The following is a 109,303-nucleotide window of genomic DNA, read 5'->3' as shown; positions in this document are numbered from 1 at the left end:
CGACGTCCGCGCCCCATCGCCCGACGCGAACAACACCTGCAATTCCCCGCGCGCCAACCAGGGCGCCGCCACGAACGCTGCCAAGCGCGCAATACCACCCCCGGCCGCCGCCATCGCCGCAATCGCATCAATGTCATCAGACACCAGCGCCGGCCGCATCTCCGCCTCGAAGCGGATTCCATCGCGCACAAATCCCCACGGCAGCAACCGCCCATCCACCGGATAGCGAAAGACCAGGCAGCGATGCGCGCGCAGCGCCTCCGGCGTGTCCGGCGCACCGGCCTGGGCCAGGTACGAAGGCGCCGCGCACACCACGAACGGCACCTGCGCAATCGGGCGCGCCACCAGCCCATCCACCAGCTGCGGTTCGATCCGGAAACTCACATCCACATCCTCGCGGGCGTGGTCCACGCTGCGGTCGGCCAGCAGCAGCTCGATGTCCAACCCGGGATGGCGTGCCTGCAGCGCCGGCAGCATCGGCGCCAGCACGTGGCGGCCAAAGGCCGACGTACTGGCAATGCGCAGCCGTCCCTGCGGCACAGCGTCCGGGTCCGTCACCGCCGCCTGCGCGCGTTGCAGGTCGCGCTCGATATGCCGCACCTCCGCCAGGTAGCGCGCACCGCGTTCGGTCAGCGCCAGCGAGCGGGTAGTGCGGTTGAACAGCCGCACCCCCAGGTGCGCCTCCAACCGCGCGATGTTCTGCCCCACCGCCGCCGGGCTGATTCCCAGCGAGCGTGCCGCCGCCGCCAGGCTGCCGGCATCGGCGGTACGGACGAAGCTGCGGATTGACTGAAGAATATTCATGATCGCGCCAATTATGGCGCCTCATTGCAAAGATCCGCTTTACAAAGAGCCAAGGCCGCGCGCTCTACCGCCGCCGCGAGCGCCCACCTATCGTGCCGACCCTGCAGCCACCCCGGCTGCCTCTCCAAGGACCCGCCCGATGACCGACGCCCATACTGTGCCGCGCCGCTGGAAGCTCAGCCCCCGCACCACCCCCTACGTATTCGCCTTCTTCATGGCTTCAATCATGGCCATGCTGATGTGCCTGGTGATCACCGCCGCCAACGCCGGCATCAACGCCGACTTCCCCGCCCGCGTACTCGGTGCCTACCAGCTGGCCATGCCCACCGCCTTCTGCTGCGTACTAGCAGTGCGCCCGCTGGTGATGCGACTCGTAGCGCTGACCGTGCACCCACCGCGCTGAACCCGATGTGGCATCCATCCGTCGGCGGTGCGCCGCTGTAGAGCGGACTGTTAGTCCGCTGCTCCAAATCCATCAACACCCCCACCAATTGGTTGCAACTGACATCGTCTCTCCAGAGGGCCGCACCGCTCCACTAAACTCAACCCATGCGCCCCGACTCCATCCTCACCCTCTCGTGCCCGGACCGAACCGGCATCGTCTACCGCGTCTCCGGCCTGCTGTTCGAGCAGGGCTGCAACATCCTCGATGCCCAGCAATTCGGCGACGACGAAAGCGGCCGCTTCTTCCTGCGCGTGCATTTCGACCGCGACCCTCGCCAGCCCATAGAAACGATCCAGACCCGAATGGCCGGCTTGGCGGAAGATTTCAAAATGGACTGGCAGCTGCACGACGCCCGCCGCCGTGCGCGCCTGCTGGTGCTGGTCAGCAAGCAGGGGCACTGCCTCAATGACTTGTTGTTCCGTGCCCACAGCGGGCAACTCAAGGTGGATATCGCGGCAGTCGCATCGAACCACGAAGACTTTGGCGCACTGGCTGGCTCCTACGGCATCCCGTTCCACCATCTGCCGGTGAACGCCGACAGCCGCGCCGTGCAGGAACAACAGATCATCGACCTGGTCGAACGCGAACAGATCGACCTGGTGGTGCTGGCGCGGTACATGCAGATACTGTCACCGCGTCTGTGCCAGGCGCTGGCCGGGCGGGCGATCAACATCCACCACAGCTTCCTGCCCAGCTTCAAGGGCGCGCAGCCGTACCACCAAGCGCACGCGCGCGGGGTAAAGATCATCGGCGCAACGGCCCATTACGTGACGTCCGATCTCGACGAAGGCCCGATCATCGAACAGGACGTAGCGCGGGTAGACCACGCCATGACCCCGCGCGACCTGGTCCGCCTCGGCAGCGACACCGAATCGCAGGTACTGGCCCGCGCCGTACGCAGGCACGTAGAACACCGCATCATCCTCAACGGCCACCGCACCGTAGTCTTCCGATAGCGACCCCCACAGTCGCAAGCAAGCCGGTAGCGCCGGCCGTTGGCCGGCCTTCATGATGTTGGACGAAAACCGTGCGGTGGTCTGCCACGCGGTAGCCAATGACAAACTGCACGCGGCAGGGTCTACCGTCGGCGGTTCGGTGCCCCTGAACGGATCTTTCCTGGTGCGTGCTTTGGGTATCCGTACGACAAAGGCACGGGCGTCTCATCCGACGTCAGCGTACGGAAGGACGCGGGTCTGAAGGCGACAGATCGTCTTGCCGCAGATCGTTCTGCGAACTCTCACTCTTGGGGTCCATACTGCGGAAACTGAGCGCGAACGCACTCATCGTCCGCGACGTGTATCCCATTCCCCAGTGACTGCCGAACCGCTCTGCAGAAATGTGAAGTAGTTCCGACCGCTGAGCAATCTCGTCCAAGACGATGTGATCTCGATGTGAAGAAGGGGGCGCGTTTCGCGTACCCGCGATGGCTACCGAATCGACCAACGTCAGGTTCAATCTTCACTCCCGCCGACGAATTGCATGGAAGAGAATCGTGATCGCAGAAATTGAGGCTTTGGACGCATCCTGTATTGAGAAGCTCGCAAGTGGAGAGCTGCTTGCGGTTCGTTGGAAACAGTTCATTACAGAGGAACTGGCCGAAACCTTGAAAGAGGGAATTCTTACCAAGGGGTTCGACAAGTACCTAAACGCATCGAGCATCGGCAGGATCGGGCTCGCGTTCTATGAGACGGAAAACGATCCGGTGCGGATCCATGAGTACTTCGACGATGCCGCCAAGAATATTAGGGAACTAAGAGGGCGTTGCGCCCCATACCTATCTCCCATGGACATGCTGCGGTGTACGTTAGACGAAGTATGGCCTGCAGGCGCAAAGCTGGAGACGCTTTACGGCAGGAAGATGTACGTCGGGCTTTCGAGAGTGGTCGAACCGGGCGTTCCAATGTTGGCGCATCACGACATCTTCTCCAAGGATGCCCCGGACAGCTTCGAGGCGCGCAGCCTGCGCGCCCAGCTCACGGCCAATGTGTACCTTTCAATGCCGCTCGAAGGCGGGGCACTACAGATATGGGACACCGAAATTTCCGTAGAAGAGTTCGACACCATGCGAGGCGGCAGCTACGGCATTGATCCAGCCCTGCTTGGGAAGCCAACAGTGGAGGTAAAGCCCGAAGCGGGCGATCTTTTGTTGTTCAATTCCAACTGCATGCACGCGGTTTCGCCCAGTCTGGATGCGACGCGTCTTAGTCTGTCCTGCTTCGTTGGCTATCGTGGGTCGGCCAGCCCTCTCTCGTTCTGGAGCTGACTGTGCTTGCACCTTATTGGGCAGAATTCCTCAGCCTGGCAATAGTCCACCTGCTTGCAGTAATAGCCCCAGGCCCAGACTTCGCCGTAGCCGTCCGCCAAAGCGTACGCTTCGGCCGAAAGGCAGGAATCTACACCTCACTAGGAATAGGCGCAGGCATCTCGGTCCACGTCCTCTACACCCTGATAGGCGTAGGTGCACTCCTTCACACAACCCCCTGGTTGATGACCGCTGCCAAGTGGCTCGGCGCGGCATACATCTTCTACCTTGGCATCAAGTTCCTCCGCAGCAAGCCCAGCACGGGTGCCGAGGCGACGCTCGATGGGTCGAGTGAGGGTGTGCGGCAAACCCCTAGGGAGGCATTCGTCATCGGGTTCATGACCAACGCAACGAACCCCAAGGCGACCCTGTTCTTCCTTGCAGTGTTCACCACGCTGGTCAGCGCCAAGACACCGCTTCCCGTGCAGATGCTCTACGGGCTGTGGATGTGCCTGGTCAACGCAGCGTGGTTCGTCCTGGTGAGCGTAGCCCTCTCCACAGCAGCGGTCCGCCAGCGCTTCCTGCGCGCCAGCCACTGGTTTGAACGGGTGATGGGCGTGCTGCTGATCGGGTTTGCGCTGCGGCTGGTGTTCGTAGCGTAGAGGCAGTCGGGCAGAGCCCGGCCCACCGTTCCCCTTCGCTGTGCCTGAGCGCTTCGAAAGCCGAAGACCGCTCAGGACCTAGCTGTTGCGATTCCTTCACACTTTCGGTCCAGCACGGAGTAATATGGCCTCATCTGGATGTATACGGAGCTTTGGGCGAAGGCCTGAAGTGTTCAGATGCCGCCACTGGTTACAGGCCTTGGCCGTTTGATGGGAGTGATCCCTAAGGGCATCCGCGAAACCCCCGCAAGGGGGTTTGTTTTTTGGGGCTATCTGCCCCTTCCGGGAGGCCGACGCACAGGCCTACCTCTCCCTCGGTTCAAAAGAAGACGCCAGCCCTTGATGCGGTCGTCTTTCTTGAACTTGTACGGGTCATTGTCCGAGTCCTCGTCGCGGACATAGGCGCTCTCTACAAACACCAAGACCTTCAGATTGCCCTGTCGCTTCACATTGAAATAGACCTCGTACTGAGTGCCTGCGGGATAACCTGGGATGAGCTCGCGAAGCTCCCTCGTCAAGAAATTGGTCTGACTGGTGAAGAGGCAGGGGCGTTCGGCCAGCGTGCGAATGATCTCCGGCAACACCGTTGATGCCGCATGCCGCACGGTCAGGAACTTGCGCCAGATGCGTCTCTCATCAATGACGAGAAAGCTATGGCCGATCTGGCTGAAGTCAAAGTGCTGGCCTTTACGCGGGCCTTTGCTTATGCAGTGAGAGCTGAATTCAACCGAGACCTGGACAGCCGTGACTACATTGCTCGACTCCTCGATCTGGGCCACATAGGCGAACGGTCTGAGATGCACCAGCGAATGCCGCACGCCGCCGATCTCGATGTAGCCTCGTGCCAAATGATCCGGCCAGTACTTTCCTTTCATACCACGGCGATCCTCAGACGCTTCAGCCATGCGATCAGGCGGCATGACCGGTAACGCAGCCTCACCTCGACCTTTAAAGCGGAACAGTTGCGCCGCGCAACCGCTACACGCTGCGATGGGTGCTCAGGGCGTAGAAGCCGCAACCGGGTAGAGCCCGGCTCTACCCGGATCCGCGTCACTTCCTACTGTTCCGAATGCTCCTTGCGTGGGCGCTTCTTCTTCGGCTCGTGTTTGCGATAGCGAAAGGGCAGCGGCACAGGCGCATCATCAAGCGTCAACGTAACGCGCCCGGGTGTCACTTCTACAAACACCCGATGCCCCGTCTTGAACCCCAACCGCTCCAACCACACCCCGCACAGCGACAACTGGGGAATGGCCAATCCCGGCGGCAGAATGTTGCCGGCGGGATGCCGCAGGGCGGAAATGCGTAAGCTCTTGGGCTGATACCAGCCGATGCCAACCTGCTGGCTGGGATCGTTGCATGAATCCATCTTTGAACTGCGCATGCGTCTACTCCATCGGAAGTACTCCCTTGTCGGCGACAAGGGAGTCGGGAGGTTGATATCCGTTAGACCATCGGCGTGACTTATTTCCCAAGGGGGTGTTGTATTCGCCACCCTCCCGACGCAGAACTTCATGCTTTCATGGGTCTAGCAAGGGGATATCAAGCCCCGAATCCAGACGATGCACAGCTGCTCAAAGGAAGAGAAGTTGATGCTTACCCAGCATACCGACGTTCTCAATTGACGGAGCGCATGGATTGACGCAAGTGAACAGAATACTGCGCATCAGGCGATGCCTACTGGAATCGAAGTCCCAAAATCCAAGGCACGCGGCCGCGTGGGAATCGTCCGTCAGAGTTCCACGACGATCGAACGGAGTGTCGCCAATGGCGTGGGTCGCGCGGCAAGAACGTGCGGTAGCGCCGGCCGTTGGCCGGCCGAGGCGATCCTGATGGGTTCATGAGGGCCGGCCAACGGCCGGCGCTACCGGACAGGGTGCCGATCAGATCGCGCAACTGGCGGCCGCCCACGCTGCGTACCTTAAGTCCGGGGTTCCTGGTACGCGCGTGGTATTACTCCGCCGGAATAAGCAGCGGCTTCTCTTTGTCCTTCAGCAGGAAGACCACAAACCTGGCGGGCTTGGTCTGGCTGGCATTGCGGCCCACGGTGTGGATATCGTTCGGGCCTTCATAGAACGTCTCGCCGGCCTTGACTGTCTGCTCAGGCTTACCCCTCACACCCATGATGATGGTGCCGTCGAGCACGTACACGATGGCATGCGCATCGTGGCGGTGCACGGGGTCAACCGCGCCGGGTGGGTAGTCGACAGTGATGAGCGTGATCTCTTTGCCCGGGTAGTCCTGCAGCGCCTGCGATGCCACCTCTGCGACCACAGCGTGCGGCGCATCGGTTGCGTGCGTGCCTCCATGCGCGATTGCGGCGCCGGAAAGCAGGCAGAGTCCCACGGAGAGAGCGAGAGCCGCCCAGATCGCGCGCCCGTTCATTGTGCGACCGCCGGGGCGACGGACAGGCCTGCCTTGTCCAATCCCCACGCTTTGTCGAAGGAACCGGGGACAGCAAGGAAAGCCACGTTGATGCGGTTCCATGCATTGATGCCCGCGATCACGAAGGTAAGATCGGAGATCTCGTTCTCAGAGAGCTCACCGCGAACGCGCTCGTACAGTTCGGTCGGCACGCCCTCCTTCGGAATGCACGTCAGTGCCTCGGTCCAAGCCAGGCTCGCACGCTCGCGCGGCGAGAACAGGTTGGATTCACGCCAGATCGCAACGTGGTGAAGCCGAAGTGCGCTTTCACCGTGGATGGTTGCCTGCTTGACATGCATGTCGACGCAGAACGCGCAGCCGTTGAGCTGCGAGGCGCGGATATGCACGAGATGGCGGATGGACGCTTCGATGGAGCTCTTTGCTTCAGCCATGCTGAGTTCCATGAGCTTCTTGGTCAGCTCAGGGGACTGTTGCTGGTAGTCGAGACGTTGGGTCATGATCCTGGATCCTGTGGAGGGGCGCCGAGGAGTTGCAGCGCGGTGCCACGGTATGCCCAACCACCCCCTCCCGGTAGAGTGCTGCGGGTAACTTCGTTGTTTACTCCATCGCAACAATGAAGCGTCACACGGCTGCGCGCTGGCGCGTCTATCTCCCATGGAGTAACCATAGGGACAGGTATCCAGATCCTGGCCTCGCGGCCTCGCAATAGCGAGCTCGGCTGAAGCCGTGATCTGGTTCGAAGCACGCGATATGTCATTTCACTCAGCAAGAATTCCATTTGCTCGGTATTTGCTCAGCGCGGAGACGCGGAGCAGATCCAGGCGGGATTCCTGGACCTGGTGGGGACAGCGCCAGCGCCGTTGGTCGCTCATGTGCCGGACACTGCTGGGTTGGGACCAGACAATGATCTTGCCAAAACAGTCGCCCGCTCATGGGCACGCCCCGCGGACAAGGAGGAACTACTATTCGTGCTGAAAACATCATCGAGTGAAGAGGTGACGGCACAGGCCATGGCCTCCATGGCGCGGGTCAAGAGGGACAGGTAGTCATCAGGTCGATGCTGATCTGTTCTCTCGCGCGCATGCGGGCAGCATGGTGCATGTGCGTGGTGCGCGGTCATCGATCCCAATTCTGGAAGGACTTAACCCAAGGGTAGTCACTCCGCTGGCACGATCGCGCTGTCGGACAGTACGCCGATAGCGTTAAGCCATGTGCGCGCCAGCGACGGCCAGTTCGCCAGCGGCGTGTTCGACACACGTAGGCCGAAGGCGTGGCCGCCATGCGGGTAGAGGTGCAACTCAGCGGGAATCCCGGCCTGCTGCAATGCCAAGTAGTACGTCATTGAGTGACGAACGTTATCGGTGGGGTCATCGCCTGCCTGGAGAATGAAGGTCGGCGGACAGTCCGCCGCGATTTGCACTCCCGCATCCAGCGCCAGGCCCGGCTTGCCCTTGTCCCACAGATGGCCCGGATACAGCGCCAAGGCAAAGTCCGGCCGCGTGGCCTGCTGGTCGGCCGCATCAACGGCGTCGTAACTCCGGGCCGGGGAATTGCTGACGTCCGCCACCATGCGTCCACCGGCAGAGAACCCAATTACGCCCACCCGATGTGGATCTACGCCCAGGTCGTGGGCCTGAGCCCGCAACAGCGCGATGGCCCGCTGCGCATCCTGCAGTGCCATTGGGACGTCGGGGATGCGTCGGCAATTGCATTCGTCAGCCCAATACGGGCCGGAGCCGGGAACGCGATACTTCAGCAGCACGCAGGTGATGCCCTGCCCGACGAGCCAGTCGCAGACCTCGGTACCCTCCAGGTCGATGGCCAGCACGCGGTAGCCACCTCCAGGGAAGACTACGATCGCCGCGCCCGTATTGGTCACGGACGGTCTGTAGATCGTCATGCTGGGCCGGGAGACGAGTTGGACCATGGTGACCGGCTTGCCAGCAATGGTTCCCGGGCTGCGGCCGAAGCGCTCGGCGCCGGTCGTGGCGGGCGGCGTGATAGCGAGGGTATCCGGCCACAGGGGTTGCTCGATGGCGGGCGGCTGGGGATGCCAGGGGCGATTTTGCTGGTCGATCAGCGGCTCCGCGCCGGTGCGTGCAGCCTGGCAGGGGGCGCAGGCGAGCAAGGCGAAGAGCCAGCCCAGGGCGGTGGTCCATTTCATCCAGCGCGTTCCGTGAGAGCGAGCTCTGATCTTACTGCGCCAGTACGAAGCAACTTTCCTTGCTTGGCGCAGGCCTTGGTCAGCGCGCCACCTGGCGCTGGTCTGCCTTGCGGCGCGCCAGGATAAGCCTTATAAGCCGACCTGCCGGTCGGTTTGAAAGTCAATCAGGACGCTGGGGGAGTGTCTTTGCTGATCACAGAAAAGCAGAATCAAGCTGCAGGGGACTTTGTTGACCTCATCGCAGGTCGCTTGGGATCGGGACGGGAGATCCATCCGGAAACTGCGATCGCCAGTGCTGCCCGCGTTTCAGGCAGCCTGCTCTTGCGATCATTCGGCTTCGATCTGGGATCGTCAGACCCCGGAACGGTTCTGCTTTCCAACGAAGCGAATGAAAAAGGGCCGGCATTGATCAGTCTGCTGGGTGCGTTCCTTGCTAAGAACCAGGTTGCGCTCGACTCAACCAAGCTTGGTGGGGCGACGGAGCACCGTGGGACGGAGCCCAACCTGACCACCCTGGAGTCCCTGTCGCTATTGCAGGCGGACGCACTGGCAGTCGCGGCACGGCATTCTCTTTCGCTGCAGCAGGCCGCAGAGGCTGCTGCCTTGGCCACGGCCTTCATCGTCAAGGAATGCAGTGCATCCATTGGTGGGGAGGTGGGTTTCAATGTGGCAGCCTTCGGATTCGTGGAGGGGAGCAAGACCGTGCCGCCTAGTCTCGAAGAGGTCGTCAAGCCACCCACTTCGAAGCCTTGGTACAAAGTGTGGTGAGGCTTTCGTAGCTAGGGCTTGGCCCCCAGTCCCACCTCCGGACCCGACTCAACTCAGATGCAGGGTGCCCTCGGCCCAGCGCGCTGGCCAGCTAAAGGCAGCTAAGCTTAGCGGGCTCGATTGAGGCCTGGCTTCCAAATGTCCGCTTTCGACACGAAGCGGACATTCACTATCGGATAGAAGAATAGGGAGGAAGGGATGGACCATGATCGATGGAAGTCGCAGCGCGGGGATGAGTGGTGGTTCGATGGAGGCAGCATCTCGGCATCAGGTCAGTTCATGCCGGGATCGTCAGCGCTCTCCATCGACAGCGTGTCCGGCATCTCGTCTGCCGATCAGCTTGAGTTTCTGCTGTCGCAGACCATCCGGCAGTTCCCAGGTATTGAGCCAAGGCTACCGGTCACCGCAACGATGAAAACCCTGCTGACGGAACTGACAGCGCGTGGCGTTCTCACTTGGGTGCCACTCCAACACCCGTTCTCGCTTGAGGCGCGTATTAGTCAGTTTACGACTTTCGCACCTGCCAGCTGCGCACCTACGATTAGCCTTCCGTAGCCAAGGACTGATGTCCGCTTTTGGCTGGAAGCGGACACAGGTGGGGAGGGACAAGCGATGTTTAACGCAGGCACATATGCCGCGCTCCGGAACCCCGAACGCTGTCGGCCAATGCCGCAGCGTCGGGTCAGTACGATTCATGCATAACGCCAACAGCGTGGGCACCTCAAGCGCCAAACGCACCATCAATGGTGTGCATCGCGCCAGTCACGAAGCTTGCCTCCGGCCCGGCCAGCCAGGCCACCATGCCAGCCACCTCTTCCGGGCGACCGTGTCGCTTGATCGCCATGAAGCTGTGCATCAGATCCTTCATGGGGCCGTCTTCAGGATTGGCATCCGTATCGATGGGACCGGGCTGAACAATGTTGATCGTAATGCCGCGCGGCCCGAAGTCGCGCGCAAGGCCGCGTGCCAACCCCTGCAACGCGGACTTGCTCACAGCGTAGGAAGCCATGCCCGGCACCGGCATCCTGTCGCCGTTCACCGAGCCGATCACGATGATGCGGCCGCCGGCGCCCATCGTGCGCGCCGCCTCGACGGAGGCGTGGTACGGCGCGTGCACGTTGATGCGCAGCAGACGATCCACGGCGTCGGGGTCCTGCTCCAACGCATCACCGAAGATCGCGATGCCCGAGTTCACCACCAGCACGTCCAGCGGACCGGTGTCGCGAACGCGTGCGATCACCGCGTCACGGTCCGCGCTGTCGATCTTCTCGGCGGTCGCGCCGGTTTCGGCCGCCAGCGCATGCGCGGCATCCGGGGACCCGCTGTAGGTGAACGTCACTGAAGCCCCGTCGGCCACGAAGCGGCGGACGATCGCCGCGCCAATGCCACGGCTGCCGCCCAGGACCAGCACCTTCTTGTTCTCAAACGTCATTGTTGGACACGCCTATGTGAGTAATGTAGCATTCACTATATAAACGGCGTCCGGCAGCTGTCAAGGAATTTAATAGTGTTCGATACAAAACAATCGCGACCCCGCGGTCGGCCCCGGGCGTTTGACCCCGACGCTGCCGTGGCCACGGCGCAGCAGCTGTTCCATGCGCGCAGCTATGACGACGTAAGCGTGGCGGACATCACCGGCACCTTGGGGATAAATCCGCCCAGCTTCTATGCCGCCTTCGGCAGCAAGGCGCAGCTCTTTGGCAGAGTGCTGGACCGGTATGCGTGTGACGGGGCCATCCCGCTGCAGCAGCTACTGGATCCGGCCCGGCCCGTCATCGAGTGTCTGGCCGGCGTGCTCGAGGAAGCCGCATGCCGATACGCCGGCAAGGCGGGCGCGTCCGGGTGCATGGTCATTGAAGGCGTGCAGTCCATCGACGAGGACGCCAAGCGGGCGGCCATGGTTTTCCTGGTCGGCGCTGAAGCTGCGATCCGTGACTTCGTCGCAGCCCGCCACCCGGAAGCCGCTGACCGGGTGATGGACTACATGACCACGGTGATGATGGGGCTGTCCACCAATGCGCGCCGAGGGCACGACCATGCCCGTCTGCTGGACTCCGCGCGGCTGGCGGTTGGGGGTTTGGAGCGGGCGATGGCCGGCCCCCGTTAACCGACGCTGTTACATGACCAGGTCGGACAGGCCTGCAGGCAACTGCTCTGTTCACGGCAAACATCCAGCGGGTAGACGAATTGGAATAGGCCTGTCTCGATCATACGCCGCCAACCGGTGAGGGCACTCTCGGCGAATGGGCGCGGCGCAGACTGGTGCTAAAGTCGGATTACGGGAGAAAGCGGACATCAGCCCGGGCTCGGTGCAGGCACAGCCAACTGGCCCCCAGGGGCCCGTCTATCAGGGAGTCGGACGACTGATGATTACAGACCTCTGGCCATACTTCGCTGGATTCGGATTCGTCGCGGCACTAGTCTTCAACCTCCGCGGCATCGCAATTCTGGCCTGCGCGCTTCTTGCAGCCGCCTTTGCAGGTCTGGCGATTTCAGGCCTTTTCGACGACAGATTGCCCTGGATTTTTGGCATTGCACTTATGGCCTCGCCCTTAATTGGTGCGATTGCATTGCCGGGAGTTTTTTTGGGATGGCTGGCAAAACTAGTCTTTCGGAAAGTCGCGGAAGAGTCAGAGCAGTCTAGCGACGACGTCGACTAACAATTCACTCAACCTCAACCGAATTCGCGGCGGGAATAGCACGCCATACGATACGCTATGGATAAGTCGTATGACCGGACCTTCGGGTCCGTCTATTAGGCAGTCAGGCCGCTATCAGGAGTTTTCGCGAGATGGAAAGGACACAGGCAGACGCAATCGCACAAGCCATTCTGGCACCGGATCTAGACCGTCAGGAAGAGACTCGGCAAAAGCGAGCAATCGAGGCAGCGTACCTTTCGCGCAAGCGCAAGGTAGCTTGGTTCGCTCTCGTTGGCTCGGTCATCGGCGCTGCTGTGGCATACCTTATCGGAACGAGCTTTTCGGTGGGAGTGATTTGGGGTGGGCTTGCCAGCTCCGCATTAGGCTGGCTTCTCACACACCGGGCTGGGGCCTGACAGTTCATTAAAGCCAAACCCGCTGCGCGAGTCGGTTTGATCCCCGCGTTGCGAACGTCCGCTGCGTGCCGGAAGCGGACCTTGTGCGCTGGCCACGCGACCGCGAGTGGGAACGGGGCAGAACGATGATGGCGGTCACGACCAACGGTCGTGACCTACCGGATGCGGGGTCAGCGGCTTCGCCCATTCGGCGGAGTGCCGCTCGTTCCGTCAAATTACTGCGATCTTGGCCTTGGCCAGCGCCTCTCGCACCATGCCGTCGTTTGCTTCGTTCACCGGGCGCGTCAGGTTCCAAAGGAACTTCACCCGTAACCCAGCCTTCACCGCATCCTGCGCACTCCACAGCACGCAGTAATCGCGCGCCAGGCCGCACACGTGTACTTCGCGAATGCCGCGCTCATGCAGCCACCCTGCCAGCCCCGTGGCGGGACGGGTGCCGTCGGGGCCATGGTTCTCACGGAAGGCGCTGTACGAATCCACCTCCCGGCGGGTGCCCTTGCGCAGGATCAGGTCGGCCACGGTCCAGTCCACGCCCGGGTGCAGTACCGCTCCGGCGCTACCCTGCACACAGTGATCCGGCCACAGCGTCTGCGGCTGCGCGTGCAGCAGAATCGTTTCGAACGGCAGCTTGCCCGGATGCTGGCTGGCAAAAGACGCATGGTCAGCCGGATGCCAATCCTGGGTAGCCACCACCGTGCGATAGCGGCGCTCGGCCAGCAGGGCGGCAATCGGTGCCACCAGCGCATCTCCATCCTCGCAGGCCAGCGCGCCGCCCGGCATGAAGTCCGGTTGCAGGTCGATCACGAGCAGGGCGACATCGGCGGGCAGGGCGGTCATGGCAGGTCCAGCGCACGGAACAGGGGCGTCCAGCGTGGCCGCCCCCTGCGCGCACGTCAATCGCCCTTCGGCACCTCGTTGTCCTGCCCGTAATACAACAGCCCGATCTTGATCCGCTCGCGCTGGTTCTCGCGGCGGTGCCGGTTGGCGTCGCGCAGCGAGTACACGCAGCCGCAGTACTCCTGCTGGTAGAACTGCTCGCGCTTGCTGATCTCCACCATGCGCGCCGCACCACCGCCCTTGCGCCAGTTGTAGTCCCAGTATTGGATGCCGGGATAATGAGCTGCGGCGCGGTGGCCACAGTCGTTGATCTGGTTCATGTCCTTCCAGCGCGAGATGCCCAGCGAACTGCTGATCACCGGAAAGCCATGTTCATGCGCATACAGCGCAGTACGCACGAAGCGCATGTCGAAGCACATCGTGCAGCGGATGCCGCGCTCGGGTTCGTTTTCCATGCCGCGCGCCCGCGCGAACCAGTTGTCGGTGTCGTAGTCGGCATCGATGAACGGCACGCCATGCTGTTCGGCGAAGCGGATGTTCTCCTGCTTGCGCAGCTCGTATTCGCGCGCCGGGTGGATGTTGGGGTTGTAGAAGAAGATCGTGTAGTTGATACCGGAGGCGGTGATGGCCTCCATCACCTCGCCCGAGCAGGGCGCGCAGCAGGAATGCAGCAGCAGCTTGTCGTGACCGCCGGGCAGGGCGAGGGTGGGGCGGATGAAGTCGGTCATGCGAACGTCCATCGACCCCGCTGCCGGCAACGGCGGCAGCGGGGTCCTTGTGCAGCAGTGGAAAGGTCAGGCAGCGTTGGCGTCTGCGGTCTCATCGCGCAACTGGCGCGCGGCGGCGACCAGCGCTTCCAGCGCGGCACGCGTCTCCGGCCAGCCACGGGTCTTGAGTCCGCAGTCCGGGTTTACCCAGATCTGTTCCGGGCGCAGCACTTCGGCGGCCTTGCGCAGCAGCGACAGCATCTCTTCCTTGTCCGGCACGCGCGGGGAGTGAATGTCGTACACACCCGGCCCGATCTCGTTGGGGTACTGGAAGCGCACGAAGGCGTCCAGCAGCTCCATGCGCGAGCGTGAGGTCTCAATCGAGATCACGTCCGCGTCCATCGCCGCCACCGAGTGGATGATGTCGTTGAACTCGGAATAGCACATGTGGGTGTGGATCTGCGTGGCATCGCGCACGCCACTGGCGCTGATCCGAAACGCTTCCACCGCCCAGTCCAGGTACTCGCGCCATTGCGCGCGGCGCAGCGGCAGACCTTCGCGGATGGCCGGCTCGTCGATCTGTATCACGCCAATGCCGGCCGCTTCCAGGTCCAGCACCTCATCCCGCAGGGCCAGCGCAATCTGCCGGCAGGTATCGGCACGGGCCTGGTCATCGCGTACGAACGACCACTGCAGCACCGTCACCGGCCCGGTCAGCATGCCCTTCATCGGCCGGTCGGTCAGCGACTGCGCGTACTGCGACCAGCGCACCGTCATCGGCTGCGGGCGGCTGACGTCGCCGAAGATCACCGGCGGCTTCACGCAGCGCGAGCCGTAGCTCTGCACCCAGCCATTCTTGGTGAAGGCAAAGCCCTCCAGCTGCTCGCCGAAGTATTCCACCATGTCGTTGCGCTCGAACTCGCCGTGCACCAGCACGTCCAGCCCGATCTGTTCCTGGATGCGCACGCAGTGCTCGGTCTGGCTGGCCAGGAACGCATCGTAGTCGGCGTCGGGCAGCGTGCCGGATTTGTTGCGTGCACGGGCTTCGCGCACCTCCAGGGTCTGCGGGAAGGAACCAATGGTGGTGGTGGGGAAGCGGGGGAGCTGCAGCGCGGCAGCCTGGGCCAGGTGGCGCTGCGGGTAGCGGCTGTGGCGCTGGGCATCTGCAGGGGTCAGTGCAGCCAGGCGTGCGGCCACGGCGGGGTTGTGCACGCGCGGCGAGCGCTTGCGCGAGGCGATGCGCTCGCGCGACAGCTCCAGCGCGGCCTCCGCACGCGCAGGGGTGTCGATCGCATCGGCCAGCACGCGCAGCTCTTCCAGCTTCTGCTTCGAGAACGCCAGCCAGCCGCGCAGTTCGCTGTCCAGCTTCTTCTCATGCGCCAAGTCCACCGGGCTGTGCAGCAGCGAACACGACGGTGCCAGCCACAGGAAATCGCTGCCCAGCTGGCCATGCGCATAGCGCGCCAACACCAGCGCGTTGTCCAGGTGGGTGCGCCAGATGTTGCGGCCATTGACCAGCCCGGCCGACAGCACGCGCCCGGCCGGCAGGGCCTTGATCACCGCATCGAGCTGCTCCGGTGCGCGCACGAGGTCCACGTGCAGGCCATCAACCGGGAGCGATGCCGCCAGTTCCAGGTTGTCGTCCAGTGCGCCGAAGTAGGTGGCGACGAGCACCTTGGGGCGGGCAGCCGTGGCCAGCACCGCATAGGCGTGGGTGAAGGCGGCGCGGGCCTCGGGGCCCAGGTCCTGCACCAGCGTCGGCTCATCCAGCTGCACCCACTGCGCACCTGCGGCGTGCAGTTGGCCGAGCAGCTGCACGTACACCGGCAACAGGGCGTCCAGCAGGTCCAGCGCCGGGCTGCCGTCGGTGGTCTTGGACAGCAGCAGGAAGGTCACCGGGCCAATCAGCACCGGCCGGGTTTCAATCCCCAGTGCCTTGGCCTGGCGGTACTCGGCCAGCGGCTTGTCGCCGCGCAGCGCGAAGCCCTGGCCGGCCTGCAGCTCGGGCACCAGGTAGTGGTAGTTGGTGTCGAACCATTTGGTCATTTCCAGCGCGTGCAGGTCGAACCCGTCGCGCTGCAGCCCGCGTGCCATCGCGAAGTAGCCGGCCAACGGATCGGCATCGGCCAGCGCGCGGTAGCGGGCCGGGATGGCATCGAACAGGAAGGCGGCGTCCAGCACCTGGTCGTACAGGCTGAAGTCGTTGCTGGGTGGCACATCCACCCCGGCGTCGCGCTGCAGCTGCCAGTGGGTGGCGCGCAGGCCGGTCGCGGTGTCCTGCAGCGATTCAGCAGAGCTCTGGCCGGACCAGAACGCTTCCAGCGCGCGCTTGAGCTCGCGCTTGGCACCGATGCGGGGAAACCCCAGGTTGGTAACAGTGGTCATGGAACGTGTCCTCATTGCGTAGGGGCATTGAGGAACGAAGGAACTGCGCGGCACCCACGCCATTGCTGCCGTGCCCGCCCCGCCAGTGACCTTCGCCCCCGCGGGCGAACCGGATGCCGTGAAGCGGACGCACGGGGGCAGCGCCACGCAGAGGGCATGGCGGCAGGCCCCGGCAACCTCCCCGCGGACGTTCCAGGTCAAACAGGGGACGGTCGTGTCCCCCGGCCGGGGCCGGTATTCGGGCTGATGGACACGGGCACGGGGCCCACCTACTCCCTGCCGCTTCCCAGGCGTTCAGGCCCAGTGCTGTTGGCAGGTTTCGTTTCCACTCACCGCTGCGGGGCAGCTCCGGAATGGGGGCGCATGGCCCCGTCACCGGATTCCCGTTTAAACCCATCCCTTCATCTGCATGAAGCGATGGATACCTTCGGCGAGCACAAGGTAGGCCGAGATGCGGCGGCGGTCAAGTGGACGCCTTCGACATCCTGACCAGGCCGACAGGTCTGGTATCGCCCCGTTTAACTGTCCGCGAGACGAAATGCGTCGGCCATTCGATCCTGTTCGCGCGCTGGAAGGCCCAGCTGCCTGGCCAGCGTTCGCCACTGGCGGACAATCCCTTGAAACTCGTCGATGATTTCATCGCCCTCATCCACGCCCACCCGGAAGTACGTTGCGACTTCGCGAGCGAGCTCCAGGTCCAGGGTGTTGTCCGCTTCGGTGATGTTGAGCTTCAGGCCATCCGCAATGGGCACCGGGTTCATGTCATACGCCGCCGAGAGACGCCAGCCCTTCCCGGGTACCAGGATGAAGCCGTGATTTCTCAGGTGATCATCCGTGTTGGAGACAAGAATATTGAAGACGATTCTCGACCATAGCTCCCGAAGATCCGCATTGGTTTGGGACCCATGCCTGATCAATACCTCGGCTAGTTCCAGGTAGCTGACACCCGTCGAGGAATCATCACCATCAACATGACCCGTCATGGTCATCGCCGAGGCAAAGTGCAGGCGCTTGCCATCATCAGTGCGATCAAACCGCCGAACCATGAAGCAGTGGTGATCACTGGCAAATTTCCGCGCTTCGGCGGCAGCAACATTCAGGCCGCAGCCAACAGCAAGGGCATTGACGACCATTTCCCAGCCACCGACGTCGTAGTCATCCCGCGAGCTCGGAAACTTGGCGATGTACAGATGTCCCTGCTCATCGGCAACGCTCGCCTTGGGTCTGGCGCCGCCGAGTGAACCACCCGGAGCGATAAGCATCCTGAGCCACTGCTGGCCTTGCTGGGAGACGTTGCCTTGATCTTCTTCCAGCGCGCGACTCGCTTGCTCCAAGGCGCGAATCTGCGCAAAGGGCGGGGCAGCGAGTCCGATGGAGTCATCGAGGAACTCACCGCGATCTTCCTGCTTGTAGCGCAGCGCGCCCACGCGATAGTGATCGTGTACGCCAAGAAGGTAATCCGTCTCATACAGCCGCGTGCCGGCCGGCCGGATGCCGGCGCGGATTTCACGTTCGAGGCGGCGATCCATGAGCAGACGACCCCAGCGATCAGGGCTGGAATCGGCAAACACGCCGAACCTGTCCTGGGGCGCAGGCGGATACTGAGGACCCTCGAAGAGGAGGATCTTTGGGTCGAGTACCAGTCGGCCAATGACAGGGTCGGCCAGCGCCGCAGGGTCGTACTGAAACTCAAACGTTTCGTGCGCGCGCGTCCTGCGGGAATTCAGAAAGCCCAGCCGCCGAGGTTGCTGCAGGCCTTCCCAATCCGCATACACCGCGATCATCGTCATTTCGTCTCGCCCTTGTCGCGTTTCCTGGTGGAAGGCTTCAAAAGTGAGGCAAGGCCTGTCGAAGTGGTTGCACGCGGCTTGGCAGGTCCGGTTGCCGGGGTGACGTACTTGCCATTGCTCGGCTCGTCGCTTCGATGGGCCATCATCGGTTCGCTGGCTTTGTGAGTCTGCGGCTTGCTGGCTCTCGTGCTCTTGTTGGTCTTGGGCGGCGCCTGTTCAAGAACGCGGCGCTTTACAAGTCGTGAGTCCTGAAGCCGGCGACCCAGCTCATCTTCGGCGGCGAGCAATGCGACGTCCTGTTCAATGCCAAGCACCTGCATCACGGAAAGATAGGCACCCATGGTCACTCCCGCTGCCCCGGATTCAAGAGAGCGCAGTGTCATTGGCGACATTCCTGAGCGCTCTGCCACTTGCTTGGCCGTGATCTTGCGGCGCAGACGTGCGAGCTTGAGCCGCTCACCAAATTCAGCGAGGAGCTTCTCCGTCGAGGGCAGGAGTGGTGCAGTCTTCTTCGCCATTGCGCCGTTATTCCTGCGTTTTCTCATGAAAAGAGCAATAATATTAGCACTTTAAACTATTGGCGTCCGTCAATCCTTTCTGTGCCGTCACCATGGGTACGAAATGTCAATATTGTGGCGTTTGATAAATAATAGTGCAAAAATATTAGCGCATTCAGGAATCAGGGGCCTACAGCGCGCCGGCGCTCAGGCGGCGGGCTGGTAAGGTTCGATGCGGGCCAGCACGTCGGCCAGCTCATCGCGCGCCTTGGCCGCGTCGTGGGACATCTGCAGGTTCATCCAGAACCCCTCGCTGGTACCGAAGAAACGCGCGAGCCGCAGTGCGGTGTCGGCCGTGATGCCACGACGTCTGGCGATGATCTCGCTGATCCGCATCGCCCGAATCCGCAACTGCGGCGCCGTTCTCAGGCCCTGAGAGGGCGCTGGGGGATACTGGGTCCGTGGCAATGGACCGAGGACGGCAACGTGGCGGACAAGTACTGCGATCTGGTCATGAAGGGCGGCATCACCAGCGGCATCGTGTATCCCAATGCGGTGCTGTCGTTGGCCCGCGAGTACCGTTTCAAGAACATCGGCGGCACCTCGGTCGGCGCGATTGCTGCAGCGGTGGCTGCCGCGGCCGCGCTGGGCGACCGGCGTTGCCGGGCGGGCGAGCCACTGGGACCGCAGGCGGGGTTTGCCGGGCTGGCCGATGTCTCCACCCAGTTGTCGCGGCGCGGCTTCATCTACAGCCTGTTCCAGCCCGCCTACGGCGCCCGTACCGCCTACCGGCTGCTGGTGATGCTGACCGGCAAGGCCGGGCTGCCGCGCAAGATCCTTTGCCTGCTGGCGGCGGTATTCGCCATTGCGCCGCTGGAACTGCTGGCCACGCTGGTCGGGCTGCTTGGCATCGGCTGGCTGGCGGCAGGAGTGGAGGGTATCTGGGCCACGCTGTTGCCTTCGCTGCTGTGTGCATACGGGGCTGGCGTGCTGGCATCGGCGCTGCGGGTGGCGCGGGTGGCGCGGCGCAACCTGCTTGGGCTGTGCTCGGGCGCAACCCAGACCGGTGCCGACAACCCTGCGCTGACCGACTGGCTGCATACCCAGCTACAGGCGCTGTCGGGCAAGCCGCTGGACCAGCCGCTGACCTTCGCCGACCTGCACAACGCGCCGCGTTACAGCGGTGAACCGGCCGGCGTGCACGCGATCAGCCTGCAGATGATCACCACCTGCGTCTCCCACACCGAACCGCGCACGCTGCCATTCAGCGCGTCGCAGTTCTGGTTCCGCCGCGACCAGTTCGAGCAGCTGTTCCCGGCCAGCGTGGTGGCGTGGCTGCTGGCCCGCGCGGGCGCGCCGCACCGGGTGGACGGCGTGGACTATTACCGCCTGCCCGAAGGCGATCAGCTGCCGGTGCTGGTCGGCACCCGCATGAGCCTGAGCTTTCCGCTGCTGATCAGTGCCGTGCCACTGCATGAGCCGGCCCGGCGCGAGCGACGCTGCGAACCGGTGGCCGATGCCGTGCCCCCGCACGACAACCGCAACGTGGCCGACAGCATGGAAGGCCTCACCAGTGGCGGCCACACCTGCGGCCCGGTCATCGCTGCCTTCCGGGTGTGCTGGTTCTCCGATGGCGGGATCAGCAGCAACTTCCCCATCCATCTGTTCGATGAGGCGCTGCCACGCTGGCCCACGTTCGGCATCAACCTCGTCTACCCGCACCAGGCAGAACCGCTGCGTGCGTCAGCGGATTCGCCCGGTGCCATCAATGCGGCCGTGTTCCTGCCCACCGAAAACCGGCATGGCTGGCAACGCAGCTACCAGTCCATTGCGCGCCCGCTGGCGGCGGCGGAGATGTCCGGCTTCCTGTTCTCGATCGTGTCGACCATGCAGAACTGGCGCGATGTGCTGCAGGCGCGTGCTCCCGGCTACCGCGACCGCATCGTGCATGTATCGCTGGAGGGCGACGAAGGCGGCATGAACCTGGACATGCCGCAGGCCGTGCTCAGTCGTATCGCTGCCAAGGGCAGCGTGGCGGGTGAGCGCTTCTGCGATTTCTCGTTCGCCAATCACTATTGGATTCGTTGGCGGAACCTGGCGTCGGCGTACCAGCGTTACACGCTGGAGGTGGCGCGCACCGATGATCCCGCGCAGCGTGTGGGCGCGTGGCAGGGTGCCTACGAATCGGTTGCGCGGGGCGAGCCCTTGCCACCCTCGTACCGCTTCAGTTCGGAGGAAAAACGCCGCGAGTCGCAGCAGCTGTGGCGGCTCATGGTCGAGCAGGGCCAGACCTGGGAAGACCTGGGCCCCGACCTCACCGACGGCGCGCCCCGTCCGTTGCCACAGATGAAGGTGACCCCCAGCTATTGACCGCAAACGCGGTCAATAGCGGGTAGCGCCGGCCGTTGGCCGGCCCAGGCGGCGCCGCACCGTTCGTAAGCGTAGGGCCAGAGGGATGCCCCGACACCCCGAGGGCCGGCCAACGGCCGGCGCTACCGTTGGCCCGGCAACGGGGCAAACGCGCGCTGCATGCAGTCCTCGCGCGGGCAGACCCGGCAGCCCGGGCCGATCGACACCGAGTTGCCCGGGCTCTGGATATCCAGCCCACGCGAGTAGATCAACCGCTCGGCATGCTGCAGGTCGCAGCCCAGCGCCACTGCGAAGGTCTTGCGTGGCTGGCCGTGGCCGATCGGGCCACTGCTGACCTGGCGTGCCAGCCAGAAGTGGCGTCGCCCATCGGGCATGCGCGCGGTCTGGGTCAACACCCGCCCGGGCTGGTTGAAGGCTTCGTACACGATCCAGAGCGGGCACGAGCCGCCCACCTGCGAGAAGTGGAAATCGGTCGCCGAGTGCCGCTTGGACACATTGCCGGCGCGGTCCACGCGGATGAAGAAGAACGGCAGCCCCGGCGCGCTGCGCCGGGCCAGCGTGCTGAGCCGGTGGCACACCGCCTCGAAGCCCACGCCGAAGCGGTGCGCCAGCGCGTCGATGTCGTAGGCGCTGTGTTCTGCCGCGCGCAGGAACTGCGCATACGGCATCACCAGCGCGCCGGCGAAGTAGTTGGACATGCCGATCCGCGCCTGCGCGATCTGTTCCGGTTCGCGGAAGCCCGCGCGCGCGATCACCGCATCGATCTGCGCCGCATAGCCCAGCAGCGCCAGCTCGGCGGCCATCTGGAACGCCTGCTGCCCCGCCTCCAGGTAGTCCGGCAGCCACAGCGTGCGGCTGCCGCCGTCGTACACCCGCTTCTCGCGCCCGGCCTGCAGCGGACCCACCTCCACCAGCACCCCGTGGCGGTCGGCCAGCAACTGGCGCAGGCGCGGCGCCACATGCCCGGCCACCAGCCCCCATTCGCCGAACAGCTGCTCGGCCAGGTCGTCCAGTTCCGGAATGTGGTTGTGCATGCGGTTGAAAAAGTCGCGCACCTGGTCGCCGGCCGGCAGTGCCTGCCCCGCCTGCGGGTCGCCCAGCTGGAACTCCAGCGCGGCAGCATGTTCGCGCAGCAGCAGGTGTCGGCGGTGCAGGTCGAGCAGGGCGCGGCTGATCTGCGGCAGGTTGCCGGCCATCGCGCGCAGTTCGGTGCTGCTGACCTGGTCAAGGCCCAGGTCGCGCAGTGTTTCGCCCAAGGCTTCCTGCAGCGCGCCGGGCTCATCCACGTCGAACAGGTCGGTAACGTCGCCCAACACCTCGCGCAGCTTCGCCTGCACCGACGGGGTCAGTGGGCGCTTGTTGCGCTCGATCTGGTTCAGGTAGCTGGCCGACAGCCCCAAGGCGCGCGCGAGTTCGGCCTGGCTGTAGCCACGCTGCTCGCGCAGACGAAGCAGGCGCAGGCCAATCTGACGCTGGGGAAGCTGGCTATTCACAGAATTAACAGAAATCGTAGCGGGCATTGGCCAGATTAAGCGCAGACAGCCCGGAAAGCGAGTAAGCGTATGTGAATAATGCCAATCACCTTTCGCACCCCGCCGGTATTGCCATGACTGTTGCAGCGCCCCGTATCCGCATGTTGATCGATGGCCAGTTCGTCGAATCGGCCAGCTCGCACTGGCAGAACGTGGTCAACCCGGCCACCCAGGATGTCCTGGCCCAGGTGCCGTTCGCCACCGTCAGCGAAGTGGACGCCGCCGTGGCCTCGGCCAAGGAAGCCTTCAAGACCTGGCGCAAGACCCCGATCGGCACCCGCGCGCGCATCTTCCTGAAGTACCAGCAGCTGATCCGCGAGAACATGAGCGAGCTGGCCCACATCCTCAGCGCCGAGCAGGGCAAGACCGTGCCCGACGCCGAAGGCGATGTGTTCCGCGGCCTGGAAGTGGTCGAGCACGCGGCCGCCATCGGCAACCTGCAGCTCGGCGAGCTGGCCAACAACGTCGCCAACGGCGTGGATACCTACACCCTGCTGCAGCCGCTGGGCGTGTGCGCGGGCATCACCCCGTTCAACTTCCCGGCCATGATCCCGCTGTGGATGTTCCCGATGGCCATTGCCACCGGCAACACCTTCATCCTCAAGCCGTCCGAACAGGACCCGATGGTCACCATGCGCCTGGTCGAACTGGCGCTGGAAGCGGGCATTCCCAAGGGCGTGCTCAACGTCGTGCACGGCGGCGAAGAAGTGGTCAACGCGATCTGCGACCACCCCGACATCAAGGCGGTTTCGTTCGTGGGTTCCACCCGCGTCGGCACCCACGTGTACAACCGCGCCTCGCTGGCCGGCAAGCGCGTGCAGTGCATGATGGGCGCCAAGAACCATGCCGTGGTGCTGCCGGACGCCAACAAGGAACAGAGCCTCAACGCCATGGTCGGTGCCGCCTTCGGCGCGGCCGGCCAGCGCTGCATGGCCGCCTCCACCCTGGTGCTGGTTGGTGAAGCGCGCGAGTGGGTGTCGGATCTGGTAGCCAAGGCCAAGACCCTCAAGGTCAGCGCCGGCAGCGTGGCCGGTACGGACGTGGGCCCGGTGATTTCCTGCGCCGCCCGCGAGCGCGTTGAAGCGCTGATCGCTTCCGGCGTGGCGCAGGGTGCCAAGCTGGTGCTTGATGGCCGCAACCCGCAGGTGGATGGCTTCGAGAAGGGCAACTTCGTGGGCCCGACCATCTTCGATGGCGTCACCCCGGGCATGCGCATCTACGACGAAGAAATCTTCGGGCCGGTGCTGGTCATCCTGGAAGCGGAAACGCTGGATGACGCCATCGCGCTGATCAACAGCAACCCCAACGGCAACGGTACCGCGCTGTTCACCCAGTCCGGTGCGGCGGCGCGCCGTTTCCAGGAAGAAATCGACGTCGGCCAGGTCGGCATCAACGTGCCGATCCCGGTGCCGGTGCCGCTGTTCTCGTTCACCGGTTCGCGCGCGTCCAAGCTCGGCGACCTGGGCCCGTATGGCAAGCAGGTGGTGATGTTCTACACCCAGACCAAGACCATCACCTCGCGCTGGTTCGACGACGAGACCCTGGGTCACGGCGTCAACACCACGATCAGCCTGAAGTAAGCGCCTGAAGGGGCACGGAGTGTTTATGAGCAACTCGATGACGACGGAACTCGAAGAAGCGCAGCAGGCCTATAGAGAGGCCGCGCGTGACTTCGCCCAGGCCGAACTGGCGCCGCACGCCGCGCGATGGGATGCGGAGGGCATCTTTCCGCGCGAGGCGATCGCCAAGGCCGGGGAACTGGGGTTCTGTGGCCTGTACATGGATCCCGAGGTCGGGGGCAGTGGCCTGAGCCGTCTGGACGCCGCCGTCGTCATCGAGGAGCTCGCCAACGTGGACCCGTCCACCGGCGCCTATGTGAGCATCCACAACATGGCCTCGTGGATGGTCTCCAACTGGGGCACGGAGAGCCTGCGCGCCGAATGGGGTGCGGAACTGTCTTCGGGCAGCAAGCTGGCCTCGTACTGCCTGACCGAACCGGGTGCCGGTTCGGACGCGGCTTCGCTCAAGACCACCGCCGTGCGCGATGGCGACCACTACGTGCTCAACGGTTCCAAGGCCTTCATTTCCGGCGCCGGCGCCACCGAGCTGCTGGTGGTGATGGCGCGCACCGGTGGCCCGGGTGCCAAGGGCATCAGCGCCATCGCCGTGCCTGCCGACCTTGCCGGCATCAGCTACGGCCGCAAGGAAGAGAAGATGGGCTGGAACAGCCAGCCCACCCGTGGCATCACCTTCGAGAACGTGCGCGTGCCGGTCGGCAACCTGCTCGGTGAAGAGGGCAGCGGTTTCAAGCTGGCCATGAAGGGCCTGGACGGTGGCCGCATCAACATCGCCGCCTGCTCGCTGGGCGCAGCGCAGGGCGCGCTGGACGCCGCACGCCGCTACATGGGCGAGCGCCGCCAGTTCGGCAAGCCGCTGGCCGATTTCCAGGCGCTGCAGTTCAAGCTGGCCGACATGGCCACCCAGCTGGTCGCCGCGCGGCAGATGGTGCACACCGCTGCACGCAAGCTCGACGCCGGCGCCGGCGATGCCACCGTGTGGTGCGCCATGGCCAAGCGCTTCGCCACCGACGCCGGTTTCCAGATCTGCAACGACGCCCTGCAGATCCACGGCGGCTACGGCTATATTCGCGAATACCCGATCGAACGCCTGCTGCGCGACAGCCGCGTGCACCAGATCCTGGAGGGCACCAACGAGATCATGCGCGTGATCGTGGCCCGCCACCTGCTCAACACCGAAGAGGAACTGCGATGATGGATTGGCGCAAGCACGAACACGTGGGCCTCAAGGTCGACGCCGACGGTCATGTCGCAGTGGTCACGCTGGACAACCCGCCGGCCCACACCTGGACCGTGCACAGCCTGTCGGCGCTGCGCGACCTGGTCGGCGCGCTCAATGCGGACAAGACCATCTACGCGCTGGTCATCACCGGCGGCGGCGAGAAGTTCTTCTCTGCCGGTGCGGATCTGAAGCAGTTCGCCTCCGGCGACAAGGCGGCCGCGCGTGAAGCCGCGCGCCGCTTTGGTGAAGCCTTCGAAGCGCTGTCCGGTTTCCGTGGCGTGTCCATCGCCGCCATCAACGGCTATGCCATGGGCGGCGGGCTGGAATGCGCGCTCGCCTGCGACCTGCGCATCATTGAAGAACACGCCCAGGTCGCGCTGCCGGAGGCCACCGTCGGCCTGCTGCCGTGCGCCGGTGGCACCCAGAACCTGCCGCGCCTGGTTGGCGAAGGCTGGGCCAAGCGGATGATCCTGCTCGGCGAACGCATCGACGCCGACACCGCCGTGCGCATCGGCCTGGCCGAAGAAAAGGTCGGCAAGGGCGAAGCCAAGGCGCTGGCCATTGAATGGGCGCAGAAGGCCGGCAAGCAGAGCCCGTCCAGTGTGGCCGCCTGCAAGACCCTGGTGCAGGCCACCCGCAATGGCATCAGCCATGCTTCGGCATTGGTCGCCGAGCGCGAGGCGTTCGTAGACCTGTTCGACCGCGCCGACCAGGCCGAGGGCGTCAACGCCTTCCTGGAAAAGCGTGCGCCGCAGTGGAAGAACGCATGAGTACCGCCGAGGCCAACGTCGAGGCGCCGGTGCTGTTCGAAGAGCAGCGCGCCGCCAACGGCAAGCGGATCGGCATTGCCACGCTCAACGCACCGCGTACGCTCAACGGCTTCTCGCTGCCCATGGCGCACCTGCTGCATGAACGCCTGACCGCATGGGCGGCCGACGACGGCATCGCGCTGGTGGTGCTGCAGGGCGCGGGCGAAAAGGCGTTCTGCGCCGGCGGCGACCTGCACAGCCTGTACCAGAGCATGCGCGCCTACCGCGATGCCGGCCGCACGGACGTGCGCGACAACACGTACGCCGCCGAGTTCTTCGACGTGGAATATCGCGTCGACTACCTGATCCACACCTATGCCAAGCCGATCCTGTGCTGGGGCCATGGCATCGTCATGGGGGGCGGCGTCGGGCTGATGTCCGGCGCCAGCCATCGGGTGGTCAGCGAGCGCTCGAAACTGGCGTTCCCCGAGGTCACCGTTGGCCTGTTCCCCGACGTCGGTGGCAGCTGGCTGCTGCCGCGCGTGCCGGGTAAGGGCGGCCTGTTCCTGGCGCTCACCGGGGCACCGCTCAACGGGGGCGACGCCATCTACGCGGGCCTGGCCGACATCCATATCGCCGAGGCCCAGCGCGCCGATGTGTTCGGCGCGCTCGCCCAGGTGCACTGGAGCGACGACGCCAAGCGCAACCATGAGCAGCTCAGCGCCCTGCTGCAGCAGCATGCCAGCGACGCGGCCACCGGCCCGCTGCTGCGCAACGCGGCCACCCTCGACGCGCTGTGCGAAGGCGACGACGTGGCGGCCGTGGTCAATGCGATCGGCGCGCTGCACACCGATGATGCTTGGCTGCAGACTGCGCAGGCCACGCTGGCCGCCGGTGCGCCGGGTTCGGCACGCCTGGCCTGGGAACTGCAGCACCGTGCGGCCGGCGCCTCGCTGGCCGACGTTTATCGCTTCGAATACATCGCCGCACTGCACTGCGCCGGCCACGGTGATTTCGCCGAAGGCATCCGCGCGCTGTTGATCGACAAGGACCGCAGCCCGCGCTGGCAGCCGGCCACCTTGGCCGACGCGACGCCGCAGTGGGCGCAGACCTTCTTCGTTTCGCCCTGGGACGACGCCACGCATCCGCTGGCCGACCTGGGCGCCACCGTTCCTGAAAGGAGCCTCGCATGAGCCGTATTGCATTCATCGGGTTGGGCAACATGGGTGGCCCGATGGCCGCCAACCTGGCCAAGGCCGGCCACGCCGTGCGCGTGTTCGACCTGGTGCCCGCCGCCGTGCAGGCCGCCGTCGACGCAGGTGCCACCGCCGCCAGCTCGGCACTGGACACGCTGACCAACGCCGAGGTGGTCATCTCGATGCTGCCGGCCAGCCGCCATGTCGAAGGCGTGTACCTGGGCGACAACGGCCTGCTGGCCGACATCCCCGGCGGCGCGCTGGTCATCGACTGCAGCACGATTGCGCCAGCCACCGCACGCAAGGTATCTGAAGCGGCCGCCGCACGCGGGCTGCAGATGCTGGATGCACCGGTTTCCGGCGGCACCGCTGGCGCCGCTGCCGGCACGTTGACCTTCATCGTGGGTGGTGAAGCCGATGCACTCGAGCGTGCGCGCCCGCTGCTGCAGGCGATGGGTAAGAACATCTTCCACGTCGGCGCCAGCGGTGCCGGCCAGGTCGCCAAGCTGTGCAACAACATGGCACTCGGCGTGATCATGGCCGTCACTGGCGAATCCATCGCACTGGGCGTGGCGCACGGCCTGGACCCGAAGGTGCTCTCGCAGATGATGGCGGTCAGCACCGGCCGCAGCTGGGCTACCGAAGTGTGCAACCCGTGGCCGGGCGTGCTGGAAAATGCGCCGGCATCGCGCGGCTACAGTGGCGGCTTCGGTAGCGACCTGATGCTCAAGGACATGGGCCTGGCCGTGGAAGCGGCAATGAGCGTGGGCGCCTCGATCCCGCTGGGCGAACTGGCCCGCAACCTGTATTCCATGAATCACCAGGCCGGCCGCGGCAAGCTCGACTTCTCCAGCGTAGTACAGCTGGTAACCCCGGAGCAGTAACCGCGCCGGCCGTTGGCCGGCCCTCGGAAACAACGAACGCATCCCGTAAACCGGGATCCACCGCGGTGGGATGGGCGGATGCACGGTCAACTTGACCGGCATCCGCCCATTTTTTTCAAACGATGGTCAGCGTCACATCGATATTGCCGCGGGTAGCATTCGAGTACGGGCACACGATATGCGCCTTCTGCACCAGCTCTTCCACCTGCTCGCGCGGCAGGCCCGGCACGCTGATCTGCAGCTCGACTTCAATGCCGAACCCGGTCGGGATCTGGCCAATACCCACATTGCCAGTGATGCTGGTCTCAGCCGGCAGCGCAACCTTGGCCTGGCCGGCCACGAACTTCAGCGCGCCCAGGAAGCAGGCCGAGTAACCGGCGGCGAACAGCTGCTCCGGGTTGGTGCCCGGGCCGCCAGCGCCGCCCAGCTCGCGCGGGGTGGACAGCTGCACGTCCAGCACCTTGTCCGACGAGGTGGCGTGGCCTTCGCGGCCGCCGGTGGCGGTGGCGTGTGCGGTGTAAAGAACCTTTTCAATCGACATGGGAAGCTCCTGGCTGGGTAAAGGATAGACCGGTTGGTGAGGTGTACTATGCGCCTGCAGGCTGGACGTGTGGCAACATAACGTCCAGCAAACTTGATCTGGAGTCCGAAATGGTCGACCGTCTGCAATCCCTGCTCGGCCGCTTCGCGGTGAACGCCGAGGTCTTCCACGCCGGCGCCCTGTGCGGCATCAACGACCTGCCGGCCGACGGCGAGCGCGGCCAGCTGCACCTGATCCGCGAGGGCAGCGTGCGGGTGGAGCATCCCGACGGCAGCGTGCTGGAGATCACCGAACCCAGCGTACTCGTGTATCCCCGTCCATTCGCGCATCGCTTCGTCACCGATCCGACGACCGGCGCCGATTTCGCCTGCGCCCATCTGCAGTTCGAAGGCGGTGGAAACAACCCGGTCGCCGCTGCGCTGCCGCCGGTGATCTGCCTGCCCTTGGCGGAGCTGTACGGCGGCCAGCCGATCCTCTCGGTGCTGTTCGACGAAGCGTTCGCGCAACGCTGCGGCCGACAGGCGCTGCTGGATCGATTGTTCGAAGTAGTGATGATCCAGATCCTGCGCGCGCTGATGGAAAGCGGCCAACTCCGCGTCGGCCTGCTCGCTGGCATGGCCCACCCGCGCCTGCGTCATGCGCTGGTGGCCATGCATGAAGAACCCGCACAGGAATGGACGCTGGAATCGCTCGCCCAGCGCGCCGGCATGTCGCGCAGCGCCTTCGCAGACTCTTTCCGCGACACCATCGGCAGCACGCCAGGTCACTACCTGCAGGGCTGGCGCACGCGGCTGGTGCAGCTGGCATTGCGCAAGGGCCAACCGCTCAAGCGCATTGCCATTGATGTTGGCTATGGAAGTGAAGCGGCGTTGTCGCGTGCGTTCAAGTCGCAGACGGGACAGTCGCCGAGGCAGTGGAAGCAGGGTGTGCAAGCTACCTGACGTCGAGCGGATCATTGCCCTTGCGATAGGAGTAACCAACCATTTCCCAATGCCCCCCATGATCAGCTGTCTCGGCTGGTCATCGGGTCGCGCTCCAGGGACCCCTGATACCTCCTTCAGTGCGTTGGAGCCGGGGCGGCGTCGATTCTTACGCGCAGCAGGCTGTAGGGCTTCTCACGCAGATCCATTCCATCATGAAATCCTGCCTGACGTTGGAGTTGGTTGGCGATGAAGTACAGGTAGCCATCCGGCCCGATAGACAACGTGTCCGGCCACAGCACCCGGGGATCGTGGACGAGGGTCTGCCAGCTTCCATCAGCCAGTCGCCTGCGGATGCTGTTGTGCTCGTAATCGCCGGCGTACACGGCACCATCGGCATCGGCTTCAAGGCCGTCGGAGGCACCCTTTTCACCGAGATCTTTCACCGCTTCCGCCAGCTGGGCCTCGCTGACGTTCGGGTCCCGCAGCAGCGTGGTGGACACGGAGTACAGGTGGCGGCTGGACAAAGGGCAGAAGTACAGCGTCTTGCCATCGGCGGACAGCGCAATGCCATCGGATGCCACGGTCAGAGGCTTCGATTTGCCATCCGGACCGCTGGTGATGAGTGCCTGCCGGCCCTCGACCACAGGGATGAAATCCGGATCCGGCGACGTTGATCTGGCACCGCTCAGACGCCGTACGGCTTTGCCGCTGGCGATGTCCATCACGATGATGGCACCGGGGCCGGAGATGGATGAGTCGGTGACATATACCGTACCTTCCTTGCCGACGCGGAAGTCAAAACGCATGTCGTTTACATAGGTGCCATCCAGCATCACGTTGGCCGGAAATACCAGGGTTCTGATGATCTTGTTGCTGGCCAGATCCACCGCGACCAGTTTCGCGCCGCCTGCCTTCGGGGCAGCAAAGCCGGGGGCTGCCGTATCCAGCAGCCAAACGGCACCCTTGCCGTCGGCAACCACGCTCTGCACGCTGATCAGACCGTTGGCAGGATCGTTGGGATCCTCGCGGTTGAACGCGGCATCGGGATAAGGGAAGACCCGACCCTCACGGATTTCGCCGACCGTGAACGTCACATCGTCTCCCCATTTCGGGTAGTTGACGAAGATGCGCCCGTTGTCGGTGACGGTTACTCCAGTGGGCATCGCGTCATGGAAGGCGAACACCTGGTCGAGCTGGCCAATGGTTCTTTCCGCAGGAGCGTCTGCAGGCAAGGAGGTGGATGCGGTGGCGAAGCTGGACTGGCTTGCTGCGGCAGCCGAAATGGCGAGTGCGCATGCGAGGAAGCGAGGCGTTATGGACATGAGTGGGCTCCTGGGCCTGCAGCAGCAGGCCAGTTGAATGGTTGAGATGGCAGTCGGAAACCTTCAAGGACGGGCTTGCCAGTGGCTGCCGCTCTCGATGGGAACAGTGTGGCCAGATCAGCGTCCCGCTGCGATTGACATGCGGCACGACACTGGAATGAACCCCGTATTCGGGCGTTCTTTCTCGACACCGTGCTCAAGCTCGTGGCCAGGCGCTCAGCACGGAATCAACTCCGACCCGAGCTCGTCAATGCGCGACCTTGCCTGCGCAGGAAAATAACCTGGGCGGATATTCCGGCAATGAAAAGCACCAGAAGCAGGGCTTGAGCCTCAAGCAGAATGGGGGACTTCAGGTCGGCAGCGATGGGATGACCATCTGGAACGCGGCGAAGGGTTTCAGAAACTGTGGGCAACATCAGCAAGAAGGCGGTCAGGCTCAGGCAGATCGTTTCCGCGTATGTGAGTGCGCGCCCCAGACGTGGGAATCGCCAGGCGTTATAGCCAGCGAACAACAACAGGAGCGTAGCTATGGCAATGCCATAGCTTACGGGCTCGTGCGCAAACAGAAACAGGCTGGTAGCACCGATTACCATGGCGCAGAAATAGACTTTGCCAGGGATTGAACGTGGCACTATGCGGCCGTGACGGGCGAACATATATGCTGCCACGGGAATGGCGGGAAGACTGCCGAGTGTATGCACCCAGCCAAGCGGAGAAATTCCATACATTGTGGGAGTCTCTTCTGTCGAATTGAACAAGGTCCGACTGGAACCTCCAGCTGGTCCTCTACGATTTTTGTGAATTGCGGGTTGCACGACGGTTGGTTTCACCTTGAGGCCGGCCCCGCAGACAAGGGAGCTGAACGGCTCAGGCCGCCAGCTCGAATCCCAGCGCCTTGAGTGCGATTTCGGCAACTTGCTGGTCCTGCAACGCATTGCCACCAGAGACGCCAATGCCGCCGACGACCTGGCCGCCATCGGTGACCGGGCAACCGCCACCCACCGCGACCACGCGCGGGTGGTGCGCCAGTGGCGCCACTTGGCTGTCCTGCATAAGGGCATTCCACACATGGGTGGCAAGACCGAAGGATGCAGCTGTCCAGGCCTTGTTGATGGCTACATCCACGGACAGGAACGGCGCCTTGTCGGATCGATCGAATGCTTTCAGATGCCCCGCGGCATCGGTCACCGCGATCGTGACTTCAATACCGGCGTCTCTGGCGGCTTCGCGTGCGGCGGCTATCAGGGCGTGCGCTGCCGTTTGTGTGATGGAGGCCGTTGCCACGGTTCTGGTGCTGGTGCTGGAGGTCATCACGATATCCTTTGGAAGTGGTTCAAGAAATGAGCGGAAGCGGTTTGATCTGACGAGATTGGGTGCTCAGAAGCCGGAGAGCACCACTTTTCCTTGCGCCTTGCCGCTTTCAATCAGCGCATGGGCTTTCCGAAGATTGGCCGCGTTGATGACACCCAAGTGGGTGTGCGCCGTGGTGCGGATGCGACCTGCATCGACCAGCGCGGCCACCTCGGCCAGCAACTTTCCCTGTTCGCCCATGTCTTCGGTCTGGAACAGAGAGCGGGTGAACATCAGCTCCCAGTGCAGGGAGATGGATTTGGCTTTGAGCAGCATCGGGTCCAGCCCGGTCATGTCGTCAATGGCAGCCAGCGCGCCCTGGGGCTTGAGTGCCTCCACCATCTGCGGGTAGTGCTGCGCCATCTGCGTGAGGCTGGCCACATAGTCCACCTGGCCAAAGCCAGCAGCGGCCAGTTCCGCGGCGAGCGGTCGACTGTGGTCGATGACCGCATGGGCACCCAGGTCAAGGCACCACTGTCGGGTTTCGGGGCGGGATGCGGTGGCGATCACCTGCAACTGCGTCAGTTGGCGCGCCAGCTGGATAAGGATGGACCCCACACCGCCCGCCCCCCCCCACGACCAGCAGGCTTTGTCCCTTGCCGCCACCTTTGGCCACGCGCAGGCGGTCAAAGAGCAGTTCGTAGGCGGTGATCGCGGTCAGCGGCAGTGCCGCGGCCTTCGCGTCGTCTATCGACGTGGGGGCCAACGCCACAATGCGCTCATCCACCGCATGCAGTTCGCTGTTCGCACCTGGGCGGTCGACGGCTCCTGCGTAGTAAACGCGATCACCTGGTTGGAACAGCGTTACGCCCGTGCCAATGGCCTCAATGATGCCCACGGCATCCCAACCCACCACCTTGGCCTGACCTTCTGGCGGGGCTGAGCTGCGTCGAACTTTGGTGTCCACTGGATTCACGGAGGTGGCCGACACGCGCACCAGCAGATCGCGTGGCTCCAAGGTTGGAGTGGGCAACGTCAGGTCCTCGAGTGCTGCGGGGTTCTCGATGGGAAGGTTGTGGTGGAAGCCAACAGCTTTCATGGGTTGCTCTCTGATCGAATGGATTGCGTGGATGGGAGGTGAACTGTAGAGTCACAATCGCTGATTGATAAGCGCCTATAGAAGAGAATGACTTTCAAATGAAAATTGAAAACATAGGTGATCTGCAGGTGCTGATGCACACCGCGCGGAGCGGCTCGCTCACGGCCGCCGCTCGCGCTCTGGGCATAACCCCGGCGGCTGCCAGCGCCACACTCAAACGGCTGGAGACTCAGCTGGGGACGCGCTTGTTCGAGCGTTCCACGCGGGCCATGCGCATTACCCCGTCGGGGCAAATCCTGCTGGACTACGCACACCGCGCATTCGAGCTATTGGCTGAGGGCGAATCCCAGGCCGCAGCCGACCGTGGCCAGTTGCTGGGCACGGTACGCGTGGCGGCGCCGTCAGATCTGGCTCGCAACACCTTGCTGCCGTGGTTCAGCGAATTTCTGGCGCTGCACCCCGGTGCGGAACTGGCGTTGACCGTGGGTGATCGGCTTCTGGACGTGGTGCGCGACGAGGTGGACGTGGCGATCCGCTACGGGGCATTGGCCGATTCACGCCTGGTGGCCCGCCCGTTGGCAATGGGACATCCTGTGTTGTGCGCATCGCCCGAGTATCTACGCCGTCACCCGGCTCCTGCCGTGCCGCAGGACCTGTTGCAGCACAACTGCTTGACGTTTGCCCGCGGTGGACGCCGGCACCAGTTGTGGCGCTTTGCCCTGAACGGTCAGTGGACGGAGGTGCGGGTTCGTGGCGATCGCACGGTGGACGATGCATCGCTGGTCCGCGAGTGGGCACTGGCGGGCGCAGGCATTGTGCTCAAGTCGAACATCGACGTACGCCAGGATCTGGCCAGCGGCGCATTGCAGCCCCTGCTGACAGCATGGGACACCGAGCCCTATCCGTTGCACGCGATGCTGCCCAGTGGCCGCTTTGTCCCGACGCGGGTGCGGGCATTGGTCGATTTTCTGGCGCTTAAATTCGAATCGATGGCGTGAGCTCCGGCACGCGCGCCGGCTGGGTACCCCTCGCGTTCAAGGCATCTTGAAACGTGCTGACAGTCAACCTAGGAATTCTCGCGATACTCGCGCGGTGTCACGCCAACGTGGCGTTTGAATACGTGCGTGAAATGACTTGGGTTGTTGTACCCGACATCGAGAGCAATGCTGAGGATGCTTGAATCGGATCCGAGAAGTAGCTGGCGTGCCGTTTCCATCCGAAGATGAATGAAGTACTGCGACGGAGCGACCCCGGTCGCTTTCCGGAACGTACGGCTGAAATGGGACAGGCTCATGCCTGCGTCTGTCGCAAGGCGGGTCAGGTTGAACTCGCGGTCGAGGTTGTTGCGCATGGCCTCGATGGCCTGATGCAGCTTGTAAACGGGTAGCGCGTGCGGCTGCCGGGGAAATCCCGTTTCCTCCCTGTACCTGCGCACCAGATGTACTGCCAGCGCCTGGCCGATGCCCTGTAGATACATGGCGCTGGCGCTGGCGCTGGCGCGCCGGTCCGGGGTCATCTCACCGAACAGGAGTCTCATCAATCCTGCAATCTCCGGGTCGCGCCCGCCCGAGACCTCCTTCAGCCGGAATGCCCGTTCACCGACAGCGGCATCGCGAGCGGCAAGATCAAGCAGGCGCTGACTGAGATAAACGTGCATGACCTGGAAGTCGTCCCCACTGTCGCTATGCCAGCGCATTTCATACGGAACCTGCGATGTGGTAAGGAAAAAATCGTCGGCAGCCACGGCATATGCCATCCACTCCTGGTCATCCACGCGCTCTTCGACGAGCGCTGCGCCGGATACCACCAGTACCAGCAGCGGCTCCGCCACGGCGGGAATGGTCAGGCTCCGGGTCGTGTTGCGGTGCCTGAATATCTGCACCTGCACGTCGGAATCCAGGTGATGGCCGGTCAAAAGACGCGCCTCCGCCGGGAAGTAGTCAGGCATCCTGTGTGCCGGAATCAGATGTCGACGGTCGCGGCGATGTATCGGATCATGAATTTTCAACGGAGTCGGATCCTGGAGAAGTAAAAGCAGAACCGCGATGGTTTGGCAAAAGCACGTCAGAAGATCGTGTGCGGAAAGAGGAAGGTACCCACTCCGGGGCGGCAACCGCTGCTGCCCGACACACGATCCTGGAGTTCACATGTCATCTGATATTCATACGGAGTTCGAAGGCCGCGTCGTTCTGGTAACCGGTGCGGCCAGCGGGATTGGCCGGGCGATTGCGCTGATGTTTCACGAGCGAGGGGCCAACGTCATCGCTGAAGACATGAATCCGGCCGTTGAAGCGCTTGCAAGGCCTGGCCTGGTTCCGCTGGTTGCCGACATCACCAGCGATGGTGCCGCCGAGAAGGCCGTGTCCACTGCGATCGAACACTTTGGCCGCCTCGATGTCCTGGTCAACAACGCCGGCATCATCATCAACAAACCCGTCGTGGACATGACGCGCGAGGATTGGGAACGCATCCAGGCAGTGAATGTGACCGCTGCATTCCTGCACTCGCGGGAAGCCATGAAGGCGATGATCCCAAACAGGAGCGGGGCCATTGTCAACATTGCGTCTTATGCCTCCTACCAGGCATTTCCCACGATTGCCGCCTATGCCAGCTCCAAGGGAGCACTCGCGCAGCTGACGCGGGTACTCGCATTGGAGGCGATTGACGACGGGATTCGTGTCAATGCCGTCGGCTCCGGCGACGTCGTTACCAACATACTGAATGACGTCGTTGACGATGGACCTGCCTTCCTGGCACAGCACGGTGAGAGAACGCCCATCGGTCGTGCTGCTCAACCCGAGGAGATTGCTGAAGTCGTATCGTTCCTGGCGTCCGACCGTGCCTCTTACATCGTCGGCTCCGTTGTCATGGTCGATGGCGGCATGAGCGTACCCGTTGCATCCTGACGGCTGATCACCTCCCCGCCCGCTCATTGACCTGCGCGTCGCGGCTTGGCCGATGCGTAAGAATAGCGCTTGCGATCACATCGAACAGATACTCGCTGCGCTCGGAGTACGAGGCCTGATCGCCAATCCAGCCAAGCGCCCCGATCAGCGCGAACATGTCGCTGCCTGTCATGTTCCTGTCTGCCATCCCCTCAACCTGCGCGCGCGTCAACAGGCGCGTACCCGCGTTGCGCAGGTTTTCACACGACGTGTGCAGTGCTGAGCCGGGATCTGACAGTGCATTGGCCATCAAGGTAACGACGCCGCTGTAGATCCGGACAAACCCCACCGCCTCGCGCAGCCAGGCAACCAGCGCTTCATCAGCGGACGAAGCGGATTCGAATGCGTCCGCCTTCTGCGTCAATGCTTCGAGGGAACTCCTCAACAGCGTGTCGAGAAGCGCATCCCGGGTGGGGAAGTGCCGGAAGAGGGTGGCCGGCCCCATCCCGGCCTTGCGGGCAATATCGCGCATCGATGCGTTAGCACCTTCCTCGGAGACGACCGCGCGCGCGGTCGCAAGCAGGTGGAGATAGTTTTCTTTTGCATCGGATCGCATGACCCCTCCTTGACAAGTGGAACACTGACCCACATGGTATCGGATCACTGATCCACTTGTTGTAGCATCGCTGCAGCAAGAATGACAACCGGAGCGATAGATGCGTTACAGAATTTTTGGGAAGCATACTGGCCTGCGGGTTTCAGAACTGGTGCTTGGAACGGCGAATTTCGGTATGGCGTGGGGCGGTCACGGGGCCACCCCGGAAGAAGCACGCCACATTTTCGACACATATGCCGGGGCCGGCGGCAACTTCATTGATACGGCCAACGGTTACCAGGACGGCCAGTCGGAGCAGTTTGTTGGCGACTTGCTGACGGGGCGACGGGATGACTTTGTCCTGTCGACCAAATTTGCGGTCAAGACGAACGCAAACTCAGGCATCCTCGTTACTGGCAACAGCCGCCAAGCAATGGTGGCGTCCGTTGAGGCCAGCCTGAAGCGGCTCAAGACCGACCGTATCGATCTGTACTGGGCGCATGTGGATGATGGCGTCACGCCGATGGAAGAGATCATGCGCGGCTTCGATGACCTCGTACGAGCCGGTAAAATTCTGTATGCCGGTCTTTCCAACTTTCCTGCATGGCGCGTAGCACGCGCCGCGACCATCGCCGAAATGCGCGGCACCCTGCCGATCGCAGGCATACAGGTCGAGCACAGCCTGGTCCAGCGTGCGACGGAGCAGGACCTGATCTCCGCCGCGCAGGCGTTTGGGCTTGGCGTAGTGGCCTACTCGCCACTGGGTGGCGGCGTGCTTACAGGGAAGTACCGCACCAAAGATACTGAGAACCGACGTGACCAAGCGTGGGGAGGTGCTGGATTCCAGCCGGAGAACACACCGCAGCGCAGCGCGATCATCGACACCTTGATTGCGATTGCCACCGAAGTGCGCGTGACTCCCGGCGAAATTGCCATCGCGTGGGTTGCCGCCAAAGGGTCGCTGCCGATCATTGGGCCGCGCACGCTGGCCCAGCTTGAGAGCAATCTTGCCGCGGCAAACGTCGTCCTGTCGCCCGGGCAGGTCGCGCGTCTCGACCAGGTCAGCGTGGTCCCGCGCAGCTATCCCTATACGGTACTTGACGATCCGCGCATCAACGATCTGATCACCGGCGGCAAGTTCGATGACATCGATGCGCCGTTGCATGCCATGGCTTGATCACCGTGCCAAGCGCCTGAATCCCGTAAGGGTCAGGCGCCGCATCGGCCGCTACTTTGCCAGCGCGGCCTGCTCGATAAGCGCGGCCACTTCGGCAGGGTGGGACACCATCACGACATGCGAAGCACCATTGATCACGACGGTCTTGCGGGAGTGGGCACGCTCGGCCATGAAGGCCAGTGCCGCAGGCGGAATGTTGAGGTCCGCGCTGCCGTAGACGAACCATGACGGAATGGTATTCCACGCTGCCGATGTGCTCGCCTCATGCAGTGCGGCATCGGTTACAGGGCGCTGCCCGGCGGCCATCAGCGCCGCCTGTGCAGCGGGGACATCCGCGGCAAACTGGGCGTGGAACTTCTCCTGGTCGATGTACAGATCCTTGCCACCATCGGAGAGCTCCACCGGCGGCGCCAGCGCCGGACCCAGCGAACTGCCGGGGAAACGACCAGACAGCTCAGCAGCGTTTTCGCCTACGTCAGGTGTAAACGCCGCCACATAGACCAACGCTTTGACGTTGTGCTGCCCCATGGCGGCCTGGCTGATCACCGATCCACCATAGGAATGGCCGACCAGCACGACCGGCCCACGGACGGTCTTGAGCACGCTGCTGACGAAGGAGGCGTCATTGTTGACGCCGCGCAGTTCATTGGCTGCCGCGATCACGGTGTAGCCCTTGTCATGCAGCTGCTGGATCACGCCGTTCCAGCTGGACGAATCGGCGAAGGCACCATGCACGAGTACCACCGTGGGCTTGGGTTCTGGCGACTTCTTTGCCAATGCCACCAGCGGCGTGGCCAGCGCAAGGCGCCCACCGTCAGCCATGCGGCAAGCAAGGTGGCAAAGGGTTTGTTTGAGGTTTTCATGATCTTCCTTTTGATAGGGACTGGATGCGCACCAGGCAAGCCTGGCGCGGGAGGCACGGACCGCGTCAGAGCCTGTTACGCCTTGCCTTCTACAAGGATGGCCCGAAACGAGGCGCCAGCTTGGCGGATGGGTATTGCTGCCTGGTACTCCGGGCTGCCGTACCAGCGTTTTGCTTCGTCCCAGCTTTCGAACTCCAGCACAACCACGCCGTCTGCGTCCGGGCCCTCCAGGACTTCCTGCCGTCCGTAGGCGGCGTGGAACTTGACGCTTCGTCCAGCGAGGGTCGGTGGCACCAAAGACGAATAGCGGGCAAGAGCATCTCCGTCGATGCTGGACTCGCGGATAAACACTATGTAGGCAGAAGGCATGATGAGTTCCTTTGGGGAGTGCGTGACCTGTGCTCGGTATGCGGTCCGAGGCGCGCATTGTGCTGATCCTCGTTCTCTTGAAACATCCCCAGATGCCATAAACACTTGTCGGTTCTTTTTGAAAATGATCCCGTCGGCAGCCCCGCCGAACGGTGCACCTTGTTCAGGACGCTCCCGACTAGATCGTCCACTCTCGATCTGTAGTAAACATGATCGTCAGCCAGCGGTCTGTAGATTCCTCGCCCAACGCCTCACCAATCTCATCGCGCAGCTGGTCCCATTCGACCAGTCGTCGCGGCGGGTCGTTCGCCGGCACCACGAAGAACAGTTCGATCTGATCGCCGCGCCCGACCTTGGCCACGTAGCTGCGATGCTCGATGAAGCCGTACTTGGCCACGATGCCGCGTGCGACGTCATCCACATGCGCCTGCAGCTCGACCGGCGTGATCAACAGGATGTCCGACAGCGCCTGCCGAACCGTACCCAGCGGCGCGACCACCACGAACAGGCACACCACCAGCAGGATAGCCGGGTCGATATACGGCACCAGCCACGCCCATTCGGTGCCGCGCAGCAGCCAGCCGCCACCGAAGGCGACCAGGTAGGCCGCTGACATGCTTGCCGCCACCATCCAGTTCTTCGCGTCCAGCGCAATGAATTCCGAGCCGATTGTGCGGTTGGCGCGACGCACGAACAGCGCCAGGCCGCTCTCGACAATGATGGAAATCACCGCGAACACGATCGCCGGCCCCAGCGCGATCTCGCGACCACCCGACATCAATGCATCCACCGCATTGACTGCCGCATACAGCGCCGCACCAATCATCAGTGTGCCGCTTACGCCCAGTACGATGGGTTCCAGATGCCAGAAGCCCATGGTGAAGCGCTGATTCAACCGGGACTGCAGTGCATCCACATTGGTGGACAGGCTGATCAGCCGCACGACCAACAGCGACAGCCAGGTCATCACCACATCGATCAGGCCATAGATGCCGTCGAAGATGATCAGGGAGGAGTTGGCGAAGAGCCCGAATGCGACAGCTATCGCGGCAACGCCGAACGAGGCCGCGATGGAAAGACGCAGCACCCCCTGTTCGGTGGTGCTGTCGAAGGTGGAGGTGGGCGGGGCGCTCATGGCAATTCGGGGAATTCCTAATTCGATCCGTGACGGCCATCGGAGAGGCGGAACAGGTTAGGGCAGTAGATTGCCCTTCTTTGGCTGCGCAATCCAAGGAGAACGTCCATGTGTCTACGTCCCCCTGTCGTGTTCCTGTGTGCATTGCTGATGGCTACGTTCGGCATTCCCGCTTCGGCTGGACCGGAACCGGAGGTGCCGGCGGAATTCCATGCCTTGGCGTTCAAAGTGTGGATCGACGGCAAGCAGGTCATGGATCCTTCCCTGGGCATGCCATTGGCAGGCCGGGCGGAAGTATCGGTGGGCGCCAGTGAAAACAGCGGATACACGCTTGGGGTGAACGTCATGAAGGCCGCCCAGTCGGACCTGCAGATGCCGGTCATACTGCACCTGGAGCTTTGGCGGGGTTCATCGCACAGCGGCATCCAGCTGCTCGACGAGGTCATGGAGGTTGGAGCGAACGATCCGATCGACACGCCGCGCAGCGTGGAAGCGATCAGTACCGGGCGGGGTCCGAGTGAGCACGTACGGGTTGAGCTGGTTTCATTCGACATCCCTCGCGCTCAAGACGGGAAAAGTCTCTGACACAAGACCAGCGGGCATCTGGACGGGGCTCACAATCAGCTCGCGCGGGGGTGAGCGGGCACCCTTCAGGATTTCGTCGGCCTCGGCCACGCTTGCCATCAGTTCGGCGAAAAGGGCGTCAATCATTGAGAGACTTCCTGGGCAGCGTGATGACGGAACTCTATGCCCATTGGCGCACTTGTGTCAGTGACGCAATTACGAAAGTGGATTCCCAGCTCCGTTCAGGGCGCCGGTGTAAACTATTGATCGCGCTGGCAAACCCAGCACTTCCCTGCCTGATCCCGACCCCCATGACCCAGCCTGCCGCCCCCGCAGATCGCTACGCCGCTTCCCTGCGCCTGTCCGTCGCCCCGATGATGGACTGGACGGACGGCTAGGCGCAGTAAGGCTTTTCGGATGACTGGTACGCTATTGGTACACGGTTCCCGGTTAGACAACTTTGCCAGGTACGGTTTTTGCATCTCCCCCAGCACAGGCGCGACGGCCGAAGGCCTGATAGCATCGCGCCGCAGAGCGAGCGCAGTCTCTTGCGTGAGTGAGATTCAGGACAGGGGGAACCATGGAAGAGTTGTCCAGCTACATCGGTCACGCGCTGAATTTTCAGTGCGGCGAGGTTGAGAAATTTTTTGGTAGTCCGGTGATGTCGTATGTGGGTCAGATTCACCCATCTGTATTGCAGACCTACATCAATGCTGTGGAAAGGTTGGCAGCTGTGAAGCATGAGTATTCTGACAAAGACAGAATAGTCATCGCCCTGACAACGCCTGGTGGAGTGGTAGAAACCGTTGAGAAGATGGTCGAGGTGACTAGGCATCACTTCTCGGAGGTCTATTTCCTCATACCTATGTCGGCGATGTCGGCGGGTACGATTTTTTCCATGTCCGGCGACAAGATTTATATGGACTATACGTCTTCGTTAGGTCCGATCGATCCTCAGGTGCAGAACCCCGATGGGCATTTCGTTCCGGCATTGGGGTACATAGATAAGGTTGACGAGTTGATCGAGTTGTCGCGGAACGGAACCATCACGGACGCCGAGCTGATGATGCTCCAACGCCTGGACCTCGCAACCCTTAAGCGATATGAACAGGCCAAAGAGCTTTCGATCAGCTTGCTGAAGAATTGGCTTGTTAAATATAAGTTCAAGGACTGGGTGCTGCACAGCTCGACCGGCGAAGTTGTGACAGAAGAAGAGAAGCAAGCGAGGGCCGAGGAGATCGCGAGGCAGTTAAGCGACAACAAGCGTTGGCATTCACATGGTCGTATGATTAGCGCGGATACGCTAACCACGTCCCTCAAACTGAGGATTGAGGACTACAGCGCAAATGACGCAATTCTCGGGCCGCTCCGCAGCTACACTCGCCTGCTGCTAGACTATTTGGATCAGCAACGGGCTTCGTTCAGAATTCACCACAGGCATTGAGATCTGCTATGGACATTGCAAACCGCACTCAAGAAGCAATCGCTGAGGCGATGCGAAGGCTTGAGCCCGCATCTGCAGCACGTGTCAATGAACTGAATTCAAAGTTTGACCGGCTCGTAAAGCAGGGCCTGGTGAAGGAAGATGAATATGGAATCGCTGTTGGATGGGTTGGCGTCGCGCAGTCTCAGCCATTTCAACGATAAGGCTCCAGTGATAGTAAGAAGGCCGCCTGCAAGGCGGCCTTCTTCTTTTTCGGTGACCCTAATGCCCGCGTTGTGCGTCCCACCATGCAGCAACGTCCCGAGTATCGTATACATCCCCCGTTCGAGGTGGCAGCAACCCAGCACTGTGCTTGTTGGCCATTGTCTTGATCTTGTTCCTGGGAAAGTACGCATCACGCAATTGCTCGATGGTCATGGTCGCACCGAATTGGCCGAACAGCAGCCAGAACGTGCGGAGACCTCCATCACGAATTGTGTCTTGAGCTCTCATCGACCCGTACCTCTCACTAGCCGCAATTGAAGCTGCGGTATCACGGCGGCATCAGCCCGTCGCGTAGCCATTGGCTGGATGCCGTGCATTTTGTGCCAGTGTGCCCATGCTAGGTCGAACGAGGGACATTTCGGAGTAACACTGCAGCGGCACTCAACGAAGAAGCCACCCTTCGACTCAAGCCGCCTCGCATCCAACATGCAGCGTGGCCTGTGTCCACTAGGGCAAAGTGGCAGGGGGCGGGAGGGAGTAACTTCGCGCTGGGTCATTCGTCTAGTCCCTCCGCGACGCTGCGTGCTGCATCGGCCAGGTGCGGGATGGTGTCCTCATCGATGCGGTCGAGGGCCTGGGCGATGGTGTAGTCCATCTCCTTCAACCAGTCGTGCCGATTCAGGACCAAAGCGGCGGTCAGGGCTTCGCCTGTCGAAAGCGGCCCGGTGTTGCCCCGGCGCTTCGCGAACAAGGCAACGTTGATCACGCGCGTAAGGTTCATGCGGCACCTCCTACGCGGCGCACTGCCATCTGCGGGCGGCGGCGCAGCCGCTGCGGGATCTGCCCGACCGCCAAGCCACTGTGACGCCGAGGCGCGGGACGGCTGATCCAGAGGTAGTGCAGCAAGGCACCGCCAGCGGTCGGGGCCAGCAGAATCAGGAGTAGCTCAGCCATGGGACACCCCCGCCTGGCTGCTGCCAATGCTTGCCAGCGCCTGGTCAACGTGAATGACCTCGGTGCCGAGCAGCCCGGCGGCGCGCTCCGCGTAGCTCTCGCTGCAGGACAGGTAGAGGAACCCCCGCCGCTGCAGGCGTTCCCCCATGAGCTGCACGTCCTCCAGATCGATCACCCGGCTCAGGCCGTGCTTCTCGGCGATGGCACGGCCATGAAGGGTCTTCCCGCTGCCCTGGGGTCCGTAGACGACGACCGACTTAGCCATTGGCCACCTCCTGCGCAGCCTGGGCTACCGAGGCCGTGGAGGCCCTGCGGCCGGGCAGCATGTTGGCCAGCTCGAACGGGAAAGGCAGGCGGTCAGCCAGCTCGGCCAACTCGGCCGAGATCCAGTCGCGGTCCTGGTCAAATTCTTCGCTGCCCTTGGTCAGCACCCAACCGCTCCTGTTGCCCTTGCGGCGCTCCAGCACGCGCTGGGCGATCTTGGTGCCCCCCATGTTCAGGGTAGCGGTCGCGATCACCCGGTTGTGGGTGACGTGCAGCACCAGCGTGGCGCTGCACTCTTCGGGCATCCCCCCTTCAAACCCCACATTCCCCGCACCCGTGGTAGCCTCCGCCCCGTGTCCGGTGCTGGAATCCAGCGGAGATGTGGGGGTGGTTGCGGCTTCGCCGTTCATCTTTTGCATTGCTCTCTCCTGAGCTTCTGTTGGTAGATGGCCTTGGGGTGGTGTTGGCGCACCGCCCGCCGGACCGCTTTGTTACACGTCGCCTTACTTCGTTTTGAATACCCAGCACTTCACCGTGAAGCTGCTGCCGAGCATGGTGTTGCGGATGTTGCTGTTCACAGCGGTATTGGCGCTGATGAGCTTGTGACGCCGTGAATCGGGAAGGTGCTTTCGCAGGTCGACCAGGTCGGGAACCGCCTGACCGTGCTGACCGGCTTTGGCCACGAACTCGTTGAGATTGATCGCGATCTTGTTGGGGTCGCGCGAGTGGTTGAGCATCGGCCGCTCCCCGTTGGCCAGCCCTTCGAGGTACTCGTAGGTTTCCCAGAACTCGTTGACGATCTTGTGGTCAGCGCTGATGGCCATCTGCCGTTCCATAGCCGCTGCTACGAGGGCATCACGGGTGGCTACCACCATATGTTCGGGCACGTCGATCACTAGGCGTAGGCAGTCGAGCAGCGACAGCATCTGCGCATGGTTCTTGATGACACGCTCCAGCCGCAGGTCCGTCTTTTCGCGCAGCCGGGCCTCGAAGTAGCTCACGCGCTCTTTGAACTTGGCCAGCACCTGGCCTTCCGAGCGCACTGCTTTGATCAGGAAGTGGCTGAGGTCTTCCACCTGCAGCGCGTTGAGGTTGTCGGCCGCAATTCGGCTCTCCGGCGTCACGACAGGCTTGCGGAAGTGCAGCTTGACGATACGGGTCAGGATTGCTTCGCTGGCGTCCACCGCCGCGTTCTGGCTGATCACGATGGTGCCCCGAAAGGGTGGCTCGTAGGTATCGTTGCCACCATTGCGAACGCCACGGGTCGCCAGCGTGCCGCCGCCGAAATAGTCCTTCAGCTCGTCCCACTCAAACGACCTGGAATGTGCCTTGTCCGGCGTGTCGCGGTCGGCTTCCAGCAGCACCACCGGCATGCCGGAAATCTGACCCATCGCACGGGCGCGGCCGGCCTTGGACGACTTGGCAGGGTCAAAGCCTTCGTAGTCGCTACGGGCCAGCAGCTTCCATAGGAAGGTCAACAGCGTGGTCTTGCCCGCACCGGCCTCGCCGGTGGCTTCGAGGAAGGGGAAGGATTTATGGGCGCTGCGGATCTGGTTGGCGAACAGCGAACCGAACCAGAAGATCAGCGCGACCATGCCGTGCGTGCCAAAGCACAGCCACAGCCATTCCATCCATTCTGTGCGGAAGGCCTCGGGGTCGCGCTGAATATCCATGCGGATCGACTTCTGCGTGGTCTTGAGCCGCAGCTTGTTGAACTCGAAATAATCTTCGGCGTTGGCCAGGCTGATTTCGCCGTTGCGCACTGCGATGTCGCCAAAAATGTAGGCGCCGTGGTCAGGGCTATAGCCCACGAAATCGACGGTATCGACGGTTTTGATGTTGAACAGCTGGTCCTCCATCATGCGGTCCAGCTGGTGCCCTGAGCCGCTGAACACCGCGCCTTGGGCCAAGCTGATGATGCGCTTCTTGAACTCGGTCGAGCTGGCCACCTGTGGGCCGGTAAAGGTGCCCTTGACCGAGGGCGCATCGTGAGGGAAATCCACCCGGAAGAAGTACCAGCTTTCGTCGGTCGCTTCGTGGCGCTGGAAGTACAGGGCTTCCGGGTAGCAGTTGGCGATCTGGCGTACGGAGGCAGAAGCGCGCTGGATCTTGGCGATTTCCTCGTCCTCCAGTGCTTCGTCCTCGGCCAGGTCACGGTCGCTGGACCGCTCGCGGCACAGCTTCTCGAAACGCAGTGCGTCAAATTCGAACCAGTACAGCCGCGAGTGATGTTCCAGATGGAACTCCGACTGCTTGTCGTGGCCGTAGACGATCAGACCCTTGTCCATGGCCGTGCGTGCCATGAGGAGGTCGCCCTGGTAGCGCGCTTCGGCCAGGTCAGCGTCCCACTGGGCCTGCTGGTCGTCCGCCGCCAGAGCGCGCAGGTGGAGGTCGTTCCAGTCGGTTTTCTTCCCGTCACGCTGAACGATCTGCGCCGCTTTGCATTTAAAGCCGAGTTTTTCGGCACGTTTGGCGTGCCGTTGGATGTAGGCGCGTGCGCCGGGCTCATTGTCCAGTGCCCAGATCAGGGTGGGGAGATTGCCAGGGCGTGACGCCGCCAGCTCGCGCAACGAGGCTTCCGGATAGGCGTTGCTCGACATGGCCGACACCGCGCAGCTGCCGCGCTGGAGGTGGGCAATGGCGTCGAAGATGCCCTCCACGATCCATACCTCGCGGGCGTCGCGCATGGCCGACAGCGCCGTCGGGGCCGCCCACCACACGCCGGCGTAGCTCTGGCCGGGTGCAAAGCGGGCCTTCTGCTTGCCGAACCGGTGCGGGCGGTCGATCAGGCGTTCCCACCAGCCCCCCTTGGCCAGCGGGAAGCGCACGGTGGCGGTACCGGCAGAAATCCGGCGGTCGTAGTAGTTGTCCTGGGTATACAGGCCCTGCAGGGGACGCAGATCGAACCCACGGGCCGTCTGCAGATAGGCGTCAGCCGCAGCGTTGGGCTTGGCCTCGGTCTGCACATGGCGCTTGGAGTAGTCATCAAACAGGTCGTCGTAGAGGTCTTTGACGAACACTTCCTGCCCGCACTTGGCCTGCCGCCCGCAGCGCAGCACCCACGGCTTGGAATAGCTGGTGTACAGCTCCTTCTTGCCGCAGTGAGGGCACTTGCCCCCGCGCATGTAGTCAGTGCCGCTGCGGTGCTTGAGGCCGTAGTCCCGCTCCACGCGCTGCAGGACTTGCTGGCGGATTTCTTCTTGCATGGCCAAGTCAGCCTTTAGCCGCGGATGAGGCGGTGGTGTTGGGGTAATACATAGCTCTCTCCTGAGCGGGGTGTTCCGGGTCCAGCGGCGTTGGCGCGCCGCTGGGTCGGAGCGGTACTGAGTTATTCGTCGGCGGGCTTGGAGCGGCTGAGAATCAGATACATGTCGTCGCGGATGTACTCGGCGACGGCGGCGGTATCGTTGGGGTCGATGCCGTGTTCCTTGGCCACCTCTTCGGTGATCGTTGCAAGCAGCCGGCATGCGAACGCGGCGCGCCAGAGGCGCTGATAGTCGGCACCGGCGATCAGTTGGGCGCCCCTGTCATCGGCGGCCGTTGGAGGCCCCGGATTGCGCTCGGGTGGCAGGTGGCTGTTTCGGTTCGGCATCAGTGAACTCCCGGTGCGCTGTCGCTGTAGCCGTGCAGCCATGCGAAGAAGCGCTGGGCTTCGCCGTGGGCGAGCAGGAAGATCGATTGGCCAACCTGCAGGGCGTGTTCGGCTGCAGGTCGGATCACATGGGAGTACGCCGCGACCATGGAAACGCACACATCGGACTCGGCATGTACGCAGGACACGTACACGCAATGCTTGTCAGTGGAGGCGCGGACGACGATGCCGGGGCTGGCCGAGGCCAGGTCGATCACTGGTCGCAGATTCGGATGCTTGGGCGTAGGCATCAGTGGCCACCCCGCAGCGCGGCTGCGCGGTCGTGGCCGGCGGTGGTAGCCGTGGCGGTGTAGGCGTCCAGTACGTCGCCCAGCGTGAGCGAAAGCGCGGACTTGCCGGTGCTGACGAGCCGGGCGATCAGCGCCTGGTAGTCGTCGTGGGACCATTCGAGGGTGTCGGCGATAAAGCCGAAGACGGTGGCGATCTGCCGACCGGGCGTGGCTTGGGGGGCATTACTCATGGTGCGCATACTCCATCCTGTCGAGGAGTCCGCCACCGCCGAGACCAATCGGGGGTGGTGGACGACGCGGAGTTGGTCTACCGGGGATATGCGCAACCCGGCGGAGCCGAGGCTCCCACCGCGCCGCCCACCGTAAGAAGGCTGGGGGCACACGCGCCCGGCATGCAGCTCGGGCACAAAAAAAGCGCCGGCTGATGACTTTGGCGCTTTCGCGCGCATTTCGTTCAGGAGACCAATCCCGGTCGCCGAATTGGCGGCGACGTGTGAATAGTTGCTCCGTCCGTGGGCAGGTGTCAAGGGGATTTGATGGGATTTGATGGATTGAACCGAATCAAGCTGAACGTTCATGCGGCCACCACAGGAGCGCCGTAGCCGTCCAGGACTTCGAAGGCGCCGCCGGCTGCGATATGTGCCTCCACGCTCGCGTGCAGTTTCTGGGCTTCGCGCAGCTTTTCAGCGAAAGACACGTGCTTCTCGCGCGCAGACGTTGCGACCAGTACCGGCGCCATTGCCGTGGCCCAACCGTCGCGGTGTGTTTTCTGATTGGTCACACGCAGCGCTCCTGCGCCGGCAGCGGAGCTGCCGGAGTGGTGGTGTAGAACATCGAGTCGCCCTCCCTTAGGCGTGGTGTTGCGCGCCGTGTTCAGTGGCGGCTTCGACGGCGTCCAGCAGATCAAGCTGATTGCAGCCCCGGTCTTGCTTCCACGCCTGGTGGAGCTGCGCACGCAAAAAGCCGGGCGTGGGCGGCAGCTCGCTCGGAAGCGCCTTCGGAACGCCGCTGGGACTGGCGATCCCGGTCAGCTCGGAGTGACCGCTGTAGCTGGCCGCACAGAGCGGGTTCTCACAGACGTAGGCGTCGTTGCGCAGGAACTTGTGCGCCAGCGAGCTGGTGCGCTTGATGAGACGGCTCCCGCAGGCCTCGCAGGAGAAAACGGCACGGCCCCCCAACGGCGAACTCACGGGGTTTTCCTACGCGTGGGTTTGCTGGGATTTGTGCAAGAATTGGGGTCGGGCTTGATGCCAAGCGCAACGGCAGCAGCGTGGGACTTCCCGTAGTTCCCTTTGCCAATGCCGCGCAGGGCGTCATTTACCGCATGCCGGCAGAGCTTGTTCTGCTCGGCAAAGGCGATGACCGTGATGCCGTTATCGCGCAGCCACTGCCGGGCTTGTTCCGGTGTACGCAGCTTCGGTTTGGCGGTCCGTTTGGCCTTCATTCCGTTTCCCCTGTGTAAAAGCTGCGTGAATCTTGGTGAAGTTAACTGCACCTGTCAAGGGGGTTTTCAAGTGTCTTTGGGTACAAGGCTGAAGGAAGAAAGGAAGCGACTGGGTCTGACCCAAGAAGCCATGGCGGTGGCCTGCGGTTTGTCCAAGCGGTCACAGATCCACTTTGAGCAGGATGAGCACCTGCCCGGCGGCGCCTACCTGGTGGAAGCCGAGAAGCTCGGCGTTGACATGGGTTACCTCATCGGCGGTCGCCGCGAGCGCGTCAGCGAAGCCGACGCAGAGCTACTGGAAATGTGGCGAGATGCGACACCGCACGCGCGGATTGCAGCCATGAATGCACTGATCGGCAATGCCCAGGACGCCGGCGGTGCATCGCGCACCAGCTTCTCCAATGCCACGATAGGCCAGCAGCTCAGCGGCGATGTCGACCTGCGCGCCCAGAAGATCGTCGTCAAGCCCCCGAAGGCAACCAAGAAGCCCGCGCTGTAGCCTCATCCCACCTCTATTCAGGCCGCTATCACGCACGCATGTGGCGTCGCTGTGGCGCGCGATAGAGGGTGAAGGACTATGGGTTGCAGCGGTGGTGTGGAGCGTGGTGCGGTGACTTGCGGTTGCAATGGTCAAACCGTGTTCGAAGGGGCCGTGATTGGCCAGGTGTTTACGGGTGACGTGCAGATGCAGTGCCCCCTCGCCGAGCGGCATCGCTTGGCATGCCATGAACAACAAAGGGCGCCCACGGAGACGGGGCGCCCTTTGTCTTCTGCGCTGATCGCGCTGGCCATCTGGCAGGTGACTTACCCGGCACCTGCAGTGGAGGACGTGTACGGCAGCACGCTGTCACACGCCGGCATGTTCCTGGTCGCGGGAATCCTCACTCGGTATCTGAAGCCGTGGGTGCTGTGGTGGATCCGCCGCCGCGTTCAAGCTCCAACGCGGTAACGAAACCGCTGCCGCCGTCGATGGTGTGCGTCGCCTTTACCACCAGCCAGTCGGTGCCGTCGATCTCCGGCTTGAATCCGCTGACGTTGACGGTCTGTTCCGGGTAGACGTCTGCACGTCCCAGCGCCAGTCGGTAGCTCAGCTGCGCGGTGCCCCGGCCGAGCCGCTTGAACTCGGCCTGTGCCTGCTGGCGGGCCTCTGCCTCGGTGGCATAGGTCGCCTGCAGCTTCTTTTCGTTGCTGTCGGTACCGACCAGCACCGCTTTGCGCCGCGCCGCATTGCGGTCGCCCCAGTACGCGCGCACACCGGTGTAGGTATCGCGGTCGGATACCGAGAATCGGTGTTGGTCGCCGGAGGCGCGGTTGATGGTGACGCCAGGCAGCGGCTGGCCACTGGCCGTGGTGCCGTTGCCGATCGGGGCGAATACGAGCGTGCCCGCCTTCACTGTAGCTACCGCATCGAAGCGCTTTCCAAGGCGGGTGAGCAGGTTGATGTCGCTCTCGTTGGCTTGATCGAGGTGTGGCACAGCCACCTTGGCCAGATCTGCGGCGATGGATGCGCGTAGCGAGTGCTCGCCGGCAATCGTGCCCAGGATCGCCCCCAGGGTTGTGTCATGCCAACTGCGTTCGCGGCGGCTGCGGACGGCGCCAGTAAGGTCGGCCGAGCGAGCGCGAATGGTCAGAATGTCGGGGGCACCACTGTGCTCCACGTCGTCAACCACAAACGTGCCCTTGTCGAACAGCCCGCTGTCGCGCCAACCGATGGCCACCTCCAACGTGACGCCGCGACGGGGCAAGGCAACGCGACCATCATGGTCGTGCACGCGCAGATCCACCTGGTCAGCCTCATCGCCCCGGCTTTCGGTCAGGGTGAGGTCCAGCAGCCGAGGCGCAATTCGGTCGGTGAGGTCCTGGCCATCGAGCACCACGCGCCAGGCAACCTGCGGGTAGGGCGCGCCGCTCACGCGCTGGCCTCGGCCGCGCTGTCGTCCACGCGCTCCAACTGCAGCTGGAACTCGATCAGGCGGGGCACGCCATCGCCGAACAATTCCTTTCGGGTTTCGCTGAGGCTGACCAGCAGGTAGGCGCCGTACACACGGCCGGTGCCCTCCACCAGCGCGTGCGGACGCCCTTCGTCACCCAGCTCGCGCAGTTCGTCCAGCACCAGCAGGTTGTCGGTCAGCTCGGCGCTGATGGTGCCCTGCAGGGTGATGGTGTCATCGCCCGGACCGACGTACTGCCGGGCAGGACGCGCGCCCACGCGCTCGCTGGAGGCGTGCTTCCACGTCATCTGCCGCTGCAGCTGCTCGTACGCAGCCGTGGACAGGGAGAAAACGAAGGTGCCGTAGGTCATCATCATGGGTGGGGTCTCAATCGCTTAGCCGCGAGCCTTGGCGTGTGGCCTTGCTGCGTTCGTGGTCATCAATGGCCTGCCGGATCAGTTGGGCAAGCGCTTGGGCGTCGGCGCCGGCCGGAGCCGTGACGTTGATGTTGTAGACAGGAGCGCCGGAGCCGGCCGCTGCGGCTGCTCCCGCGCTCGGGGCGACCACCGGCGCGCCACCGGCCAGAACCGGCATGGAGGCGGCTCCCAGCGCGATACCGGCGCCCACCTGTTTCATACGGTCGCCCAGGCTTGTCACCTGTTGCAGCGGTTCGCCCTGGCTGCGATCCAGACCGCCGGCCAAGCCCTGCATGGTGAAGTCGCCGAACTGGGCGAACACGCGCGACGGGCTGTGGATTCCCAGCATGCCCTTGAACTTGCTGGTGATGCCTGAAGCGATTCCCGACACCGCCTCGAGCGCGGCCCCACCCATGGAGGTGATGCCGCCAACCAGTCCGGTGATCATGTCAATGCCTGCCTGCATCATGCTCGCCGGCCAGCCCATGAGTACCTGGTTGATGCCCTGCCACATCATGGTCAGGCCCGTGCGGATCCGGTCGCCGTTGCCGGTGAACAGGCCCACGATCATGTTCCATGCGCCCTGCAGGTACTGCCACGCGCCACCCACCGCGTTCTGGATGATGGGCAGGATCGTGGTGAAGGCTGACACCAGCCAGCCGAGCGCGGTCACCGCCATTCGCAGGTTCACGGTCAGCACGGTGCCCAGGATCTGGCCGAATCCGCGCCCGGCGTCGGTTGCACCGTGCAACTGCTCGCTGGTGGCTGCGAACGGGGCAAACAGCTTCTGCACCCACGCCCACGCCTGACCCATTGCGCTGGACACCATCTCCCACACCGGGGCGAGTGGCTCGAGCGCGGTCATCAGCTCGGCCATGATCGGGCCGACGACATCCATGACGCCCTGCCATACCCCGACCATGAAGGCCTTGATCGGCCCCCAGTACTTCCACACCAGGGCCGCCACCACGCCGATGGCCAGGCCAATGGCCAGCACCGGGGCGCTGACGCCGCCCAGCATCGGCAGCAGCATGCGGCCCACGTTGAGCAGCATGGGGAAGGCGCGGCCACCGAGGGACACCACCTGGCCCACCAGGCGGCCGATACCGCCGCCACCGCTCAGCAGCGACGCGGCTTTGTGGATCTGCGTTAGAGCCATGGCGCCGACGCCGCCGGCGACCAGCAGACCGCCCAGGACGGTGGCGAGCGCAGTGCCAACCACCACGACCTTGGCAATGGTGGCAACCAGCTGCGGATTGGCGCGCACCCATTCGGTCACCTTGCCGATGACCTGGGCGGTTCGGTCCACCAAAGCCTTGAAGTCGGGCAGCAGCGTCTTGCCGATGGATTGGGCCACCACCAGCGCGCTGTTCTTGAGCAGCTGCAGCGCGTTCTCGGAGGTGGCCACGCGCGCGGCGTACTCGGCGCCCATGGAGCCGCCGTACTTCTGGGCGTCGGTGACCTTGTCGAAGTTGCCTTTGAGCAGTTCCAGATTGGTCAGCAGCGGCGCGATGGCGCCGATGGACTCACGCCCGAACAGCTGGGTCATGGTCGCGGCCTGCTCGGCCTTGGGCAGAGTCTTCAGCTTCTCCAGCACGCCCACAATCGCGCCGCCCGCATCCTTCTGCATGGCGTTGGCCATGTCCTTGGCATTCAGGCCAAGCTTCTTGAAGGCGGTGATCTGGCTCTTCGTCGCTGCATCGCCGGACGACAGCGTGAGCAGCATGTTCTTGATGCCGGTGGCCGATACCTCCGACTCGATGCCCATGCCGGCCACCGTGGCGCCCAGCGCGGCCAGCGGGCCACTGCCGAGGCCGGCCACCTCGCCCAGAGCGCCGATCCGGTTCACCACTTCGCTGATCTTCTGGACGCTGGCCGGGCCGGTGTTGCCCAGGTAGTTGATCTTGTCGGCCAGCACGACCACGTCGTCCTGGCCCATCTTGAACGCGGTGCGCCAGGTGGCCATGGTCTGGCCTGCATCCTCGGCGCTGGTGTCGAAGGCCACGCCCATCTTGGCCGCGTCCTCGGCGAACCGCACCAGCTCTTCGCGCGGAATGGAAGCCTGGCCAGCAGCGGCGACAATCTTGGCGATGTCCGCCGGCACCATGGGCAGGCGCCGCGACAGATCCTCCACGTCCTGGCTCATCTGCTGGAACTGCGCCGGGGTGTCGAAGTCGACCACCTTCTTGACGTCAGCCATAGCCGACTCGAAGGTCATGGCCTGCGCGATGGGGAAGCCCTGTACGCGCAGCGCGGTCATGGAGGCGAACGCAATGCCCGCCCCGTGGGCGGCCGCGTTCATGCCGGCGCTGTGGACCTTCCGGCTGCGCGCCATGGCCGCGTCGAGCGAAGCCAAGCGGGCGCGCTGCTGCTCCATCTGGGAGGTGGCAGCGGCGATATCGCCGCGCAGCTTGCGCTCATGGGTGCCCAGCTGGCGGGTGCTGATGCCGGCACGTTCCAGCCCGCCGCGCAGGCGCTGCAGTTCGACAGCCTGCTGCTGGTGCTGGGTCTTGAGCAGGCCGGCAGCGGCCTTGGCCTGCTTGAATTCGTTGTTGAGCTTGCGCGTGGGCGCGCCAGTAGCAGCGATCTGCATGGCCAGCTGCCGCACCCGCTCCTGAGCCTCGCGGTGGGCCTGGGCGGTGCCGCGTGTGGCGTCTTGCTGCTGGCGGAAGGCGCTGACATCGCGCTGGGCGGCGTTGAGACGGCGCAGCGTGGCCTGTTGCTGCTGCAGGGCGGCCGACAGCCCTTTGCTGCCGGCAAGAACCTTGCGGAATGGACCAGTGGCTTGATCGAGGGCCTGCAGGACCACCTGCAGGCGAAGGTTGCCACCGCTCATGCGATGACAACCTGGTAAGCAACTACGGCGAGGCCTTCTCGCTGGGATCGGGCAGCAACGCGGCCAAGAAGCGACACAGCGCGCTCAGCGCCCACACCAGCAGCACGCCGACAGCAGCCAGCAGGCAAAGGGCAACGACGGTGGCGATAAGGGTGGCCATGGGCGAACTGTATCACTGGTTTGCTCCGCTACGTACTCGGGCGCGCTCGCGCCATTCGATCAACTCAGCGAGGGACATGGCCGACAACTCGGTGAGCGAGAACGCAAACACCACCGCGACATCGGCCATGAATTCCTCTACGCAGACAGGGACTCCCGCTGCGCCTTCGGCAAGAAAAAATTGCCCACTTCGGTGGCGATAGAGACCAGGTCGACCGGATCCAGCTTGGCTGCGTCGGCGGCGGTAAGCGTGGGCGAACTGATGCGCGGCAGCAGCGTGGTCAGGGCACCCACATCCATCTGCAGCAGATCGGCCAGCTTGATGCCGCGCAGGGTGCCGGCGTCGGGCTTGCGCAGGGTCAGGCTGGTGATCAGCTGGTCACCGCGCCGGATCGGGGTTTCCAGCACGATGGCGCCCGGCGGCGGATTGAAGTGGCTCACCGAATCGGCCACGGCAGCTGCCAGCGTTTCGCCTACGCGGGCGACGACTTCACCGCGCGGCGCGGTCTGGGCGACCTGCAGGGCGCCGGCGAGGCCGTCGAAGGCGAGGGTGGCGCGGTCCAGGGATTCGGGGGTGGGCACGGATGCGTTGATTTCGTTCACGGGATCTCTCTCAGGGTTGGAGCCCGGCGTCTGCCGGGCCGGGGTCAGTAGCCGATGGCGCGACGCTGGGCGGCCTGCAGGTCGACGCCGTTAACGATGAAGACCATGCCGACCATGTCGATTTCGATCTCCGTGCGGCCGTTGATGGTCAGCTTGTAGTAGCTGACCGAGGTCTTGACGCTGAACTCGGTGTCGTCGCCGACCTTGCCAGTGCCGGCATCGACTTCGCTGTGACGGCCGCGAAGGACGATCTCCACCGAATCAACGGCTTCGCTGTCCTCACTCTGATAGGCGCCGGCAAACCGCAGCTGCACGGCGTTGTGTCGGATCGCGCCGTACTGGCGCAGCACCTGCAGCATCAGACCGCCGCACTTCCACTCGGCTTCGATCTTCTCCTGGCCCAGATCCACGTCGATGGGGCCGAGCATGCCGCCGGCGCGGTATTCCTCCATCTTGCGGGTCAGGGTCGGCAGCTTGAACTCGGTCACCTGGCCGAGATAGCTCTCGCCATCGTTGAACAGGTTGAGATTCTTCAGTTTGCTGGGCATGGACATGGGACAGGTTCCTCAGTGCGGGGTCAGCCGCTGATGCGGGTCGGGAAATCGGCGAAGTAGCGGTCGGTGATGCGCTGGTTGAGCAGCAGGTTTTCCAGCGGCGGCACCGGTGTGTAGTCGTAGTCGATGGCGAGGCGGCCGCTGGACAACTGCGTGGGCGAGTTGGCGCCCTCGTCGTACCAGGCGGTGGCACCCATCAGGTAACCGGCATTGACCAGCTCGCGGAACTTGGCATTGATGCTTTCGAGCATGTCGCGCACCAGCGAGGGGTGCAGCGGCTTGTCGACGTACACCAGCTGCGCCTCGGCAATGGTGTCGGCCAGGATCTGGGCGGCGCGGGTGGCCGTCTCGAAGGCGAAGAGCGGATCATCGCTGCAGGTGCGCGAACCCCAGAACTTGTAGCCATTGGAGTTGATCAGCGTGGTGATGTCGGCCGCATTGAGCATGCCGGCGTCGGTGGCCGGGTCCTGCAGGTCCCAATGCACGTCGCGGCTGATGCCGGTCACGCCGGCAACGGCCACGTTCGACAGCGACTTATGCCAACCCTGCTGCTCGTCGATCATCGCGCGCAGGCCCAGAGCACGCGCGGTGGCAAATGCCATGCCCGTAGCCGCGGTGGCGGTGTTGAAGGCCACAAAGTCGGGGTAGACCAGCATCAGCTCGCGGTCGCTGAACTGCTCGCGGTAGGCGATGGCCTCGGGCACCGACGCGCTGGCCGCGCAGCTCACGTACGCCATCGCGCGCAGCTTCTTGGCAATCACCGCCAGCGCGGCGGCGACGGGCTGGGTGTCCAGGCCCGGAGTGCCGAGAATGCGCGGGCGCACCCCTACCTGGGCCTCGGATACCAGCAATGCCTGCAGGCCGGTATAGGTCGCGCCATCCTTCTTGCCGATGACGTTGGCCGTGGTGGTGCTGTCATCCTCGCCCTCGGGAACGCGGACCACGACGGTGATCGCGTTGGCCTGGTCAGCGATGGCCTGCAGCGTGGGCTGCAGGGTGCCGCTGGTGCCGGCCTTGCCAATGGCACCCAGCACATCGGTCAGCAGCACCGGGCGATTGAGCGGGAACAGCTCGGGGTCAGCATCCTCGCCGGTGCAGACGATGCCGATGACGGCGGTGGCGATGGTGCGGATCGGGCGAACGCCGCCGTTGATCTCGATGACGCGTACGCCGTGGTGGTAGTCGGTGGGCATGGTTGACTCCTGCGGTTAAGGGGTGCGGAAGCGAAGCGGGACGGAGAGACGTGTGGTGCGGGATGCACCGGTGGGGACGGCTCGCTGGCCGTCCAGATCCAGTACGAACGTGCCCGGTTCATTCGCGCGGGTCAGGCCGATACGCGTCAGCCGGATCCGCGGCTCCCAGCGAAGCAGCGCCGTCGCTGCGGCGCCAAAGAGCTTGAGGCGGGTCGCGTCGTTGAAGGGCTGGTCGATAAGCTCGGGCAGCAGGGAGCCATAGTCCCGGCGTTCGATCCGCGAGCCAATGGGCGTGGTGAGGATGTCTGCGATGGACTGGCGCAGGTGCGCGGAGTCGTCGCTGAAAGCCCCGGAATGTGCGTCCATGCCGATCACAGCGGCGCGCCTGACGTGCCGTTGCCGGGCTGCACGGCGCGGTGCGTGTGCTGCTTGAGGCTCACGCCGCCGCCGATAACATCATCAGAAACCTCGGCCTTGCCGGTGATGCTGACCTGGCCGGTGATGGTGGTGTCTCCGGTGATCGTCACCGGGCCTGTGATGCTCACGCCACCATCGGCCTGGACAGCCACGGTGCCGCCGGCGGGCAGCACTGCTGAAAGCGCGTGGCTCGCAGCGTTGTAGCTGATGGCGGCGCCATCCCTGAACTGGATCATTACCACGTCTGGGTTTGTCGACGGCGCTGGATACTGGGTGCAGTACAGCCCGCGCACCGCAACCGCATTGGCCAGGTCACCGTCGGTGCACAGCAGCTTGACCTGCTCTCCGACGCTGGGCGCCGCCCAACAGCTGAACTCGCCGGCCGCGCTGGCCAACCACGGAATGAAGTCGGTGTGGGTCTCGCCGCTGCGCACGCGACACAGCTGCCGCTGATGGTCAACCTCAGTGACCGAGCCGTCGCGCAGCAGGTTGTTGAGCTGTTGGGGCAGAGCGCTATCCATGCCCCCATGTTCGAGGCCATGCCTCGCGCGCGCACGTAGCGCGGCGCGTAGCGACCCCGCTTACACTCGCATCGTCAATACCAACCTGCTGCGCCGACCCTTGCGTAGATCTGCGTTGTGGAAACGGCCCCATTCGATCTACGCAACCGGATGACCAGGGTCACCTCGGCTGACTGATTCTCCAGAGAGGCAGCGGGGACCGAGATCGAGGCCGCGATGGTTCGGCTGGTGGCGCAACTGACGTATCCGGGTGCACCGTTGCTGATGGAGGCCGCACCGACGTTCGCCGCTGCGAACTGAACCGTGTAATCCCCGGCAGCGGCGCCTGCCGGTAGCCACGATCCCTCTGCCAGCAAACTGTTCGCGTTGTTCCCACCGCCTGTGCTGGTTCCCAAGACCCGGTAACTGCCGGTGCTGTCAAGGAGGAACGTCACTGTGGCAACCGCAGATCCAGTCGAGTTGGAACGCGACTGGTTGTGGGCGCTGTATGACTTCCCGTTGATGGGCAGTGAGTAGCTGGCTGTGCCCTTGGCGGCCCAGAGGTTGGTCACGTCCACATTATTCTGGCGCAGGCCGATATCGGCACGCTTAGCACCGTATGCAAGCGCTGCGTACTTCAGCGGCACCCCGTTCACAGTGAGCGCCGGCGCCGTGGGACCATCTCCAATCACATCTCCGTCGAACAGGTCGTCGGTATCAACGCCATTCACCCGGATGCCCTTAGCCATGGTGCGATGCTCTCATTTCGTCTACCAGGTCGGCCAGTTGGCTCACAGCGTTGATAAGAACCGGAATCAGCAGCTCGTATTCCACAGCCGGGACCTTCTGGCCGTTGAAGTCGATGACGTCCTCGCGGACCGCCTCCCTGACTACCGTGGCCAGCTGCTCGGCTACTACGAAGGGCCTGCGGGACTGGTCATCGCAGAAATCGGGTTTGTAACGTCCGATCACGGTACGAATGCGCCGCACTTCGTCCAGACCATACGGAAGCGGGCCTTCAATATCTTTCAGTTTCTCTGAGGAACCGGTATTGCGGTTGAAAATTCCTGTAATGGTCAAAGAGCCATTGATAGTCGCGCCGGTAGCGGTGACCGTCCCGCTGACGTTGATGCCGCCCGAAGGGAAGTGCGTGACTGGCGCAGCATCCTCCGGCATAAAGCGGATCAGCCACCTCGCACCGGTGCCGTCGTAGAAACCCGCATTGCCGCTTCCGTAGTTGTAACTCAGGCGCAGCGAGCGCGGCGCCGTACCGCCGAAGCGGAACTGAGCATCAATGGCTTGCGATTCCACGTAATCGATCGCGCTTAGGGAGCCGCCTGCAGTGACCGCCAATGAAGTGCGACTCAGCGTCAGGATGGTGCCGTTGTAGGTGCCGGCATCGTTGACACTGTGGAAATTGACCTCCGCGTCGCTGCTGGAAGTGTAGAACCGGTCGACCGTGCCTGCTGCGTTGCGCCAGGACAGCTGGCCGGCGGGATTTGCCTTGAATGCAATCTGGCCGCTCATCACGCCGCCCGAAAGGTTCAGCTTTCCGTCGAGTGACGTCTGCAGACCGGGAATGGCGGCGATGGAGTGGCTGTGACCTTGTGCAGCCTTGCCGTCCAGGGCGTCGGCCAGTCCTGTTACCTCGGAGATAGGGTGCACATGCTGCACCGGCGTGAACTGGGTCGGAACACCAGTGAAGTTCTTCCACTGCAGGAAATACTCTCCGTGCTGTCCGTCGAGCAGATCGGCATTAAGCCCGTTGCCGTGCCCCTCATCGCGCAGCGCCGCCCCTCGCAGGCCAAGCTCGGTGCGAAACAGGGCGGCCGTGGCCATGCCCAGTAGACCCTTGACGAAGATACTGGGCGCGCCGTCACCGAAGCGCTTGTTGATGTAACGGGCCAATCCGAAAGGAGTTAGAGAAATCGTAGTATTGGACCCCGCTTCCGCCTCCTGATCGGTGGCCAGACGAACAACGCCTGCCCGCGTGTTGGTGGCTGGCGGGTTCACGAAGTCGATGTCGCCAACTTCGATGCTGGTGGCGTTGACCTTGGCGAATCGAATGTCGGTCGCCAAAAGCATGACCGCCGCCGATGCCTTCTCCATGATCGGTGCCTGCTGGGAGTACACGGCGAACAACGTGCCGTCCTGCAGATAAAGCCCGAAGCCTCGCAGCGTGTAGGCGTCGGCCGTATCGTCGCGCACATTCAGATGCAGCGTGTCGAGCGCTACGGCTTGGCCGGCGAATGTGGTCAGTCGCTTGGCCTCTCCGGGCACGGCGGCGCCAACGCTTGCAACGTCGAAGTGCTGCGCGGTCAGGCCCACGTGGGTCAGCTTCACCGGAGCGGTGCCGGTGTGTTCGGCATTGATGATGGCGGCGAAGCCGGCGGGCGTAATGGTGATCTGCGGGACGGGCATTGGGAGTTCCTACGGTTCGCTCGCCGCCAGCTGCAGGCGGGTGGAGGTGAGCACCCGGGCGACGCCCAGGACGCCAATGGCGCCCTCGGCGTTGATGCCCTGAGTGAAGGTGAAATGCGACCGCACGGGCTTGGCGCGATTCACTGCGGCCATCACCTGGTCAATGAAGGCGGCAGTGGCCTCTTGGCCGCTCTGGCCGCTCAGGGTGAGCAGCAGCTCGAAAGTGTGTGGCTGACCAGGCGGGTCCAGCTGCCACCACTCGCGGATCTGGACCTGACCACCGAAGCTGGCGACAACGTCCGCGATGCTCTGGGCGGTCCCCTTGTGGCGCTGGATCTGGAAGGAGCTGGCGATGCGTGCGCGCTGGATGTGTTCTGGCCAATCGCTGCTCCACGTATCGACCGAGACGGTCCACGCCAGGAAGGGGAGGAACTTGGCCGGGCACGTCCACGGGTTCCACAGGGTGTGGTGGACCATGGGAATATCAGCCAGCTGCGCGTCGGCGCCTTCAAGAGCCCGCTCCAAGGCGGTGCTGTTAGGCGGGAGCAGGGAGCGGTGGTCAGTCATTGGTTCCCACGTGCGCGATGGACGCGGCGGTGCAGAACGCGGCTGACTGTGCGTTGACGATGATGTCGGCGGTCGGACTGAGTAGGTTGACGCGCTGCACGCCCTCGACATGCAGCACCGCGTACAGTGCCGACAGTGGCACGTCACGGCCCAGGCGCTGCGACTGGCTGCGGAACTGCTCGACGCGTCGGTTGGCTTCCGCGATCACCAGGCCGCTGTCTGGGCCATTGAACGTGGTCAGCTCCGCGCGGATCTCATACGGCAGTACCTCGGCGCCCGCGACGGTCACCTGGTCGGTCAGAGGTCGAACGTTACCGTTGAGCAGTGCGGCTTCGACCGCAGCGAGTAGGGCGGAATCGGGCGTGCCATCTCCGAGGCGGGACAGGATTGTCACGACCACCTTGGCCGGGGACGGGCTGTGCACGCTGGCATCCAATACGTCCACGTGGGCCGACAAGGTGTGGAAGATGTAGGAGCCCTCCGGCCCGGCCACGGACAGCCCTTCGGGCGCTAGCTGAACCCGCCGGCGGAAGTCCTCGTCGCTCTCATATCGTGCAGGCGTCCCGGCCTCTGGATCAGCCGACGTAATCAGCTTGCGCTGGACGCCGTAGGGTACGGCGAGGTTGTCCAGGTCGCCGCCTTGGGAGTAGGGCAGCATCAGGCCGCGAGCGCGCTGGTTGAACTGCTCACACAGCAGCATTTCGCGGTAAGCGCTGCACTGCAGAATCTTGATTACCGGGTCGGACTCAACGACAGCGGTGTAGTCCGGGCAGAGCCGGCGGAACTCGGCCAGGCGCTCGGCGAGGATCGACTCGAAGGTGCGTTGCTCAAAAATGTCCGGCGCCGGCAGCTTGTCGACTTCGATGGCGGTAAACGTGGACACGGCGGCACCGGCTGGAGGGGTAATTCCAGCTTCCCATCGCGCGCGCGCGTGGTCGGCGGGGCCGGCATGTAGCAGCCGCGCCTACGCTATTGCCCAGCCAGATGGTCAAGAATCAGCTCGCGCACCAGCTGCTCATCGGCTTGGGTGAAGCCCAGCAGCAGGCGGCGCTGGTAGGTGACCCTCAGACCGTTGGAGCCCACCGCGTCCGAGCGCCCTTCCTGATGGATGCGGGCAATGCGTGAGACGCGACCGGTGAAGCCCACGCTCACTTCCTGGGCGCTGGTGCGCACGCGCAGGTGCCGCGCCTGCCGGATCTTGGCAAACATCGCGCCGCGCTTGATCCGGCCGGCCTTGGCGCGGCGCGGCGTAGGCGCGCGACGCGGGGCATATGGGGAACCGTCCGGATTCTGCTGGGCGGCGATGCGCTTCTGCTGGGCGCGGCGCAGGGCCATACCGACCTTGCGGCTCAGGCGGCTGCGCTCGGCCGGCTGCAGGCGCTGTAGCAACGGCCCAACCCAAGCCTCCAGCCGCTGCAAGTCCTCGCTCATGCCGTGATGGCGGGCAGGGTGGCCACCAGCACGCCGGCGTCGAACAGGGCGCCGCCGGCGAGCGTGTCGGCGTGTTCGCCCTCAGCCGGCGGTTCAGTCAGGTGCTGCAGCTGCAGGTTGCCCTGGTCATCGCGGTGGATCTTCATACGCTCGGTCAGCGGCAGCTTGATAGCGAGGTCGACCAGGTCATCGGACAGCACATCTACTTCAAAGCTTAACTTCTCCCGGTTGGAAGGGTTGGCCAGCAGCTCGGATTGATGGCGGGTCAGCCACTGCATCAGCGGGAGCATCACGGCCTCCGGCGATCCGGCGAAATCGGTCAGCACCAGCTCCAGCGTGTATCGGTACTCAAAGCACAGCCCCGGCTTGTAAGTGCCGGCCACACCGCCGCCTTCTACGAAGATCAACAGGCGGTCTGGGTTGTCGGCCAGCGTCGGGATCGCGGCAACGAGGTGATCGCGCAGCTGCTGCGGCTTCTTCATGGCGCGTCACACTGCTGCAGGGCGGTGTGCAGCTGCTTTGCCAGCGCCTGCAGGCCGATCACCTGGGCGACGGTGGCGTGGTGGGTTGCATAGTTGTCGGCGACGGTCTCGGCGACGGCAGAGAGCGTAACGCCGGGGGCGGGCGCATCAGGATCTCCGGCAACTCCGGCGAGGGCGTCGCCGCTCGCTGCGGTGTCGTGGAGGCGCACGAAGCCAGCAGGCACAGTGCAGGCAGCATCAGCATTCGCAGTGACATAAACAGGAACCTCTTTGACGATGGTGGCGCCGCGCTCACGGACCACCTGCACGCGATCCACGTACTCGGTCACGGTGCGGGTGGTGCCCTGGGCAAGGTCCAGCTTGCGCTTCAGTGCGGCGTTGGTGGCATTGGCGGAAGCAAGGTCAGCCTTGGCCTCATCGCGCTCGCTGTTGGCGTGGCTAATGCGCTGCTGCTGGCAGGTGGCCAATCCGGCAACGGCAAGCAGCAGCACGACCAGGACGATGGCACGGTTGAGCATCAGCGCACCCCCAGCGCGGCCATGCAGCGCTGCAGGCGCGCTGTGCGGTCGGCGAACCCATTGGGAGTGGCACGGGAGCGGGCGTTGCCCAGGTTCACGACGCGGCTGACCGCCAGCACGTCGCGCTGGTCGGCGTGGGCGTTGAGGCCGTTGTCGGCCCAGAACGCCGCAGCCGCCATGGCGCCGGTCTCCGGCTCAAGCAACAGCGCGGGCAGTTCTTCCAGCGGCTGGCCGATCAGCTCTCCGATGCGGCGATAGTTGCCGCGTCCGGTGTGCATCATCGGCCCACGGCCACGGTAGCGGTAGCCGTCACCGCTGGACTCGGCGCCGTTGCCGTTGCGCTTGGCGTAGACCCGATTGCCGAGTTTGACCGGCTGGTGGACGAACCCCGCCGCCTCATCCGGCTTGACGTACTTGCCGAACACCTCCAGCAGGCGCTCGCGGCTGTAGCTCAGGTTCTCCTCCACACGGCCCAGGCTCAGGCTTTCGTGGCCCAGCTGGGCCAGAAAATGCGCGGCACGCAGTGGCGTGGAGATCCCGAACCGCTTCATGGCGACATTGAGCGGCTCCACCCAGCGCTGAGCGCGGGGAAGGGGGCACTGCATTGCCTGGGCGAGCTGGGTGGCGGTGATCACGGTCTATCCACTCCGAACAGGTGGGCGACGTTGCCGCGCGCCCGGTAGGTTGTCACCAGCAGGACGACCAGCAGCATCAGCTGCCAGCCGCTGGTGGGCGCCTTGGCGCCCTGCAGGATGATCTGCAGGGCTTGCCCGCCGGTGGCAGCGATCAACAGCCAGGCGCACCAGGCCACACCGTGGCGGTGACGCGCGTCCTCGGCTGGTCGGTAGGTGAGCAGACGTACGCAGATGGCAAGGCAGCACAGCAGGGTGCCGGTACTCAGAAACTCAGCCATCGGTGCCTCCACGCGGGATGCGGGCCGGATCGGCGGTGCGGCTGCGCTCGATCAGGGCCAGGGTGAGGGTGATGATCGTGGCGGCGCAGAAGAACGCGGCCAGACCACTGGAGGCCACGTCAAACCGACGCATGACCTCGGTGCCGCCCAGGTAGCCAGCCACCACGCTGATGGCCAGGTAGATCAGCCGCTTCCAGATCGAAAGATCCTTGGCGGACACAACGAACAGGGTGGCGCCGGCGAAGGCGCCAATGAAGGCGTCCGCGTCAATGCCAGGCAGCAGCGATGCAAGGCCGACGCCAGTGGCCAGTGCAACCATGCTTCCGGTGGAGGTGGGTTCGGTCATCGTCAGTCCCAAAGCTGGATCAGGGGGCGCGTCACGGCGCCGGCGGAAGGGGTGGGTACATCGGGAAGGACCACCACGGTACCCAGTGGCAGGACCGGCCCATGCAGGCTGATCCCGTAGTTCAGTGCCAGCACCTGTTCGACCATGCCGGCGGTGGTGCCCAGATGCCGATGGCACAACGCATCAAGGGTGTCGCCCTGCATGGCCACCACGCGCATCAGATCAGCTCCGCCGTTACCCGCCGCTGCCCCAGCAGATCGCTGATGGCGTTGCGCTGGTCGCGGCGGATCTCATCAATGGTTGGCGTCAGGTCATCGGCGCGCTGGTTGCCCTGTGCGGTTGCGTCGTACGAGCGATAACGCTCATGCAGCACGACCGCCGTGGCGCAGTACACGGCCTGCCGGTAGAGCTGGACCAGCTGGGACACGCCGTCGACCTGGTCGGAAGGCACGTCGGCCAGCCGCACGTGGCCGGCCTTCTCCTTGGCCACCCGGTAATCGACCAGCTCGCGGGTGACCGACATTACGGCGCTGACCACCACGCTGCGCATCCGGGCCGCCGTTACGTCACCGGTGAGGCGAATCGCTTCACGCAGCGCGGCGATATCGATCTCAGGCCAAAACGGGCCGGCGGTGACCGGGTTCTGCGGCTGGCTGGGCGATGCGTTGGCGGTGAAGCTGCTCATGGTGGCCTCAATAAGTCGCCGGTGGTCGGGGCGTCACACCAGGGGAGAGAAGCCTGGTGATCAGCCCCGAGCCGGCGGGGTCGCGGGGACGCTCGTTGTGCGGATCAGTCGTTGGACTGGTTGCCCGCGAATTTCTTCTGCAGGCGCTGGGCGCCTTCCAGATCCTTCTTGCCGCCGCACGAATCGTGCAGCTGGATCGCGCGCACCAGGTCGGTGACGGCCAAGTCGACCGCGTCGGCCGTCAGCGGCAGTTGCCCGGTGTCGGTCTGCAGCAAGCCGCGCGCCCTGGCGAGCAGCAGCTTGGCGCGCACCTGATCGGGCATGTCGTGGCCTTCGGTCAATGCCACCGCCCGGTCCAATACGCCCTGGTCGAACTCGCCGCTGGTCTTCTGGGCGTTGAGCGCGGCCACGGCTACTTCCTCGGCAACCAGGCAGCCGGTGGTGCGGCTGAACTGGTCGGGCATGGCAATGCGGTGTGCCAGTACGTAGCCGGCGATGTCCAAGCCACGGTCGAAGTTGCCGGCGTCAATGTTCCACAGCATCACCGTGGCCACTACGTCGTCTGCACCGCCCTGGTCGGCGGCCAATACGCCGTCGACGTAGTCGGAGTACTCCGGCAGCAGCACCGCCTTGAGCTTGGCCTTGCCCTCGCCCGACTGGATCTGTTTCAGTCGGGCGCGGTCGCTGGCCAGCTGTAGCTGCATCTGCTGGTAGATCGTGGTGCCGGCCATCAAGCTGGTGCCGGCAGCAGCGGTCGCAGCCTGTTCGGCCAGGACGCGCTGCAGGTGACGCTTGGCGGGACTGCTGGCCATGGCGTCAGTCCCGAACCACGATGTTCTCGACCAGGGCGCCGCGACCGTAGTCCTCGACTACGTAGTCGTCGTTGGAGGACTCGAAGTTCGCCACGCGGTTCTTGTGCGGCTGCTCGATGATGTACCGGCGGCGGCCTTCGATCTGCCAGTAGATCGACAGGTTGTCCAGCGAGGTGACCATCAGTGCGTCGGCAGGCACGAACGGCACGATCACCGGCTGCAGGCCGCCGATGCGCTTGGTGCCCAGCACCAGATCCGCGGCCAGCTGCTCCGTCGGCGCCAGTTCCTTGTTGATGATGGGGAAGTACTTGTCGAACACCAGGTTGCGGCCGAGGATGACCACCAGGTTCGGGTCATTCTGGTGCCACGGCTCGATCAGGTTGGACACCAGGTCCATCACCAGCGCGTCGAGGTTGGCGAAGTCCGCGTCGGCGCCGCCGACCTTCACCGCGCCCGGGGTGACGCCGCCGGTCATCACGCGGCTCGGAGCATGCTCGCGGTACTTCTGGAACCAGCCCTTGTTTACGTCCTGCAGCAGCGGATTGAGGGCGCGGTCGGTGGTCTTGGCGATGCTTGTGCCGTTGAATCCGACCATGATGCGGTCCAGCGCCTGTCGCTGGATGATCGCATCACGCAGGATGGTCTGGAAGTTAGGCTGGCGGGCCCAGGCGTCGAGGCGCGAGTAGGGGATGGCGGTGTCGTAGTCCGTCTGCACGCACTCGTAGCCGTTGCTGTCCAGCGCGGTGACATCGGCCGGCTGGCGTTCGCCGCTGCCGCTGGTGTCGGTACGACCGGCGATGGTGCCATTCACGCCCACGCCGATCTTCTCGCCCTTGAGGTCGATCACGCCGGGCATGTTGATGCCCTTCAAGAAAGCGCTGCTCTCTTGGATGCGGGCCTCCATCGTCTGCTGGACAGAGGGCTCTACAGCGAAGGTGTTGGCGGCGCTGCCCACGCCGTTCAGCTGGGCGACGCGCTGGGTGAACTGATCGTACTGCAGGCGGGTTTCGGTGCGCATGGTTGCTCCGGGAATCTTGAAGAAGGGTGGGGGTCGATCAGCAGTCGGTTGCTTCGCTAGCCTTGGCGCCGCTGAAGCCGGCGACCACGGGGCGTTGGGTGTGCGACTGCGGGGTGTCGTCCAGCTTCCGGTGGAAGCCGGCAACCTGCGCCGAGAGGTTCTGCACCTGGGTGGCCAGATTGCGGTTGTCCTGCTCCAGCTTGGCCATGGCCGCGTCCTGCTCGCTCACCGCGCTGAAGAGCTGGGTGGCGAACTGGGCAACATCGAAGTCGGTGTCTTCCTTCTTCGCCTCGGGCGTGGGCTTCGGCTTGGCGACCAGCCCGAGGCTGGACAGCAGCGCCGCAACCGGACCGGGCCGCGTCTCGGGCTGTTCCACGTCGGTGAAGGTGATCTCGGTTTCGGCCGCTTCGGAGAAGACGTTGCCCGGCGCCTGCTTGCGGTCTTTCAACGGGCTGTCGTCGGGAAACTTGGCCGAGAAGGCCAGCATGTTGGTACCGATGCTCGCCGGCGAATCGGTCACGCCCAGGCCGTACAGGTAGGCTTTGCCGCTGTCGGCGAACTCCGGCGCAATCTCAATGCTGGTGAACACTTTCTGCTTGCGCACGTTGACCATATCCACCAGGTCGTTGGTCGGTTCGACCTGGGCGAACAGCGCCATCTTCTTCTTGCCGGCGATCTCGATTTCTTCAGCCTTCACCGCGACCACGTCGCCGTAGGCACGGAACGGACTGTCCGGCAGCGCGCTGCGGAGGTGTTCCACCCAGATGCGGGCGCCGTATACGTCCGGGCTGTACGTTTCGGCGATGTCCAGGATCTGCTGGCGCTCGATCACGCGGCCATCGGTGGTGGCGCCTTCGACAGCCACGCGGAAGAACTGGGAACGTTTCTTGTCGGTCTTGCTGGCCATCTCGCCCTCGGCTGGTATCAGTGCGCATCGGTTGTCGATGCGATGACCCATGTTCGGGTGAGGAATATGTCGCGGCAACGCGAAGAGCGTGTAAGCGCATGATCTACGGGGCTTCTTGACTGTCGCGCGCGCGAGGCGACAGGCAACCTGTAGAGGTGCAAAGCGTAGCCGAAAAACTCAACGTAGATCCCCGCCGCCAGGCAAAGTTTTTGTACTGGATGGGCTGGCGCATCTGCGATATCTGCGAGCTGATCGGTGAGAAAGAAAAGACCGTTCACAGCTGGAAGGCGCGCGACGAATGGGACCGCGCCGACACGGTCGAGCGCGTGGGCGGGGCATTGGAGGCGCGGCTGGCCATCCTGATCCACAAGGAGGGCAAGACCGGCGGCGACTTCAAAGAGATCGACCTCCTGCACCGCCAGCTGGAGCGCCAGGCCCGCATTCAGCGCTACCAGGGCGGCGGCAACGAGACAGACCTGAACCCGGCGGTGGCCAACCGCAACGCCGGCCCGAAGAAGAAGGTCCGCAAGAACGAGTTCAGCGAAGAGGAAGTGGAGCGGCTGCAGCAGGCGTTCCTCGACGGGTGCTTCGACTACCAGCGTGATTGGTACCGCGCCGGAAACGAGCGCACGCGTGTGATCCTCAAATCGCGCCAGATCGGCGCGACCTATTACTTTGCCCGCGAAGCGTTGATCGACGCGCTGATCAGTGGCCGCAATCAGATCTTCCTGAGCGCATCGAAGAGTCAGGCGCATATCTTCCTGGGCTACATGCGCAGCTTCGTGCGGGAGGTGCTGGACCGTGACCTGACCGGCGACCCCATCGTGCTGGCCAACGGCGCGGAGCTGTTCTTCCTGGGCACCAATGCGCGGACTGCGCAGGGCTACCACGGCAACTTCTACTTCGATGAGTTCTTCTGGACCTACGGGTTCAACCAGCTCAACAAGGTTGCCAGCGGCATGGCGATGCACAAGAAGTGGCGCAAGACCTACTTCAGCACCCCATCCACCATGGCCCATGAGGCCTACGACTTCTGGACGGGCGAGCGCTTCAACAAAGGCAAGCCAACCTCGCAGCAGGTGTCGATCGATGTCAGCCACGGCCGGCTGGGCAGCGGGCGCCGCTGCGAGGACGCCATCTGGCGCCAGATCGTCACCGTGCTTGATGCCGCTGACCGTGGCTGCGACCTGTTCGACGTTGCCGAGCTGCGCCGCGACTACAGTGCAGAGGAATTTGCCAACCTGCTGATGTGCGAGTTCGTGGACGACAGCGCCAGCGTTTTCCCGCTGACCATGCTGCAGCCATGCCAGGTCGATAGCTGGGTGGAGTGGGCCGGTGACTTCAGCCCCTTCGCCATGCGCCCGTACGGCGACCGACCGGTCTGGATCGGGTACGACCCGGCCGAGACGGGCGACAGCGCCGGCATCGTCGTGGTGGCGCCTCCGCAAGTGCCTGGCGGCAAGTTCCGCGTGCTCGAACGCCACCAGTTCAAAGGCATGGACTTCGCTGACCAAGCCGCGTTTATCCAGAAGGTCACCCAGCGCTACTGGGTCACCTACATCGGTATCGACGCCACCGGCATGGGCACGGGCGTGGCCCAGCTGGTGCGTCAGTTCTTCCCCGGCCTGACCACGTTCAGCTACTCGCCGGAGGTCAAGACCCGGCTGGTCCTCAAGGCGTTCGATGTGATCAAGAACGAGCGCTTGGAATACGACGCTGGCTGGACCGACATGACTCAGTCGCTGCTGGCCATCCAGAAGACCAGCACGGCCAGCGGCCGACAGACCACCTACACCGCAGGGCGCTCGCGCACGACCGGCCATGCCGATCTGGCGTGGGCGCTGCTGCACGCCCTGCAGAACGAACCGCTCGAAGGCGGCGCCGCCGCCCGCAGCACCATGGAGATTTTCTGATGATCGACACCGACCAGGGCGCTGCCACCGCGCCGGCAGGGCCAATCGAAGCGTTCACGTTCGGGGAGCCGACGCCGGTGCTTGAGTCGCGCGGCATCCTCGACTACCTCGAATGCTGGCGCAACGGGCGCTACTACGAGCCGCCGGTGAACCTGCAGGGGCTCTCGCGCACCACCCGGGCCAACCCGTACCTGCAGAGTGGCCTGACGTTCAAGCGCAACATGCTGGTCAGCACGTTCGTGCCCCACAAGCTGATGAGCCGCGCCACCTTCGCGCAGCTGGCGCTGGACTACACCACCTTCGGCATGGCCTATGTCGAGCGGCGCAAGGCCCTCTCTGGAGCCGCGCACAGCTTGGCAGTGCCGCTGGCGCAGTACATGCGCCGTGGGGTGGTGGAAGGCGAATTCTTTCAGGTGCGGGCAGGGCGGATGGAACATGAATTTCCTGCCGGCCAGATCTACCAGCTCCGGGAATCCGATGCCGACCAGGAGGTGTACGGCCTGCCCGAGTGGATGCCGGCCGTTCAGGCCGCGCTGCTCAACGAGTCGGCCACGCTCTTCCGCCGCAAGTACTACAACAACGGCTCGCACGCCGGCTTCATCCTGTACTTGACCGATTCCCAAGCCGAGTCGTCGGACGTTACAGGGCTGCGCGAAGCGCTCAAGGCAGCGCGGGGGCCGGGCAACTTCCGGAACCTGTTCGTGCATTCGCCCAACGGCAAGAAGGATGGTCTGCAGATCATCCCGGTCAGCGAAGTGGCCGCCAAGGATGAGTTCGCCAACATCAAGGGCGTGACCCGCGACGACATGCTGGCCGCGCTGCGCGTGCCACCGCAGCTGCTCGGCATCGTGCCGCAGAATAGCGGCGGTTTCGGCTCGATCCGCGATGCCGCAACCGTGTGGGCGGCGATGGAACTTGCGCCGCTGCAGACCCGGATCGCTGCGCTCAACGACTGGCTGGGCCAAGAGGTCATCCGCTTCGCCCCCTTCGAACTTGCACCGGCGGTGGCATGAAGAACCTGCGTTGTGGCGACTGCGCCAAGCTGCTGGCCAAGGCCGGTGGCATCTATGAGATCCAGATCAAGTGCCCCCGCTGCGGGGTGCTGAACCACATGAAGGCCGAGAGCCTCCCCTCGGATCGCCGCGAGCGACCCCAAGAAGGCTCTACCCATGAAGAACGAATTGATCCACGGCGATGCCCTGACCGTCCTGCCGACCCTGCCGGCCGGCAGCTTCGACGCCCTCATCACTGACCCGCCGTATGCCAGCGGTGGCGTGCACGCCGCCTCGCGCCAGCAGGCTCCGTCCGCGAAGTACATCCGCAGCGGCCTGCATGACGACTTCGTCGGGGACGAGCGCGACCAGCGCTCACACCTCGCGTGGATGCGGTTGTGGTTGGCCGAATGCAGCCGGGTGCTCAAGGATGGCGCCCCCGTGCTGCTGTTCACCGACTGGCGACAGTTGCCGCTCACCACGGACGCGCTGCAGTGTGCAGGGTTCACTTGGCGCGGTGTTGCTGTGTGGGACAAGACCGAGGGCGTGCGTCCGCAGTTGGGGCGCTTCCGCAACCAAGCTGAATACGTCGTCTGGGGCAGCAAGGGTGCCATGCCGTTGGGCAGGCGCGCGCCGGTATTGCCAGGCGTCATCCGCGAGGCCGTCCGGAAAGCTGACAAGCACCACATGACCGGTAAGCCCACCGACCTCATGCGCAAGCTGGTGCAGATCTGCGAGGAGGGTGGGCGCATCCTTGATCCGTTTGCAGGTTCTGGTACCACCCTGCTGGCTGCAGACATGGAGGGCTACAGTTGGACCGGGGTGGAAGTGACAAAGCACTACCACGACATAGCGCGGTCTCGCCTGATCGGGTGAGATTACGGGATCGTAAGGTTGGTGAGCAGGAATTTTCGCTTCGCGGCTGGGCTGGGGAACCTTTTTTCCAACCCAGCTCACAATTTCTGCAATGTCCGAATTTCCCTACTTCGAAAAGGGAATTTGAGGGGTAGTATCGAAGACGTCTATCGCAGCCAGCGCGAAGCGGCCTGGACGGGTAGCGAGACTGTGTGATCGCGACGAATGATACTTTAGGAGAAGTGTGTGCTGAGGATCGTGTGTTTGGGCTTGGTTGCTGCTGTTGGGCTTGGGGTTACTGCTCAGAGAGCGGAGGCTGTTCCAGTTCGTTGCGATACCTGCCGAGATGATGGTGACTTTCGTGCTGAAGCGATCAAGCTGGGGCCAGGTACCCATCTGGTCTACAACGTCGGCGCGAACGTTATCCAGCAGTACTACATCAAATCCAGTACCAGTGGCGGGGGCGGCCAAGAGCCGCGAGCTGCGCGGGCAGCTAGCCAGGTCGTGTTAAAGCAGACGCCGCCTCCAGCTGCGGTTGAAGAACTCCGCCGGGGTAACCGCGTATACGTGGAGGGCGGGATGTCACTGCGGCCCACATACGTTGTTCCCGTCGACGTGCTTGGGCTCAATCCCGACGCACGTTCAAAAACGGCATATGACTACGTGCGTGATCAGAATTTGCGTGCGATGGTCGAGTCGGCTACAGGTAATGTCAATGTCATCACCAATATCGTCGATGCCAACGTCCTGACCTCGATGAGTGACTTGGTTCAAATGACCACTAATTACACCGGCCTGCGGGACCAAGCCCGACTCATGTTCAGGGTGGTATTCAAGGATGGCTCATACGTGACGGTCATCGTCAACCTTGAACATCAGAATGGCGAGTCTGAAGTCGGTAGCGAACGTACTGCCGCAGGACAGCTGATCCCCGCTGACATTCAGCAAGTGCAAGGAACGTGGACGGACTACGGTGGCGAGAACCTTGGACGGATGGCAGACCATATGGCGTCGCTTGGTGCGTCGATGAAGTATACCGGGCCCACCACCAGCGGTTTCGTGAAAGGCATTACCTGCAGCGGAAGTGCCAATGGCAAGACTTGCGTTGTTGAGTACATGATTCGATAGCTCTTGGAGGGACTCAATCCCGTCAAGTAAAAGGGCCGCCTATTGGGCGGCCTTTTCTATTAGCGATACGTGGCGTGTGGCAACTGGATGCAAGCGCCAACTTCGCCGGCACTATCACGGCGTGCGCCGAAGTCAGCACCGATGCGCTCCCACATTGAACCCGCCTCCGCACCAGCCGGTGCCGGCAGAACCATCCAAGCGATCAAAGGCCGGGGCCGGTCCTCCCCGCCAACTACGCATTCCGCAAGCTCCGTTGTGGCACGGGGGAGGGACCACATCGCGTCCACCGCTTCGGCCACGGCCTCTATTCCTTATCCATACGGGTCTATCTCCATCCGTACTGAAAGAACAGCACAGGCCCCCGGCGCGCGCACTCGTCTCCCCGCCACGCCTGCGCTCTTCGGACCCCTATTTTTCTGCAGGCCTGCAACAGCCCGTCCGGGGCCGCCGCAACTGCCGCTCACGGCCCTTTCTACATGGGGCTGGACCCTGCGGATCCCTGCGACGAACAGCCCCGCCCTGGCGCGTCCAGAGGGCTTCCGGCGAAGAGCGGCAGCACTCGAAATTCTTGGAGTCCCACCGGAACCAAGTAACGGGGTAATCCGAGTCCCGAAATCTCCGCCCATCCCTACTGGCACAATGGATTCAACAGGTTACCTCTGAGGGTGATCTGAGGTAATTTCCTTGCCCGGCGGAAGTAATGTCGTTGATTTCAAAGGGAATTCTTCCAGATGGATGTTACCTGCGAGAAAGGTAATCAGATTACCTAGGCGTTACCCTAAAATTACCTTTGATACATTGATATAAGTTATTGATTGTATTGGACAATATTGTGTTTCTGTTGGGGTGGTTACCTAAGTTACCTGTTTCCGATGGCCATCAAAAAATTTCGCTATACGGGCGGGAAAGCGCCCCCACAACGCCTCTGTCGCCCGCACTGCAATACATCCAAGCTCTACTGCTCAGGCAAATGGCTGCAGAGCTTGATCGTTCGGCTCACCGGAGTCTGGGCGAATCGGCTGCACGTACTGTGACCTCGTCCCTGTTTTAACAGGGGGGTCGCGCCATTTTTACCCCCGCTGCGTGATCATCTAATGCCCCGGCTCCTAAAGGACCACCACCATGACCCCAGCTGCGATAAGCAAACTGGACCGATGGGCGGCCATCCCGGGATTTCGCGGCCTGACCATCGATGAAGCGGATGCCCAACTCCAAGAATTGATCCCGCGTTACCCCCATCCAGCCGATCACCCCGTCGTAATTTGCGTAAACGGCTACCGATGGTTCGCCTCCGAGATGGAAGCCGTCGCTGACGCCATCCATAGGTCGCGCCGTCGCCCGCACGGGACTACCGAAACGTTGGTCGGCGTCGACTGGGACTGCGCTGTCAGTGCTGATGGTCTTTGGGCGATACCAGGTCGTTGCAGGGCGGTAGCGGCGCCCCCGAAGACTTGCGTGCGAGCGGAAGGCCTGCAGCAACGGCTAGGGTGAATCCTTCGCGTCGCCTTCACCGAAGCGGGGCAATCTTTGCGCCAACAACGGGGGAGACACCACCCTACGGGTGGACTCCAGCTGGACGCGGCGCGGATCCGTAGGGGCCGGGCGGTAACAGATTCGCCTTGGTCTCTGCGGATCCGCGATGCGGACTGGTCCCTGAGCAGGGTCGCAGGATCTGATAGCCGGACCCGTAGGATTCCGCGCCATGCTTCCTCCCGATTTCCACTGGCGTTCCGTCGCCTCCCGTCCCGATGGCAAGGACGACGCAGTGTTGTGCGATGGCACCCAGGTGCTCAGGCTCTCGCAACGCATTAACGCCGGCAGCTGGTTCGCCAACCTCAACACGCATCGGCCGCTGGCAGAACAGCGCACGTACCGCGAGTGCTCAAGTTACGAGCAGGGCGTCATCGGCGCCGAGATGTGGATCAACCGCCACCAAGACCGATTGCGAGCGGAGATCGACCGCTTGCGTGCTGAACGTCGGTCCGGCAAGGGCTGACCTCCTTGGCTGCCGGCGCCGCTTAAGCAGCCTGGAAACCGGAAAAATCGAAGAGCAGCCCACAACGCCACAACGGTTCCACGATAGCTCACCGGAAAAATGATGGGTGGTAACTGGCTGATTGCAAAGAATTTGCTGCCTGCCTCTGCGCCTCCTGGCATTGAACCACTATTTCTAAGCTCTTCATAGCGTTCGATCACGCCGGCCAGTGCGGTGAACCAAAAGGCCAGGTACGCGAAGAAGCGAACCTTTTCACGGCCCTGAGGGCTTCCAAACCACGATGATTTATCTCATTCACCAGCGCGTCCTGGTGATGGCGCATCACGTCGCTCCGGGCAAGGCAGTGGTGAAGCGAAAGAACATGCTTTTTCGCGCGACTTGCCTTTTCCGTCGCCGCGCGTCGCACGCGTTCTTCCTTGGTAGGTCTCGGTTCCATTGAGTAGCCACCCCTTTGATCAGTAGCCTACGTTGCGGAGAAAATCGGGAACGGTGACGCTTGGCCATTCGGTGCTGAGGGCCGAGGCGCTGTGTCGGAGCTGGTGTAGGTGAATGCGGTGCACTCGTGTAATAGCCGCGCTCGGAAGCACATCATGGCTGTCCATCACAACAGTGACCTCCTGTTCCCACGGAACACGGTCGCCATTCGGCACGGCTCGTACGCCTAGACGCGCAAGGTGCTCAGTGCACGTCTCAACCACGATCCCAACATGATCCAGTTCACGACGGCGCTGTAAAGCGTAGTAGGCGGCGACGTCGAATGACTCGCTGAAGGACAGGAAAGCGAGCTGATAGACATCACTGTGAATGGTGTGCATCGACAAGGCGTTGCCTTCACACGGGCCGCCGACATGGATGTATGGATCACCAGCACCAACGTGCATGTCGCCTGCATATAACTGTTCGACCGTCTCTGTGCCCTTGCGGGTGAGCCCGTCACCGGACTGCCATTGTGCAAGCTCCATGCCCCTGTAAATTTTCACCTGCCGCCTCCCGTTTCTTAGCGATGTAGAGATTCCGGACGGAGCTGTGTATACCGTTTCAGCTCGTTCCACGACTCATGAAGCGTGACGGCGGCGACCTCGGGGATGTCGTATCCCTGCTCGAACAACCTCGATGTGGCCTCATGTCGAAGATCATGGAAACAGAGGTCTTCGATTTGTAGCTTTGTGCACGCCCTGGTAAAGGCTGTCCCCACGGAATTGGGGTTGTAGGGAAAAATCTGACCGTCAGCGGAGCCTTTTGGTTGCCGCTGCACGATCTCCCAGGCGTCGCCCAGCAAGGGGAAACGCTTATGGTTGCCTGCTTTTTTGCGAGGGTGCTTAGCGTCTCTAAGCAAGGCCGTTCGGTTTATCTGGTCAACGTCGCTCCACAGCAATCGTGTGATTTCGCTCTCGCGCTTCGCGGTAAGGATGGCAAAGTCGATGATGTCCACCATCGGAATGGTCGACCTCCAGGCCGCCGCGCGGAAATGCTCTCGCAGACGCTGGAGCTCGTCGGCGGTCGGCCGCCTGTCCCGGCGCTTCGACTTCCCGACCAGGCGAAGCAGGCGGAGGACCGGCCGAGCCTCGGCGACCGGATCGGTCGCCAATTTCACACCCTTCATCGGACCGGCGAGCTTCAGCAGCTCAGAGAGGTACCCCAGCTCTACGTTCATCGTTGCGGGTGCGCAGGCTGGGATAATTACCCCATTGGTCATCATGTGGTCGCCGCGGATCCGGCGGCGGGCGTGCTCGATGACATCATTCGCGGTGAGGCGCCTGGCCACAATGTCGCCCAGCCCTTCTCGGAGTCTGGTCATGTTGCCGGAATGGGTCTTAGAGACCGCCCTGATGGTCGCCAGTTCGTTCGTCCGCCAGTCGATCAGTTCGCCAATGGTGATCTCTTCGCCCGGCGTTCCGCCACGCGCTTCATGATCGGCCAGTTCGCGATCCATGCGGTCGCCCCACGCCTTGGCTGCTGTCTTGGTGGGGAAGGTTCTAGTTTGGGTCGGGTGGCCTTTGCGGCGCACAATGGCGCGCCAGCGGCCGTCTCGGTTCTGCAGGGTCGCCATGATGTACCAGCTCGATGTACCACGGCTTTCGTGGTACGCCAATGGTACATCGGGAGGGGAAAACGCGGGATAATCGAGGCAAATGCGGGAAAAGTCGTGAGTCCTATATGGTTGATAAGTTGATGAAATATAAAGAAATCAAGGGAATCCGGCTCTGCGTTGCGCCGATGATGGACTGGACGGACAGCCATTGCCGCGTGTTCCACCGGCTGCTGGCCCCGGGTGCGCGGCTGTACACGGAGATGGTGCACGCCAACGCCGTGATCCACGGCGACCGCGAGCGCCTGCTGGGCTTCGACGGTAGCGAGCAGCCGCTGGCCCTGCAACTGGGCGGCAGCGATCCGGCCGTTCTCGCCCAAGCTGCGCAGATCGCCCAGGACTGGGGCTACGACGAGGTCAACCTCAATTGCGGCTGCCCCTCCGACCGGGTCCAGGCCGGCCGCTTCGGTGCCTGCCTGATGCGCGAACCGGGTCTGGTTGCCGAGTGCGTGGCGGCCATGGTGCAGGCGGTTGACATCCCGGTCACGGTGAAATGCCGGCTGGGCGTGGATGAAGACAACGACTACGAAACCTTCGTCAACTTCGTCGATCAGTCGGCGAACGCCGGTAGTTTCATGTTCATCGTGCACGCCCGCAACGCGTGGCTGAAGGGCCTGTCGCCGAAGGAAAACCGCGAAGTGCCGCCGCTGCGCTACGACTGGGCGCACCGGCTCAAGGCCGACCGCCCGCAGCTTCAGATCGTGCTCAACGGCGGCCTGGCCACGGTGGACGCCGCCCAGGCCCAACTGCCTGCGCTGGACGGGGTGATGCTGGGTCGCGCGGCCTACCACGACCCCTACGTGCTGCATCAGTTGGAGGCTGCGCAGACCGGTGCTGCGCTGCAGCCACGCGAGGCGCTGCTGCGGAGCATGCGCCCCTACATCGAGGCCCAGCTGGCCCGTGGACTGGCCTTGAAGCACATCACCCGCCACCTGCTGGGCCTGTTCCACGGGCGGCCCGGTGGCCGAGCCTTCCGCCAGGTGCTCAGCGAGGGCGCCCATCGCCCCGGCGCCGATTGGAGCCTCATCGAACAGGCCCTGACCATCACCCGCGACCAGGCCGAACGCGTTGCCGCGTGAACGGCTGCGACTGCCGCGCTTGACACCGCCCGGTAAGACCCGCAAGGTTCACTTAGATGAACGAAGCGAAGGGGCGTCCGGAAAAGTTCAGACCGGATTCACTGCGTAAAACCAAGAATTTGCAAAAGATTCGTAAAGTGCCGGCCCAGGCTGGCGGCTGCCGATTCACAACTTTTGAACGTTTTGACGCGCTCCGCTAGGATCAGACCCGATGTTCTCCGTGACCTGCCACCGCCGTTTTGCCGTCATCGCCCTCCTGGCGAGCGGTGCCGTTGCTGCCATCGGCAGTGCCGGCGCACAGGTCCCCCAGCCGGATCCGGCCCGGGCCGAAGCAATGGCGCGGGCGTCCCGCGGGGCTCCCCAGGAACGATCCCTGTCCGATGCCGTGCGCCGGGTCCAGCGGACCACCGGCGGCCACATCCTGGGCGCGGAACGGGTGCCCTACGACGGCCGGGACATCAACCGGGTGAAATACATGGATGACAGGGGGCGCGTCCGCTACATGGACGACCCGGCCCAGCCGCGTTCACAGCCCCGCACGCCGCGTTCGGATATGTCATCACTACGCGGCGATAACCCCTGAACGGGGATAGTTGTCCGCAGTCATCTGTTAGCCACTGGCCCCAGGCCACACCCAGGACACTAGGGAGAGTTCATGCGTATCCTTCTGGTCGAAGACGAAGCCCCGCTGCGGGAAACCCTTGCAGCCCGGCTCAAGCGCGAAGGCTTTGCCGTCGATGCCGCGCAGGACGGTGAGGAAGGTCTGTACATGGGCCGCGAAGTGCCGTTCGACGTAGGCATCATTGATCTGGGCCTGCCCAAGATGTCGGGCATGGAACTGATCAAGGCGCTGCGCGACGAGGGCAAGAAGTTCCCCGTGCTGATCCTCACCGCCCGCTCGAGCTGGCAGGACAAGGTCGAAGGGCTCAAGCAGGGCGCCGACGATTACCTCGTCAAGCCGTTCCACGTCGAAGAGCTGCTGGCACGCGTCAACGCGCTGCTGCGCCGCGCGGCGGGGTGGAGCAAGCCAACGCTCGAATGCGGTCCGGTTGCGCTGGATCTTGCCGCGCAGACGGTCAGCGTTGCAGGCAGCAACGTGGACCTCACCAGCTACGAGTACAAGGTGCTCGAATACCTGATGATGCATGCCGGTGAACTGGTCTCCAAGGCCGACCTCACCGAACACATCTACCAGCAGGATTTCGACCGCGACTCGAACGTGCTGGAAGTGTTCATCGGGCGCCTGCGCAAGAAGCTGGATCCGGACGGCGAACTGAAGCCGATCGAAACCGTGCGTGGCCGCGGCTATCGCTTCGCGATTCCGCGCAACGAGGGCTGAGCCGTTAGTCCGGCGACGAAGGGATGATGTCAGGCCGTCTGTGGTTCTTTAAACGCTGGCGGCCGCGCTCCCTGCAGGCACGCCAGCTGCTGGCTGCCAGTGTGAGCCTGCTCGCCTTCCTGGCGATTGCAGGCTACGCGCTGGATGCCGCGTTCGCCGATACGGCGCGCGCCAACCTGCGCGAGCGCCTGAAAAACTATGCCACCGCCTATGCGGCCGGCATCGATTTCACCCGCGACCGCTCGCTGTACATCCGCGAACAGCCGCCGGATCCGCGCTTCGACGTACCCGGTAGCGGCCTGTACCTCCAGGTCGTAATGCCGGACGGCAAGGGCAACTCCATGTCCGCCGAAGGCCCGATGCTGCCCACCGTGGGCGGCAAGCTGCTGGCCCCGCGGCAGGAAGTGTTCGAAGGCCCGCTGCCGATGATCCAGATCGACGGTAGCCAGGGCTCCGTGTACCGCTACGGCCTGGGCCTGGTGTGGGACGCCGACGCTGACCCGGCCACCGAATTCCCGTACACCATCTACGTGATGGAAGACTCGCGCGCACTCGGTGCGCAGCTGCGCGTGTTCCGTGGCCGGGTGTGGTTCTGGATGGGTGGCGCCGGTCTCATCCTGCTGCTGTTGCAGACGGTGATCCTGCAGTGGAGCCTGCGCCCGATGCGCCGCGTGATCACCGAGCTGACCAAGGTACAGCGCGGCGAAACCGAGCGCATGAGCGAACGCCACCCGCGCGAACTCGAACCGCTCACCGACAGCATCAATGCCTTCATTGAAAGCGAGCGCGAGAACCTCGAGCGCCAGCGCAACACCCTGGCCGATCTCGCCCACAGCCTGAAAACGCCCTTGGCCGTGTTGCGCACGCAGCTGGACAGCGGTGCACAGGACCAGGACCTGCGCCAGGAATTCGATGTACAGCTGCGCCGCATGAACAACCTGGTGTCCTACCAGCTGGCGCGTGCGGCGTCGTCGGGCCACAAGCTGTTCTCGGCACCGTTGCCGATCGAGTCCAATGCCGAGGAAATCGTGCGCGGGCTGGAGAAGGTGTATGCGGCCAAGGGCGTGCTGTGTGAGTTCGACATCGATGAAGCCGCGCGCTTCCATGGTGAGCCGGGCGACCTGCAGGAGCTGCTGGGCAACCTGTTGGAGAACGCGTTCAAGTGGGCCAACCGCCGCGTGCTGCTCACCGCCAAGCCGTTCAGTGTGCCGGGCATGCGCCGCGCCGGGCTGGTGCTGTCGGTGGACGATGACGGCCCGGGCATTGCCCCGGACGATATCGCCAAGGTGCTGCAGCGTGGCGTACGCGGCGATGAGCGTGTGCAGGGCCACGGCATTGGCCTGTCGATCGTGCAGGACCTGATCAAGGACTACCGCGGCGAACTGCAGGTCAAGCGTTCGCCGGAACTGGGCGGTGCCCGCTTTGAAGTGAAGTTGCCACCGGGGCCGTGACGCAACGGCGTACCGACCAACGGTCGGTACCTGCCAACCGCGTTCCGCGGTCGTGCATCCGTATACGTGCCCACCGTTGAGCGATACATCTTCCCCGGTAGGTACCGACTGTTAGTCGGTACGGAGCTCAAACGAAGGCGGCGCCCCATAGAACCGCCGCAGATGCCCCGCAACCACCGGCATTTCTGCTTCCAGCACGTCCGGCGCCGAGAAATGGTACTCCGTCGCCACGGCAAAGAACTCGTCCGGTGCTTCAGCAGCGTACGGATCTATCACCGTCTCCACCCCTGCATCCACCTGCGCGCACAGCGCATCGAACGCCTGCTGGAAATCGCGTGCCCATTGCTGCTGCCACGCACGCGGCAGCGGCGGCGTGCCATCGAGCACGCCATCCAGCACATCAATGCGGTGCGCCATTTCATGCACCACCACGCACGCGCCTTCATGCGGATGCTTCAGCTCGGCCTGCACGTCATGCCAGGACAGCAGCAGGGGTCCGTTGTGCGAGACCTGGCCGATGGCTTCCTCTTCCCACTCGTGCAGTACCCCGTCTTCGTCCATCTCGCTCTGCGGCACGATGAAACCTTCGGGGTACACCAGCACCTGCGACCAGCCGCGCAGACCCACCTCACCCAGTTCCAACAGCGGCAGGCAGCACAGTGCGGCAATCAGTACCGCATCGTCATCGCTCAGCTGCAGCCCACCAAGGGGGGTAATGGTCTTGTCGTGCAGGAATGCAGCAGCCAGCACACGCAAGCGCTGCACGCGCTCGGGCGGCAACCCGCGCAGCCACGCGGTGCGCTGGCAGGTGCGTTGCCAGGCGGTATCGGGAATCGGGCGCGGTGACGACCGCAGCCAGCGCAACAACGACTGGATCAGCGGAACATGCCCGGCAGGAAGCTGTGCCATTTCGGCGCACGCAGGCGCGGCAATACATCGTCATCGCCGCCACCACCGGCGCTGCCCGGCGCGGTGGCGCTGGGCTTGACCGTGGACGGGGCCGTGCTGGCCGGCGTTGCCGGCGTTGCCGCGCGCTCGCCTTCAGCTGCCGAATACACGCAGCCGCCCCGGCCCGAACTGGTCAGCGCATCGGAAGCATGCGCAGCCATGGGGGCCATCAGCAGGATCAGGCAATGGGCGAACGGGCGCATCGTCAATATCCGGAGGGGCGAGGAGGTCAATCTTCGATTCTAGCCCGATTCACCGCCTCAATTGGAAGCCCCCGGCGGGCGCTGCCCGGCGCTTTCCCGCATACTTTTGTCGATCAACCGATGGAAGCTGCCGTGGACGACCGCCAACTGCTGGCCAAACTGGGCGCCGGGCGACTGTCCGGCGACGCGCTGGCCCGCGAGCTGGGCCAGACCCGTGCCGCAATATGGAAGCGAATTCAAGGGCTTAGGGCGGCCGGCATCGAGATCGACGGCCGTGCCGGTGATGGCTATCAGTTGCAGCACCACCTGGATCTGCTCGAGGCCGAGGCCATCACCGCCCGGCTGCCGCCCGCGCTGACACCTCTGCTGGATACCCTCGAGGTGGCCTGGACCGTGGGGTCGACCAATACAGAATTGTTGCGGTGCAGCGCGCCAGAGCGCGGCGCGCGGGTGCTGCTGGCCGAGCGCCAGACCGGCGGCCGCGGCCGTCGCGGCCGGGCCTGGGCCTCGCCGCTGGCTGCGCATGTGTACCTGTCGGTACTGCGCGGCTTCGCTGGCGGGCTGTCGCGGCTGGGCGGGCTGAGCCTGGTCGCGGGCGTGGCGGTGGCCGAGGCCCTGCGCGCGCATGGCGTCGCCCAGGTCGGGCTGAAGTGGCCGAATGACATCGTGGTGGACGGGCACAAGCTGGGCGGCCTGCTGGTCGAAGGCGGCGGCGAATTTGCCGGCCCCGCGCGCGCGGTGATCGGGCTGGGCATCAACGTGCGCATGCCGGCGGCCTTCGCGGCCGGGATCACCCAGCCGTGGACCGACCTGGCCACGCTGCTGGGCAACGACATCGAGCGCAACGACGTGGTGGCCTGGCTGCTGGCAGCCCTGCTGCCGGCGCTGGACGCATTCGAGCGCGACGGCCTGGCGCCGTTCCTCCCACGCTACGCCGCGCTGGACAGCCTGGCCGGGCGCGCCGTGCGCGTGGACGATGGTGGTGTGATGCATGAGGGCCAGGCGCTGGGGCTGGCCGACGACGGTGCGCTGCGCGTGCATGTCGGCGGCGGCGAACGGGTGTTCCATGCCGGGGAAGTCAGCGTGAGGGCGCAATGAGCGATTGGTTGTTCGATCTTGGGAATTCGCGGTTCAAGTTCGCGCCGCTGCAGGGCAACCGCGCCGGCGATGTGCAGGCGTGGCCGCACGGCGCCGAAGCGATGCCGGCCGACGCGTTGGCACAGCTGCCCAGCGGTGGCACCGCCTACGTGGCCAGCGTGGCCGCCGCCGCACTCACCGCCAGCATGCTTGAGGTACTGCGCGCGCGCTTCACCCACGTGCGCGTGGCAACCACCGAAGCCAGCTGCGCGGGCGTGCGCATCGCCTACGCCGATCCGTCGAAGTTTGGCGTGGACCGTTACCTCGCGCTGATCGCCGCCGCTGAACGACGCGAAGCCGTGGTGGTGGCCGGCGTCGGCACCGCGCTCACCATCGATCTGCTCGATGCCGATGGCCAGCATCACGGCGGCCGCATTGCCGCCTCGCCAACCACCATGCGCGAAGCCCTGCACGCGCGCGCGGTGCAGTTGCCGGCGCAGGGTGGCAACTACAGCGAGTTCGCCAACGACACTGCCGACGCGCTGGCCTCCGGTTGCGACGGCGCGGCCGTGGCGCTGATCGAACGCAGCCGCCTCCAGGCAGCCTCCGTGTTGGGCAGGGTGCCCGCATTGCGGGTGCATGGCGGCGGTGCACCGGCGCTGATGCCGTTGCTGGGCGATGCGCAGTTCCAGCCGGCGCTGGTACTCGATGGCCTCGCGCGCTGGGCGGTGCACCAGCCACCGGCGTCGCGGTAGGATCGCCGCATGCTGACTCGTGCCCTGATCGTCGTACTGGCCATCCTCAACGTAGGCGTCGCGCTGTGGTGGATGCTGCGCGGCGAACCCGCGCCGGTATCCGCTGAAGCGCCCCCGACCGGCGTGGCCAGCCTGCAGTTGCTCGACACCCCGAAAGCAGCCGTACCGGCAGCAGCGCCGACCGCCGCAACGACAGCCCTGGCCGACGCCACGCCCGAACCGAAGCCAACCGTACCCCCGGTAGCGCCGGCCGTTGGCCGGCCCACGGACACTCCACCAACGCCGGCCAACACCACGCCCGCTGCCGCCCCACCAACGCCTGCGCCCACCGCACCCGCCACCCCGGCTGCCCTCGTATGCGTCAGCCTCGGCCCGTTTGCCGATCGCGACACCGCCATGGCCGCCCAGGCCAAGGCCGGCGGGTTGGTCCAGCGCTCTCGCCTGCGCGAAGTGCCCAAGCCGGGTGCCAGCAGCACGTACCGGGTGATGATGCCGGCCGCCGCCAGCCGCGAAGAGGCCCAGGCCACGGTCAAACGCATTGCCGCCGCCGGGATCAGCGATTACTACATCATGGCCCAGGGCGAAGACGCCAACGCCATCGCCCTGGGGCAGTACCGCAACCGTGAAGGCGCCGAGCGGCGCATGACGGCGCTGGCAGCGGCCGGCTTCAACGCCCGCCTGGTCGGCGGCAGCGAAGGCGCCGAGCAATGGTGGGTGGATGCGGCCCTTGCCGACAAGGCCAGCCCCGCCGCCGCCCGCCAGCGCAGCGGCGCCACCCAGCAACGCTCGCTGGAATGCGCGGGCGTGCGCTAGAATCGCCGTCCGCGCCGGCCATGCCGTCGCCGTGCCTTTGCCGGCATAGCTCAGTTGGTAGAGCAACCGCCTTGTAACTCGGACGCGGTTGTTATGGCGACAGGCCGGAAGGCTAAGCGCGGCAAGGTTTTAGGCTCGCCAGCGCGTAAACTGTGGGTCGAGTCGAACACGGTTTGAGCAAGAGAAGTACGACATCGCCGCTTTAGCTCAGTCGGTAGAGCAACTGATTTGTAATCAGTAGGTCGTCCGTTCGATTCGGACAAGCGGCACCATCTCTCGTAGTCAGCGCCGCTTTGCGCTGCTCTTTCTGGACTTCGGCTGCAGCCTGGGCGCGCGCTGCTCCAGGTATTCGCCCAGCAGCCAGAGCGGCGGCTTACTGGCATTGCTCAGGGGGAGTGCATGAAGCGGGTAGGGATTCTTCTGGTCGAAGCTGGTGCCGCGCAGCGAGCCGGCAGTTGCCGCCGCTCCCGCGACAGTGGCCGAGGCGCTGCCGAGGCAGGCTAAGGCGTCCGAGGGTCTGCCGTCGGAGCCGGAGAGGCCATGACGGCGGCCGAGAAGTAGGCGCAGCAGGAGAAGTGGTTCGGCGCCGAGACGATCGTCGCGGCTAGACATCAGCTCCCGGCAGGGTCTAGCATCGCCGAGAATGGGGAGCCGAGCGAGTCGCCGATGGATCGTTTGGGCTTGGGGCGCGTGGTTACTCGTCCTGGCCCCCTTTGCGTGGGCGACGCCTGACATTTCCTCGCTGCACGCCCAATTCCAGCTTCCCGATGATCGCGTCGATTACGCCGACGCCAAGCTGGTGGTGGACCGCATCATCGACCCGTCCACCGACATCGCGGGCGTGCGCCGACAACTCAACCAATGGGAACATGCTGTGCGCGGCAACGTGCCCGCCAACCCTACGGCGCGTCAGGTTCTCGACGCGTTGCTCAAGACGCTCTACGTGTCGGGCGAGTGGAACCAGGCCAAGCCTTTCACCTACGACTTGTCAGACCCGCTGGGCAAGAACCAGAAGAACAAGCAACTAGCCACCTACCTGGCCACGCGCAAGGGCAACTGCGTTTCAATGCCCATCCTCTTTGCAATTCTGAGTCAGAGACTGGGCTTGCCTATCGCGTTGGCCACCGCGCCTAACCACGTGCTGGTCAAGTTCGCCGACGATACACAGCAGGTGTGGTTGAACGTCGAGGCTACCGCGGGCGGCTTCAAATACGACAGCAACTACCAGCGCGAGACGGGGATCTCCGAAGCGGCGTTGGACAGCGGGCTCTACCTGCGTCCGCTATTGCCGCACGAGGGCGTGGGTGTCATCGCTAGTTCGCTGATGGAGCACTACGGCGCGAAGAAGGACGGCGATGCGGTGATGGCCGTCGCCGACTTGGCGCTGGCCGCCAACTCCAAGGACTCGGTGGCCATGATCTGGAAGGCCAATGCTTACTATCTCCAGACGCAGCAGCGCTTCACGTCCAGATATCCCAACGCGGCGGACGTGCCACCTGCGCTGCACGACGAATACCGCCGCTTGACCCGCGAAAATTTGACTTGGTACGCCAAGGCCGAACAACTCGGCTGGGTGCAGAGGACGCCTGAGCAGGACGCCAGCTACCTACAATCCATCCAGCGCGAGAAGGCGCGAAGGGGACAATGATGCGCAAGATCATTTCAGGGCTGTTGAGCGTGGCGCTGTGCGCTACTGTCTTCAACGCGTCGGCGCGGTTCGTTTCAACCGACCCTGTCCAAGCCGACCCGAACTCAGGCGCCAACTACAACCGCTACTGGTATGGGAACAACAATTCCTATCGCTTCACCGACCCAGACGGACGCCTGTCGCGCGGCACCGGCTGGACGGATAAGCAGTGGTAGCAGTTCGACGGCGCCCAGCAGGGCGCCGCCGGCAGCTTGGAAAAAGCGGCGGGCAAGATCAACGGCGCACTGGCCGAAGGGGGCAAGGCGCTCCAGCGCGCCGGGAAGTCGTTCGAACGCAACTTCGGCGCCGGAACTGCCACGTCGGAGAACATGGCCAAGGCCGCAGCCGACATGGGGTCGATGGCCTCAGCCCTCCACGACACTGGCTCTGGTGCAATCCCCGCGAATGCTATGACTGGCCAGGCTCTGGCTGCTGCTTACCCTGGCGTGGGTGCCGACACCCTGGCCGGTGTACCGACATCCGGACCCACGCAGGTGTTAGTGAATATTTCCCACCCCGGCTTCAACAGCGCGTCCACGCTTGCTTGGGGCGCCGGCCACGAAACCGGGCATGCGGTGCTGGGCTATAAGGATCAGCGGATGAATGGTATTCCGGCCTACAAGTTCGGTACGCCGCAGCAGCAGGAAATCTTCAATGCGCTGCCAGGGCAGCAGCGGTTGATTAACCCCGATCACTTGATGGATCAGGCGCGGTGAATCGCGGCCTGCCTCTGCTGACATTGGCGGTGCTCAGCGCTTGTGCTTCCTCATCATCCATCCGCTGGGCGCCGCCTACCGACTTCGCCTTGGACATAGCGGACAACCCAGCCCAGCAACACTTCGACCTCACCCTGACTTCCAAGGCGACCGAACCGCTGTGTCTGTCCAAGGAAGCCTGGCCGGCCGAAGCCGGTCTGCCACTGGGTTTCGACGGCGCAACACTCAACACATCTACCGGTCCTCAGGAACTGCTGCCCACGGGTAGCGCATATTGCCCTGGTGGATGCGGCGAAGTGCGTGTGGAGTCAGGCCAATCGGTTCGCGGCGTCCTGCCTTACGCAGCCTTCGGCGACGCTGCAGCCATTGCTGCTGATTCGACGCGCTCGCTGTCATTTGAGATTCATCCGTACATCTGTAGCAGGTAGCACCGCCTTGCCCCACGCCTTGAGTTTGTCTGGGCTGGCGTCCACCGCGCGCCGCCGCATGCCGTTCATGTTCACGTTGCCAACCGGATTCGGTGGCAGGTCGGGGAACTGGCGCAGGGCTCGGTTGTAGCGGTTTTATCCCTCATCTCGGTGTCGGCGTACAGGACCGACTTGCCCGGCCCGGGCCGGGGTGCCCTCTTGACGAGGGGCTGGGTGATCTTCGACTTCATGCTGGCTCCGTGTGACGGTGCCACGGCTCGGACACGGTTTTCGCACCGCAAGGTGCCGTGTTCAGACGCGCTCGGTGGTCAGGCCTTCGGCAGCCGCTGCTGCGCCGCCGCGAGTGGTTTGGCGGGCGGATCACTACACTGGTGTGATTTTCCGTGTGTGTGGAGTCAGCATGAGCAATCGTCAACCTGCGGTGTCCCTGATCGGCGTACCCACGGATATCGGGGCGGGCGCCCGGGGGGCCGGACTGGGGCCGGAGGCGCTGCGTATCGCCGGCCTGGGCGAGGCCTTGGCCGCGCGTGGCGTGGACGTGCGCGACTGCGGGAACCTGGATGGCCCGCGCAATCCCTGGGCCGCGCCGGAGCAGGGCTACCGCCATCTGGATGAAGTGGTAGCGTGGAACCGTGCGCTGATGGACGCCACCTACGCCGAACTGCAGGACGGCCGCCTGCCGATCATGCTCGGCGGCGACCACTGCCTGGGCATCGGCTCGATCACCGCCGTGGCGCGCTGGTGCCGCGAACAGGGCCGCACCCTGCGCGTGCTGTGGCTGGATGCGCATTCGGATTTCAACACCAGCGATGTCACCCCGTCGGGCAACGTGCACGGCATGCCGGTGGCCTGCCTGTGCGGGCTGGGCCCGGACGCGTTGACGAAACTTGGTGGCGATTCCCCCGCGATCTGCCCGCAACAGGTGCGCCAGATCGGCATCCGTTCGGTGGACCAGGAAGAAAAGCGCCTGATCAAGCAGCACAAGGTCGATGTGTACGACATGCGCTACATCGACGAGGCCGGCATGAAACGCGCGGTGGAGGCGGCGCTGGAAGGCATCGATGAAAACACCCACCTGCATGTCAGTTTCGACGTGGATTTCCTCGATCCGAGCATCGCCCCCGGCGTAGGCACCACCGTGCCGGGCGGCGTCAACTACCGCGAAGCGCAGTTGGTGATGGAAATGATCGCCGATACCGGGCGCATGGGCTCGCTGGACATCGTGGAGCTCAACCCGCTGCTGGACAACCGCAACGCCACCGCGGTGCTGGCCGTAGACCTGGTGGAAAGCCTGTTCGGCAAGTCCACGCTGATGCGCGACTGAGCGCCGGCGGGGTTTCCCGGCGCGCGGCTGAACGGCCACGCGTCGCGTTCACATCGATTGCACGCCTCAGCCCGCAGATTGCATCTCACGCGGCGGCGGTGCGCCAACGCCTCCGCGATCTGCAATAGGCAGGTGGGGCCGGATTTCGGTATTGACGTTGAACTAATCAGGAGAACCCTATGAAGCGTGTAATTGCACTGATGCTGTTGTCGATGGTCTCGCTGGCCATGCTGTCGGGCTGCAACACCGTTGCCGGTGCCGGCAAGGATGTGCAGAAGGCTGGCGAGTCGGTGGAAGACGCCGCCAAGGGCAACTGATCCCCGCCACTGCGTGGGGTGTCGAAGAAGCGCCGGGACATTCCCGGCGCTTTTTTATTGTCCCGCTCATGCCGTTCAATGAGGTGAGCGCGCGTTTCATCCGCGCTTGACCGCCGCCGAACATCGGATGACGCACTCTGTCTGCACGGCGACGATGCCGTTGCAATCGAGGAAGCGAACCCATGAACAAAGACATCATTTCCGGCAAATGGACGCAGCTCAAGGGCAAGGCGCAGGCGAAGTGGGGCGACCTCACCGACGACGATTTCAAGGTGGCCGAAGGCAATGCGGAATACCTGTCCGGCCGTCTGCAGGAACGCTATGGTTGGGAGCGTGATCGCGCCAACAAAGAAGTAGAAGCGTTCGAAAAGGAAGTTCGCAAGGACTATCCAGACTTCCACTGACCCGTTTGGCGGGCAGTGCGGCTCAGCGCCGCGACGAGGGTATGAAACCAGACGGGCCGCAGCGCGGCCCGTTCTTCATGTGCGGTGATGCTGGGTTCACCGCCAGCCATGGGCCGGCGGATCCGGCACGAAGCCCTCCGGAAATGCCTGCGGGACGCGCTCGCCCGTTCGGTAACGGGCTGGGATGACGCCGCGGGCGACCAGGTTGCGTTCGCTGTCGTAGCGCAGGTCCATGCGCTGCGCCGGCAGGCGGCTGGCACGCTCAAAGGGGGTGCTGCCCGAATACGACGTTTCGCGTTGGCCATGGCCGGTGCCCAGTGCCGGCGCGGGCGCCGCTGCCACCGAGCCGCTGGCCCGTGCCGAGGGCATCGCGCTGTCGGCGGCTTCGGCCGAGGCCCGTGCCTGCACCCGGCTTTTCTCGCGTGCCACAGGCGGTGCCCGCGAGGTCGGCGACACCCAGCGCTGGGCTTCGCTGAACACCGCGATGCCGACGACCCCGATATTGTCCGGGCGGCCGGTCCGGTCGGCATAGCTGTTGCCCGGGTTGGTGAACACAAACTTGGCCACCTCCCGCTGCGATTTGCGCCAGCCGGTGATATCCGCGCTCTGCCACGGCTCCAGCACGTAGCCGGTCTGGTCCGGGGTGGCCACCTCGCCGGTGATCACGTTGAGGCCATCCACCGACAGCACCACCAGCACCCGCCCGGCGCTGTTGTTGCGCAGGCGCACGGCGTAAGGCTGGCCCTGGCGGCCGGCCACCCAGTACTGGCCCCGGTGCAGGTAGGCCGGCAGTTCCAGGCGCTGGTCGCGTTCGACCAGGCTCAGCGTGACCGGGCCGGTATCGGCGCGGGGCGGGACAGCCGGCTTGAAGGCGCACAGGGCCAGCACGGCAAGCAGGGGCAGGGTCAGGCGTTTCATGGCGGGGCCTTCGCAGTTGGGTAATCCGTTCAACGCGCGAGGCCGGGCAACGGGGTTGCGCGTGGGCAGGTAAACTGGGGGCGTTCAACTGTCCGTAATGATTCCCACATGACCATCCGCGTTCTTACCGGCATCACCCCCTCCGGCACGCCCCACCTGGGCAACTACGTGGGCGCCATCCGCCCGGCCATCACGGCCAGCGCAGCGCCCGGCATCGAGAGCTTCTTCTTCCTGGCCGACCTGCACAGCCTGATCAAGGCGCAGGAGCCGGAGCGGACCCAGCGCTCGACCCTGGAGATCGCCGCCAGCTGGCTGGCGTGCGGGCTGGACCCGGACAAGGTCTGGTTCTACCGGCAGAGCGACATTCCCGAAACCACCGAGCTGATGTGGTTCCTCACCGCCATCGCCAGCAAGGGCATCCTCAACCGCGCCCATGCCTACAAGGCGGCCGTGGACAAGAACCGCGAAGAGCAGCTGGACGAGGATGCCGGCATCAGCGCCGGGTTGTTCATGTACCCGGTGCTGATGGCTGCCGACATCCTGATCTTCAAGGCCAACCGCGTGCCGGTGGGCCGCGACCAGATCCAGCACATCGAGATGGCGCGCGATTTCGCCCAGCGCTTCAACCACGTGTACGGCAAGGCGTATTTCCCGCTGCCGGAGGTGGTGATCGACGAGCAGGTCGCCACCCTGGCCGGCCTGGACGGCCGCAAGATGAGCAAGAGCTACCACAACACCATTCCGCTGTTCGCGCCGCGCGCGGAACTGGAGAAGCTGGTGTTCGCCATCCTCACCGATTCGCGTGCACCGGGTGAGCCCAAGAGCACCGAGGGCTCGGCGTTGTTCCAGATGTACCAGGCCTTCGCCAGCGCCGAGCAGACCGCCGCGTTCGCGCAGGCGTTTGCCGATGGCATCAGCTGGGGCGATGCCAAGCAGCAGCTGTTCGAGCGCATCGATGCCGAACTGACCCCGCTGCGCGAGCGCTACGACGCGCTGATGGCCGAGCCGGAGAAGATCGAGGCGCTGCTGCGCCGTCGCGGCCAGCGGCTGCGCGAGCAGTACGCCATTCCGCTGCTGAAGGAGCTGCGCCATGCGGTGGGCCTGCGCGACCTGTCCACCGCCGGCGACATTGCCGCCGAAGACGGTGGCGTGGCGCGCGCTGCGCCGCCACTGTTCAAGCAGTACCGCGAGAAGGATGGCCGCTTCTACTTCAAGCTGCAGGCCGGCGACGGCACGCTGCTGATCCAGAGCGAAGGCTTCGATTCGCCGCGCGATGCCGGCCAGCTGATCGGCGTGCTCAAGCAGGCCGAGCATGGCGACGCCCTGCAGAGCGAACTGTTCAAGCTGGAAGCGGAAGTGGATGCGGTGTTGGCCGCATTGCAGGCACTGCGCGAATAACACGGTAGCCACCGACCGTGGGTCGGTGCACGCAATCGGTAGCGCCGACCATTGGTCGGCAAACGGAGACCACGATGGCCTGGTTGTCGTTGTTGCTGTTCCTGCCCTGGTTCGTGCTGCTGGGCGCGCTGTACTGGCTGTTCCCGCGGCAGCCGCGCACCACCGCGCGGCGCCTGTTCGACGGCGTCGCGCTGCTGCTGGCCTTCGTGCTGAGCATCCTGGCCATGCTGTGGGGCCACCATATCGGCGTGGTGCAGAGCGATGCCGGGCCGATCTGGCGCCAGGTGCTGGCCGTGCTGTATGCCTACGGCGCGTTCCTGGCGGTGATGGTGGCCGCGCTGCTGCTGCGCGGCGCCTGGTTGGCGCAGCGTGCTACCAAAGCCGCATCGAAGTCGACGGGCGGAACGGCCTAGAATCATGCGTATCAACCAACGGTTGATACCTACCGGTTGCAGCCAAGGATGAGCCGATGTCCTCCGACCCCAGCATTTTCACCATCGACACTGCGTTCCAGCGCAGCGAATTCGACGCCGCCTACCTGATCGTGGAAAAGGACCGCGCCGCTTTCATCGATTGCGGTACCGGGCTTGCCGTGCCGGCCATGCTGGGCGCGCTCGAACGCGCCGGCTGCACGCCGGAACAGGTGGATTGGCTGGTGCTGACCCACGTGCACCTGGACCACGCCGGCGGTGCCGGCGTGCTCATGCAGCAGCTCCCCAACGCCCGCCTGGTGGTGCATCCACGCGGCGCGCCGCACATGGTCGACCCGACCCGCCTGATTGCCGGTGCAACCGAGGTCTATGGCGCGGCTGAGATTGCGCGCAGTTACGGCCCGATCCTGCCGGTGGCGCCCGACCGCGTGGTGATTGCCGACGACGGCCACCGCGTTGACCTGGCCGGCCGCAGCTTGTTGTGCCTGGATACGCCCGGGCACGCGCGGCACCACCTGTGCGTCTGGGACGAACGCAGCCGCAGCGTGTTCAGCGGCGATACCTTCGGCCTGTCCTACCGCGAACTCGACAGTGCGCGCGGCGCCTTCATCATTCCCACGTCCTCGCCGGTGCAGTTCGACCCCGAGCCGCTGAAGCATTCCATCGCGCGCCTGCTCGCGCTGCGGCCAGAGGCGGTATACCTCACCCATTACGGTCGCGTGGAAAACATTCCGGCACTGGCGGCGGACCTGGTGGAGCAGATCGATGCAATGGTGGAGATCGGGCGCCAATGCGACGAACGCCCCGACCGCCACCGCTGCCTGGTGGCGGCGCTGACCGCGCTGTACCAGGAACGCGCGCAGGCGCATGGTTGCCCGCTCGATGATGCGGCGGTGGCGCAGGTGCTGGCGATGGATATCGAGCTCAACGCGCAGGGCCTGGCCTGCTGGCTGGACCGCGACCGCCGCTGAGCGCATGGGCAGCGCCTGCACGGTAACCGGAGTGTCACGTTACACTCTGGCATTCCGTTTTTTCTGGTACCTGCCGTGAATCCGATGCGCATGCTGCTGTTGTCGTCCTGTCTGTTCGTGGGCGGCCTGGCCCACGCGGCCAATGACCTGCCGGGCGGCGGCATCGATCCTGAAGCGCTGTCGCGGCATGTGCGCATCCTGGCCTCGGACGAATTCGAAGGGCGCGCCCCGGCGTCGCCCGGCGAAGAGCGCACCGTGCAGTACCTGATCGAGCAGTTCCGCAACTCCGGCCTGCAGCCGGGCGGCGTGGACGGCAGTTGGGTGCAGCCGGTGCCGATGGTCCGTGCACAGGTGGAAGGCCCGGTACGCGCGCAGCTGCGCCAGAAGGGCAAGGCCCGCGCGCTGGAGAATGGCGTGGACGTGACCCTGCAGAGCCTGCGCCCGCAGGCCTCGGTAGACATCAAGGATGCGCCGCTGGTGTTCGTCGGCTACGGCATCGATGCACCCGAGCGCCAGTGGAACGACTACAAGGACGTGGACCTGCACGGCAAGATCGCGGTGATGCTGATCAACGACGCTGATTTCGAGGCAGACCGCCCCGGTGCTTTCGACGGCAAGGCGGTGACTTACTACGGCCGCTGGACCTACAAGTTCGAGGAAGCCGCACGCCATGGTGCCAAAGGCGTGCTGATCGTGCATGAAACCGCCCCGGCCGCCTATGGCTGGGCCACGGTGAAGAGCTCGGGCACCTCGCCGCTGTTCGACATCGAGCGCACCCCGGAACAGGCGCTGGCGCAGCACGTGCCGGTGCGCGGGTGGATGCAGCGCGCCCTGGCCGAACAGCTGTTCCGCGATGCCGGCCTGGATTTCGAGGCCGAGAAGCGCAAGGCCATGACCCCGGCCTTCCAGCCGGTGGTGCTGGGCGATGCCACGCTGTCGGCGCAGTTCAAGCTCAAGCGCGAGCAGGTCATCACCCGCAATGTCGTGGCCAAGCTGCCCGGCGGCGAGCATGGCGATGAAGCGGTGATCTTCTCCGCGCATTGGGACGCCTTCGGCATCGGCCAGCCCGATGCCAAGGGCGACCGCATCCGTCGTGGCGCCATCGACAACGCCACCGGCGTGGCCACCGTACTGGAGCTGGGCCGGGTGTTCGCCGCCGGCCCGCAGCCGCAGCGCACCCTGTACTTCGTGGCGCTGACCGCCGAGGAGAAGGGCCTGCTGGGCGCCAGCTACTACGCCGCGCATCCGCTGGCGCCGCTGGACAAGACCGCCGCGGTGATCAACATCGAGATGTTCAGCCCGGACGGCGCCACCCGCGACATCGCCTCCTGGGGCAAGGGCCGGGTCTCGCTGGAAGGCGATCTGGAACGCGTGGCCAAGGCGCGTGGGCGCAGCTACAGCCCGGACCCCAACCTGGAAGCGGGCTTCTTCTACCGCGCCGACCATTTCGCCTTCGCCCGCCTGGGCGTGCCGGCGATCACCATCGGCCCGGGGCTGGACAAGCTCGAGGGCGGCGTTGCCGCCGGCAAGGCGCTGCGCGAGAAGTACTTCGCCGACTGCTACCACCAGGCCTGCGATGCCTGGACCCCCAGCTGGGACCCGGCTGGCCACGCCGCCGACACCCTGCTGGTCTACGACCTGGGCGCTGAGCTGGCCAACAGCCGTCGGTGGCCGCATTGGGAAGAGGGCTCGGAGTTCCGCAAGGTCCGCGAGCGAAGCGACGCTGCGCGTCGCTGAGCGGTAGCGCCGCAGGGAGCGGCAGGAGCCGTTCCCAACGTTGCAGCGCAACGGCCCGAAGGGTGGCCGACAGGAAGGCGGCCATAACGTTGGCCAGCCCAGGCGGTGCCTGGCATGCCGACGCACCACTCAGGCTGCACGCACCAAACGAAAACGCCGGGGCATGCCCCGGCGTTCTGCTTTGCGGTGATGCCGGCCAACGGCCGGCGCTACCGATGCGTGCGACCTGCGGTCGCGGCACCCTTATTTCCGGGTGCCATCCAGGTAATTCGGGCCGTGGTTCTTCAGGAAGAACACATACACCACCAGCGACACCGCGATGATCGCCGTGACATAGATGGCGAAATCGCCCACCCGGTCGGTCTTCAGCGCACCCTGGTACAGCAGCGGCGCGGTGCCACCGAACAGCGAGTTGGCCATGGCATAGCCAAAGCCCACGCCCAGCGCACGCACGTGGGTGGGGAACAGCTCGGCCTTCACCACCGCGTTGATCGAGGTGTAGCCGGTGAGGATCACAAAGCCCAGCGCCAGGGTCAGGAAGGCGATCAGCGGGTCATGCTGGTTCGGCAGCTCGGTGATCAGGTACCAGCTGTACAGCAGGCCGCCCACGCCGAAGAACACCAGCAGGCTCTTGCGGCCCACGATATCCGACAGCCAGCCGCCGATCGGCTGCAGCAGCATCAGGAAGGTCAGCACGCCCAGGTTGATCAGCGTTCCGGTCATCACATCGGTGCCGGCGAACGCGCTCTGGATCATCTTCGGCCCGTTCACCGAGTAGGTGTAGAAGGCCACGGTGCCGCCGGCGGTGATCAGGAAGCACAGCAGCAGCGGGCGCCACTGGTGCACGAACAGCTCGTACATCGAGCCGGACGCCTTGGCGCGGCCTTCGCGGGCGGCTTCGATCGAATCTTCGCCCAGCGACTCATCCATCGAACGCCGCAGCCAGAACACCACGATCGCCGCCAGGCCGCCGATGCCGAACGCGATGCGCCAGCCCCAGGCCGAAATTTCCGGCTTTTCCCAGAACATCAGCATGGTGAACAGGGTCAGCTGCGCCAGCACATGGCCGCCCACCAGGGTGACGTAGTGGAACGAGGACAGGAAGCCACGCCGGCCGGGAATGGCCGCCTCGGACATGTAGGTGGCACTGGTGCCGTACTCGCCACCGGTGGCGAAGCCCTGCAGCAGGCGCGCGAACAGCAGGATCAACGCTGCCCAGCCGCCGATGCTGTTGGCCGTGGGGGTGAGTGCGATCAGGAACGAACAGGCCGCCATCATGGTGACGGACACGGTCAGCGCCAGGCGACGGCCGTAACGATCGGCAAAGCGGCCGAAGTACCAGGCGCCGATCGGGCGCATCAGGAAGGTGGCGGCGAAGATCGCCCACACGTACATGGTGGAATTCTTGTCGGCGGCCGAAAAGAACTGTGATTCGAAGTAGACCGCAAACACCGAGTAGACGTAGACGTCGTACCACTCGACAAGATTGCCTGCCGACCCCTTGAGGGTATTGGAGATCGAACGTTTCAGCGCGGCCTTGTCATTGGCGGGCGCGGAAAGGGAAGGGGAAATGCTCATGCTGGAAAACGGTCCTCGCGGTGGAGCGGTGGTTCTGGACAGCGCCTGCCCGCCCAGACGGCCGGGGCACCTGTTTTTACCTTACCCCACGTGCATGACCGGTGGGCATTGCACCATGTAACTAGTCCGGGCACGACAGCGTGCCACGACAGGGCATGCCGCGCCTGCCGCAAAGGCCTAGAATCGCGTCTCCCCCGCCCGCTGGTCCCGTATGGCCGCTACCCCCGCAACCCCGCAGGCCGCTCCCCGCAGCGGTCTGGTCGTCCTGGCCCTGCTGCTGGTGTACGTGGTGTGGGGGTCCACCTACCTTGGGATCCGCTTCGCCCTGGAAGGCGGGGCGCTGCCGTTGACGACCGTGTCCGGGGCCCGCTTCATCGTCGCCGGCACGCTGATGTACGCCGTGCTGCGCTGGCGGGGCATGCCCGCGCCTACCCGCAGGCAGTGGCGCAACCTGGGCATCATGGGCCTGACCATGCTGGTGCTGGGCAACGGTATGGTGGTGCTGGCCGAGCGCACCGTGTCCTCCGGCCTGGCCGCCACCGCCGTGGCCTCGGTGCCGCTGTGGATGGCGCTGTTCGGCGCCATGCGCGGGCAGCACGCCACCCGTGGCGAGTGGCTGGGCATCGCCATCGGCTTCCTGGGCGTGGTCTGGTTGAACGCCGGCAGCAGCCTCACCGCCTCCCCGCAGGGCCTCGTGCTGCTGCTGATCGCCCCGATCGGCTGGGCCTTCGGTTCGGTCTGGGCGCGCGGCCTGGACCTGCCCAGCCCGTTCATGACCGCCGCGGGGCAGATGCTGTGCGGCGGGGTGATGCTGGTCGCGCTGGGCCTGGCCACCGGCGAGCGCCCCACCGCCTGGCCCAGCATGAATGGGCTGCTGGCGGTGCTGTACCTGTGCATGTTCGGTTCCATCGTGGCCTTCACCGCCTATGTGTGGCTGCTGCAGAACGTGCGCCCGGCGCTGGCGGCCAGCTATGCCTACGTCAACCCGGTGATTGCCGTGCTGCTGGGCGCGCTGATCGGCAATGAGCACTTCGGCCCGCGCGACCTGCTGGCCATGGGGGTGATCCTGGCCGGCGTGCTGGTGCTGACCCTGGCAAGGACCCGCCGTAAATGAGTACGTTGGAACGGACGCCCCTGCAGGAACAGCGCCATGGTTTGGCCATCACTGCCTTCACCTTCACCCTGTGGGGGCTGGTGCCGGTGTACTGGCACCTGCTCAAGGCGGTGCCCTCGCAACAGATCATCGCCCACCGCATCATCTGGAGCACGGTGCTGGTGGTGGCCTGGCTGCTGCTCAGCAACGGCACCGGCTGGTGGAAGCAGATCGCCGCGCAGCCGCGCGCGCTGCCCACGCTGGCCTTGAGCAGCCTGGCCATCGCCTTCAACTGGGGCCTGTACATCTGGGCGATCAACGCCGGGCATGTGATCGAAACCAGCCTGGGCTACTTCATCAACCCGCTGGTCAGCGTGGTGCTGGGCGTGGTGGTGCTGAAGGAGCGCCTGCGTGGCCTGCAATGGCTCGCGGTGGCCTGCGCCGCGCTGGGCGTGGCCTGGCTGACCATCAACGCCGGGACCCCGCCCTGGATCGCACTGGGGCTGGCCTGCTCGTTCGGTCTGTACGGCCTGCTGCGCAAGATGATCTCGGTGGACCCGGTGGCCGGGCTGGGCATCGAAAGCCTGTACCTGTTCCTGCCGGCGATCGGCTTTGCGCTGTGGAGCGAGGCCGGACACGGCGGCGGTTTCTTCGGTGGCTGGGGCTGGCGCAACGACCTGCTGCTGATCCTGGGCGGCGCGGTGACCGCACTGCCGCTCATTGGCTTTGCCTATGGCGTGAAGCGTATCCCGCTGTCGCTGGTCGGCATCCTGCAATACATCGCCCCCAGCCTGGGCCTGCTGCTGGGCGTGTTCTTCTTCCGCGAACCGTTCGATGGCGCCAAGGCGGTAGGCTTCGCCGCGATCTGGACGGGGTTGTTGCTGTTCATTGGCGATAGCGTGTGGCGCTCGCGGGAGCCCGCACGCGCCTGATACCGCGCAGCCACGCAGGGCGTGGCTCTACGCACGGTTGCCGCGCGGCTACGCGGTCATGCCGGTAGAGCCACGCTCTGCGTGGCTGCGCAGCTACATACATTGGTTCATCACTGAGGATGACCCGCGCGTCTCGACCAGTAGCAGCCTTATGGTGTTGCGGCGACACTGAAGGCGGCCGCCGTAGGTGTTGGCTCGCGCCGTCAGATTCTGAATGGCGATTTCAGCAGTCCTCGGTGCCAGGCCAGTGGGAAGGTTCAGGACCTTCACTGTCATCACAATCCCCTGCAGATGCGACCGTCGCCCGCATCGCGCCCGAATCCGGAGTTGGCCCGACTCGTGCTCAAGGAGGAGGGAGACGGCTTCGGTGATCGTCCGGTAGGCTGCCAACTGCAAACCCGTACTGAGCAGGCATGGATCGCCTGAGAAGTGTTCGCAGCTGACGCGCCCGGTCTTGTGCCATGCCTCGCTGATGCCGCACCCCTGCAGCGCCAGGTATAGGCCAACCTGCTCCAGCGGAATTGGATAGACCAAGCTGGCTTGCTCGCGGAAGTTTCGCGTGCTGATCGATATGGCCTTGAGTACGCTGCTCGCGAACTGCTTATGGCCTTGCTCCTGCAGCCATTCGACCGTCTGATTCAAAGCGAAATCGATGTGGTCGCCTATGTGGCGCATCCGCTGTGCACGCGCCCGAAGATCCTTCTCGCTTGCCAGGAAAGAGGATTTGGCCAGACGCAGCGCTTGGCTCCGATCCTGCAATGAAATGCTCAAGCGGCGACGATAGTGGCTGGTGATGGAACCAAGTGCAATTAGCGACGTGGAAACGAGTGCGAGACCCTGCTGCGTTCTGAAGGTGGCAGCGTCGAAGGAACCTGGAAGCCCTGTAACGGGAGTCGTGAAGTGAACAATGAGGTTCATGAGCGGCACGCCGACCGCCGCGCCGCGCCAGCCGTGAATGCAGGTGAGAAGGATCACTGGAGCCGCCATAAGCAATTGCAGTCCGGCTCTCTCGTCGGAATGGCCTGCAGGCAGCAGCGCTATGCCGTAACCAGTCATCAACATCACGACCAGGCACGCGGCGGACGGCGGATGCAGCCATGCTGACCACCCTGATGGAGCGATTCGCCGTGTGAGCAGCGCTGCCAAAGGGGCAGCCGTAATGATTGCCATATAGTGGCCAATGACAAAACGAGCTGCGACAACCGCAACATCCTCCGGCAGTGGTGACGGCCAGAGTATCCGCATCAGCGCAACATTTCCGATCCCGACCGCCAGGGCAGCCGCTGCCGCGATCGTCAGCAGCCAGGCGTCGGTTCGGCCCGGCATTGCGCGGCGATGCAGATGGACGATGAATGCGACGACGGGAAACTGATAGGCGGAAGAGAGAAGCACCCAGTCCAGGCCATACGTGCCAACCAACGGAAGGCGCAATTCGGCGAAGTAGGCGTACTCCCCAAGCAGCAGGTAGGGCCACATGCGCATCGGCGATGCCAGCAGAACTGCCACCCGGACACCCGAGGGAAGAAAGAACTGATCCAGCGAGATCTGTCGTGTCGCCCAGCAGGCGATGGCGTACAGGGTTGCTACAAGGAGTCCGGCTGGCAGGGTTGAAATTCCTGCTTGAAGCCTCTTGATCAACCCGTCGTGCGCCATCCATACCCTCCTGAGGGGGGCCGCTGTCGCATTCCGCTTGCGCTGCGTGCCATTTCCGAGGGCGCAAAAATAGCGGCCCGAGGTGTAGGTCGCAATGGTGACGCAGAATTTTCAGATAAGAACGAGAGGGGGTGCCTGATTCCATTGAGCTACGTCACACCATTGGCATGATGGTCGTTCCAGAACACTGCCTCGACGGCACCGGTAGCGCTGACGCAATGTGCCCGGAGATCCGGGGCCGGTTGCTGCACCATCCAAAATCATGCAATTCCCACCCGCGATTTCGCACAGTTCCGATGTCCATGACGGGCGTAGGCTGTTCCACTCGTTTGGCCCGCGCGTGCGGGTCATGAGGGAGCACAAGATGAAGAAGTTGGCGTGGTTGCTGCTTGCGGCGCTTCCGCTGCAGGGCATGGCGCAGGAGCGGATGGAAGATCCCATCGGGCGAGCCTGTTACTACTGTAATGCCGGGGAAATGTACGAGCGCGCGCGGTCGCTCGGGGTTGGCGAACACTACGTATACGACAGCGCAAGCCAGACCAACATCCAGGGTTTCAACGTCACCAACGTTGGCGGCGAAATGGTGGCCACGCACTTCGTGCCGCCGGCGTGGATTCGTATTCAGTACAACGCGATGATGAAGATGTACGACCCGTCCAGCGGCCGCTTTGTCGACCAGTGGGGTATGGTGAACCTGCAGCCGCCGGGATCGCCGCATGTCCTCATGGAGCAGATTCAAAGCGACAACGTACTCTGGGGCCACCACGTCAGCGATCTCAACCCCCGCCACCCGGAAGCGAGGGAAACCGTTCGCCGCATGCTTGCGCGCGCGTCGCGTTTCGACTTCCTCAAGGCCGATACCGAGCACGGCCGGATCCTGCGCTTCGAGTCGCAGCTGCAGGGCGGGTCACCGTTGATTTCCAGACTCAACATTCTTTTCTTTCTCGGATGGGTCGAGTCGTTCTTCGACTACGAGACGCGACAGTGGGTGTACCTGCAGTCGAGCGATGGCGGCAACCTCATCCAGGAATCGGCTGATGATTTCGTGCGCCCGGACGGCAGCCCGCGCCGCCTGAAGAACACGCGGGAATTCGACCCCTACTTCAGGCAGCGCGCCGCGTGGGCGGGCGTGGACGTGGTCGGGGCAGCGCCAGAGTATTTTTATCGGGACGCAACCTACCTGTGCAGTCGCATGGCAGGGAGAACCCAGTGTCTGCTCGAATCTGTGACCGTGCCCCCCCGGGCGCACGATCGTCCTGAATCAGGTCTCCCGCAAAGCAGTGGTGATCGGCAGGCGCGCCGCGCGCAGCGCGGGGAACAGCCCGCCCACCAACCCGATCCCCAGCGCCCACTTCAGCCCGCTCCACAGCAGCTCGGGTGAGACCTTGAACTGGAACACCACCTGGCTGAAGTTGCTGCCGATGGTGGAGACGCTGTAGCCGTTGAAGATGGCCCAGGCCACCAAGCCACCGAGCAGGCCGCCAATCAACGCCAGCAGCATGGTCTCCAGCATGATCGCGGTGACCACCGGCGCGCCTCGGAAGCCGATGGCGCGCATGGTGGCGATCTCGCGGGCACGGGTGGCAACGGCGGCATACATGGTGTTGAGCGCACCAAATACCGCACCCACCGCCATGATCGCGCCGATCACCGTGCCCAGCACCTTGATCAGCGTGTTCAACCCACCGCCCTGCTTGGCGTAGTACGCCTTGGTGGTTTCCACGTCCAGCTTCAGGCGCGGGTCGGCGGCCACGCCGGCCTTGAACTGCTTGAAGCCTGCTTCACCGTCGGTGCGCACGCTGATCGACTGCCACGCATTGCGCTGATAGGTGTTGGCCAGGGTTTCAGCGTCGGTCCACAGCTCTGAATCGTGCGCATCGCCGGAATTGAACACCCCTACCACGGTCCATTGCTGGTTGCCCAGGGTAAGCGTCTTGCCCACGTCCAACCCACGAAACTGGCCCTGCGCACCCTTGCCGACCACGATCTCGCGCAGGCCGGGATTGAAGCGGCGGCCTTCGGTGATCTTCACCCTGTCGTGCACCGCCCAGGCCATGTCGCCCACGCCGCGGAACTGCGCGTTGACGTCGGTACCGTCGCCCTTGGACACCAGGTTGACCACCTGCGACAGCTCCGGCGAGATCATCGGCTTGCCCTGCGCGTCCTTGGTCACGCCCGGCAGCGTGGACAGCAGCGGTACCTGGTCGCGGGTGATCACCGAATTGGTTTCGGCCTGCGAACCGCCGCGCAGCACGATCGCGGTGGTGTCATCGCCGGTGCTGTTGAGCGTGGCCTGGAAGCCCTGGCCCATGGCCAGCATCGCCACCAGCACGCCGACCACGCCGGCAATGCCCACCACCACCACCGAGGATGCACCCCAGCGCTGCGGCAGGCTGGCCACGCCGATCCGGGTGGCGGCCAGTGCCAGCCGCCCACTGCGGGTCAACAGCAGCCACAGCACCACGGCCACCACGACCGCCAGCACAGCGGGCCACGGCAGCATGATCCACACCGCCAGCGCGACCGCCAGCAGCAGCACGGACAACAGATTGCCCAACCATTGCTTCTTCATGTCGGTTCTCCTCAGCGGCCCGCAAGGGCGTCGACGATCTTCAGCCGCTTGGCGCGCAGCGCCGGCAGCAGGCCCACCACCAGCCCGATCAGCACGATCAGCCCCACACCCATCAACCAGGTCGGGGTGGGCACATGCGGCGGCAGCAGGCCCTGGGTCTTCGGCGACAGCACCGGCAGGATGGCAGAGGCCAGACCCATGCCGATGGCGCCGCCCAGCCCGATCAGCAGCAGCGACTCGATCATCACCAGCACCAGTACCGTGCTGTCCTTGAAGCCCAGCGTCTTCAGCGTGGCCAGTTCGGGCACGCGCTCGCGCACGGCCTGGGCCATGGTGTTGCCGGTAAGCAGCAGCAGGGTGAAGAACACTGCGCCCATGATCGAGGTGACGATCAGCCCGATGTCGGCGAACTGCTTGACGAACGCCTGCTGGAACGCCGATTCGGTCTGGGTCTTGGTTTCATGGTCGGAGTTGGCCGAGATCGCATCAATGGCCTGGGCCACGCGCGAAGCATGGTCCGGGTTGTCCAGGGTCACGGTGAACCAGCTGACCTGGTTCTTGATGTAATCGTTGGATTCGTCGAAGTACTTCCAGTTCATCATCAGCTGGCGTTCTTCGTTGGCGGCCAGCGTGCGGTCCTTGGAGCGGAACACGCCCACCAGCTGCAGCGGCCAGTCGTTGCTGCCGCCGCGCGGGAAGATGGTGGCCTGCAGCGGAATGGTGTCGCCGATCTTCCAGCCGAATTCCTTGGCCAGGGTTTCGCCGACCACCGCGCCGGTGCGGGTGTCCTGGAAGGCCTTGAGCTGGTCCTTCGGCAACTGCAGTTCGCCGTAGACATCGAAGTAGTTCGGCGCCACCGAGAAGTTGGCGAAGAAGTTCTTTGGGTCCTGGTAGATGCCGCCGAACCACATGCCGGAGGTCACATCCTTCACCCCGGGCACCTGGCGCACCTGTGGTTCCAGGCGGATCGGCAGTGATTGGGTGATGGACAGGCGCGAGGCCACGATCAGGCGGTTGGCGCCTTCCACGCTGCCGCCGGAACTGAACGCCACGCGCACCGAATCGAGCATGCCGAACAGCAGGAACGCGGCCACCACCGAAAGCAGGGTCAGCAGGGTCCGCGTCTTGCTGCGGAACAGCTGCGCCCAGATGAGCGAGAAGTACTTCATCGCAGTGACCTCCGTCAGTGGGCCGCAGGTGCTTCGGCGAGCTCACCCTTGTCCAGGTGCACCGTGTGGGTGGCGTACTCGGCGGCCTTGGGGTCGTGGGTGACCATGATGATGGTCTTGCCGTGCTCGCGGTTGAGCTGCTGCAGCAGCAACAGGATCTCCTCCGCCGAGGCGCGGTCGAGGTCGCCGGTGGGCTCGTCGCAGATCAGGAAGGTCGGGTCGGAAACGATCGCCCGCGCGATCGCCACACGCTGCTGCTGGCCGCCGGACAGCTCATTGGGGCGGTGGCTGCGGCGGTCGGCCAGGCCGACCAGGGTGAGTGCGATCTCGGCATTGCGCTTGCGCTGCGCCGCGCCCAGGTGGGTGAGCAGCAGCGGCAGCTCCACGTTCTTCTGCGCGGTGAGCATGGGCATCAGGTTGTAGAACTGGAACACGAAGCCCACGTGGTGGCTGCGCCAGGTGGAGAGCTGCCCGCCGGACATGCGGTCGATGCGCTCGCCTTCGATCTCGATCTCGCCACCGGTAGGCGTGTCCAGCCCGCCGATCAGGTTGAGCAGGGTGGTCTTGCCCGAGCCGGACGGGCCCATCAGCGCAACGAAGTCGCCCTTCTGGATGTCCAGGTCGATGCCGTGCAGCACCTGCACCTTTTCGGGGCCGCGCTGGTAGGTCTTGGTGATGTTGCGGAGCGAAACCAGGGTGGACATGGGTGGTTCTCCGTGAATCGTGGGAAGAAGAAACCATGCAGGCAACCGCGCGCATGCGCGCCGGGCCGGCACGGGAATCGCACACCATCGGCTCGCGACCAGGTCGCGGCACCGCCTTGCTTACTGCGACTGCTTTTCCACTACCGCGTTGCCATCGCGCAGTTCCGGCGGCGGGTTGCTGACCACCTGCTGGCCGGCGCTGAGCCCGGCGGTGACCTGGCGGTCGTTGTTCAACGCAACCCCCACCGTGACCGGTACCTGCTGCACGCGCTTGTCATCGCCCACCACGAACGCCACCGTTTTCTGGTCGCGTTCGACCAGCGCCGAGGCGGGCACGCGCACGCCCTTCGGCGCAGCCGCCTGGGCCGGCGCGGCCGCTTCCAGGAAGCTCACCCGCACGCCCATCTCCGGCACGATGCGCGGGTCTTTCACCTTCAACGCAATCCGCACCTTGACCGTGGCCTTGCCGCGGTCGGCGGTGGGAATGATGGCGATCACCTCGGCGGGGATCTTCCATTCCGGGTAGGCATTGAGCGTGGCTTCCACCGGCATCTTCGGCTGCACCCGGCCAATGAAGGCCTCGCCCACTTCGACTTCGATCTCCAGCGAGTCCATGTCGACGATGGTGCCGATGCCGGTGCGGGTGAAGCCGCCACCGGCCGACAGCGGTGAAACGATTTCGCCCGGCTGCGCTGCTTTGGCGGTGACCACGCCGGAGAACGGCGCGCGCACGATGTTGTTGTCCACGCCAAGGTCGGCAATGGCCAGCGCGTCGCCGGCCACCTTGGTGTTGCGCTGGGCGGTGCGCAGCTGGGCGCGCAGGCTGTCGCGCTGGGCCATGGCCAGGTCGAACTGCGAGCGCGACACCAGCTGCTGGCCGACCAGCGTCTGCAGGCGCCCGGCTTCGGCGTCGGCCTGGGCCACCTGTGCCTGCAGGCCGGCCAACTGGCTGCGCGCGGCTTCCAGCTGCGAAGCCGACAGGCTGCGCTGGGCGTTGGCATCGATCGGGTCGAGGGTGGCCATGATCTGGCCTTCTTCCACCCGCATGCCTTCTTCGATCATCACCTCGCGGACCTTGCCGGTGATCTTGGCCGACACCGTGGCCATGCGCCGGGCCACCACGTAGCCGCTGGCGTCGAGCACCGAGCTGCTGGCGGTGCCCTGCTGGATGGCCACCACCGGCGCGGTGGTCACTTCGATCGGACGTTCGCGGCCGAAGGCGAACCAGCCGATGCCAGCAAGCACGAGCAGGATGGCGATGGCCGCTGCGATCCACAGGCCACGGCGTGGCGAGGAAGGCGGCGGCGGAGCCGACGCCTTCTTGCGGTCGATGCGGAGTTCCTTGAGCAGTTCAGCAGATGCGTTCATCGTGAGTCTGGACGTGGAATCGGGCCGAGTGTGACCGCAACCACCGTTACGGGCAAACCGGCGGGGTGCCGGGTGGGGCACAGAATGCCCGCCAGGAGGGGGCGGCGGGCAGTGACAGCTGGTCGGACCGATACCGACGCCATCGCGCCTCAGGCCGAAAGGCTGACTGTAGCGACACGCCACGCGTGTCCCTCGTGGCGCCGGAAGCATCCCCACGCCGGAACGAAGAGCAGACACGCGTGGCGTGTCGCTACGATCGTTCGGATCCACCTGGGGCGTCCCGCCCCTTCGCCATCGCCTGGAACACCCCGTCCCGGCGCACCCACAGGTGGAACAACGCCGCGCTCAGGTGCAGTACCACCGTGGCGAACAATACGTACGCCAGCAGGCTGTGCGCACTGCGCAGCGCCGCATACAGCGCTACGTCGTGCGGCAATATCGGCGGCAGCAGCACGCCCTTCCACATCTGGATCGGGTAGCCGCCGGCCGACAGCATTGCCCAGCCCACCAGCGGCATCGCCAGCATCAACCCGTACAGCAGCCAGTGCGAGGCATGCGCGGCGAACGCCTGCCAGGCAGGCAGGTCTGTCGGCAACGGCGGTGGCCGGTGGCGCAGGCGGTTGAACAGGCGCACCAGTGCCAGCAGCAGGATCGCGATGCCCAGCGGCCGGTGCAGGTCCACCAGCATCGGCCGCCAGTGCAGCGATGCCACCATGGTCACGCCCACGAACAGCATGGTCAGGATCAGCACCGCCATCAGCCAGTGCAGCACCCGCGCGGTAAGGTTGAAGTGGCCGGTATCGCGGTTCATCGCGCCTTCTCCTTGCCGGCCGCGTCGGTGACCTTGCCGCTGGCCAGTTCGCGCTCGCGGCGGTTGAACGACTCGGAATACACCGCCGAACGCGCGGCCAGGATCGGGTCATCGCTGCTGGCAATGCCGCTCGGCAGGATCAGTGGGTCGAAATTGAGGTTGTTGCAGGCGCCACCGGCCTGCGGCTGCATCGCGGTCAGGCTGAGCGTGCCCGCTTTCACCTGGCGGCGGTCCTGCGGCCAGGGAACGGAGGGATCGTTGATGTCATCGCCCTCACCGGCAAGGGTCACCCACATGTCCCAGCGCACCGGTCCCTGCGCCAACCGCTGCGCGAATTCATCGGCCAGGTAGTCCAGCCCGGCCTGCGCGCGCTGCTCGGCACTCATTGCCTCGAACGCAGCCTGTGGGCGCATGCTCCAGCGCACGGCCTGGCGTGTGCCATCGGCCGCGCTGAAGTAGAAGCTGTTCACGCCGTTGTAGTCGGTATTGGCCCAGCTGGTCGACCACGGTGCGGTTTTTGCCCATGCACCGAAGGCGCGCGCGGAAGGGTATTTCGCGGCGATGGCAGCCTGCTTGGCGGGGTCCGGCTTGCCGGTGGCCGGGTCGGGAATACCGGCGCGGGTCTGTTCCAGGAAGGCCTCGGTGGTGGGCACGGCGAAGAACGGGAAGCTGTTCATCGCCGTGCGCCATTCCTGGCCGTCGTCGCTCACCAGTTGCAGTGCCATGCTGCGTACCCGCGCACTGGCGTCGGCGCCATGCGGGTCGCCGCCGCCGATCGACAGCCGGCCCAGCACCGGCACCTGTTGCTGGCGGAACACCCGCGCCGAACTCAGCGCGGCGGCGTCCGGCGTGCCCTGGAAGGTGCCGCTCACGCATACGCCCTTGGTGTGTGCGCGGCGGAACCCGGGGTGATTGGCGCCGGTGGCTTCAATGGTGTCGGTGAAGGTCTGCACCGTGGCCCGGTCGCGGCCCAGCCAGCCGGCCAGCCAGGCAAAGGCCAGGATCAGCACGCCGGCAATCAGCGCAATCAGCGCGATCCACAGCAGCGGCGAATGGGGCGGGCGCGGGGCATCCGGCTCGCGGCCGGCGCGGGTGTATCGAAAGAGCGACATGGGCCGAACCTGCCTTCTCGAACATGAGGGGTGGGTGCAACCATGGTCGCAGAACCCCCGCCACGCCGGTATTCACATTTTCGACAACATTCGACCCGATGTATCCCGATCCCGATGGGCACGTAACAATTCGTAGCGCCGACTGTTAGTCGGCATCCGCGCGAAGCGCGGCACAAGCATCCGAAGCCGACCCGCGAACCGTTCGCGACCATCCACCCAACGCTTAACCCAAACCGAAGCCGCTCTTACAGGTACCGACCCTTCAACATCGTCCACGCCGAGCGCAGCGCCAGCGCCTCGCCACCGGCCGGGCGGCCCGGGCGTTCGCCGTCGTTCCAGGCGTATACGTCGAGGTGCGCCCAGACCTGGCCTTCGGCAATGAACCGCTCCAGGTACAGCGCAGCCGTCACCGAACCGGCCATGCGCGAACCGGCGTTGGCCAGGTCGGCAATGCCGCTGTGCAGGTAACGCAGGTAGGGGCGCCACAGCGGCATGCGCCAGACCGGGTCGCGGGTGCTGTCGCCGGCCTGCAGCCACTGCTGGGCCAGGGTGTCGTTGTTGCTGAACAGTGCCGGCAGGTCCGGGCCGAGCGCAATACGCGCCGCGCCGGTGAGCGTGGCGAAGTCCAGCACGATCTCCGGCTTCTGTTCGCTGGCGTAGGTCAGCGCATCGCACAGCACCAGCCGGCCTTCGGCGTCGGTGTTGTCGATTTCGATGCTCAGGCCCTTGCGGGTTGCAATGACCTCGCCCGGACGGAACGCTTCCGGTCCAATCGCGTTTTCCACCGCGGCGATCAGCAGGGTCAGCTGAACCGGCAGCTCCTGCGCCATGATCAGCCCGGCCAGCGCCAACGCGTGCGCGGCGCCGCCCATGTCTTTCTTCATGTTGCGCATGCCGTCGGCCGGCTTGATGTCCAGCCCGCCGGTATCGAAGCACACGCCCTTGCCCACCAGTGCCACGTGCGGCCGGCCGGCCTGGCCCCAGCGCAGTGCGATCAGGCGCGGCGCGCGGTGCGACGCGCGGCCCACCGCGTGGATGGCCGGGAAATTCTGCTCCAGCAGCGCATCGCCGGTGATCACCTCGCACTGGCCACCATGGGCGGCGGCCAGTTCGCGTGCGGCGTCTTCCAGCTGCTGCGGGCCCATGTCTTCGGTGGGCGTGTTGACCCAGTCGCGCACGCGCAGGCTGGCGGTGATCACATCGCGCACTTCGGCGGCCGGGGTGGCCAGCAGCTGCGCCGGGGCGCGGTTGGGGGTGCGGTAGCGCGCGAAGCGGTAGCTGCCCAGGCCCCAGCCCAGGTGCAGCAGGGTTTCGATGTTGGTTGGCAGCGTATCGGCCAGCTGCCATACGGTGCCTTCGGGCAACGCGAACGGCGCGTGCGCGTACGCATAGGCATCACCGGGATCGCCC

At 64.4% G+C, this 109,303-nt stretch carries 124 protein-coding genes, 1 tRNA gene, 1 pseudogene and 1 riboswitch (2 of these 127 running past the window's edge); of the genes and pseudogenes, 50 read left to right on the top strand and 76 right to left on the bottom strand.

What is annotated here, in order from left to right; translation table 11 throughout:
* On the bottom strand, positions 1-804 hold the 5' portion of the coding sequence (locus J7J08_RS08490; protein WP_214903917.1) for a LysR family transcriptional regulator. It extends 123 nt beyond the left edge of the window; only the first 804 of its 927 coding nucleotides appear in the window; its start codon is at positions 802-804; its stop codon lies off the left edge, out of view.
* 139 nt (positions 805-943) lie between these two features.
* On the opposite strand from J7J08_RS08490, the gene J7J08_RS08485 reads away from it, so the two are divergent.
* From J7J08_RS08485 to J7J08_RS08470, 4 genes are all read left to right on the top strand, one after another.
* Positions 944-1,207: a DUF2798 domain-containing protein gene (locus J7J08_RS08485; RefSeq protein ID WP_214903914.1), complete on the top strand. Its 264-nt coding sequence runs from the start codon at positions 944-946 to the stop codon at positions 1,205-1,207.
* Positions 1,208-1,353: 146 nt separating this feature from the next.
* Positions 1,354-2,205 carry a formyltetrahydrofolate deformylase gene (gene purU, locus J7J08_RS08480; RefSeq protein ID WP_214903911.1) on the top strand — a complete coding sequence of 284 codons (852 nt, stop codon included), beginning with the start codon at positions 1,354-1,356 and terminating at the stop codon, positions 2,203-2,205.
* A 536-nt stretch (positions 2,206-2,741) separates the two neighbouring features.
* Complete coding sequence (locus J7J08_RS08475; RefSeq protein WP_214903908.1) at positions 2,742-3,512, top strand: 2OG-Fe(II) oxygenase; 771 nt, start codon at positions 2,742-2,744, stop codon at positions 3,510-3,512.
* 2 nt (positions 3,513-3,514) lie between these two features.
* Positions 3,515-4,153 carry a LysE family transporter gene (locus J7J08_RS08470; RefSeq protein ID WP_214903906.1) on the top strand — a complete coding sequence of 213 codons (639 nt, stop codon included), beginning with the start codon at positions 3,515-3,517 and terminating at the stop codon, positions 4,151-4,153.
* Between the two features lie 269 nt (positions 4,154-4,422).
* On the opposite strand, the gene J7J08_RS08465 is transcribed toward J7J08_RS08470, so the two are convergent.
* The 5 genes from J7J08_RS08465 to J7J08_RS08445 all read right to left on the bottom strand — a co-directional run bounded on the left by J7J08_RS08465 (position 4,423) and on the right by J7J08_RS08445 (position 8,699).
* Complete coding sequence (locus J7J08_RS08465) at positions 4,423-5,028, bottom strand: hypothetical protein (protein ID WP_214903904.1); 606 nt, start codon at positions 5,026-5,028, stop codon at positions 4,423-4,425.
* A gap of 182 nt (positions 5,029-5,210) precedes the next feature.
* Entirely contained in the window at positions 5,211-5,534 is a 324-nt protein-coding gene (locus tag J7J08_RS08460; protein WP_214903901.1) for a SymE family type I addiction module toxin, read from the bottom strand.
* A gap of 569 nt (positions 5,535-6,103) precedes the next feature.
* On the bottom strand, positions 6,104-6,535 hold the full coding sequence (locus J7J08_RS08455; RefSeq protein ID WP_214903898.1) for a cupin domain-containing protein: 432 nt from the start codon (positions 6,533-6,535) through the stop codon (positions 6,104-6,106).
* Positions 6,532-7,032 (bottom strand): carboxymuconolactone decarboxylase family protein, encoded by a 501-nt coding sequence (locus tag J7J08_RS08450; protein WP_214903895.1) that lies wholly within the window; start codon positions 7,030-7,032, stop codon positions 6,532-6,534. Before J7J08_RS08450 ends, J7J08_RS08455 begins: the two co-directional genes overlap by 4 nt.
* 659 nt (positions 7,033-7,691) lie before the next feature.
* The gene (locus J7J08_RS08445; RefSeq protein WP_214903893.1) at positions 7,692-8,699 is read right to left on the bottom strand and encodes an alpha/beta hydrolase; all 1,008 of its coding nucleotides are present in this window, start codon (positions 8,697-8,699) and stop codon (positions 7,692-7,694) included.
* 180 nt (positions 8,700-8,879) lie between these two features.
* Between J7J08_RS08445 and J7J08_RS08440 the strand changes: the two genes are divergently transcribed.
* Entirely contained in the window at positions 8,880-9,467 is a 588-nt protein-coding gene (locus J7J08_RS08440) for a hypothetical protein (protein WP_214903891.1), read from the top strand.
* Positions 9,468-9,665: 198 nt separating this feature from the next.
* Positions 9,666-10,022, top strand: a complete 357-nt coding sequence (locus J7J08_RS08435; protein ID WP_214903889.1) for a hypothetical protein — start codon at positions 9,666-9,668, stop codon at positions 10,020-10,022.
* 166 nt (positions 10,023-10,188) lie between these two features.
* Here the strand turns inward: J7J08_RS08435 and bdcA are convergent, their stop codons facing one another.
* Complete coding sequence (gene bdcA / locus J7J08_RS08430; RefSeq protein WP_214903887.1) at positions 10,189-10,899, bottom strand: SDR family oxidoreductase; 711 nt, start codon at positions 10,897-10,899, stop codon at positions 10,189-10,191.
* 75 nt (positions 10,900-10,974) lie between these two features.
* Between bdcA and J7J08_RS08425 the strand changes: the two genes are divergently transcribed.
* Positions 10,975-11,574, top strand: coding sequence for a TetR/AcrR family transcriptional regulator (locus tag J7J08_RS08425; protein ID WP_214903885.1), 600 nt, complete (start codon positions 10,975-10,977; stop codon positions 11,572-11,574).
* Positions 11,575-11,833: 259 nt separating this feature from the next.
* The gene (locus J7J08_RS08420) at positions 11,834-12,127 is read left to right on the top strand and encodes a hypothetical protein (protein WP_214903884.1); all 294 of its coding nucleotides are present in this window, start codon (positions 11,834-11,836) and stop codon (positions 12,125-12,127) included.
* Between the two features lie 605 nt (positions 12,128-12,732).
* Here the strand turns inward: J7J08_RS08420 and pncA are convergent.
* The 6 genes from pncA to J7J08_RS08390 all read right to left on the bottom strand — a co-directional run bounded on the left by pncA (position 12,733) and on the right by J7J08_RS08390 (position 19,149).
* Positions 12,733-13,359: a bifunctional nicotinamidase/pyrazinamidase gene (gene pncA, locus J7J08_RS08415; RefSeq protein ID WP_214903882.1), complete on the bottom strand. Its 627-nt coding sequence runs from the start codon at positions 13,357-13,359 to the stop codon at positions 12,733-12,735.
* A 56-nt stretch (positions 13,360-13,415) separates the two neighbouring features.
* Positions 13,416-14,087 (bottom strand): epoxyqueuosine reductase QueH, encoded by a 672-nt coding sequence (locus J7J08_RS08410; RefSeq protein ID WP_214903880.1) that lies wholly within the window; start codon positions 14,085-14,087, stop codon positions 13,416-13,418.
* A 66-nt stretch (positions 14,088-14,153) separates the two neighbouring features.
* Complete coding sequence (metE, locus tag J7J08_RS08405) at positions 14,154-16,451, bottom strand: 5-methyltetrahydropteroyltriglutamate--homocysteine S-methyltransferase (RefSeq protein ID WP_214903878.1); 2,298 nt, start codon at positions 16,449-16,451, stop codon at positions 14,154-14,156.
* Between the two features lie 211 nt (positions 16,452-16,662).
* Positions 16,663-16,895, bottom strand: a riboswitch (cobalamin riboswitch).
* Between the two features lie 74 nt (positions 16,896-16,969).
* Positions 16,970-18,241 (bottom strand): HipA domain-containing protein, encoded by a 1,272-nt coding sequence (locus J7J08_RS08400; protein ID WP_214903877.1) that lies wholly within the window; start codon positions 18,239-18,241, stop codon positions 16,970-16,972.
* On the bottom strand, positions 18,238-18,759 hold the full coding sequence (locus tag J7J08_RS08395) for a helix-turn-helix transcriptional regulator (protein ID WP_214903875.1): 522 nt from the start codon (positions 18,757-18,759) through the stop codon (positions 18,238-18,240). The genes J7J08_RS08400 and J7J08_RS08395 overlap by 4 nt, the downstream gene beginning before the upstream one ends.
* Positions 18,760-18,945: 186 nt before the next feature.
* A complete protein-coding gene (locus tag J7J08_RS08390; RefSeq protein WP_285230672.1) occupies positions 18,946-19,149 on the bottom strand; it encodes a HigA family addiction module antitoxin in 204 nt (67 codons plus the stop codon).
* Between the two features lie 75 nt (positions 19,150-19,224).
* On the opposite strand from J7J08_RS08390, the gene J7J08_RS08385 reads away from it, so the two are divergent.
* On the top strand, positions 19,225-21,108 hold the full coding sequence (locus J7J08_RS08385; protein WP_343237719.1) for an RpoH suppressor: 1,884 nt from the start codon (positions 19,225-19,227) through the stop codon (positions 21,106-21,108).
* A gap of 122 nt (positions 21,109-21,230) precedes the next feature.
* Here the strand turns inward: J7J08_RS08385 and J7J08_RS08380 are convergent, their stop codons facing one another.
* A complete protein-coding gene (locus tag J7J08_RS08380) occupies positions 21,231-22,628 on the bottom strand; it encodes a short-chain fatty acyl-CoA regulator family protein (RefSeq protein WP_214903873.1) in 1,398 nt (465 codons plus the stop codon).
* A gap of 86 nt (positions 22,629-22,714) precedes the next feature.
* Here J7J08_RS08380 and J7J08_RS08375 point away from each other — a divergent pair, with 86 nt between their 5' ends.
* From J7J08_RS08375 to mmsB, 5 genes are read left to right on the top strand one after another with little or no spacing between them, the layout of a single operon-like run.
* Positions 22,715-24,220, top strand: a complete 1,506-nt coding sequence (locus J7J08_RS08375) for a CoA-acylating methylmalonate-semialdehyde dehydrogenase (protein WP_214903872.1) — start codon at positions 22,715-22,717, stop codon at positions 24,218-24,220.
* Between the two features lie 25 nt (positions 24,221-24,245).
* The gene (locus tag J7J08_RS08370) at positions 24,246-25,412 is read left to right on the top strand and encodes an acyl-CoA dehydrogenase family protein (protein WP_214903870.1); all 1,167 of its coding nucleotides are present in this window, start codon (positions 24,246-24,248) and stop codon (positions 25,410-25,412) included.
* Positions 25,409-26,209, top strand: a complete 801-nt coding sequence (locus tag J7J08_RS08365; protein ID WP_214903868.1) for an enoyl-CoA hydratase — start codon at positions 25,409-25,411, stop codon at positions 26,207-26,209. The genes J7J08_RS08370 and J7J08_RS08365 overlap by 4 nt, the downstream gene beginning before the upstream one ends.
* On the top strand, positions 26,206-27,381 hold the full coding sequence (locus J7J08_RS08360) for an enoyl-CoA hydratase/isomerase family protein (RefSeq protein ID WP_214903866.1): 1,176 nt from the start codon (positions 26,206-26,208) through the stop codon (positions 27,379-27,381). The genes J7J08_RS08365 and J7J08_RS08360 overlap by 4 nt, the downstream gene beginning before the upstream one ends.
* Positions 27,378-28,268: a 3-hydroxyisobutyrate dehydrogenase gene (gene mmsB / locus J7J08_RS08355; protein WP_214903863.1), complete on the top strand. Its 891-nt coding sequence runs from the start codon at positions 27,378-27,380 to the stop codon at positions 28,266-28,268. The genes J7J08_RS08360 and mmsB overlap by 4 nt, the downstream gene beginning before the upstream one ends.
* Before the next feature lie 115 nt (positions 28,269-28,383).
* Here mmsB and J7J08_RS08350 read toward each other — a convergent pair whose 3' ends face one another.
* Positions 28,384-28,809 (bottom strand): organic hydroperoxide resistance protein, encoded by a 426-nt coding sequence (locus tag J7J08_RS08350; RefSeq protein WP_214903860.1) that lies wholly within the window; start codon positions 28,807-28,809, stop codon positions 28,384-28,386.
* 110 nt (positions 28,810-28,919) lie between these two features.
* Between J7J08_RS08350 and J7J08_RS08345 the strand changes: the two genes are divergently transcribed.
* Complete coding sequence (locus tag J7J08_RS08345) at positions 28,920-29,750, top strand: AraC family transcriptional regulator (RefSeq protein WP_214903857.1); 831 nt, start codon at positions 28,920-28,922, stop codon at positions 29,748-29,750.
* A gap of 116 nt (positions 29,751-29,866) precedes the next feature.
* Here J7J08_RS08345 and J7J08_RS08340 read toward each other — a convergent pair whose 3' ends face one another.
* The 4 genes and pseudogenes from J7J08_RS08340 to J7J08_RS08325 all read right to left on the bottom strand — a co-directional run bounded on the left by J7J08_RS08340 (position 29,867) and on the right by J7J08_RS08325 (position 33,443).
* On the bottom strand, positions 29,867-31,054 hold the full coding sequence (locus J7J08_RS08340) for an L-dopachrome tautomerase-related protein (RefSeq protein ID WP_214903854.1): 1,188 nt from the start codon (positions 31,052-31,054) through the stop codon (positions 29,867-29,869).
* A gap of 227 nt (positions 31,055-31,281) precedes the next feature.
* Positions 31,282-31,782 carry a hypothetical protein gene (locus J7J08_RS08335; RefSeq protein WP_214903851.1) on the bottom strand — a complete coding sequence of 167 codons (501 nt, stop codon included), beginning with the start codon at positions 31,780-31,782 and terminating at the stop codon, positions 31,282-31,284.
* A 139-nt stretch (positions 31,783-31,921) separates the two neighbouring features.
* Positions 31,922-32,365, bottom strand: coding sequence for a heme-binding protein (locus J7J08_RS08330; RefSeq protein WP_214903848.1), 444 nt, complete (start codon positions 32,363-32,365; stop codon positions 31,922-31,924).
* A 66-nt stretch (positions 32,366-32,431) separates the two neighbouring features.
* Positions 32,432-33,443: pseudogene (locus J7J08_RS08325) on the bottom strand (zinc-binding alcohol dehydrogenase family protein).
* 98 nt (positions 33,444-33,541) lie between these two features.
* On the opposite strand from J7J08_RS08325, the gene J7J08_RS08320 reads away from it, so the two are divergent.
* Positions 33,542-34,441 carry a LysR family transcriptional regulator gene (locus J7J08_RS08320; protein ID WP_251006512.1) on the top strand — a complete coding sequence of 300 codons (900 nt, stop codon included), beginning with the start codon at positions 33,542-33,544 and terminating at the stop codon, positions 34,439-34,441.
* 68 nt (positions 34,442-34,509) lie between these two features.
* On the opposite strand, the gene J7J08_RS08315 is transcribed toward J7J08_RS08320, so the two are convergent.
* Entirely contained in the window at positions 34,510-35,451 is a 942-nt protein-coding gene (locus tag J7J08_RS08315) for an AraC family transcriptional regulator (RefSeq protein WP_214903845.1), read from the bottom strand.
* A 139-nt stretch (positions 35,452-35,590) separates the two neighbouring features.
* Here J7J08_RS08315 and J7J08_RS08310 point away from each other — a divergent pair, with 139 nt between their 5' ends.
* Positions 35,591-36,349 carry an SDR family oxidoreductase gene (locus J7J08_RS08310; RefSeq protein WP_214903842.1) on the top strand — a complete coding sequence of 253 codons (759 nt, stop codon included), beginning with the start codon at positions 35,591-35,593 and terminating at the stop codon, positions 36,347-36,349.
* A 7-nt stretch (positions 36,350-36,356) separates the two neighbouring features.
* Here J7J08_RS08310 and J7J08_RS08305 read toward each other — a convergent pair whose 3' ends face one another.
* Entirely contained in the window at positions 36,357-36,944 is a 588-nt protein-coding gene (locus J7J08_RS08305; RefSeq protein WP_214903839.1) for a TetR/AcrR family transcriptional regulator, read from the bottom strand.
* A gap of 100 nt (positions 36,945-37,044) precedes the next feature.
* On the opposite strand from J7J08_RS08305, the gene J7J08_RS08300 reads away from it, so the two are divergent.
* Positions 37,045-38,100 (top strand): aldo/keto reductase, encoded by a 1,056-nt coding sequence (locus J7J08_RS08300; RefSeq protein ID WP_214903836.1) that lies wholly within the window; start codon positions 37,045-37,047, stop codon positions 38,098-38,100.
* Positions 38,101-38,151: 51 nt separating this feature from the next.
* On the opposite strand, the gene J7J08_RS08295 is transcribed toward J7J08_RS08300, so the two are convergent.
* The 3 genes from J7J08_RS08295 to J7J08_RS08285 form a co-directional block, all read right to left on the bottom strand.
* Positions 38,152-38,922: an alpha/beta hydrolase gene (locus J7J08_RS08295; RefSeq protein ID WP_214903833.1), complete on the bottom strand. Its 771-nt coding sequence runs from the start codon at positions 38,920-38,922 to the stop codon at positions 38,152-38,154.
* Between the two features lie 116 nt (positions 38,923-39,038).
* Positions 39,039-39,332 (bottom strand): DUF1330 domain-containing protein, encoded by a 294-nt coding sequence (locus J7J08_RS08290; RefSeq protein ID WP_214903830.1) that lies wholly within the window; start codon positions 39,330-39,332, stop codon positions 39,039-39,041.
* 178 nt (positions 39,333-39,510) lie between these two features.
* Positions 39,511-40,467, bottom strand: a complete 957-nt coding sequence (locus J7J08_RS08285) for a cation transporter (RefSeq protein ID WP_214903828.1) — start codon at positions 40,465-40,467, stop codon at positions 39,511-39,513.
* 108 nt (positions 40,468-40,575) lie between these two features.
* Between J7J08_RS08285 and J7J08_RS08280 the strand changes: the two genes are divergently transcribed.
* Both J7J08_RS08280 and J7J08_RS08275 read left to right on the top strand, forming a co-directional pair.
* Entirely contained in the window at positions 40,576-41,052 is a 477-nt protein-coding gene (locus J7J08_RS08280; RefSeq protein ID WP_214903825.1) for a hypothetical protein, read from the top strand.
* A gap of 559 nt (positions 41,053-41,611) precedes the next feature.
* Positions 41,612-42,475 (top strand): hypothetical protein, encoded by an 864-nt coding sequence (locus J7J08_RS08275; protein ID WP_214903822.1) that lies wholly within the window; start codon positions 41,612-41,614, stop codon positions 42,473-42,475.
* Between the two features lie 98 nt (positions 42,476-42,573).
* Here J7J08_RS08275 and J7J08_RS08270 read toward each other — a convergent pair whose 3' ends face one another.
* The 12 genes from J7J08_RS08270 to J7J08_RS08215 all read right to left on the bottom strand — a co-directional run bounded on the left by J7J08_RS08270 (position 42,574) and on the right by J7J08_RS08215 (position 49,223).
* Positions 42,574-42,792: a hypothetical protein gene (locus J7J08_RS08270; RefSeq protein ID WP_214903819.1), complete on the bottom strand. Its 219-nt coding sequence runs from the start codon at positions 42,790-42,792 to the stop codon at positions 42,574-42,576.
* Between the two features lie 440 nt (positions 42,793-43,232).
* Positions 43,233-43,460 carry a hypothetical protein gene (locus tag J7J08_RS08265; RefSeq protein ID WP_214903816.1) on the bottom strand — a complete coding sequence of 76 codons (228 nt, stop codon included), beginning with the start codon at positions 43,458-43,460 and terminating at the stop codon, positions 43,233-43,235.
* The gene (locus J7J08_RS08260) at positions 43,457-43,633 is read right to left on the bottom strand and encodes a hypothetical protein (RefSeq protein WP_214903813.1); all 177 of its coding nucleotides are present in this window, start codon (positions 43,631-43,633) and stop codon (positions 43,457-43,459) included. Before J7J08_RS08260 ends, J7J08_RS08265 begins: the two co-directional genes overlap by 4 nt.
* The gene (locus J7J08_RS08255) at positions 43,626-43,898 is read right to left on the bottom strand and encodes an AAA family ATPase (RefSeq protein ID WP_214903810.1); all 273 of its coding nucleotides are present in this window, start codon (positions 43,896-43,898) and stop codon (positions 43,626-43,628) included. Before J7J08_RS08255 ends, J7J08_RS08260 begins: the two co-directional genes overlap by 8 nt.
* Positions 43,891-44,202, bottom strand: a complete 312-nt coding sequence (locus J7J08_RS08250) for a hypothetical protein (RefSeq protein WP_343237718.1) — start codon at positions 44,200-44,202, stop codon at positions 43,891-43,893. The genes J7J08_RS08255 and J7J08_RS08250 overlap by 8 nt, the downstream gene beginning before the upstream one ends.
* A 198-nt stretch (positions 44,203-44,400) precedes the next feature.
* A complete protein-coding gene (locus J7J08_RS08245) occupies positions 44,401-47,103 on the bottom strand; it encodes a toprim domain-containing protein (RefSeq protein ID WP_214903804.1) in 2,703 nt (900 codons plus the stop codon).
* 122 nt (positions 47,104-47,225) lie between these two features.
* Positions 47,226-47,489, bottom strand: a complete 264-nt coding sequence (locus tag J7J08_RS08240) for a hypothetical protein (protein WP_068848540.1) — start codon at positions 47,487-47,489, stop codon at positions 47,226-47,228.
* A complete protein-coding gene (locus J7J08_RS08235) occupies positions 47,489-47,779 on the bottom strand; it encodes a hypothetical protein (protein WP_214903801.1) in 291 nt (96 codons plus the stop codon). The genes J7J08_RS08240 and J7J08_RS08235 overlap by 1 nt, the downstream gene beginning before the upstream one ends.
* Positions 47,779-48,009 (bottom strand): hypothetical protein, encoded by a 231-nt coding sequence (locus J7J08_RS08230; protein ID WP_214903798.1) that lies wholly within the window; start codon positions 48,007-48,009, stop codon positions 47,779-47,781. Before J7J08_RS08230 ends, J7J08_RS08235 begins: the two co-directional genes overlap by 1 nt.
* A gap of 344 nt (positions 48,010-48,353) precedes the next feature.
* Complete coding sequence (locus J7J08_RS08225) at positions 48,354-48,560, bottom strand: hypothetical protein (protein WP_214903795.1); 207 nt, start codon at positions 48,558-48,560, stop codon at positions 48,354-48,356.
* Between the two features lie 67 nt (positions 48,561-48,627).
* On the bottom strand, positions 48,628-48,969 hold the full coding sequence (locus J7J08_RS08220) for an ogr/Delta-like zinc finger family protein (protein ID WP_214903792.1): 342 nt from the start codon (positions 48,967-48,969) through the stop codon (positions 48,628-48,630).
* The gene (locus J7J08_RS08215; RefSeq protein WP_214903789.1) at positions 48,966-49,223 is read right to left on the bottom strand and encodes a DNA-binding protein; all 258 of its coding nucleotides are present in this window, start codon (positions 49,221-49,223) and stop codon (positions 48,966-48,968) included. The genes J7J08_RS08220 and J7J08_RS08215 overlap by 4 nt, the downstream gene beginning before the upstream one ends.
* Positions 49,224-49,248: 25 nt before the next feature.
* Between J7J08_RS08215 and J7J08_RS08210 the strand changes: the two genes are divergently transcribed.
* A complete protein-coding gene (locus tag J7J08_RS08210; RefSeq protein WP_343237717.1) occupies positions 49,249-49,722 on the top strand; it encodes a helix-turn-helix domain-containing protein in 474 nt (157 codons plus the stop codon).
* 382 nt (positions 49,723-50,104) lie between these two features.
* Here J7J08_RS08210 and J7J08_RS08205 read toward each other — a convergent pair whose 3' ends face one another.
* The 25 genes from J7J08_RS08205 to J7J08_RS08085 all read right to left on the bottom strand — a co-directional run bounded on the left by J7J08_RS08205 (position 50,105) and on the right by J7J08_RS08085 (position 67,932).
* On the bottom strand, positions 50,105-51,136 hold the full coding sequence (locus tag J7J08_RS08205) for a phage late control D family protein (RefSeq protein ID WP_214903786.1): 1,032 nt from the start codon (positions 51,134-51,136) through the stop codon (positions 50,105-50,107).
* Positions 51,133-51,531 carry a phage tail protein gene (locus J7J08_RS08200; protein ID WP_214903783.1) on the bottom strand — a complete coding sequence of 133 codons (399 nt, stop codon included), beginning with the start codon at positions 51,529-51,531 and terminating at the stop codon, positions 51,133-51,135. The genes J7J08_RS08205 and J7J08_RS08200 overlap by 4 nt, the downstream gene beginning before the upstream one ends.
* 10 nt (positions 51,532-51,541) lie before the next feature.
* On the bottom strand, positions 51,542-54,406 hold the full coding sequence (locus tag J7J08_RS08195; protein WP_214903780.1) for a phage tail tape measure protein: 2,865 nt from the start codon (positions 54,404-54,406) through the stop codon (positions 51,542-51,544).
* Positions 54,407-54,428: 22 nt separating this feature from the next.
* Positions 54,429-54,566 carry a hypothetical protein gene (locus tag J7J08_RS08190; protein ID WP_214903777.1) on the bottom strand — a complete coding sequence of 46 codons (138 nt, stop codon included), beginning with the start codon at positions 54,564-54,566 and terminating at the stop codon, positions 54,429-54,431.
* Between the two features lie 12 nt (positions 54,567-54,578).
* Positions 54,579-54,695, bottom strand: coding sequence for a GpE family phage tail protein (locus J7J08_RS08185; protein ID WP_214903774.1), 117 nt, complete (start codon positions 54,693-54,695; stop codon positions 54,579-54,581).
* An 8-nt stretch (positions 54,696-54,703) separates the two neighbouring features.
* Positions 54,704-55,006 carry a phage tail assembly protein gene (locus tag J7J08_RS08180; protein WP_214904123.1) on the bottom strand — a complete coding sequence of 101 codons (303 nt, stop codon included), beginning with the start codon at positions 55,004-55,006 and terminating at the stop codon, positions 54,704-54,706.
* 206 nt (positions 55,007-55,212) lie between these two features.
* Positions 55,213-55,722: a phage major tail tube protein gene (locus J7J08_RS08175; RefSeq protein ID WP_214903764.1), complete on the bottom strand. Its 510-nt coding sequence runs from the start codon at positions 55,720-55,722 to the stop codon at positions 55,213-55,215.
* A 23-nt stretch (positions 55,723-55,745) separates the two neighbouring features.
* The gene (locus J7J08_RS08170) at positions 55,746-56,915 is read right to left on the bottom strand and encodes a phage tail sheath protein (protein ID WP_214903759.1); all 1,170 of its coding nucleotides are present in this window, start codon (positions 56,913-56,915) and stop codon (positions 55,746-55,748) included.
* A 15-nt stretch (positions 56,916-56,930) separates the two neighbouring features.
* Positions 56,931-57,290, bottom strand: a complete 360-nt coding sequence (locus J7J08_RS08165) for a GPW/gp25 family protein (protein ID WP_214903756.1) — start codon at positions 57,288-57,290, stop codon at positions 56,931-56,933.
* The gene (locus tag J7J08_RS08160) at positions 57,287-57,853 is read right to left on the bottom strand and encodes a phage baseplate assembly protein V (protein ID WP_214903753.1); all 567 of its coding nucleotides are present in this window, start codon (positions 57,851-57,853) and stop codon (positions 57,287-57,289) included. Before J7J08_RS08160 ends, J7J08_RS08165 begins: the two co-directional genes overlap by 4 nt.
* A 74-nt stretch (positions 57,854-57,927) precedes the next feature.
* Entirely contained in the window at positions 57,928-58,581 is a 654-nt protein-coding gene (locus J7J08_RS08155; RefSeq protein ID WP_214903750.1) for a hypothetical protein, read from the bottom strand.
* Complete coding sequence (locus J7J08_RS08150) at positions 58,574-60,253, bottom strand: hypothetical protein (protein ID WP_214903747.1); 1,680 nt, start codon at positions 60,251-60,253, stop codon at positions 58,574-58,576. The genes J7J08_RS08155 and J7J08_RS08150 overlap by 8 nt, the downstream gene beginning before the upstream one ends.
* 9 nt (positions 60,254-60,262) lie before the next feature.
* Positions 60,263-60,820: a phage tail protein I gene (locus tag J7J08_RS08145; RefSeq protein ID WP_214903744.1), complete on the bottom strand. Its 558-nt coding sequence runs from the start codon at positions 60,818-60,820 to the stop codon at positions 60,263-60,265.
* Entirely contained in the window at positions 60,813-61,703 is an 891-nt protein-coding gene (locus J7J08_RS08140; RefSeq protein WP_214903742.1) for a baseplate J/gp47 family protein, read from the bottom strand. The genes J7J08_RS08145 and J7J08_RS08140 overlap by 8 nt, the downstream gene beginning before the upstream one ends.
* A gap of 86 nt (positions 61,704-61,789) precedes the next feature.
* The gene (locus J7J08_RS08135; RefSeq protein WP_214903739.1) at positions 61,790-62,251 is read right to left on the bottom strand and encodes a phage virion morphogenesis protein; all 462 of its coding nucleotides are present in this window, start codon (positions 62,249-62,251) and stop codon (positions 61,790-61,792) included.
* A complete protein-coding gene (locus J7J08_RS08130; RefSeq protein ID WP_214903736.1) occupies positions 62,248-62,733 on the bottom strand; it encodes a phage tail protein in 486 nt (161 codons plus the stop codon). Before J7J08_RS08130 ends, J7J08_RS08135 begins: the two co-directional genes overlap by 4 nt.
* Positions 62,730-63,251, bottom strand: a complete 522-nt coding sequence (locus J7J08_RS08125) for a hypothetical protein (RefSeq protein ID WP_214903734.1) — start codon at positions 63,249-63,251, stop codon at positions 62,730-62,732. Before J7J08_RS08125 ends, J7J08_RS08130 begins: the two co-directional genes overlap by 4 nt.
* Positions 63,251-63,886: a glycoside hydrolase family 19 protein gene (locus tag J7J08_RS08120; protein WP_214903732.1), complete on the bottom strand. Its 636-nt coding sequence runs from the start codon at positions 63,884-63,886 to the stop codon at positions 63,251-63,253. Before J7J08_RS08120 ends, J7J08_RS08125 begins: the two co-directional genes overlap by 1 nt.
* Positions 63,883-64,164 carry a phage holin family protein gene (locus tag J7J08_RS08115; RefSeq protein WP_214903730.1) on the bottom strand — a complete coding sequence of 94 codons (282 nt, stop codon included), beginning with the start codon at positions 64,162-64,164 and terminating at the stop codon, positions 63,883-63,885. Before J7J08_RS08115 ends, J7J08_RS08120 begins: the two co-directional genes overlap by 4 nt.
* On the bottom strand, positions 64,157-64,510 hold the full coding sequence (locus J7J08_RS08110) for a putative holin (protein WP_214903728.1): 354 nt from the start codon (positions 64,508-64,510) through the stop codon (positions 64,157-64,159). The genes J7J08_RS08115 and J7J08_RS08110 overlap by 8 nt, the downstream gene beginning before the upstream one ends.
* A 2-nt stretch (positions 64,511-64,512) precedes the next feature.
* Complete coding sequence (locus J7J08_RS08105; RefSeq protein WP_214903726.1) at positions 64,513-64,728, bottom strand: tail protein X; 216 nt, start codon at positions 64,726-64,728, stop codon at positions 64,513-64,515.
* Positions 64,728-65,195, bottom strand: coding sequence for a head completion/stabilization protein (locus J7J08_RS08100; RefSeq protein WP_214903723.1), 468 nt, complete (start codon positions 65,193-65,195; stop codon positions 64,728-64,730). Before J7J08_RS08100 ends, J7J08_RS08105 begins: the two co-directional genes overlap by 1 nt.
* 104 nt (positions 65,196-65,299) lie before the next feature.
* The gene (gpM, locus tag J7J08_RS08095; RefSeq protein ID WP_214903721.1) at positions 65,300-66,007 is read right to left on the bottom strand and encodes a phage terminase small subunit; all 708 of its coding nucleotides are present in this window, start codon (positions 66,005-66,007) and stop codon (positions 65,300-65,302) included.
* Positions 66,008-66,011: 4 nt separating this feature from the next.
* Entirely contained in the window at positions 66,012-67,025 is a 1,014-nt protein-coding gene (locus tag J7J08_RS08090; protein ID WP_214903718.1) for a phage major capsid protein, P2 family, read from the bottom strand.
* A gap of 37 nt (positions 67,026-67,062) precedes the next feature.
* Positions 67,063-67,932, bottom strand: coding sequence for a GPO family capsid scaffolding protein (locus tag J7J08_RS08085; protein WP_214903715.1), 870 nt, complete (start codon positions 67,930-67,932; stop codon positions 67,063-67,065).
* A 155-nt stretch (positions 67,933-68,087) separates the two neighbouring features.
* Between J7J08_RS08085 and J7J08_RS08080 the strand changes: the two genes are divergently transcribed.
* The 6 genes from J7J08_RS08080 (at position 68,088) to J7J08_RS08055 (ending at position 74,816) form a co-directional block, all read left to right on the top strand.
* Positions 68,088-69,845 carry a terminase ATPase subunit family protein gene (locus J7J08_RS08080; protein WP_214903712.1) on the top strand — a complete coding sequence of 586 codons (1,758 nt, stop codon included), beginning with the start codon at positions 68,088-68,090 and terminating at the stop codon, positions 69,843-69,845.
* Positions 69,845-70,858, top strand: a complete 1,014-nt coding sequence (locus J7J08_RS08075; protein ID WP_214903709.1) for a phage portal protein — start codon at positions 69,845-69,847, stop codon at positions 70,856-70,858. Before J7J08_RS08080 ends, J7J08_RS08075 begins: the two co-directional genes overlap by 1 nt.
* Positions 70,855-71,097, top strand: a complete 243-nt coding sequence (locus J7J08_RS08070; RefSeq protein ID WP_214903706.1) for a Com family DNA-binding transcriptional regulator — start codon at positions 70,855-70,857, stop codon at positions 71,095-71,097. Before J7J08_RS08075 ends, J7J08_RS08070 begins: the two co-directional genes overlap by 4 nt.
* Complete coding sequence (locus J7J08_RS08065) at positions 71,015-71,713, top strand: site-specific DNA-methyltransferase (protein ID WP_214903704.1); 699 nt, start codon at positions 71,015-71,017, stop codon at positions 71,711-71,713. Before J7J08_RS08070 ends, J7J08_RS08065 begins: the two co-directional genes overlap by 83 nt.
* 225 nt (positions 71,714-71,938) lie before the next feature.
* A complete protein-coding gene (locus J7J08_RS08060) occupies positions 71,939-72,820 on the top strand; it encodes a hypothetical protein (protein ID WP_214903702.1) in 882 nt (293 codons plus the stop codon).
* Positions 72,821-74,522: 1,702 nt separating this feature from the next.
* Positions 74,523-74,816 carry a hypothetical protein gene (locus tag J7J08_RS08055; RefSeq protein WP_214903700.1) on the top strand — a complete coding sequence of 98 codons (294 nt, stop codon included), beginning with the start codon at positions 74,523-74,525 and terminating at the stop codon, positions 74,814-74,816.
* Positions 74,817-75,271: 455 nt separating this feature from the next.
* Here J7J08_RS08055 and J7J08_RS08050 read toward each other — a convergent pair whose 3' ends face one another.
* Positions 75,272-75,796, bottom strand: coding sequence for a hypothetical protein (locus J7J08_RS08050; RefSeq protein ID WP_214903698.1), 525 nt, complete (start codon positions 75,794-75,796; stop codon positions 75,272-75,274).
* A 17-nt stretch (positions 75,797-75,813) separates the two neighbouring features.
* Complete coding sequence (locus J7J08_RS08045; RefSeq protein ID WP_251006510.1) at positions 75,814-76,866, bottom strand: site-specific integrase; 1,053 nt, start codon at positions 76,864-76,866, stop codon at positions 75,814-75,816.
* Positions 76,867-76,988: 122 nt separating this feature from the next.
* Here J7J08_RS08045 and dusA point away from each other — a divergent pair, with 122 nt between their 5' ends.
* The 5 genes from dusA (at position 76,989) to J7J08_RS08020 (ending at position 80,774) form a co-directional block, all read left to right on the top strand.
* On the top strand, positions 76,989-77,984 hold the full coding sequence (gene dusA / locus J7J08_RS08040) for a tRNA dihydrouridine(20/20a) synthase DusA (protein WP_214903696.1): 996 nt from the start codon (positions 76,989-76,991) through the stop codon (positions 77,982-77,984).
* Between the two features lie 56 nt (positions 77,985-78,040).
* Positions 78,041-78,184 carry a hypothetical protein gene (locus tag J7J08_RS08035; RefSeq protein ID WP_214903694.1) on the top strand — a complete coding sequence of 48 codons (144 nt, stop codon included), beginning with the start codon at positions 78,041-78,043 and terminating at the stop codon, positions 78,182-78,184.
* An 11-nt stretch (positions 78,185-78,195) separates the two neighbouring features.
* Positions 78,196-78,567: a hypothetical protein gene (locus J7J08_RS08030; RefSeq protein ID WP_214903692.1), complete on the top strand. Its 372-nt coding sequence runs from the start codon at positions 78,196-78,198 to the stop codon at positions 78,565-78,567.
* 72 nt (positions 78,568-78,639) lie between these two features.
* Positions 78,640-79,323, top strand: coding sequence for a response regulator transcription factor (locus J7J08_RS08025; RefSeq protein WP_004136763.1), 684 nt, complete (start codon positions 78,640-78,642; stop codon positions 79,321-79,323).
* A 26-nt stretch (positions 79,324-79,349) separates the two neighbouring features.
* Entirely contained in the window at positions 79,350-80,774 is a 1,425-nt protein-coding gene (locus J7J08_RS08020) for a sensor histidine kinase (RefSeq protein WP_214903688.1), read from the top strand.
* A gap of 111 nt (positions 80,775-80,885) precedes the next feature.
* On the opposite strand, the gene J7J08_RS08015 is transcribed toward J7J08_RS08020, so the two are convergent.
* Positions 80,886-81,683, bottom strand: a complete 798-nt coding sequence (locus J7J08_RS08015; protein ID WP_214903685.1) for a M90 family metallopeptidase — start codon at positions 81,681-81,683, stop codon at positions 80,886-80,888.
* The gene (locus J7J08_RS08010; RefSeq protein WP_214903682.1) at positions 81,650-81,925 is read right to left on the bottom strand and encodes a hypothetical protein; all 276 of its coding nucleotides are present in this window, start codon (positions 81,923-81,925) and stop codon (positions 81,650-81,652) included. Before J7J08_RS08010 ends, J7J08_RS08015 begins: the two co-directional genes overlap by 34 nt.
* 132 nt (positions 81,926-82,057) lie before the next feature.
* Between J7J08_RS08010 and birA the strand changes: the two genes are divergently transcribed.
* The 4 genes from birA to J7J08_RS07990 all read left to right on the top strand — a co-directional run bounded on the left by birA (position 82,058) and on the right by J7J08_RS07990 (position 84,842).
* Entirely contained in the window at positions 82,058-83,023 is a 966-nt protein-coding gene (birA, locus tag J7J08_RS08005; RefSeq protein ID WP_214904117.1) for a bifunctional biotin--[acetyl-CoA-carboxylase] ligase/biotin operon repressor BirA, read from the top strand.
* Positions 83,020-83,757 carry a type III pantothenate kinase gene (locus J7J08_RS08000; RefSeq protein ID WP_214903681.1) on the top strand — a complete coding sequence of 246 codons (738 nt, stop codon included), beginning with the start codon at positions 83,020-83,022 and terminating at the stop codon, positions 83,755-83,757. Before birA ends, J7J08_RS08000 begins: the two co-directional genes overlap by 4 nt.
* Before the next feature lie 9 nt (positions 83,758-83,766).
* On the top strand, positions 83,767-84,570 hold the full coding sequence (locus tag J7J08_RS07995; protein ID WP_214903679.1) for an SPOR domain-containing protein: 804 nt from the start codon (positions 83,767-83,769) through the stop codon (positions 84,568-84,570).
* Positions 84,571-84,766: 196 nt separating this feature from the next.
* Positions 84,767-84,842, top strand: a tRNA-Thr gene (locus J7J08_RS07990).
* A 10-nt stretch (positions 84,843-84,852) separates the two neighbouring features.
* Here the strand turns inward: J7J08_RS07990 and J7J08_RS07985 are convergent.
* A complete protein-coding gene (locus J7J08_RS07985) occupies positions 84,853-85,182 on the bottom strand; it encodes a hypothetical protein (protein WP_214903677.1) in 330 nt (109 codons plus the stop codon).
* 31 nt (positions 85,183-85,213) lie between these two features.
* Between J7J08_RS07985 and J7J08_RS07980 the strand changes: the two genes are divergently transcribed.
* The 7 genes from J7J08_RS07980 (at position 85,214) to J7J08_RS07945 (ending at position 89,446) form a co-directional block, all read left to right on the top strand.
* Entirely contained in the window at positions 85,214-86,218 is a 1,005-nt protein-coding gene (locus J7J08_RS07980; RefSeq protein WP_214903675.1) for a transglutaminase-like domain-containing protein, read from the top strand.
* Positions 86,215-86,433 carry a hypothetical protein gene (locus J7J08_RS07975; RefSeq protein ID WP_214904140.1) on the top strand — a complete coding sequence of 73 codons (219 nt, stop codon included), beginning with the start codon at positions 86,215-86,217 and terminating at the stop codon, positions 86,431-86,433. Before J7J08_RS07980 ends, J7J08_RS07975 begins: the two co-directional genes overlap by 4 nt.
* Before the next feature lie 36 nt (positions 86,434-86,469).
* On the top strand, positions 86,470-86,973 hold the full coding sequence (locus J7J08_RS07970) for a hypothetical protein (protein ID WP_214903673.1): 504 nt from the start codon (positions 86,470-86,472) through the stop codon (positions 86,971-86,973).
* Complete coding sequence (locus J7J08_RS07965) at positions 86,970-87,401, top strand: hypothetical protein (RefSeq protein ID WP_214903671.1); 432 nt, start codon at positions 86,970-86,972, stop codon at positions 87,399-87,401. The genes J7J08_RS07970 and J7J08_RS07965 overlap by 4 nt, the downstream gene beginning before the upstream one ends.
* Before the next feature lie 400 nt (positions 87,402-87,801).
* Complete coding sequence (rocF, locus tag J7J08_RS07955) at positions 87,802-88,725, top strand: arginase (protein ID WP_214903668.1); 924 nt, start codon at positions 87,802-87,804, stop codon at positions 88,723-88,725.
* A 179-nt stretch (positions 88,726-88,904) separates the two neighbouring features.
* A complete protein-coding gene (locus J7J08_RS07950; RefSeq protein ID WP_095362578.1) occupies positions 88,905-89,042 on the top strand; it encodes an entericidin A/B family lipoprotein in 138 nt (45 codons plus the stop codon).
* 182 nt (positions 89,043-89,224) lie between these two features.
* Positions 89,225-89,446, top strand: coding sequence for a CsbD family protein (locus J7J08_RS07945; protein ID WP_214903665.1), 222 nt, complete (start codon positions 89,225-89,227; stop codon positions 89,444-89,446).
* 96 nt (positions 89,447-89,542) lie between these two features.
* Here J7J08_RS07945 and J7J08_RS07940 read toward each other — a convergent pair whose 3' ends face one another.
* On the bottom strand, positions 89,543-90,364 hold the full coding sequence (locus tag J7J08_RS07940; protein WP_214903662.1) for a hypothetical protein: 822 nt from the start codon (positions 90,362-90,364) through the stop codon (positions 89,543-89,545).
* 108 nt (positions 90,365-90,472) lie between these two features.
* On the opposite strand from J7J08_RS07940, the gene J7J08_RS07935 reads away from it, so the two are divergent.
* The 4 genes from J7J08_RS07935 (at position 90,473) to J7J08_RS07920 (ending at position 94,901) form a co-directional block, all read left to right on the top strand.
* Complete coding sequence (locus J7J08_RS07935; RefSeq protein WP_214903658.1) at positions 90,473-91,762, top strand: tryptophan--tRNA ligase; 1,290 nt, start codon at positions 90,473-90,475, stop codon at positions 91,760-91,762.
* Between the two features lie 74 nt (positions 91,763-91,836).
* Positions 91,837-92,175, top strand: coding sequence for a hypothetical protein (locus tag J7J08_RS07930; RefSeq protein ID WP_214903655.1), 339 nt, complete (start codon positions 91,837-91,839; stop codon positions 92,173-92,175).
* Between the two features lie 56 nt (positions 92,176-92,231).
* Positions 92,232-93,164: an MBL fold metallo-hydrolase gene (locus J7J08_RS07925; RefSeq protein WP_214903652.1), complete on the top strand. Its 933-nt coding sequence runs from the start codon at positions 92,232-92,234 to the stop codon at positions 93,162-93,164.
* Between the two features lie 84 nt (positions 93,165-93,248).
* Positions 93,249-94,901, top strand: coding sequence for a M28 family metallopeptidase (locus J7J08_RS07920; RefSeq protein WP_214904114.1), 1,653 nt, complete (start codon positions 93,249-93,251; stop codon positions 94,899-94,901).
* 243 nt (positions 94,902-95,144) lie between these two features.
* Here the strand turns inward: J7J08_RS07920 and J7J08_RS07915 are convergent, their stop codons facing one another.
* Positions 95,145-96,479, bottom strand: a complete 1,335-nt coding sequence (locus J7J08_RS07915) for an MFS transporter (protein WP_214903649.1) — start codon at positions 96,477-96,479, stop codon at positions 95,145-95,147.
* 211 nt (positions 96,480-96,690) lie between these two features.
* Between J7J08_RS07915 and yedA the strand changes: the two genes are divergently transcribed.
* Both yedA and rarD read left to right on the top strand, forming a co-directional pair.
* Positions 96,691-97,593, top strand: a complete 903-nt coding sequence (yedA, locus tag J7J08_RS07910; RefSeq protein WP_214903646.1) for a drug/metabolite exporter YedA — start codon at positions 96,691-96,693, stop codon at positions 97,591-97,593.
* On the top strand, positions 97,590-98,504 hold the full coding sequence (gene rarD, locus J7J08_RS07905) for an EamA family transporter RarD (RefSeq protein ID WP_214903643.1): 915 nt from the start codon (positions 97,590-97,592) through the stop codon (positions 98,502-98,504). Before yedA ends, rarD begins: the two co-directional genes overlap by 4 nt.
* A 93-nt stretch (positions 98,505-98,597) precedes the next feature.
* On the opposite strand, the gene J7J08_RS07900 is transcribed toward rarD, so the two are convergent.
* A complete protein-coding gene (locus tag J7J08_RS07900) occupies positions 98,598-100,157 on the bottom strand; it encodes an MASE1 domain-containing protein (protein WP_214903640.1) in 1,560 nt (519 codons plus the stop codon).
* 364 nt (positions 100,158-100,521) lie between these two features.
* Here J7J08_RS07900 and J7J08_RS07895 point away from each other — a divergent pair, with 364 nt between their 5' ends.
* Positions 100,522-101,538 (top strand): hypothetical protein, encoded by a 1,017-nt coding sequence (locus J7J08_RS07895; protein WP_214903637.1) that lies wholly within the window; start codon positions 100,522-100,524, stop codon positions 101,536-101,538.
* Here the strand turns inward: J7J08_RS07895 and J7J08_RS07890 are convergent.
* From J7J08_RS07890 to J7J08_RS07860, 7 genes are all read right to left on the bottom strand, one after another.
* The gene (locus tag J7J08_RS07890; RefSeq protein ID WP_214903634.1) at positions 101,419-102,729 is read right to left on the bottom strand and encodes an ABC transporter permease; all 1,311 of its coding nucleotides are present in this window, start codon (positions 102,727-102,729) and stop codon (positions 101,419-101,421) included. The two genes, J7J08_RS07895 and J7J08_RS07890, sit on opposite strands and share 120 nt — an antisense overlap.
* 11 nt (positions 102,730-102,740) lie before the next feature.
* The gene (locus J7J08_RS07885; RefSeq protein WP_214903633.1) at positions 102,741-103,898 is read right to left on the bottom strand and encodes an FtsX-like permease family protein; all 1,158 of its coding nucleotides are present in this window, start codon (positions 103,896-103,898) and stop codon (positions 102,741-102,743) included.
* 14 nt (positions 103,899-103,912) lie between these two features.
* Positions 103,913-104,602 carry an ABC transporter ATP-binding protein gene (locus J7J08_RS07880; protein ID WP_214903631.1) on the bottom strand — a complete coding sequence of 230 codons (690 nt, stop codon included), beginning with the start codon at positions 104,600-104,602 and terminating at the stop codon, positions 103,913-103,915.
* A gap of 120 nt (positions 104,603-104,722) precedes the next feature.
* Entirely contained in the window at positions 104,723-105,970 is a 1,248-nt protein-coding gene (locus J7J08_RS07875) for an efflux RND transporter periplasmic adaptor subunit (protein WP_214903629.1), read from the bottom strand.
* Positions 105,971-106,220: 250 nt separating this feature from the next.
* Positions 106,221-106,781 (bottom strand): cytochrome b, encoded by a 561-nt coding sequence (locus J7J08_RS07870; RefSeq protein WP_214903627.1) that lies wholly within the window; start codon positions 106,779-106,781, stop codon positions 106,221-106,223.
* Complete coding sequence (locus tag J7J08_RS07865; RefSeq protein ID WP_214903626.1) at positions 106,778-107,893, bottom strand: catalase family peroxidase; 1,116 nt, start codon at positions 107,891-107,893, stop codon at positions 106,778-106,780. The genes J7J08_RS07870 and J7J08_RS07865 overlap by 4 nt, the downstream gene beginning before the upstream one ends.
* A 245-nt stretch (positions 107,894-108,138) precedes the next feature.
* On the bottom strand, positions 108,139-109,303 hold the 3' portion of the coding sequence (locus J7J08_RS07860) for a M17 family metallopeptidase (protein WP_214903624.1). 203 nt of this gene lie beyond the right edge of the window; 1,165 of the gene's 1,368 nt are visible here — the last part of the coding sequence; the start codon falls outside the window, past its right edge — the gene reads right to left on this strand; it ends in the stop codon at positions 108,139-108,141.

The organism is Stenotrophomonas sp. ISL-67, from assembly GCF_018612915.1.
GTDB lineage: Bacteria > Pseudomonadota > Gammaproteobacteria > Xanthomonadales > Xanthomonadaceae > Stenotrophomonas.
This window is presented reverse-complemented; position numbering and strand designations above follow the sequence as displayed.

Bases quoted from the DNA above. Each gene is read 5' to 3' on its own strand.
- J7J08_RS08485 (WP_214903914.1), top strand. From the start codon at position 944: ATGACCGACGCCCATACTGTGCCGCGCCGCTGGAAGCTCAGCCCCCGC.
- purU (WP_214903911.1), top strand. From the start codon at position 1,354: ATGCGCCCCGACTCCATCCTCACCCTCTCGTGCCCGGACCGAACCGGC.
- J7J08_RS08465 (WP_214903904.1), bottom strand. From the start codon at position 5,028: ATGAAAGGAAAGTACTGGCCGGATCATTTGGCACGAGGCTACATCGAG.
- J7J08_RS08460 (WP_214903901.1), bottom strand. From the start codon at position 5,534: ATGCGCAGTTCAAAGATGGATTCATGCAACGATCCCAGCCAGCAGGTT.
- J7J08_RS08455 (WP_214903898.1), bottom strand. From the start codon at position 6,535: ATGAACGGGCGCGCGATCTGGGCGGCTCTCGCTCTCTCCGTGGGACTC.
- J7J08_RS08450 (WP_214903895.1), bottom strand. From the start codon at position 7,032: ATGACCCAACGTCTCGACTACCAGCAACAGTCCCCTGAGCTGACCAAG.
- J7J08_RS08445 (WP_214903893.1), bottom strand. From the start codon at position 8,699: ATGAAATGGACCACCGCCCTGGGCTGGCTCTTCGCCTTGCTCGCCTGC.
- J7J08_RS08435 (WP_214903889.1), top strand. From the start codon at position 9,666: ATGGACCATGATCGATGGAAGTCGCAGCGCGGGGATGAGTGGTGGTTC.
- bdcA (WP_214903887.1), bottom strand. From the start codon at position 10,899: ATGACGTTTGAGAACAAGAAGGTGCTGGTCCTGGGCGGCAGCCGTGGC.
- J7J08_RS08420 (WP_214903884.1), top strand. From the start codon at position 11,834: ATGATTACAGACCTCTGGCCATACTTCGCTGGATTCGGATTCGTCGCG.
- pncA (WP_214903882.1), bottom strand. From the start codon at position 13,359: ATGACCGCCCTGCCCGCCGATGTCGCCCTGCTCGTGATCGACCTGCAA.
- J7J08_RS08410 (WP_214903880.1), bottom strand. From the start codon at position 14,087: ATGACCGACTTCATCCGCCCCACCCTCGCCCTGCCCGGCGGTCACGAC.
- metE (WP_214903878.1), bottom strand. From the start codon at position 16,451: ATGACCACTGTTACCAACCTGGGGTTTCCCCGCATCGGTGCCAAGCGC.
- J7J08_RS08400 (WP_214903877.1), bottom strand. From the start codon at position 18,241: ATGACGATGATCGCGGTGTATGCGGATTGGGAAGGCCTGCAGCAACCT.
- J7J08_RS08395 (WP_214903875.1), bottom strand. From the start codon at position 18,759: ATGGCGAAGAAGACTGCACCACTCCTGCCCTCGACGGAGAAGCTCCTC.
- J7J08_RS08380 (WP_214903873.1), bottom strand. From the start codon at position 22,628: ATGCCCGCTACGATTTCTGTTAATTCTGTGAATAGCCAGCTTCCCCAG.
- J7J08_RS08375 (WP_214903872.1), top strand. From the start codon at position 22,715: ATGACTGTTGCAGCGCCCCGTATCCGCATGTTGATCGATGGCCAGTTC.
- J7J08_RS08370 (WP_214903870.1), top strand. From the start codon at position 24,246: ATGAGCAACTCGATGACGACGGAACTCGAAGAAGCGCAGCAGGCCTAT.
- J7J08_RS08365 (WP_214903868.1), top strand. From the start codon at position 25,409: ATGATGGATTGGCGCAAGCACGAACACGTGGGCCTCAAGGTCGACGCC.
- J7J08_RS08360 (WP_214903866.1), top strand. From the start codon at position 26,206: ATGAGTACCGCCGAGGCCAACGTCGAGGCGCCGGTGCTGTTCGAAGAG.
- mmsB (WP_214903863.1), top strand. From the start codon at position 27,378: ATGAGCCGTATTGCATTCATCGGGTTGGGCAACATGGGTGGCCCGATG.
- J7J08_RS08350 (WP_214903860.1), bottom strand. From the start codon at position 28,809: ATGTCGATTGAAAAGGTTCTTTACACCGCACACGCCACCGCCACCGGC.
- J7J08_RS08345 (WP_214903857.1), top strand. From the start codon at position 28,920: ATGGTCGACCGTCTGCAATCCCTGCTCGGCCGCTTCGCGGTGAACGCC.
- J7J08_RS08340 (WP_214903854.1), bottom strand. From the start codon at position 31,054: ATGTCCATAACGCCTCGCTTCCTCGCATGCGCACTCGCCATTTCGGCT.
- J7J08_RS08335 (WP_214903851.1), bottom strand. From the start codon at position 31,782: ATGTATGGAATTTCTCCGCTTGGCTGGGTGCATACACTCGGCAGTCTT.
- J7J08_RS08330 (WP_214903848.1), bottom strand. From the start codon at position 32,365: ATGACCTCCAGCACCAGCACCAGAACCGTGGCAACGGCCTCCATCACA.
- J7J08_RS08320 (WP_251006512.1), top strand. From the start codon at position 33,542: ATGAAAATTGAAAACATAGGTGATCTGCAGGTGCTGATGCACACCGCG.
- J7J08_RS08310 (WP_214903842.1), top strand. From the start codon at position 35,591: ATGTCATCTGATATTCATACGGAGTTCGAAGGCCGCGTCGTTCTGGTA.
- J7J08_RS08305 (WP_214903839.1), bottom strand. From the start codon at position 36,944: ATGCGATCCGATGCAAAAGAAAACTATCTCCACCTGCTTGCGACCGCG.
- J7J08_RS08300 (WP_214903836.1), top strand. From the start codon at position 37,045: ATGCGTTACAGAATTTTTGGGAAGCATACTGGCCTGCGGGTTTCAGAA.
- J7J08_RS08295 (WP_214903833.1), bottom strand. From the start codon at position 38,922: ATGGCTGACGGTGGGCGCCTTGCGCTGGCCACGCCGCTGGTGGCATTG.
- J7J08_RS08290 (WP_214903830.1), bottom strand. From the start codon at position 39,332: ATGCCTTCTGCCTACATAGTGTTTATCCGCGAGTCCAGCATCGACGGA.
- J7J08_RS08285 (WP_214903828.1), bottom strand. From the start codon at position 40,467: ATGAGCGCCCCGCCCACCTCCACCTTCGACAGCACCACCGAACAGGGG.
- J7J08_RS08280 (WP_214903825.1), top strand. From the start codon at position 40,576: ATGTGTCTACGTCCCCCTGTCGTGTTCCTGTGTGCATTGCTGATGGCT.
- J7J08_RS08275 (WP_214903822.1), top strand. From the start codon at position 41,612: ATGGAAGAGTTGTCCAGCTACATCGGTCACGCGCTGAATTTTCAGTGC.
- J7J08_RS08270 (WP_214903819.1), bottom strand. From the start codon at position 42,792: ATGTATACGATACTCGGGACGTTGCTGCATGGTGGGACGCACAACGCG.
- J7J08_RS08265 (WP_214903816.1), bottom strand. From the start codon at position 43,460: ATGAACCTTACGCGCGTGATCAACGTTGCCTTGTTCGCGAAGCGCCGG.
- J7J08_RS08260 (WP_214903813.1), bottom strand. From the start codon at position 43,633: ATGGCTGAGCTACTCCTGATTCTGCTGGCCCCGACCGCTGGCGGTGCC.
- J7J08_RS08255 (WP_214903810.1), bottom strand. From the start codon at position 43,898: ATGGCTAAGTCGGTCGTCGTCTACGGACCCCAGGGCAGCGGGAAGACC.
- J7J08_RS08250 (WP_343237718.1), bottom strand. From the start codon at position 44,202: ATGCCCGAAGAGTGCAGCGCCACGCTGGTGCTGCACGTCACCCACAAC.
- J7J08_RS08245 (WP_214903804.1), bottom strand. From the start codon at position 47,103: ATGCAAGAAGAAATCCGCCAGCAAGTCCTGCAGCGCGTGGAGCGGGAC.
- J7J08_RS08240 (WP_068848540.1), bottom strand. From the start codon at position 47,489: ATGCCGAACCGAAACAGCCACCTGCCACCCGAGCGCAATCCGGGGCCT.
- J7J08_RS08235 (WP_214903801.1), bottom strand. From the start codon at position 47,779: ATGCCTACGCCCAAGCATCCGAATCTGCGACCAGTGATCGACCTGGCC.
- J7J08_RS08230 (WP_214903798.1), bottom strand. From the start codon at position 48,009: ATGAGTAATGCCCCCCAAGCCACGCCCGGTCGGCAGATCGCCACCGTC.
- J7J08_RS08215 (WP_214903789.1), bottom strand. From the start codon at position 49,223: ATGAAGGCCAAACGGACCGCCAAACCGAAGCTGCGTACACCGGAACAA.
- J7J08_RS08200 (WP_214903783.1), bottom strand. From the start codon at position 51,531: ATGATGATGACCTACGGCACCTTCGTTTTCTCCCTGTCCACGGCTGCG.
- J7J08_RS08195 (WP_214903780.1), bottom strand. From the start codon at position 54,406: ATGAGCGGTGGCAACCTTCGCCTGCAGGTGGTCCTGCAGGCCCTCGAT.
- J7J08_RS08190 (WP_214903777.1), bottom strand. From the start codon at position 54,566: ATGGCCACCCTTATCGCCACCGTCGTTGCCCTTTGCCTGCTGGCTGCT.
- J7J08_RS08185 (WP_214903774.1), bottom strand. From the start codon at position 54,695: ATGGCCGATGTCGCGGTGGTGTTTGCGTTCTCGCTCACCGAGTTGTCG.
- J7J08_RS08175 (WP_214903764.1), bottom strand. From the start codon at position 55,722: ATGTCCATGCCCAGCAAACTGAAGAATCTCAACCTGTTCAACGATGGC.
- J7J08_RS08170 (WP_214903759.1), bottom strand. From the start codon at position 56,915: ATGCCCACCGACTACCACCACGGCGTACGCGTCATCGAGATCAACGGC.
- J7J08_RS08160 (WP_214903753.1), bottom strand. From the start codon at position 57,853: ATGGATAGCGCTCTGCCCCAACAGCTCAACAACCTGCTGCGCGACGGC.
- J7J08_RS08155 (WP_214903750.1), bottom strand. From the start codon at position 58,581: ATGGCTAAGGGCATCCGGGTGAATGGCGTTGATACCGACGACCTGTTC.
- J7J08_RS08150 (WP_214903747.1), bottom strand. From the start codon at position 60,253: ATGCCCGTCCCGCAGATCACCATTACGCCCGCCGGCTTCGCCGCCATC.
- J7J08_RS08145 (WP_214903744.1), bottom strand. From the start codon at position 60,820: ATGACTGACCACCGCTCCCTGCTCCCGCCTAACAGCACCGCCTTGGAG.
- J7J08_RS08135 (WP_214903739.1), bottom strand. From the start codon at position 62,251: ATGAGCGAGGACTTGCAGCGGCTGGAGGCTTGGGTTGGGCCGTTGCTA.
- J7J08_RS08130 (WP_214903736.1), bottom strand. From the start codon at position 62,733: ATGAAGAAGCCGCAGCAGCTGCGCGATCACCTCGTTGCCGCGATCCCG.
- J7J08_RS08125 (WP_214903734.1), bottom strand. From the start codon at position 63,251: ATGCTCAACCGTGCCATCGTCCTGGTCGTGCTGCTGCTTGCCGTTGCC.
- J7J08_RS08115 (WP_214903730.1), bottom strand. From the start codon at position 64,164: ATGGCTGAGTTTCTGAGTACCGGCACCCTGCTGTGCTGCCTTGCCATC.
- J7J08_RS08110 (WP_214903728.1), bottom strand. From the start codon at position 64,510: ATGACCGAACCCACCTCCACCGGAAGCATGGTTGCACTGGCCACTGGC.
- J7J08_RS08105 (WP_214903726.1), bottom strand. From the start codon at position 64,728: ATGCGCGTGGTGGCCATGCAGGGCGACACCCTTGATGCGTTGTGCCAT.
- J7J08_RS08100 (WP_214903723.1), bottom strand. From the start codon at position 65,195: ATGAGCAGCTTCACCGCCAACGCATCGCCCAGCCAGCCGCAGAACCCG.
- gpM (WP_214903721.1), bottom strand. From the start codon at position 66,007: ATGGCCAGCAGTCCCGCCAAGCGTCACCTGCAGCGCGTCCTGGCCGAA.
- J7J08_RS08090 (WP_214903718.1), bottom strand. From the start codon at position 67,025: ATGCGCACCGAAACCCGCCTGCAGTACGATCAGTTCACCCAGCGCGTC.
- J7J08_RS08085 (WP_214903715.1), bottom strand. From the start codon at position 67,932: ATGGCCAGCAAGACCGACAAGAAACGTTCCCAGTTCTTCCGCGTGGCT.
- J7J08_RS08075 (WP_214903709.1), top strand. From the start codon at position 69,845: ATGATCGACACCGACCAGGGCGCTGCCACCGCGCCGGCAGGGCCAATC.
- J7J08_RS08070 (WP_214903706.1), top strand. From the start codon at position 70,855: ATGAAGAACCTGCGTTGTGGCGACTGCGCCAAGCTGCTGGCCAAGGCC.
- J7J08_RS08065 (WP_214903704.1), top strand. From the start codon at position 71,015: ATGAAGAACGAATTGATCCACGGCGATGCCCTGACCGTCCTGCCGACC.
- J7J08_RS08055 (WP_214903700.1), top strand. From the start codon at position 74,523: ATGCTTCCTCCCGATTTCCACTGGCGTTCCGTCGCCTCCCGTCCCGAT.
- J7J08_RS08045 (WP_251006510.1), bottom strand. From the start codon at position 76,866: ATGGCGACCCTGCAGAACCGAGACGGCCGCTGGCGCGCCATTGTGCGC.
- dusA (WP_214903696.1), top strand. From the start codon at position 76,989: ATGAAATATAAAGAAATCAAGGGAATCCGGCTCTGCGTTGCGCCGATG.
- J7J08_RS08035 (WP_214903694.1), top strand. From the start codon at position 78,041: ATGAACGAAGCGAAGGGGCGTCCGGAAAAGTTCAGACCGGATTCACTG.
- J7J08_RS08030 (WP_214903692.1), top strand. From the start codon at position 78,196: ATGTTCTCCGTGACCTGCCACCGCCGTTTTGCCGTCATCGCCCTCCTG.
- J7J08_RS08025 (WP_004136763.1), top strand. From the start codon at position 78,640: ATGCGTATCCTTCTGGTCGAAGACGAAGCCCCGCTGCGGGAAACCCTT.
- J7J08_RS08020 (WP_214903688.1), top strand. From the start codon at position 79,350: ATGTCAGGCCGTCTGTGGTTCTTTAAACGCTGGCGGCCGCGCTCCCTG.
- J7J08_RS08015 (WP_214903685.1), bottom strand. From the start codon at position 81,683: ATGGCACAGCTTCCTGCCGGGCATGTTCCGCTGATCCAGTCGTTGTTG.
- J7J08_RS08010 (WP_214903682.1), bottom strand. From the start codon at position 81,925: ATGCGCCCGTTCGCCCATTGCCTGATCCTGCTGATGGCCCCCATGGCT.
- J7J08_RS08000 (WP_214903681.1), top strand. From the start codon at position 83,020: ATGAGCGATTGGTTGTTCGATCTTGGGAATTCGCGGTTCAAGTTCGCG.
- J7J08_RS07995 (WP_214903679.1), top strand. From the start codon at position 83,767: ATGCTGACTCGTGCCCTGATCGTCGTACTGGCCATCCTCAACGTAGGC.
- J7J08_RS07985 (WP_214903677.1), bottom strand. From the start codon at position 85,182: ATGTCTAGCCGCGACGATCGTCTCGGCGCCGAACCACTTCTCCTGCTG.
- J7J08_RS07980 (WP_214903675.1), top strand. From the start codon at position 85,214: ATGGGGAGCCGAGCGAGTCGCCGATGGATCGTTTGGGCTTGGGGCGCG.
- J7J08_RS07975 (WP_214904140.1), top strand. From the start codon at position 86,215: ATGATGCGCAAGATCATTTCAGGGCTGTTGAGCGTGGCGCTGTGCGCT.
- rocF (WP_214903668.1), top strand. From the start codon at position 87,802: ATGAGCAATCGTCAACCTGCGGTGTCCCTGATCGGCGTACCCACGGAT.
- J7J08_RS07950 (WP_095362578.1), top strand. From the start codon at position 88,905: ATGAAGCGTGTAATTGCACTGATGCTGTTGTCGATGGTCTCGCTGGCC.
- J7J08_RS07945 (WP_214903665.1), top strand. From the start codon at position 89,225: ATGAACAAAGACATCATTTCCGGCAAATGGACGCAGCTCAAGGGCAAG.
- J7J08_RS07940 (WP_214903662.1), bottom strand. From the start codon at position 90,364: ATGAAACGCCTGACCCTGCCCCTGCTTGCCGTGCTGGCCCTGTGCGCC.
- J7J08_RS07935 (WP_214903658.1), top strand. From the start codon at position 90,473: ATGACCATCCGCGTTCTTACCGGCATCACCCCCTCCGGCACGCCCCAC.
- J7J08_RS07930 (WP_214903655.1), top strand. From the start codon at position 91,837: ATGGCCTGGTTGTCGTTGTTGCTGTTCCTGCCCTGGTTCGTGCTGCTG.
- J7J08_RS07925 (WP_214903652.1), top strand. From the start codon at position 92,232: ATGTCCTCCGACCCCAGCATTTTCACCATCGACACTGCGTTCCAGCGC.
- J7J08_RS07920 (WP_214904114.1), top strand. From the start codon at position 93,249: ATGCGCATGCTGCTGTTGTCGTCCTGTCTGTTCGTGGGCGGCCTGGCC.
- J7J08_RS07915 (WP_214903649.1), bottom strand. From the start codon at position 96,479: ATGAGCATTTCCCCTTCCCTTTCCGCGCCCGCCAATGACAAGGCCGCG.
- yedA (WP_214903646.1), top strand. From the start codon at position 96,691: ATGGCCGCTACCCCCGCAACCCCGCAGGCCGCTCCCCGCAGCGGTCTG.
- rarD (WP_214903643.1), top strand. From the start codon at position 97,590: ATGAGTACGTTGGAACGGACGCCCCTGCAGGAACAGCGCCATGGTTTG.
- J7J08_RS07900 (WP_214903640.1), bottom strand. From the start codon at position 100,157: ATGGCGCACGACGGGTTGATCAAGAGGCTTCAAGCAGGAATTTCAACC.
- J7J08_RS07895 (WP_214903637.1), top strand. From the start codon at position 100,522: ATGAAGAAGTTGGCGTGGTTGCTGCTTGCGGCGCTTCCGCTGCAGGGC.
- J7J08_RS07890 (WP_214903634.1), bottom strand. From the start codon at position 102,729: ATGAAGAAGCAATGGTTGGGCAATCTGTTGTCCGTGCTGCTGCTGGCG.
- J7J08_RS07885 (WP_214903633.1), bottom strand. From the start codon at position 103,898: ATGAAGTACTTCTCGCTCATCTGGGCGCAGCTGTTCCGCAGCAAGACG.
- J7J08_RS07880 (WP_214903631.1), bottom strand. From the start codon at position 104,602: ATGTCCACCCTGGTTTCGCTCCGCAACATCACCAAGACCTACCAGCGC.
- J7J08_RS07875 (WP_214903629.1), bottom strand. From the start codon at position 105,970: ATGAACGCATCTGCTGAACTGCTCAAGGAACTCCGCATCGACCGCAAG.
- J7J08_RS07870 (WP_214903627.1), bottom strand. From the start codon at position 106,781: ATGAACCGCGATACCGGCCACTTCAACCTTACCGCGCGGGTGCTGCAC.
- J7J08_RS07865 (WP_214903626.1), bottom strand. From the start codon at position 107,893: ATGTCGCTCTTTCGATACACCCGCGCCGGCCGCGAGCCGGATGCCCCG.